Origin of the sequence: Stappia indica (genome assembly GCF_009789575.1) — a bacterium.
GTDB lineage: Bacteria > Pseudomonadota > Alphaproteobacteria > Rhizobiales > Stappiaceae > Stappia > Stappia indica_A.
Map to the genome: position 1 here is coordinate 961,302 of NZ_CP046908.1, position 111,029 is coordinate 1,072,330.

The window sequence follows — 111,029 nt, forward strand, 5'->3', positions numbered from 1 at the left end:
GGCCACTGGCACGATGTCGGCGGCAACGTGCCGGGCAACTACAACCCGGCCGCGACCGAATGCTTCCAGGAAGGCATGCTGATCCCGCCGGTGAAGCTCTACGACCGCGGCGAGTTCCGCCAGGACGTGGTCGACATCCTGTCGGCCAACTCGCGCCTGCCGCTGTCGCTCTACGGCGACCTCAACGGCCAGATCAACGCGCTGGAACTGGGCGAAAAGCGCATGCACGCACTGCTCGACGACTACGGCGATGCCACCGTCGCCGGCTGCCTCATCGAGCTGAAGGCGCGCGCGGCACGGATGATGCGCGCCCAGATCGCCGAGCTGCCGCAGGGCACCGTCTCGGCCGAGGACTGGCTGGACAATGACGGCATCGTCGACACGCCGCTGAAGATCGCCCTCGACCTGACCATCGACGGCGACCGCATGGTGATGGACTTCTCGCGCTCCTCGCCCGCCTGCGCCGGTCCGGTCAACATCTCGCGCGCGACCGCCATCGCCGCCTGCTACGTCGCCCTGAAGCACATCTTCGGCGAGGTGCCGGCCAATGCCGGCGTGCTGGAGCCGGTGGAGTTCCGCATCGACGAGGGCTCGCTGCTGGCGGTGCGCGCGCCCAAGCCCGTCGGCGGCTACACCGAGACCATCCTGCGGCTGATCGACGTGGTGTTCCAGGCGGTGGCGAAGATCGCGCCGGAGCCGGCCATGGCCTGCGCCTATGGCACGATCAACGCCCTGTCGCTGGCCGGCCACCGCAAGGACGGCCGCCGCTGGGTGATGTTCTCCTTCTTCGGCGGCGGCCACGGCGCCCATGCCGGCGGCGACGGCCTCAACCACGGCAACGCGCCGATCTCCACCGCGACGATCCCGCCGCTGGAGATCCTGGAAGCGGCCTATCCGGTGCGCTTCACCCAGTGGGCGCTGCGGCCGGATTCGGCCGGTCCCGGCGAGATGCGCGGCGGCCTCGGCGCGATCTACGAGATCGAGCTCTTGGAGGAAAACGCCGACGTCTTCCTGTTCGGCGAGCGCGGGCGGCACGCCCCTCCCGGCGTCGTCGGCGGCGGCGCTGCCGCCCTCAACCGCTTCTCCTTCGAGCAGGCCGACGGCTGGCACGAACCGCCGATGGCCTCCAAGATGGTCGGCATCCGCATCGCCCGCGGCCAGCGGCTGCGGCTGGAAACGCCCGGCGGCGGCGGCTACGGCGCACCGAGCGCCCGCGATCCGCAGGCCGTCGCCCGCGATGTGGCGCAAGGCTACGTGACCCGCGACAGCGCGCAGGCGGATTACCGCGTCGCGCTGAACGAGGACGGCAGCATCGATGCCGCCCGCACCCAGTCCCTTCGTTCCCGGGAGGCCGCCGAATGAGCGGATCTGCATTTGTCATCGGCGTCGATGTCGGCGGCACCTTTACCGACGTCTTCATCCTCGACGAGGCGAACGGGCGCATCACCACCGCGAAGGTCCCCTCCACCCGCGGCGACCAGTCGAAGGGCTTCATCGAGGGCATCGCCTCGCGCGTTGCCGACTTCGGCGAGATCCGCACCGTCGTGCACGGCACCACGGTCGGCACCAACGCGCTCTTGGAGCGCAAGGGCGCGCGCACCGGCATCATCACCACGGAAGGCTTCCGCGACGTGCTGGAAATGCGCCGCCGCGACCGGCCGACGACCTGGGGCCTGAAGGGCGCCTTCACCCCCGTCGTCGCGCGCACCGACCGGGTCGAGGTCGCTGAGCGCGTGCTCGCCGACGGCTCGGTGCTGCGCGCCGTCGACGAACGGGAAGTCGCGGCGCAGGCGAAGGCGCTGGCGGAAGCGGGCTGCGATGCGGTCTGCGTCTTCTTCATCAACGGCTATGCCAACAACGACAACGAGCGCCGCGCCGTCGAGGCGGTGCGCTCGGTCTGGCCGAACCCCTATGTCACCGCCACGACCGAGATCCTGCCCGAGATCCGCGAGTTCGAACGCCTGTCGACGGCGACCCTCAACGCCTATCTGCAGCCCGTCGTCTCGTCCTATCTCGACCGGCTGGAAACCGGGCTGAAGGCCGAGGGCTTTGCCGGGGATATCCTGATCGTCCAGTCGAACGGCGGCGTCATGTCCATCGACACCGCCAAGCGCTACCCGGTGCGCACGGCCCTGTCCGGCCCGGCCGCCGGCGTGATCGCGGCAACGCGCATCGCCAGCGCCGCCGGCTTCGACAACATCATCACCTGCGACATGGGCGGCACCTCCTTCGACGTGTCGCTGGTGGCCGGCGGCGAGGCGGCGCTGGCCGCCCAGACCGCCATCGACTTCGGTATGGTGGTGCGCACGCCGATGATCGAGATCACCACCATCGGCGCGGGCGGCGGTTCCATCGCCGCCGTCGACAAGGGCGGGCTGCTGCAGGTCGGCCCGGAATCGGCCGGCTCCGACCCCGGTCCCGTGGCTTACGGCCTCGGCAACACCCGGCCCACCGTCACCGATGCCAATGTCGTGCTCGGGCGCATCAACCCGGACCGGCCCATCGGCGGCAAGCTCGACCGGCTCGACATCGATGCGGCCCGCGCGGCCATCGACAGCCATATCGCGGCACCGCTCGGCCTTTCCGTCGAGGCGGCCGCCGAGGCGGTCCTCAAGCTCGCCAACGCCAAGATGGCCGGCGCCATCCGCCTCGTCTCCATCGAGAAGGGCCACGACCCGGCGAAATTCGCCGCCATGCCGTTCGGCGGCGGCGGCGCGCTGCATACCGGCGCCCTGATCAAGGAAGTCGGCCTTGCCTCGGCATTGGTGCCGCGCTTTCCCGGTGTCACCTCGGCGCTCGGCTGCGTCGTCGCCGACATGCGGCACGACCGGGTGCAGACGGTGAACCGGCTGCTCTCCGAGCTCGACGCCGCAGAGCTCGGCCGCGCCATCCTGCGCGATGCCGAGGAGACCCGCGCCGTGCTCGGCAACGCCGGCGTCGGCTTCTCCGCCATCGACCGGCTGGTCGAGCTCGACATGCTCTATCTCGGCCAGACCCACACGGTCGGCGTGCCGCTGGAGATCGGCGAGGGCGACCTGACCGCCGACGCCATCCGCGAGGCCTTCGAGGCCGCCTATCGCAGCGCCTTCGGCCGGCTGCTCGACGGCATCCCGATGCGGGTGATGAACTACCGCATCGCGGTGATCGGCCGCCGGCCGCAGCTCGACATGGCCCTGTTCGCCCCGCAGGGCGGCAAGCCGGCCGCCGAATGCCGCACCGGCACGCGGCAGGTCTATGCGGACGGCGCCTGGCACGAGGCCGGCATCTACGAGCGCCTGTCGCTCGCCGTCGGTGCAAGGGTTAGCGGCCCTGCCCTGCTGGAGCAGGCGGACACGACGATCTTCGTCGATCCGGGCCTCGTCGCCGAGGTCGACGGCTTCGGCAATCTCGTGATCTCGCGGGCGGGCTGAGCCATGCACGACGCGCCTCTCGACATCGCCCGCACGGGCCTGCTCATCGTCGATCTGCAGAACGACTTCCTGCACGCGGACGGCGCCTATGCGCGCGGCGGCCAGACCAGCGCAGACATCGCCGCGCTCCCCGAGCGCGTCCTGCCGCTGGCCGACAGCCTGCGGCGCAAGGGCGGCTGGGTGATCTCGACCCAGTTCACCCTGGTGCCGGGCAAGGGCGGCGAGCCCTTCATCTCGCCGCATCTGAAGGCGCTGCGCCCCTTCCTGCGCAAGGGGGATTTCTGCCCCGGCGCCTGGGGACATCAGCTCGTCGACGAGCTGCAGCCGGCCGATCTCACCGTGGAAAAGGTCGCCTATTCGGCCTTCTACATGACCCGGATGGAGTGGGTGCTGCGCAAGGCCGGCATCGACACGCTGATGGTCTGCGGCATCGTCACCAATGGCGGCGTCGCCTCGACCGTGCGCGATGCCCATGTGCGCGACTTCCGCACGATGGTGCTGAGCGACGGCTGCGCCGCCTTCTCGCCCGAGACGCACCAGCGCGCCATCGGCGATCTCGGCACGGTCGCGCGGGCGCTGACCTGCGCCGAGGCGCTGGCGCTGGTCGAGGCCGCCTGAGATGAGCGGCGCAACCCCGGCAACCGCACCTGCGATCTCGCGGGAGATCCCGGCCGCGCCCGACATCGAGACCGACGTGCTGGTGATCGGTGCGGGTGCCTGCGGCCTCACCGCGGCGCTGGCCGCACACGATGCCGGCGCCGAGGTGGTGGTGGTGGAGCGCGACGCCTCGCCCTCCGGCTCGACGTCGATGTCTTCGGGCTTCATCCCGGCGCCGGCAACGGCCGCGCAGCGCGCGGCGGGCATCTCCGACGACGACGCCGGGCGCTTTGCCGCCGACATCCAGGCCAAGGCCAAGGGGACAGCCAACGAGGCGCTGGTCTCTATTGCCGCCCGCGAGATCGGGCCGGCGCTCGACTGGCTCGCCGATGCGCATGGCCTGGAATGGCAGGTGCTGACCGACTTCCTCTATCCCGGCCACAGCCGCCACCGCATGCATGCGGTGCCCGAGCGCACCGGCGAGGCGCTGCTCGCCCGCCTCATCGCCGCCCTCGAGGCCGCCGGCATTCCGCTGGTCACCGAGGCGCGGGCGCAGGTGCTGCATCTGGGCGAGGCCCGCGCGTTGCGCGCGGTGACGCTGGCCCGGCCGGGCGGCACGCGCGAGACCATCGCCTGCAAGGCCCTGGTGCTGGCCTGCAACGGCTATGGCGGCAACCCGGAACTCGTTGCCCGGCACATCCCCGGCATGGCCGGCGCGCTCTATTACGGCCACGCGGGCAATACCGGCGATGCCGTGCTGTGGGGCGAGGCGATGGGCGCGGCGCGCTGGCAGTTGAGCGGCTGCCAGGGCCATGGCTCGCTCGCCCATCCGCATGGGGTGCTGATCTCATGGGCGCTGATGATGGAAGGCGCGATCCAGGTCAACGCGGACGGCCGGCGCTTTTCCAACGAGCATGGCGGCTATTCCGAGCAGGCCGTCAACGTGCTGGCCCAGCCCGGCGGCATCGCCTGGAACATCCTCGACGCGCGGCTCCACGCCTTCGCGCAAGGCTTTCCGGACTATCGCGATGCGATGGCGGCCGGCGCGATCCGCGAGGCGGGCGACATCGCCGCCCTTGCGGCTGTCACCGGCCTTGCCGAGAGCGCGCTGCGCGAGACGCTGGAGACGGTCGCGGAGTTTGCGGCGGGCCGCAAGGCCGACCCGTTCGGGCGCGATTTCACCGGCCGTCCGGCACTGCAGGCGCCGTTCTTTGCGGTGAAGGTGACCGGCGCGCTGTTCCACACCCAAGGCGGGCTCGGCATCGACGGGAGCGCAAGGGTGCTGGCCGAGGACGGGACGCCGTTCGCCAACCTCTTCGCCGCCGGAGGGGCCGCCTGCGGCGTATCGGGACCGGACATTTCCGGGTATCTGTCCGGCAATGGGCTGCTGACCGCCATCGCCTTCGGCCGCGTTGCCGGACATTCAGCGGCTAGCCTCAGGAGCTGAAGCGGCCGGGATCGAGCGCGGCGACGACCGCCGGGGCGAGCGCGGGCGTGCGGCCAAGAATGAGGTCCGCCGCCAGCCGCGACAGGGCCGGCGAGGTCTGGATGCCGTAGCCGCCCTGCCCGGCGAGCCAGAGGAAGCCCTCCGCCGGGTCCGAAAAGCCGACGACCGGCGTGCGGTCGGGCGCGAAGGATCTGAGGCCCGCCCAGCTGCGCTCGACGCGCGTCACCGAGACGGTCGTCGCCTTCTCGAACCGGTCGAGCCCTTCGGCCAGAACCATGTCGTCCGGCCAGGCATCCTGCGGCTCCAGCGGATCCTCGTCGGCCGGCGAGACCAAGAGCTTGCCGGCCTCCGGCTTGGCGTACCAGGCCTCCGAGGCGCTGACCACCGCCGGCCAGGATGAAACGTCCATGCCCTCCGGGGCCGGCAGGATCGCCGCCGAGCGCCGGTAGGGCTGGATGCCGAGAGGCGACAGGCCAGCAAGACCGGCGACGGTGTCGGCCCAGGCGCCGGCCGCATTCACCAGCACCGGCGCCTCGTAGGTTTCGCTGCCCGCCTCGACCCGCCAGACGTCGCCCTTGCGGGAAATCGACGAGACGCGCGCGGAGGTGGCGAGCCGGCTGCCGGCATGACGGGCGGCGCGCAGAAAGGCCTGCAACAGCCGGTCGACGTCGATATCGGCCGCGCCCGCCTCATGGGCGGCGGCCACATGGTCCTGCGAGAGGATCGGGAAGAGCCGCCGCGCCTCGGCGACCGGGATCTCCTCCAGCCCGTCGGCGCCATCCAGATAGGCGGCGAAGCGCTCCATCTCGTCCGGCCTGGCGACGACCAGCTCGCCGCGCGGGCTGAGGAACCCGGTCTCGGCAAAGCCGCCGCCGCCGGCCAGAACCTCGACCGAGGCGCCGTTCAGCGCCCGCAAGGTGGCATTGCCGTAGTTGCGGATGAAGATCGCCGCCGAGCGGCCCGTGGCGTGGCGGCCGGGCGCGTCTTCCATCTCCAGCACCACGGTGGAGCGCTCCGCGCCCAGATGCGCGGCAAGGCCGATGCCGGCAATGCCGCCGCCGATGATCAGGCAATCGCAGGTGATGGGCATGGCGCAGCTCCTTGGGCAAGATTCGGCCATGATACTGGCACGCATGAACAATTCCGGGAAAGGGGCGCCGGGAAAGGCTTGCCCTCACGTCGCGTCGGCAGGCACTTCCAGCGCTTGAAGGAAGGCGCGCGCGGCCGGGGAGAGGTGCCGGGCGCGGTGGCGCAGCACGAAGAAGGGGCGCGGCGGCAGGCTGAGCTCCAGCGCCGAAAGCTGGCCCGAGCGCACCGCCCCTTCCGCCACCAGCGAGGACAGGACGGCAGCGCCCGCCCCGGCCTCGACGGCGCTGCGCAGCGCCTCGTTGGAGGGGAGCTCCATCGAGATCCGCAGGTCGGCGGGCGCAAGGCCGAAGCTTTTCGCCAGCCGCTCCAGCATCAGGCCTGTGCCGGAGCCGGCCTCGCGGGCAACGAAGGTCAGCGCCTTCAAGGCATCGGCATTGACGATACCGCGCCGGGCGACGGGATGGTCGCGCGGCAGCACCAGCACCATGCGGTCGTGGCCCACCTCCGCCGGCGACAGGCCCGGATCGGCCACCGGCCCCTCGACCAGGCCGAGATCGGCCTCGCCCTCGCGGGTCCAGGCGGCGACCTGCTCGCTGTTGCCGATGGAAAGCGCGACACCGAGATGGGGATGGACTTCGCGAAACGCCTTCAGCCGGGCCGGCAGCCAGTAGTTTCCGACCGTCTGGCTGGCGGCAAGGCGGACGCTGCCGCGCCTGAGGCCGGCAAGATCGGCCAGCACCTCGCCGGCCGCCTCGGCCCGGGCAAGCACGGCGCGCGCCTCGCCGAGGAACACCCGGCCCGCCTCGGTCAGTCGGATGTTGCGGCCGACCCGGTCGAACAGGCGCACGTCGTGGCGCGCCTCCAGCGCGGCGATGGCTGCGCTGATCGTCGACTGGGTGAGATTGAGCGCCTCGGCCGCGCGGGTGACGTGCTCGCGCTCGGCCGCCGCCACGAAGATCCGCAACTGTTCCAGCGTCATCGCGCCCTGCCCGAAATGGTCACATCCAGACGGTCACCATTAGCAGGGAGATCGCGGCGATGAACAGGGCGGCGATGGCGGCAAGCAGCAAGGGGCGGATGCCGCGGGCGCGGATTTCGCCCAGATCCGTGGACAGACCGAGGCCGGCAAGCGCCATGGTCATCAGGAAGGTGGTCGCCTCGCCCGCACCCGTGCGGGCCGCCTCGGGCAGTTCCAGGCTGCTGGCAACCAGCACCATGGCGAGGAAGCCGAAGACGAACCACGGCACGGGAAGGCGGGCGGCAACGCCCTCGCCCGCTCCGTCCTTCGCCCGGCCGCGCCGGCACCAGGCGGCAAGAAGCAGCACCATCGGCGCCAGCAGCAGGACGCGCGAGAGCTTGGCGACCATCGCTGCCTCGCCGGCTTCCGCCGAGTGTCGGAAGCCGGCGCCCGCCACCTGCGCCACCTCGTGCACCGAGGCACCGACGAAGAGGCCGTAGCCGGCCGCATCCAGCCCGGCGAGCGGCGGCACCAAAGGCATCAAGACCATGGCGAGCGTGCCGAACAGGGTGACGCAGGCGACCGCATAGGCCGTGTCGCCCGCTCCCGCGCCCGTCGCCGAGCGGGTGGCGGCAACGGCCGAGGCGCCGCAGATCGAGGTGCCGGCGGCGATCAGCCGGGCAAGGTCCGGCGCAACGCCGAGCAGCCGGCCGGCCCACAGGGTCAGCGCGAAGGTGGCGACGAGCGCGGTCGCGGTGACGGCCAGTCCGCCGAGCCCGAGCGACAGGAGATCGGCCAGCGTCAGCTGCAGGCCGAGCAGAACGACGGCGGCGCGCAGCAGCGTCACCGCGGACAGGCGCACGCCCGGAACGACGCCCTCCGGCAGCGGCATCGCCGCGCGGATAACCAGCCCGAGCGCCATCGCCAGCGCCATCGGCCCGAGCAGGTCGAGACCGGGGACAAGCCGCAGGCCCTTGCCGGCGAGCGCAAGCAGGACGCACAGCAGGACGCCGGGCAAAACGAGACCGAAATTTGCGACAGATTTTGCAAATTTCGTCTCAATATTCGAGATTCCGGCGAAACTCATGCCTTGCCTCCTGCAATTTCGACGCAGGATGGCAGCGAAGTTTCATTCGCACAAACTGATTGTTTTCGTGATTATGATCGAGAAAATCGATTGATCGGATCAGGTCCGGAGCAAATGACCCCACCGCCCTCGGTTGGCGGTCCTGTCAGGCGGAGTTATCCCCGCATCGCCCGCCGCGTCCGGGCGGACTTGTCCCCGCCGGCCGGGACTTGCGCCAGCCTGTGCAGGCGTCTTCCCGGGCAAGGCGAGGAGGTGGCGAGAGGGAGCGCGGAAGGGACTGCGCGCCCTGACCGCTGCTCTGGCAGCCAATAGGCCCCGGCTCTGCGCTTGCGCGCGGCCGGGGTGACGGACGAGGGGATGCGAGGCCGTGCCTCTTTCTCAGGACGCCCTCCCGGCCGCAGGCGAAGCCGGAGAGCCGGGAACCATTGGCACCTTCGGCAGGAGCAAGGCGGAGCCCCTGCCCTGCCGCGCCGTCACATCACCGGCAGGATGCGCGACGAGGTGGACTGGCCGGTCCTGGCCGAGGCGGTCTCGAAGGCGAGGATCGCGGCGGCAAGATCCTCCAGCGCCGCGCCGACCGACTTGAACAGGGTGATGTCGTCGGCCTGGCGCAGGACCGCATGGGTGCCACGGGTGAGATCGAACAGGTCGGCCTCGATGCCGTCCTCGGCGAGCGCGCCGGAGGTCAGCGCCTGGACGATGTCGCCCGCCTCCTTCGTTGCGCCCTCGCGGGTGTCGACGAAGACCCGGGCCCGCGAGACGGCTTCGTCGTCGCTCTCGCGCATGGTCGGCTTGAACGCGCCAACGAGATCGAGATGGCTGCCCGGCTTCAGCCAGGCGCCCTGGACCAGCGGCGCCTCGGACAAGGTGGCGCAGCTGACGATGTCGGCATCGCGCACGGCCTCCTCCAGGTTGTCCGCCGGCTGGGCGAGAATGTCGAGCTCCCCGGCGATCTCTTCGGCAACCGCTCGCGCCTTTTCCGGATCGCGGCCCCAGACCGCGACCCGCGACAGCGGCCGCACCGAGGCGTGGGCGGCGGCAAGGTTGCGCGACAGGCGGCCGGTGCCGACCACCAGCAGATGGCGGGCGTCCTGGCGCGCCAGATAGTCGGCGGCGAGCGCGGAGGCCGCCGCCGTGCGCCGGGCGGTGAGTTCGCCGCCGTCGATCATCGCCACCATCTCGCCGGTGCGGGCATCGTTGAGCAGGTAGCTGGCCATCACCGCCGGCAGGCCGCGCGCGCCGTTGCCCGGCACCACCGTCGCCAGCTTGGTGCCGAGATAGCGCCCCGGCACCCAGGCCGGCATCAGGAGCAGCGTGCCGTCCGCCTCGCCCGGCACCTGGAAATCATGGTGATGGCGCACCGGGCTTTCGCAGCCGTCGCGGAACATCGTCCGCAGCGCCTCGATCAGCGGCCGCCATTCGAGAGCGGCGCGGGTGGCATCCGGATCGAGATGCAGCATGGGAGCCTCCGTGAGGGACCGGGAAGGATACGGGCGGACGGGAACGTCCGCCGGCTGGGCCAGCATGGTTGCACGCCAAACCCGGCGGCGCCAAGGCAGGATCGCCGCAACGGGGCAGCCCAGAGCGGGAGGTCGACGCGGGAGACCCGTGACGCACGCCGCCGACAAGGCCGGCGCGCCGGGCGAAGCGAAAAAAGCCGCCCCGAAACAGGCCGGGGCGGCACATGTCAGGTCTCGCCGGATGCGGGCCGAATGCGGCCCGGATCAAGGCTTGCTCAGAACGGGATCTCGTCGTCCATGTCCGAGCCGCCGCCGAAGCCGCCGCCAGAACCACCGGACCCGCCGCCGGAGCCGCCCGAGCCGCCGCCATACCCACCGCCCGAACCGCCGCCATAGCCGCCGCCCGAACCGCCACCGTAGCCGCCGCCGGAGCCGCCCTCATAGCCGCCGCCAGAACCGCCGCCTTCGACAGAGCGGCCGCCGCCGCCACCGCCACCGCCGCCCTCGCCGCGACCGTCGAGCATGGTCAGCGTCGAGTTGAAGCCCTGCAGCACGACTTCCGTGGAATAGCGCTCCTGGCCGGACTGGTCCTGCCACTTGCGGGTCTGCAGCTGGCCCTCGATATAGACCTTGGAGCCCTTGCGCAGATAGTTTTCGGCGACCTTGGCCAGGCCTTCGTTGAAGATCACCACGCGGTGCCACTCGGTGCGCTCCTTGCGCTCGCCCGAGCTGCGGTCCCGCCAGGTCTCCGAGGTGGCGATGCGCAAGTTGACCACCGGGCGCCCGTCCTGCATCCGGCGGACCTCCGGATCGGCTCCCAGATTGCCCACCAGGATCACCTTGTTGACGCTTCCCGACATTGTCGTCTCCTTGCCTGCCGGACGTTGCCGGCCTGTCCCTGAGCCGGCCGCTGTCCGGCCAGGCTCGTCGATGTGAGGCGGCCCGCCGACAGCAGCGGCGGGATCCCTTCATTGCATGCGGCACGCCCGCGCGCGCCGCATGGAGCGAACGGGAGGCCGGTGTTCATCCCGTGGACCTTAGCCCCGGGCAGGAGCCCGGCGAAAGGCCCGCGACCCGCGAACTGCGGTCCCGGCCCGCTTTTTGCGCGCACGCAGCCCGCTTTTCCACACGCTTTGTCGCAAAGGCGCCAGACGCGGGACCAAGACGCGGGCACATGACGCGGGCACATGACGCAGGCGCGTGGAGCAGGACGCCCCTTGCCCGACCCGCCCGCCCGCACCACATGCGGTCAATCTTGCGCGACAGTATATGTTCCTGATATGTTCACGCAATCGGATTCGGGATCGCCTGCGTAGAGATCTTTCGGAAAACGACCTGCCCCACCGGCGCCGGATGCGGAGCCGTTCGGACCCTTGGGAATCGCCCTGGCGGAATCGACGGATGCCGGTGCATGTCGTAGAAGGGCGGTGCTGTCGCCCGCTCCGCACGGCACTCCCGGCCGTGCCGGCCACGCTTCACCCCCGGACCGCCGGGGCGCTTGTCATTCCCGGCCTGGGCCGGGCCGTTTCACTTAAGCTGCCGCCGGCCCGCGCCCTCCCGCGCGGGGGCTGGCAGCCCTTCCAGACGCCGCAAGGCCGTCATCCAGGAACCGCACGCATGTCCAAGCCGCGTTCGACCTCCACGCCGCCCGCTTCCGCCGCCGACCGGCGCGTGATCAGCGTTCGCGGCGCGCGCGAGCACAATCTCAAGAATATCGACATCGACCTGCCGCGCGACGCGCTGATCGTGATGACCGGCCTGTCCGGCTCCGGCAAGTCGTCGCTCGCCTTCGACACGATCTATGCCGAGGGCCAGCGCCGCTATGTCGAGAGCCTGTCGGCCTATGCCCGGCAGTTCCTGGAGATGATGCAGAAGCCGGACGTCGACCAGATCGACGGCCTGTCGCCGGCCATCTCGATCGAGCAGAAGACGACCTCGCGCAACCCGCGCTCGACCGTCGGCACGGTGACGGAAATCTACGACTACCTGCGCCTCTTGTTCGCGCGCATCGGCGTGCCCTACTCGCCGGCGACCGGCCTGCCGATCGAAAGCCAGACGGTCAGCCAGATGGTCGACCGGGTGCTGGCGCTGGAGGAAGGCACCCGGCTCTACCTGCTGGCCCCGATCGTGCGCGGGCGCAAGGGCGAGTACCGCAAGGAACTCGCCGAGTTGATGAAGAAGGGCTTCCAGCGCGTCAAGATCGACGGCACGTTCCACGAGATCGCCGAGGCGCCCGCCCTCGACAAGAAGCTGAAGCACGACATCGACGTGGTCGTCGACCGCATCGTCGTGCGTCCGGACATGGGCGGCCGGCTGGCGGATTCGCTGGAGACGGCACTGTCGCTGGCCGACGGCATCGCCATCGCCGAATTCGCCGACAAGGCGCTGCCGGCCCCCGCCGACGGCGCCGTGCTGCAGAACCGCAACGAGACCCATGAGCGCATGGTGTTCTCGGAAAAGTTCGCCTGCCCGGTCTCCGGCTTCACGATCTCCGAGATCGAGCCGCGGCTGTTCTCCTTCAACAACCCGTTCGGCGCCTGCCCGACCTGCGACGGGCTCGGCACCACGCTCGCCTTCGAGCCGGAGCTGGTGGTGCCCGACCACACGCTCACCCTGCGCGAAGGCGCGGTGCTGCCCTGGGCCAAGACCGGCTCGACCTCGCCCTATTACGCCCAGACGCTGGACGCCATCTGCCGCCATTTCGGCGCCTCGATGGCCACCCCCTGGGCCGATCTGCCGGAGGCGGTGCGCGAGACGATCCTCAACGGCTCTGGCAAGGAAAAGATCGAGTTCGTCTATGACGACGGCGTGCGCAGCTACCGCACCGCCAAGACCTTCGAGGGTGTCGTCGGCAATATCGAGCGGCGCTGGCGCGAGACCGACAGCGACTGGGTGCGCGAGGAGCTGTCGCGCTACCAGTCCGACCGCCCCTGCCCGGCCTGCAACGGCTACCGGCTGAAGCCCGAGGCGCTGTCGGTGAAGATCGCCACCCGCCATATCGGCGAGATCTCGCAGCTCTCCATCCGCGATGCCGCCGCCTGGTTCGCGGAGTTGCCCGAAAAGCTGACCGACAAGCAGTCGGAGATCGCCCTGCGCATCCTCAAGGAGATCCGCGAGCGGCTGAAATTCCTCAACGATGTCGGCCTCGACTATCTGGCGCTGTCGCGCAATTCCGGCACCCTGTCGGGCGGCGAGAGCCAGCGCATCCGGCTCGCCTCGCAGATCGGCTCGGGGCTGACCGGCGTGCTCTACGTGCTCGACGAGCCGTCCATCGGCCTGCACCAGCGCGACAACGCGCGCCTGCTCGACACGCTGAAGCACCTGCGCGACCTCGGCAACACGGTGATCGTGGTCGAGCACGACGAGGATGCCGTTCTCACCGCCGACCATGTGGTGGATATCGGCCCGGGCGCCGGCATCCATGGCGGCGAGGTGGTGGCCGAGGGCACACCGGCGGAGATCCTGGCCAACCCGAAGTCGCTGACCGGCCAGTACCTGTCCGGCGCCATGGCGATCCCGATGCCGGCCGAGCGGCGCAAGCCGAAGAAGCACCGCCGCATCCATGTGGCGGGGGCGCGCGGCAACAACCTGAAGAACGTCTCGGCGGACATTCCGCTCGGTACCTTCACCTGCATCACCGGCGTCTCCGGCGGCGGCAAGTCGACCTTCCTGATCGACACGCTGTACAAGGCGGCGGCGCGGCGGCTGAACGGCGCGCGCGAGACCCCGGCCCCGCACGACCATATCGACGGGCTGGAGCAGCTCGACAAGGTGATCGACATCGACCAGTCGCCGATCGGCCGCACGCCGCGCTCGAACCCGGCGACCTATACCGGCGCCTTCACGCCGATCCGCGAATGGTTCGCCGGCCTCCCCGAGGCCAAGACGCGCGGCTACCAGCCGGGGCGCTTTTCCTTCAACGTCAAGGGCGGACGCTGCGAGGCCTGCCAGGGCGACGGCGTCATCAAGATCGAGATGCACTTCCTGCCCGACGTCTACGTCACCTGCGACGTCTGCAAGGGCAAGCGCTACAACCGCGAGACGCTGGAGGTGGAGTTCAAGGGCAAGTCCATCGCCGACGTGCTCGACATGACGGTGGAGGAAGGCGCGCGCTTCTTCGCCGCCGTGCCGGCGGTGCGCGACAAGCTGGAGACGCTGGCCCGCGTCGGCCTCGGCTATATCAAGGTCGGCCAGCAGGCGACGACCCTGTCCGGCGGCGAGGCGCAGCGCGTCAAGCTGGCCAAGGAACTGTCGAAGCGAGCCACCGGCCGCACGCTCTACATCCTCGACGAGCCGACGACCGGCCTGCATTTCCACGACGTCGCCAAGCTGCTGGAAGTGCTGCACGAACTGGTCGAGCAGGGCAACACGGTGCTGGTCATCGAGCACAATCTGGAGGTCATCAAGACGGCCGACTGGGTGATCGACCTCGGCCCGGAAGGCGGCGATGGCGGCGGCACCATCGTCGCGGCCGGCACGCCGGAGGACATCGTCGAGGCGCAGGCGAGCCATACCGGCCGCTTCCTGCGCGAGGTGCTGGAGCGCCGCCCGGCCCGCGGCATGAACGCGGCGGAGTAGACGCTTGGCCCCTGGCGGGCGAGGACGGCGGACGTGCGGGTAGCAGAGAAGCCGGTTACCTGTGCACGCCGCCACAGCCGCCGCACGACCACCTGACCGACCGCGTCGACGCCGTGAAGCGGAAAGATGTTCTTGGCCAGAGCCAGACCAATTTGCTAATGTTCATGGTGGACGGCCCTCTTGTTGGTGGCGTTCTTGCAACGACCCCGTTTTGGCACATTCGATGCCGTGGAGAAGGGCCGTCCACCCCATCATTCCGACCGCAGGCGTAGCCGCGAACCGGGGAGGCACGGCGCTGCGACCCTTGCCGAGCCCAGCCACCGACGCCCTCGGCTCGCCGGTCCCGGCTCGGCGCTTGCGCGCCGTCCGGGAAGACGCGGGGAAAGGACTGCGCGCGGGATGGCGGGCGAAACGGGGATACTGTCCGGCCGCAGGCGCTGCTCACCCTTTCGTCGGCTGCGCCGACATCTCCCCCTCATCTCTTCTTGTTGGGGGATGGCGATAGGGAGCGTGGAAAGGCCTGCGCGCCTAACCGCCGCTCTGGCAACCAATAGGCCCCGGCGCGCGCTTACGCTTGGCCGGGGTGACGGCCGAGAGGATGCGAGGCCGTGCGCCACCCACGGGGCGTCATCCCGGCCCTGCCTCACCCTCGGACGTCATCCCGGCCGCAGGCGAAGCCGGAGAGCCGGGATCCATTGGCAACCTCGGCAGGTGTGAGGCGGAAAGGCTTCTCGTCGCATCCATCAGGCATGGTGATGAAGGCGCCTCAACCGACTTTTTTATTTATAACCGTCGCTTTTCAGCTTCTTCATCCACTTTTCGAAATTCGCAGCGCCCCCGGCTCCAAGTCGCTTCTGAGGTCCCGACTTGAAGAAGGACACACGCTCGGCGATGAAGCAGCCCGCATTCGAGCAATTCAAGGTATAGGATTTTCCATCCTTCTTCAGGACAGCGTTGCCTGCCATGGCAGAGGCGGGAAGCACCAAGAGAAAGAGCACAAAAAACAACCGTCTCATCGAATTCTCCAGTATCTCAAGATTGAAAACACCTCGATCAAACGACGCCTCCTTGTGCGTGTCAAGAAAATCGGGGCCTACTTTCTTCCCTCCGTGACACGCAGCCGGCCCGCCTGCAGGAACACCGCCCGGTCGAAGAGCGAAAGGTCGAGCGGGTTGGGCAGGCGCAGGTCGGCAAGATCCGGCAAGGGTTTCAGCGCCGGATCAAAGGTGCGGTCGACCTGCGAGACGAAGACGAGCACCGCGCCGGAGCGCCGGGCGAAGGCCGAGAGCTGCGCGACCTGGGTGCCGAGGTCCGGCGTGTCGCGCCGCTGGTCGAGGATCTGCAGATAGTCGACGACGGCAAGCGTGCCGGGCGCGCAGCCCTGCAGCTGCTCCATGATGCGGGCCGCGCAGATCCCGTCGGAACAGTCGAGCGCGAGGAGATCCTTGAGCTGCCCCCGCGCGCCGAGCCGTTCGAGCCGCGCCTCGACCTCGCGCTCCGCATATTCCAGGGTGAAGACGGCGGCGCGGTTGCCGGCCTTCATCGCCGCAAGGCCGAGCTCCAGCGCCAGCAGCGTCTTGCCCTGGCCGGGACGGGCGGCGACGAGGATCATCTCGCCGGGGCGAAGGCGGGGATAGATCAGCGCGGCGGGCGAGCGCTCGGCGGCACGCTGCGCCAGAAGGCTCCAGCGGGCATGGCCCTCGCGGGCGGCGATGCGGTCGAGCGCGGCGGCAAGGGGAATGCCCGCCTCGCGGGAGAGCAGGCGGGCCTCGCGCTTGAGGCGGTAAAGGGGTGCGGAAAGCTGCATGCCGGAGACCTCCGTCTGCGGGCGATGAGCGCAATCCCTCCTCATGCGGCGCCCGAACGGGTGGTCCGGTGATGCGAAAGGCCCGGCATGGCACATGCTTTCCCGAAGCGGAGGGGGGAGGCGCGGGCAGCACCCGACTCGCATTTTAGCCGATGTTGCGCCGCGCTGGGAAGCGCCGCGGCGGCCGGCAGGTGTGAAACCCCGGCGCATGGGAGGGGACAAGGCGGGCACGACACCCGCTGTTCACCCAGTTCGACGCGGTGCACGGCAAATTGCGAGAACCCCTTTGCCGCGAGGGCACGCATCGCCTAAGTATGGGGAACGAGACCGGGCCCGGCGGGGCCCGATTCCGTCTTCATGAAGGAGCTGATCTTGCACATGACCATCAAGCCGAACGATGTGCCGAGCCGCCTCGACGACGAGGACGACGACGAGAAGACCAAGACGCCGCCTTCGATCCAGGTCGACAAGCATCTGTTCGACGCCCGCACGGTGCTGATCACCGGCCCGATCAACCAGGAACTGGCGCGCGACGTCTGCGCCCGGCTGCTGGCGATGGCGCAGGTCTCCAACGACCCGATCACCGTGATCGTGTCCTCGCCCGGCGGCCACGTCGAGTCGGGCGACATGATCCACGACACCATCAAGTTCATCGGCCCGGAAGTGCGCATCCTCGGCATGGGCTGGGTGGCGAGCGCCGGCGCGCTGATCTACATCTCGGTGCCCAAGGAGCGCCGTTACTGCACGCCGAACACCCGCTTCCTGCTGCACCAGCCGTCCGGTGGCGCCGGCGGCCAGGCCTCCGACATCGAGATCCAGGCACGCGAGATCCTCAAGATGCGCGACCGCCTGAACAAGCTGTTCGCGGCGGCCACCGGCCAGCCGATGGAGCGGATCGAGAAGGACACGGACCGCGACTACTGGATGGGCCCGGACGAGGCCATGAACTACGGCCTGGTCGGCAAGGTCGCGGCCTCGGTCAGCGACCTCGACTGATCCCGGCCGGCGCCCTCTTTCAAGAGAGGCAGCGCCGGTCCGACATTCCGGCCCGGCCGGCGCCTGCCCCTTCTGCGCAAGCAAGAAGGTGCGGACGTCCGCCGGGCCGTTTTCGTTTGCGGGGTCCCCCTCCCCGCCTTTCGCGACATCCGGACAGGACCGAACAGGAGCAGTGCCATGAACCACCATCTCACCCTCGGCGGCATCGACATTCCCGTGCTGGGGCTCGGGACCTGGCCGCTGAAGGACGAGCCGTGCCGCGACATCGTGCGCGCCGCGCTGGAAAGCGGCTGGGACCATGTGGACACGGCGGCGATGTATGCCAACGAGAAGGCGGTGGGCGCGGGCCTGCGCGCCTCGGGCCGCGCCCGCGACAGCTATCACGTGACGACCAAGGTCTGGCACGACAGCCTCGACCCGGAAAAGCTGATCCGCTCCTGCGAGGACAGCCTCGACCGGCTGGGGCTCGACCATGTCGACCTGTTCCTGATCCACTGGCCCAACCCGCGCGTGCCGCTGAACGAGCAGATCGAGGCGCTGCTGGAGCTGCGCCAGCGCGGCTGGACGCGCGCCATCGGCGTTTCCAACTTCACCGCCGCGATGGTGCGCGAGGCGCAGGACCTCGCCAAGGGGCAGTTGGTCGCCAACCAGGTCGAGTATCATCCGTTCCTGTCGCAGAAGCGGGTGCGCGCGGCGCTGGAGGCCGCCGGCATGGCGCTGATCGCCTATTCGCCCATCGCCAAGGGCCGCGTCATGGGCAACGAGACGATCGGCGACATCGCCAAGCGCTACGGCAAGAGCGAGGTGCAGGTGACGCTGCGCTGGCTGCTGCAGCAGGAGAACACCATCGCCATCCCCAAGACCGGCACGCCGGCGCGGCTCGCCGAAAACGCCGCCGTCTTCGACTTCGAACTGGACGAGGCCGAGATGGCAGCGATCTCCGCGCTCGGCAGCGCGGAGGGGCGCGGCATCGACCCGGACTGGGCGCCCGACTGGGACGGGGAATAAGCCTCGCCGCCCTCGGCGGACGGCCCCGACAAGCATCGGCCTGCCATCGCTTTGCCGCGATGGCAGGCGAAAGTGAGCGTGGGAGCGCCCCGGCGGCACGCAAAGGCCGGGCGCGACAACAGGGGGGACCCGGCATGCGCATCGACCGTTTGACGAAAGCAGGAACCGGCCTGGCCGCGGCAGCCCTTTCCGCGCTCGTGCTGATGACGCTCGCCCCGCAGCCGGCGGCGGCCCAGCGCCCGGACCTCAGGCGCATGACCTGCAACCAGGCGCAGGATCTTGTCGCCCGCCGCGGCGCGGTGGTGATGACCACCGGCCAGTACACCTACGAGCGCTTCGTCGCCGGCCCGCGCTGGTGCGACTACTGGGAAACCGTGCGCCCGGCGCAGGTGCGCACCCGCGACACCGGCCGCTGCATCGTCGGCTATATCTGCGAGACGCCGCTGTTCTCGCCTTGGGAGCGGCGCGGCGGCTGGCGCTGATCACAGGCTGGCCACATAGTCCTCGAACCGCCGCCCGCGCTCGCTCGGTGCCCGCTCGCCCGTCTCCTCCACGGACATGATGCGGTCGAGGCGGAAATTGCGGAAGTCGCCGCGCTCCTCGCACCAGCCGGTCAGCAGCCAGACCTCGTCGAACACCGTGAGACCGAGCGGGCGCACGCGCCTGCGGCTCTCCCGCCCGGCCAGGTCCCTGTAGGCGAGCAGCACGATCCGCTGCCGGCGGATGGCGCGGCGCAGCCCCGGCAGCCAATGGCGGGCAGCCTCCACCTGCGGGTGCTCGCGCGTGACGGCACGCAGCGGCAGGCGAAGGGTCGCCTCTCCGCCCGCCTCGCCCGCGGCCGCACCGATCTTGCCCGCGACGCGCAGCGCCGCCTCGCCCAGGGGCGCATCGCCCCGTGCGCCGACCAGCCGCATGCCGAGCGCGATCGCCTCCAGCTCCTCCTCGTCGAAGCTGAGCGGCGGCAGAAAGTAGCCGCGCTCCATCTGGTAGCCGAGGCCCGCCTCGCCGCGCACCGGCGCGCCCATCGCCTGCAGAGTGGCCATGTCGCGGTAGATCGTGCGCGGCGACACCTCGAGCGCGCGGGCAAGCGCCTCGGCAGACACCGGACCGCCGGCGCTGCGCAGCCGGTCGAGCAGGGAGAACAGACGAAACACCTTCATGACGCCATCCCTAGGTCGTGGACTCATAATTGTGCCGGAAACGGCGTCCGTTCGGGCAATGATATGCCAGGAGGAGCGCGATGGCCGGGGCAGGCCCCCCGGCCGAGCGATCCGACGCCGCAGATCGAAGCTCGAACGGCGCCCTTCGGGTATGCCCGAACCCGCCGGCAACAGCGTCGCAAGCCCTTGAAAACCTAATGGTTTCCTGCGGCCTTGCTCCTTGTATCCGATCGGGTTCGGGCATACCGTTTCTCGACAGAATTATGAGTCCACGACCTAGCGCGCGCCCCTGACAGAAGGTGTCAGGAGCCTTGGCGTATCTCCCGCTGCGCATCACGCAGACCAGGAGCATCGCATGCAAGACCATTGCCTCGAAGTCGTCGCCTACCGGGTGGCGGATCCGGATCGCGCCGACCATGAACGCAGGCTCGCACTCGACAAGATCCGCTCGTTCCCCGGCTTCCTCGCCTGGACGCAGCTGACGGGAACCGGCGAGGCGGCCCAGCGCGTCGATCTCGTCGCCTGGAAGAGCGAAGAGGCGGCGCTCTCGGCCGCACGCGAGGTCGGAGAAGGAGCAGACTTCGCCGGCTTCCGCGCCACGATCGGCAGCGTTGCCAGCATGGGCCATTATGCAGCAAACCGGCCGGCGCCGGTCGGTCGCCTTGCCGGGGACGGGATGGAGATCGGCCGCTTCCGACTGAAAGCCGGCGTTGCGGAAGCCGACATGCGCGCGGCCCATGCACGAATGGTGGAGCAGCACCTCTCCCGCCAGCCGGGCTGGCTGGGCCAGCGGCTGGCGCGGCTCGAAAGCGGCACCTTCCTCGATATCGCCATTGCCGACAGCCGGACACGGGCCATTGCCATCTGCGAGAGCTGGCAGGGCAACGCGGATTGCGAGGCCTTCCTCGCCCTGATCGAGCCGGAAAGCATGGAATTCGGCGAACTGGTGTGATCCGCAAGAGTGCCGAGGCACCGCATGGCGGCGCATTCCCCGCAGGAATGCGCCGTTTTCGCATGTGTGAAACCTCCCGATTTGACGTAAGCCCCCTGGGCGTTAAGCTTGTTGCCGCAGGGTCCCGTCCCGGTCGACCTGCCTGCCGGGAATGCAGATGGAGGTGTTTGCTGGCGCATTTTCGGACTTGGAAGGCGCCGTTCCGGTTTGCGAACATGGGGCCTGCCGGCGGAGCGCCAGACCGCTTCGCCTTCAAGAACAAGACGACATTGCGGACGAGGGGTTAGAGACACGCATGGGGGAGAGCACCATTTTCAACGAGATGCTGACCGCCGACGGCAGGCCCCGCGCGCCCTACAGGCGGCTCGCCGAATGGTTCGACACCCTGTCACCGGCGGAGATGCGCAAGAAATCGCGCGAGGCAGAGACGATCTTCCGCCGCCTCGGCATCACCTTCGCCGTCTACGGCACATCCGCGGCCACCGAACGGCTGATCCCCTTCGACATCGTCCCGCGCGTGCTCTCGGCGTCCGAGTGGCGGCGCCTGTCGGCCGGCATCGACCAGCGGGTGCGGGCGCTCAACGCCTTCCTCTATGACATCTACCACCGCCAGGAGATCGTGCGGGCGGGCCGCGTGCCGGCCGAGCTGATCCTGCAGAACGAGGCGTTCCTGCCGGAGATGATCGGCTTCACCCCGGCGCGCCGGGTCTATGCCCATATTATAGGCACCGACCTCGTGCGCGTCGGCGAGGACGACTTCTACGTGCTGGAGGACAACACCCGCACCCCGTCCGGCGTCTCCTACATGCTGGAGAACCGCGAGACGATGATGCGGATGTTCCCGGAGCTGTTCCAGCAGAACCGGGTGGCGCCGATCGAGCACTATCCGGACATGCTGCGCGAGACGCTGGAAAGCGTCGCGCCGGAGAATTGCGACGGCGACCCGACGGTCTGCATCCTGACGCCGGGCATCTACAACTCCGCCTATTTCGAGCATGCCTTCCTCGCCGACACGATGGGCGTGGAGCTGTGCGAGGCGCGCGATCTCTATGTGGAGGACGGCAAGGTGTGGATGCGCACCACCCAGTCGCCGCAGCGGGTGGACGTGATCTACCGGCGCATCGACGATGCCTTCCTCGATCCGCTGACCTTCCGTCCCGACAGCATGCTCGGCGTGCCGGGCCTGTTCGACGCCTACCGGGCGGGCAACGTGACGATCTGCAACGCGCCGGGCACGGGCATTGCGGACGACAAGGCGATCTATGCCTATGTGCCGGACATCATCGAGTTCTATACCGGCCAGAAGCCGATCCTGAAGAACGTGCCGACCTGGAACTGCGCCAAGCCGGACGACCTTGCCTATGTGCTCGACCGCCTGCCGGAGCTGGTGGTCAAGGAGGTGCACGGCTCGGGCGGCTACGGCATGCTGATCGGCCCGACCGCCTCCAAGCGCGAGATCGCCGAGTTCGCCAAGCGGCTGAAGGCCAATCCCGCCAACTACATCGCCCAGCCGACCCTGGCGCTGTCGGCCTGCCCGACCCATGTGCAGTCGGGGCTGGCGCCCCGCCATGTCGACTTGAGGCCCTATGTGCTGGTCGGAGACAAGGTGCGCATCACGCCCGGCGGCCTGACCCGCGTGGCGCTGAAGAAGGGCTCCCTGGTGGTGAATTCCAGCCAGGGCGGCGGCACCAAGGACACCTGGGTTCTGGAGGACTGACGAAACATGCTCGGCCGTACCGCCGCATCCCTGTTCTGGACCTCGCGCTACAACGAGCGGGCGGAGAACATGGCCCGCCTGCTGGAGGTGGGATATCGCATTGCCATGATGCCGCGTCTGGGCCAGGACGCTGCCGACGACTGGCGCTCGACCTTGGTCAGCGCCGGCTGCGACCAGGGCTTCTTCAAGAAGCATGACGAGCTGACCAAGCGCGCCATCGTCGCCCACATGCTGTTCGACCCGGACAACCCCTCCTCCGTGCGCTCCTGCATCGAGGCGGCCCGCAACAACGCCCGCTCGGTGCGCACCGCCATCACCGGCGAGATGTGGGAAAGCCTGAACACGACCTATATCGACTTCATGGAAGTGCGCCCGCAGCACATGACCGACGACAAGCTGCCGGGCTTCCTGACATGGATCAAGCAGCGCTCCATGCTGTTCCGCGGCGCCATGCTCGGCACCTTGATGCGCGACGAGGGCTACCACTTCTCGCAGTTCGGCTGCTTCATCGAGCGGGCCGACAACACTTCGCGCATCCTCGACGTGAAATACTGGATCCTGCTGCCGGACAACGAGGTGGTCGGCGGCGACCTCGACCGCTACCAGTGGTCGACGATCCTGCGCTCGGTCTCGGCCCATCGCAGCTACCGCCACGCCTATCGCGACGCGCAGATCCGCCCGTTCAACATCGCCGAGTTCCTGATCCTGCGGAAGGAGATGCCGCGCTCGCTGGCCTATTGCTACGACTGGATCTCCGAAAGCATGGACGCGCTGACCGCCCGCTACGGCGAGCAGCCGATGAGCTACGACATGGCCCGGCGCACCTACCAGCTGCTGGACGGGACGACGATGCAGCAGGTGTTCCAGAGCGGCCTGCACGAATTCCTGGGAGACATGATCGCCAGAAACAACGGGCTGGGCGCGCAGCTCGCCGCGGACTATCACTTCGCCTGACACGAAACGCGGAACAGAACGATCGAAGGCCGGCGGCAACACACGCAAAGCCGGCCGCAGACGAGGAAGCCGGAGAGCCATGCGCCTCAGCGTCAGACACGTGACCCGCTACCGGTACGACCATCCGCTGGCCCACATGGTCCAGCAGCTGCGCCTGACGCCGCCGAACCTGGTGGGACAGAAGGTGGTCGCCTGGACCATCGACGTGCCGGGCTACGACCGGGCCGCGCACTACATCGACGCCTTCGGCAATCCGGTCGCCATCGTCAGCCACCGCGAGGCGATGAGCGAGCTGACCATCACTGTCGAGGGCGTGGTCGAGACGCAGGACCAGGCGGGCGTCATCGGCTTCCCCCCGAGCCCGACGCCCGACAACGTGTTCCTCCGCTACACCCCGCTGACCAAGGCCAACCCGGCGATCCGCCGGCTCGGCGCACTGGCCGAGCGCAGCGAGGCGGACGCGATCTCCGGTTTCCACGACCTGATGCAGGCGATCCGCGACAAGGTCGCCTACCGCACCGGCGTCACCGAGGTGCATACCGCGGCCGTCGATGCGCTGAATGCCGGCGAAGGCGTGTGCCAGGACCATGCGCATATCTTCATCGCCGCGGCCCGTTCCATCGGCGTGCCGGCGCGCTATATATCAGGCTACATGCTGCTGGACGACGGACAGGGATCGGAGGCGCATCACGCCTGGGCCGAGGTCCTGCTGCCGCAGCTCGGCTGGGTCGGCTTCGACATCTCGAACGGCATGTGCCCGACCGACCGCTACATCCGCCTCACCTGCGGCCTCGACTCGCGCTCCGCCGCGCCGATCCGCGGGATCCGCACGGGCGGGTCCGGCGAGAACATGGATGTGGAGGTGGCGGTTTCACAGGAATCGCAGCAAGCTCAGCAATAGGACCGTTGCCGGCAGGGCAGCGAACCTGTCAAATCTGCCGGAGCCGGCGCGACGCGCGAATCGTCGCCGCGCGCTGTCCGGCCGGGCGTCCGCCCTCCCCGTTTTCGGAGACTGTCTGCTCATGACCTATTGTGTCGGTCTGAAGCTCGATCGCGGCATCGTGATGGCCGCTGACACGCGCACCAATGCCGGGCTCGACAATGTCGCCACCTTCAAGAAGCTGCATGTGTGGGAAAAGCCCGGCGACCGGGTGATCTGCATGATGGCGGCCGGGAACCTGGCCGTCACCCAGTCGGTGGTGAGCCTTTTGAGCGAGCGGCTGAAGAGCGAGGAGCCGGGCCGGCCGACGCTGCATTCGGTCGACACCATGTTCCAGGCCGCGCGGCTGGTGGGCAGCGCGGTGCGCGACGTGCGCGCCATCGACGGCGAGGCGCTGGCCGCCAATTCCGAGAGCTTCAGCGTCACCTTCCTGCTCGGCGGCCAGATCAAGGGCGAGGCGCCGCGCCTCTTCCAGATCTATTCGGCCGGCAACTTCATCGAGGCCTCGGCCGACACGCCCTTCCTGCAGATCGGCGAGCACAAATACGGCAAGCCGATCCTCGACCGGGTGACGCAGGCGGACATGCGCCTCGGCCAGGCGGCGAAGCTGGTGCTGCTGTCGTTCAACTCGACCCTGCGCTCCAACCTGTCGGTCGGCATGCCCATCGACATGCTGCTCTACAACACCGACAGTTTTTCCGCCCACCGCCAGACCCGCATCCGCGAGAACGACCCCTATTTCGCGGACCTGTCGCGCATGTGGTCGGAAAAGCTGCGCGACGCGGTCGCCGAGATCCCCGACTTCGAGATCTGACGCCCTCACCCCTCGAGGATGCGCCCGTCCTCCATCCGCACGATGCGGTCGGCAAGGTCGAGGATGCGGTTGTCGTGGGTGACCATCAGCGTGGTGGTGCCGCGTTCGCGGCCGAGCCGGCGCAGCATCTCGACAACGGCAAGGCCGCTGTCGCGGTCGAGCGCGGCGGTCGGCTCGTCGGCCAGCACCACCGGCGGGTTGCCGACCAGCGCCCTCGCGACGGCGACACGCTGCTTCTGCCCGCCGGAGAGATTGCCCGGCAGGTAGTCCACCCGCTCCGACAGGCCGACGAGGCCGAGCACATGGCGCGCCGCCGCTCTCCCGTCGCCGGTGACGCGGTCGCCATGGACGGCGAGACCCATATGGACGTTCTGCAGGGCGGTGAGGCTTTCGTGCAGATTGTGCGCCTGGAAGATGAAGCCGAGCTGCCGCCGGCACGCAACGAGCTCCGCCTCGCTGGCGCCCTTGAGCTCGCGGCCGAGCAGAACCACCGAACCTGCCTCGACCTGGCGCAGGCAGCCGATCAGGGTGAGCAGCGTCGTCTTGCCGGAGCCCGACGCCCCCATCAGCACCACCAGCTCGCCGCGCCGGATCTCCAGATCGATATCGAACAGCACCTGCTTGCGCGCCTCGCCGCTGCCGAACCAGTGATCGAGACCGCGCACGGCAATGGCCGGAGAGGGGGGCGCCAACGCGTCGCCCATGATCAGAACAGCTCCGCCGGATTGGCCCGCGCCAGCCGCCGCGTGGCGATGGCGCCCGACAGCGCGCACATGGCGAGCGTGCCGAGGAAGACGAGGACCGGCCGCCCGGCGGGCATGAAGATCGGCAGGCCGGTGCCGGCGGCGACCGCCGCATAAAGGCCGAGCGCCACGAGCACGCCGGGCACGAAGCCGAACAGGGCGAGGATGAAGGCCTCCTCGAAGACGATGCCGAGGAAGAAGCGCTGCGGATAGCCCATCGCCTTGAAGGTCGCGTATTCGCGGATGTGGTCGGCAACGTCGGTGGACAGCACCTGATAGACGATGATGACGCCGACGAGGACGCCGATGACGACGCCGAAGCCGAAGACGACGCCGACCGGCTTCTGCGTCGTCTGGAAGCGCTGATCGCGGGCCGCAGCCTCGTCCAGCGTCCACACCGCAGTGTCGGAGGCCGGCAGCGCCGCGCGCAGATCCGCAAGCACGGCTGCCGGGTCGGCACCCGGTGCAAGGCGCACCAGCACATAATTGGGCGCGCCGGGCAGGCGGGCGGGGAACAGGCGCAGGAAGGTCTGATCGGAGACGACGAGATAGCCGTCGGCGGAAAAGCCGCCGCCGATCTCGAACGTGCCCGTCACCGTGATCTCCCGCCCCCGCGTCTCGAAGCGATAGGGTTCGCCGGCCTCCACGGCGGCGAACAGGTCGCCCGGCACATTGCGGGTCAGGCTGTCCATCAAGGCGGTGTCGGGCAGCATCAGGTTCTCGGCCTGTCGGGCGAGAAGAGGATCACTAAAGGGCGCGCCGGTCGGGTCGACGCCGAACAGGTCCATGGTGCGGATGGTGCCGTCCGGCTGCTTCCAGTCGATGCGGCCGTAGTAGAAGCCGGTGGCGGAGGCGACGCCCTCCACGGCAAGCGCCTGGTAGAGCCGGTTGCGCGGCAGCGGGCTGCCGTCGAACAGGGTGTTGGCATCGGAGGCGGAGACGAGGATGTCGCCGTTCAGCACCGTGTAGGGAAGGCGGATGCTCTCCACCAGCGCGCCGAGAAAGCCGAGCTGCATGAAGATCAGCACATTGGCGAAGGCAACGCCGGAGAGCGCAGCGGCCAGACGCCCCTTGTTGTGCACGAGCTGCAGCCAGCCGATGGGCAGCCGGCCGAGCAGCCCGGTGAGCATGGGAGTGAGCAGGGGGGTGAGCAGGGGAGTGAGCGGGCCCGTCACGTCCCCTCTCCCGTTATGATGCGGGCGGTGACCTGCAGATTGGTGAAGCGGCGCACGCGGGCGATGTCTGCCGGATCGATGGCGACATGGACCTTGATCACGCGCGCGTCGGTGCGCGCGGCCGGATCGGCGCCGGTCGCGGTCTGGCGGCCGACATCCCAGCCGATCCGCTCTACCGTGCCCGCAATGGCCCCCTCGAAGGCCTCGCCGGTGATCTCGACCGTATCGCCAGTCTCGATAGCGCCGATGCGCGACTGGTAGACCTCGACCTCCGCCATCATCTTGTCGATGTCGCCCATGTCGAGAATGCCGCGCTCGCCCGGCCGCTCGCCGGGCCGCACATGGATGTCGAGCACGACGCCGCCGGCCGGCGCCAAGACCTGCGAGCGGGCAAGATCGGCCTGCGCCAGGGCAAGGGCTGCCCGCGCGGCATCGAGATTGCGCAGGGCAACGGCGATATCCGGCGGGGCATCCGGCGTGTCGGCAGTGTAGCGGCCAAGGGTCGCCCGCGCGCTCTCCACCTCGCGTTCCGCCGCCTCGGACCGGGCGAGCGCATCGTCATGGGTGGCGCGGGTGACATGGCCGCGGGCGAGCAGCTCCTGCGAGCGCTCCAGCTCGCGACGGGCCGTGGCGGCGGCAACCTTCGAGCGTTCGAGTGCTGCGCGCGATTCCGCCCGGCTGGCCTCGACAAAGACCCGCTGGCGGGCAAGCTCCGCCTCGCGCAGGTGCACGGCGGCCTCAGCCGAGGCGAGCGCGGCCAGAAGCTGCGGGCGGTTGTCGAGCTCGGCCAGCGGCTGGCCCGCCTCGACGCGCTCGCCCTCCGCAACCAGCAGCCGCGCGATGCGGGCATCGCCCGCCCCGAAGGGCGGCGCGACGGTGACGACGAACCCGTCCGGCAGCAACCGGCCGAGGCCGAAGACGGCGGTCGTTTCCTGCCCAGTTGCCGCAGGCGGCGGGCCGCCCGCAGCTCCCTCGTCGCCGGCCTGCCAGGGGAGACTTCCGCGCGCCTGAAGCGCGGCACCGGCGGCAAGGCCGGCGCCGACGAGGGCAAGGCCGAGCGCAAGGCTACGCAGGCGAGAGAGGATCGTCCATAGTCGCGGGCGGACCGGGCCGGGACGCCCCGACTCGCGCCGCACGACCGAAAGCGGCAGGGCGGAGACCTCGGCGGACGGCGCGGCGGCGGCAGAGGGCCCGGCTCCGGCTTCCGCTCCGGCCTGCGCTCCGGCTTGCGCTTTGGCGCCCGCGGCGGGGTTCGGGATTGAGGACATGACACGATCCTGTTAATGACCCAAAAGTCATTAACAGTGCGCAACAGGAAGTGCAAGGACGATGACGGAGAGCGATTCCGCTGCGGAAAGCCCGCGCCCGCGGCGCCGGCGCAAAGAGGCACGCCCTGGCGAGATCATCGATGCGGGCCTGCAGGAATTCGCCGAGAACGGTTTCGCGGCGACGCGGCTGGAAGACGTCGCCCGGCGGGCCGGCATCGCCAAGGGCACGATCTACCGCTATTTCGCGAGCAAGGAGGATCTGTTCGAGGCGGCGCTTTCCTCGCGCATCACCCCCTTCTTCGACGATGTGGCGGGGCTGGTCGCGGCCTATCCCGGCTCATCGGAAGAGCTGGTGCGCACCGCCCTGCCCCGCATCTACAAGGCGCTGTTCGAGGACGGGCTGCATGTGTTGATGCGCATCATCATCACGGAAGGCGGGCGCTTTCCCGCGATTGCCGAGCTGTACCACCGCCGGGTCATCAGCCGCGGCCAGGAGGTGATCGCCGCGCTCGTCCGCCGCGGGGTCGAGCGCGGCGAGTTCCGCCGCAGCGCGCTGACCGAGTTGCCGATCGTGATCGTCGCACCGGCGGTGATGACCATCGTCTGGAAGATGACCTTCGACCGGTTCGAGCCCATCGAGACCCGGCGCTTCCTCGCTGCCCATGTCGACATGGTGCTGGAGGGGCTGCTGGCGAAGGACAAAGGCGGAACGGAAGCGGCAGACGGCTGACGGCGGGCACCCAGAACCCAGAAGAGGCTACACGGGAAGCTCGCCCGCCCTGCAGGCCAGGTGATACTGCACCGGCGCATGGTCGTTGACGGTCCACATCTGATATTGCGGCATGGGAGGCTCGGCGATGCACTGGGAAATACCACCGTTTCGCCAGATATAGTCAAGCACACGGGAGCGGAAACGCTCGCTGCGCGGCACGTGGGTGGGAGCAATACCGGGTGGCACCTGGTCCCAGCCAAAATCGTTCAGTTCACGCTTAGTGAAGACGGGAAACGTCTCAAAGCCGATGTTCATGTCGCCGATCAAAGCCGCCGGCTTGTTCCGCCGGTCGAGCTTGTGGCAGCTCTCGAGGATTTCTTCCGCAGCCTGATCCTTGATCACCGCCTTGGCGTGAATGCCGCCGATGGTCATGATCCCGGCGTCCATGAACATCGTCGGGCGGACGTGATCACGCTCCCACTCGAAGGTGATCCTGTCGCCGAGACCGACAAGGCACGGCAACCGCTCGTCCCACAGATAGGCGAAGTTGCAGACACCCACATTGCCGGCCGAATTCGGGAACCAGCTGAACCCGCCGCGCATGCGCGGTCCCGGATAACCGACGGCGCACATCCGATTGGCGAGAAACTCGGCGAACTTTTCACCCCCGCCCTTGCTCTCGGTGACCTCCGCCAGGATGAGGATGTCGAACTTGGCATAGCGATACCAAGAGACGATCGACTCCACGATCATCTCGGTGCTGTGCGTCATCGAATATCCGAAGGGCTGGCTGGGGTCCTCCCGCACGACGTTGTGCTTCTCGATGTTCCAGAACCCGACGGTGAGAAAATCCTTGCCGCGCTTCAGCATCCGACCCTCATTCCACAATGCGCAATGAACAAATGGCTGGGCGAACCGTGCGGAACCGCCGGTCGCAAGACAGCTCATCGTAGCCAGACACCCCCAAAGATAGCAATGATCAAATTTACAATTTTTAGTATTGAACAGGGTCACGACCCTTGGTAGCGTTACGGCATCTTTCCGCCAGAAGGTGCATATTCCGATGAAAGATCTTTATGCCAAGGCATTGAATGGTCAGCTTTATGCGACCGAGACCGACACCACCGCGACCGTTCAGATCTACAACAACCTACCCGTGAAGATCGCGGTCTACAACTCAACCAATACCGGGATGCGCCAGCTTCTGGGCCATGTCGAGCCGGGCTCCAACGCCCCTGTGACCGGGACGGACGGCGACTATCTGGTGATCGCCTCGGCGATGAGCGGCAGCTTCATCAGCGCCTACGCCCTGAACACCACCGAGACCACCTACACCGTCGACAATTCGGTCCTGACCTCGCCGAACGACATCGGCTCGATCCCCGAACCGACCACCAACGTGCTGGTGCCGGTCAACTCGCCGCTGGTGATGGTCGCGATTTCGACCGTCTCGCCGGACGGATCGACCACCAACTACATCACCCGCGAACAGTTCTGGAACCTGCAGGGCGACAGCTACAGCCTGGCCGTCGGCGAGAGCCGGACCGTCAGCTACACCATCGTCTCGGGGCGCCAGACCACCTCGTCGACCCAGGACACGGTGGGCGCCAGCATCGGCGTCGACGCGCATGCGGGCTGGGGACCGATCTCGGCCGGCATCTCCGCCAGCCTCAATGCGGAATCCACCACCTTCCAGCAGGTCACGGTCAACGAGCAGACCACGTCCTACATGTCCGACACGGTGACCAATTCCGGCGACGACGACGTTGCGGTGCTGCGCTGGCAGATGACGGATGTCATCACGATCTTCTCGCCGAGCTATCAGCCGCTCGCCTCGATCGTCAGCGGACTGAACCCGATCATCGTCAAGAGCTACAATATCTCCGACCTCATCACCCCCGAGGCTCCCTCGGACGTCATGATGCGCAAGATCCCGGTCGCCATGGGCTGAGCCGCTGCCGGCAGGCCGCAGCTCCCGGTGACCTGCGGCCCTCCCCCACTTTCTCACGCAAGGATTGCATACATGAGCTGCTGCGATTCCAGCCTCGTCAAGATCGTCAATAACTCGGGCACCGCCTTCACGGTCACCGCCTCCGACGGCACGGTCGGCAACCTGCACGACCTCGACAACGGCACCACCATCGCCGACCAGAGCAACGCCAGCGGCACCGCCTATTCCAGCGGCGGCACCAACGGCAACTGCTCGGGCTATGTGACCATCACCACCGCCAACGGCAGCTATTCGCTCACGTTGAACTATGCCTTCACCGCGGCGAACAACCGCGGCTCCTGCCCCTGCACGGCGAGCGCCCAGGATACCGTGACGGCCGCGAACTATGTCGCCACCGCCGTGGCGACGGACGGCTCCAGCAACGGCACGGCCAGCACCGTGTGGACCATCACCACCCAGCTCACCTGAGCCCGCCGCCGCACAGCACCCAGATGCAGGAAGGCCCGCCGGATCGCTCCGGCGGGCCTTTTCCGTTTCCTGCGGTCGCGCGCGGCCGGTCAGCCGATGTCGCGGCCCGCGCAGGTGTCCAGGATCAGCGCCGCCGCATCGAAATCCCGGCGGCGAGAGGCCCGCAGCGCCGCAGCTTCCGGATCCTGGCCCCACTGCTCGATGTTCCAGTCCTCGTCGACGAAGGCGGCGCCCCAGGCCTCGTCCGCCGACAGCCGGCCCTCCATCAGCGCCAGCGCCAGCAGCGCCGAGCCGCTCAAGGTCGTCGCCACATGCAGCGCCGCAAGCGGCAGGGGCGCAAGCGGCGACAGCGCCTGCCGGATGCGGGCGAGCAGCGCCGCGTCCTGGCGCACCGGCATGACGCCCTCCGCCAGCACGAAACGGCCGCCGAAGCGGTCTTCAGCCCAGGCCAGCACCGGCCCCCAGGTGGCGTTCTGCCGCTCGACCAGCTCCTGCGGGGTGTCCGCACGGTAGAACAGCAGGTCGTTGCCGGCATAGGCGGTGACGTCGTCGGCGACCTCGCCGGCGCGCGCCGGCACCGCGTCGATCGCCGCATTGGCGATGCGGGTGAGCGGCATGGTCGCCGGATCGATCTCCTTGCCCTGCGCCGCCCATTCGCCGGCGATGCGGGCGGCAATGTCTTCTTCGGCAAGCGCAAGAAGATTGCGCCCCGTCGTCTTGACCGGCCGGCCGTCGAGCTGGACCGCATGCAGCCCGTCGTCCTGCCGCGCGATCCCCGCCTCCTTGTAGAAGCGCTTGGGCAATTCGCGGCGGGACAGGGCCCTGGCGCGCTCGACCGGATCGATGGTGCTGCCGGCCTCGATATCGCTCAGCAGGTCGCGCATCACGCAAGCTCCCTTTCTTCCATGTCGCTCCAGCCGAGCAGGGTGCCCAGCGCCGGCAGCAGCTCGTCGAACCGGTCGAGGATGCGCGCCGCGCCCGCCGCCTCCATCCGCGCCCGCGGATGGTAGCCCCAGCTGACGCCGAGGCCGGCAACGCCGGCGGCGCGCGCCATCTCCATGTCGAAGCCGGTATCGCCGATCATCACGGTGCGCGCCGGCTCCGCCCCGGTCTCCGCCATCGCCTGCAGGATCATGCCCGGATGCGGTTTGGACGGCGCCTTGTCGGCGGTCTGGATGGTGACGAAGCGCCCTTCGAGGCCGTGGCTTTCCTGCATGTGACGGACGCCGCGCATGGCCTTGCCGGTGGCGATGCCGAGCAGCACGTCGTCACGCGCCGACAACGCGTCGAGCGCCTCGCGCGCGCCGGGATAGAGCGGATCGTGATCGAGCCCGGCGAGCCGGCGCGCCACCTTGGACTGGCGATAGGCCTCGGCCATCGCCGGCACCAGATGATGGTGCTCGGGCGCGATGAGCCGCGCGAAGGCGACGTCCAGCGACAGGCCGACGATGGACAGGCCCGCCTCGCGCGACGGCGGGGCGAGGCCGACGGCCTCGAACCCGACGGCAAGGCCGTGCAGGATCGTCTCCTGGCTGTCGACCAGCGTGCCGTCGCAATCGAAGATCACAAGGTACAGGGCCTATTCCTCCGGATCGTTGGTCTCGGGATCGTACTGGGCGGCATCGAAGCCGAGCAGGTTCCAGCTCTGCTGCATGTGCGGCGGCAGCGGCGCCGACACGTCGATGGTGCCGCGGCCCGAGGGGTGCGGAATGACGATGCGCCGCGCATGCAGGTGCAGCTTGTTCTGGAGGCCGCCGGGAAACTCCCAGTTCTCGATGTTGAAATATTTCGGATCGCCGACGATGGGATGATGGATATGGGCGGTGTGGGCACGCAGCTGGTGCGTGCGGCCGGTGATCGGCCGCAGCGACACCCAGGAGACCTTCGGCCCGGCATTTTCCACCACCGAATAGAGCGAGACGGAATGCTGCGCCTCGTCCTCGCCGTGGCGGGCAACGCGCATGCGCTCCTCGCCCTCGTCGCGGGCCAGATAGGTGGAGACGCGGCCCTGGCGGGGCTTCGGCACGCCGGCAACCAGCGCCCAGTAGATCTTGCGGGTCTGGCGGGCGCGGAAGGACTTGGCCATCTCGGACGCCGCCTTGCGCGTCTTGGCCAGCAGGAGGATGCCGGAGGTCTCGCGGTCGAGCCGGTGGACGAGACGCGGCTTTTCGCCCTTCTCGTCGCGGAACGCCTCGAGCATGCCGTCGAGATGGCGCGTCAGGCCGGAACCGCCCTGCACGGCAAGGCCGGCCGGCTTGTTCAGCACCATGACCTCGCGGTCCTCGTAAAGGACCATCGCCTCGACCGCCTCGCGGTCGCCGGCCACCAGCTTGCGCGGCTTCGGCTTGGCGTTGGCGCTGTCCTTCGCCGCCACATGGGCATCGACGGTGAGCGGCGGGATGCGCACCACCTGGCCGGTGCCGACGCGGGTGGAGGTTTCCGCGCGCTTGCCGTCGACGCGCACCTGGCCGGTGCGCAGCAGCTTTTGCAGGTGGCCGTGGCCGAGGCCCGGATAATGGGTCTTGAACCAGCGGTCGAGCCGCATGCCGGCCTCGTCCGAGGTGACGGTCTTCTGTTCGATACCGGACATGATGCTTCCCGTTGCAGGCAAGGGCGCGCGCGCTGATCGCAGCCGCTCGCCCCGCCCCTTTTTCAAGCGCCCTACCTAATCCCGACGCCGCCCGAGGGCAAGCAAAGCATGGCGCGCGCGCAGCGCTTCAACACACGAGCTAGTGTGGTGAATTTTGAAATACGCCTTACTTCGCAGCACCCCAAGGAGCGTATTTCAAATTCGAAAACCACACTAGAAACATATATTTGCTAGTCACCCTTTTGAATCTGAAGTTCGTTCAGAGCATGCCGCGAAATGTGACGAACTTCAGATTCGGGTGACTAGCCCTGGAGCAACCCCTCGGCCATCGCCCGGAACGCCTCGACCGCCCGCGGCAGGGCCGCGCGCGGGTCCTCGCTCGCCGCAACCCAGAGCGCGGCGGTGAGCGCCGCCCCGCTCAGCAGGCGTGCGGCGGCATCCACATCCACCGGCTTCATGACGCCCGCCTCGATGAGCCCGGCGACCGCCTGGCGCGTGGCCTGCAGGCAGGCATTCTGGCTCGGCCATTGCGAGGGATCGCCGAGAAAGGCCGGCCCGTCGAGGAGCACGATGCGCTGCACCTCCGGCTCCAGCGCCATCTCGATATAGGCGGCCCCTTCCGCAAGCAGCCCCTGCCACGCGTCGCCGAGCCCCGCTCCGACCGCCTTGGCGCGGGCGGCCATCTCGCCGTCGACCTGGGCGACGACGGCCGCAAGAAGCCCCTTCTTGTCGCCGAAATTGTGATAGAGCGCGCCGCGCGTCAGGCCGGCCTCCGCCGTCAGCTCGTCCATCGAGGCGGCGGCAAACCCCTTTTCGGCGAAGGCTTTGCGCGCTGCCGCGATCAGCCTGGCGCGGTTTTCCTCCATCGTTTCCGCACGCCGTCTTGCCGCCATCACCCGCACTCCGCCGACATACGCGCCGTACGCCAATTGACATACGAGACGTATGTGAGATTATACATACGGAACGTATATCAAATTTCCGCCCATCGGTAAGCCCCGCAAGGGCGGCTCCCGACGCGCCGGCACGAAGGCTGCAACCATGACCAGACCCGAACCCGTCTTCCCCGCAAACCGCCATGCCCTTTACGAAGAGCACGGCTACTCCGCCGCCATCCGCTCCGGCGACCTGCTCTTCGTCTCCGGACAGGTGGGCAGCCGCGAGGACGGCTCGCCGGAGCCGGACTTCGCCGCGCAGGTGCGCCGGGCCTTCGCCAATCTGAAGGCGACCCTTGCCGCCGCCGGCTGCAGCTTTGCCGACCTGGTGGACGTGACCACGTTCCACACGGACCCGGAAAACCAGTTCGCGACGATCATGGAGGTGAAGAGCGAGATCTTCCCGAAGGCGCCTTATCCGAACTGGACGGCGGTCGGCGTCACCTGGCTTGCCGGCTTCGACTTCGAGATCAAGGTGATCGCCCGCATTCCCGAAAAGGTCTGAGGCGGGACGCTCCAGGAGAGACTGCTGCCGCGATCCTCACACGGACGGCGAGGATCGCGGCAGGATTAGCCGGCCGTCAGGCTGCGCATCACCATCAGCCCGGCGAACAGCGCGGCAATCGACACCACGACCGAAACGGCGGCGTAGATGAGCGCGGTCGTCGCCTCGCCGCGCTCCCACAAGGAGACGGCATCGAGCGAGAAGGCGGAGAATGTCGTGAAGCCGCCGAGAAAGCCGGTCGCCAGGAACAGGCGCAGGCCGGGGCCCACCCCTTCCGGGCGGGAGGCAAGCCACCCTACCAGCAGCCCCATCGCCAGCGAGCCGGCGACATTGACCGTCAGCGTGCCGACGGGAAAGCCGGGGCCGAAGGTCCTGAGCGCGGCAAGATTGACGAGGTGGCGGCCGGCTGCTCCCAGCCCGCCGCCCAGCGCCACCAGAAAGAGGTGAAACATCGCTACCCCATGAAATTCGCCCAGAGCGGCGGGGCGGCGAACTCCACCACATTGCCGTCCGGGTCGTCGACATAAAGGCTGGTGCCGCCCGCCGGCCAGGTCACCTCGCTGCGAAGGGCAACGCCGCTTGCGGCAAGATGCGCCCGCCACGGATCGAGCTGGTCGGCCGCGATGCGGAAGGCGAAATGGCCCGGCCCCTCGCTGTGGTGGCCGGGAATGACGCCGCCGTCGGTCACGGTATCCTCGATGGTCTGCCCGCGCGCGAAGACCAGCAGCGTCTCTCCCGGACCCGTGTCGTAGGCGTAGAGGCGGTCGGTCTCCAGCATGCGCTCCAGCCCGACCACGCCCGCATAGAAGGCGTGTGCCTTGTCGAGATCGTCGACATAGACGGCGGTTTCCAGAATGCCCTGAAGCGGCGGTGGTGTCGGCATGACGAATCCCTTTCAGTCTTATGCCGCCGCACATTGCCTCAAAGCGGCAGACCGAACCAGAGAGCGGCGATGCCGAGGAACGCGAAGAAGCCGATGACGTCGGTGACCGTGGTGACGAAGACGCTGGAGGCGATGGCCGGGTCGACGCCCGCCTTTTCCAGCGCCACCGGAATCAGCAGTCCCGCAACGCCTGCGAAGAACAGGTTGATGATGATGGCCATGGCGATGACCACGCCGAGGCCCGGATTGCCGGACCACAGGGTCGCGCCGGTGCCCAGCAGGACGGCGAGCGTCATGCCGTTGAGGAACGCCACCAGAACCTCGCGCCGCAGGACGCGCAGCATGTTGCGCGCCGTCAGCTCGCGGGTCGCCAGCGCGCGCACGGCCACGGTCATGGTCTGGGTCGCCGCGTTGCCGCCCATCGAGGCGACGATGGGCATCAGCACCGCCAGCGCCACCATCGCGGCGATCGGCGCCTCGAACAGCGAAATGACGGTCGCCGCAAGGCCGGCGGTACACAGGTTGACCAGCAGCCAGGTGAGGCGCGAGCGCGCCGTCACCAGCACGGTGTCGGAGATCTCCTCGTCGCCAAGGCCCGCAAGACCGCGAAGATCCTCCTCCGCCTCTTCCTGGATGACGTCGACGATGTCGTCGATCATCAGCATGCCGACCAGCCGGCCGGCATCGTCGACGGCCGCAGCGGAGACGAGGTTGTAGCGCTCGAACGCGCGGGCCACGTCCTCCCGGTCGTCGGTCGCGCGGAAGGTCTGCGGATCCTCCGTCATGATCTCGGAGATCTTCGTCGTCCGCTTGGTGCGCAGGATCTTGTCCAGCGGCACCGAGCCGATCAGGCGGAAGCCGGGATCGACCACGAAGATCTCGTGGAACGTGTCCGGCAGGTCCTCCGTCTCGCGCATGTGGTCGATGGTCTGGCCGACGCTCCAGAACGGCGGCACGGCGATGAAGTCCGTCTGCATCAGACGGCCGGCCGAGTCCTCCGGATAGTCGAGGGAGCGCTGCAGCTGGATTCGGTCGGAATAGGGCAGCTGGTCGAGAATCGCCGCCTGCCCCTCGGCGTCGAGGTCTTCCAGAATGTAGACCGCGTCGTCCGAATCGAGCTCGCCGATGCCTTCGGCCAGCGTGTCGGAGGGCAGATTCTCAAGAATGCTGAGACGGACGGCCTCGTCCAGCTCGGTCAAGGTGGCGTAGTCGAACTCGTCGCCCAGCAGCCGCACCAGGGGCACGCGCGCGTCCTCGGGCAGGGCCTCGATGAGATCGGCGACGTCCGCTTCGTGCAGATCGCCGGCAAGGCCGATCAGGGCAGGCGCGTCTTCCGCAGCGATTCCCGCCTCGACGAGCGCGAGGAAGTCGGCGCTGATGCGCCCTTCGTCGTCACGCACCGCCGGAATCTCGAAGGTCTCGGGAATGTCGGTGTGGTCGGCCTCGGTCACGCAAGTGCCCCCTCTCGCCTGCCGCAAGGTTTGCCCGCCCGCCGCAGAATGAAACCCGTCGCCTTTCCTTGAGAAAGACGCCCGAACCCAGTCCTAACATGGGAAACGCGACAATGCTGCGCCGCGCTCAACGATTTCGCAGGTGCTCACGGCGAAAATCGGGCAGAATCCACGCTCTTGCAGGGTTTTCGTCGACTTGCGCGAGGCACAAAAAAACCCGGCAAATCTGCCGGGTTCTTTTTTGGTGCGGTCGAGAAGACTCGAACTTCCACGGGTTTTACCCCACAGCGACCTCAACGCTGCGCGTCTACCAATTCCGCCACGACCGCTTGTCGTTTCCGCTGCGCTCCATCGGCTCAGCGGAGCCCTCGTCTAGCAAATAGGTTTTTCCCGCGCAAGCGCTTTACGTCAGGATATTCACAAGGGAAAGATGCATGCCGCCGCAAGGGCGAAATCACAGCGCCCCGCTCAGGCGCGCCGGACGCGCCTCGGGCGGGCGCATCAGCACTTCGGTGACCGAAACGCCGACCCGTTCGCCCTGCAGGACGACCTGCCCGCGGGCGATGGGAATGTTGTTGGCGAGGATCTGGACATCGTCCTCCTCGCGCGACATCAACTCGATCACCGCGCCGCGGCCCATGCGCAGCAGCTGGTGAATCGGCATCTCGGCCTTGCCGAGCACGACCGAGATCTCGATGGAAATATTATCGAAAGTACCCATATGACCACCGGACCGATGTCGCTTGGCAATGCCGTCGGCTTCATTCTATACGGGCCGGGCCGATGCCGCCCCGTCCGCCGACCTTGGCGGGCGTCTGGTTAACAAACTCCTAACGGACTTGCAAAATGACAGAGCGTGCGGAACTGGCCGGCTCCTTCTTCCCCAGCGCCGGCTCGCCTCCCGTCGAATGGGCGGTGAGCGACGCGCCGGTCGCCTACGACGTCGCGCTGGAAGAGATGGAGCGGCGCGTGACCGGCATCGCCGAGGGCACGATGGCCGAGCGGGTCTGGCTGCTGGAGCATCCCGCGCTCTACACCGCCGGCACCAGCGCCAAGGCGCAGGACCTGATCGCCCCCGACCGCTTTCCCGTGCACAAGACCGGGCGCGGCGGCCAGTTCACCTATCACGGCCCCGGACAGCGGGTCGCCTATGTGATGCTCGACCTCAAGCGCCGCCGGCCGGACGTGCGCGCCTTCGTCGCCGCGATGGAGGACTGGGTGATCGGCACCTTGTGGGAGCACCATGTGCGCGGCGAACGGCGCGAGGACCGGGTCGGCGTGTGGGTGCGCCGCCCGGACAAGGGCGCGACCCGCGAGGACAAGATCGCCGCCATCGGCATCCGAATGCGCAAATGGGTCAGCTTTCACGGCCTGTCGCTGAACGTGGAGCCGAATCTGGAGCACTTCTCCGGCATCGTCCCCTGCGGCGTGACCGAACACGGCGTGACGAGCCTTGTCGATCTCGGCCTGCCGGTGACGCTGGACGATGTCGACCTCGTCCTGCGGCGCTGCTTCGAGGAACGGTTCGGCCCGACGGTCTCCGCCGCCCCTTTCTGAGCCGCGCGCCCCCTTTCAGGAGACAAGGCACGACGGAACAGCACCCCCGCCATGCCGCTTTGGGCGATTGCGAATGCCGCCCGGCTGGCCTACCCATGCCGGCAACCATGAAGGTGGCCTGCCCCGGTCGCCACAAGACAGCGAGCCCCCTATGGACGCCATCCACCTCCAGGACCTTGCCTTTTACGCCTTTCACGGCGTGCACGAGGAAGAGGCGCGGCTCGGCCAGCGTTTCGTCGTCGACCTGACCTGCCGGCTGGACCTGACCGCCCCGTCCTTGAGCGACCGCTACGAGGAGACGGTGTGCTACGCCACCTTGACCCGGACCATCGAGAAGGTGGTGACCGGGTCCAGGTACAAGCTGATCGAGCGGCTGGCCGGCGCCATTGCCGATGCGGTGCTGGACGCCGAAGAGCGGATCCAGGGCGTGAGCGTGCGCGTGCACAAGCCCGGCGCGCCGCTGCCCATCGCCGCCGGCCGCGTCAGCGTCGAGATCACGCGGACGCGGGCTCCGAGCTGATTTTCTCGCCCGCCTCGGGCGCGGCCTCGGCCGCGTCCACGGCAAGCATGCGCTCCACCTCGGCCAGCAGGTCCGGCACCAGCTTGGGATCGGCAATGAGGCGGCCGTCCTCCTCCCGCAGGATCGCCAGGAACACCTCGCGCCGGATGGCCGCGAGCGCCTTCGGATCGACGCTCGCGATCGGCGCGGCGGCGCGCACCGCCATGGTCATCAGCCGGTCGGCCGCCGACAGCCGCCCCCACAGATAGTCGTGCTCGCGCCAGCGGCGGTTGAAGAACGCGCCGAAGGCATTGAGGTTGTTGCCCTTCAGCTTGACGCCGCCCGGCCGCAGCGCATGCGGGTCCGACGGGCTGATCCGGTCGATCAGGATCTCGTTGTATTCCGAGCTCGCCAGCCGGCGCAGCACCGGCAGCGTGACGAGATCGTAGAAGGCAAAGCCGATATAGGCCGCGACCAGCGGCAGCCGCAGCGGCGGCGGCAGGTAGCTGTAGGCCATCACCGAGAAGGCGTCGTCGCAAAGCCGGTCGAGATCGGCGAGCCCCATGCGGGTCGCCAGCTGGTCCAGCACCTCGCCCACGGTCTCGACATCGTCCGGCGCACAGGCGGCGAGCCGCGCCGCCGCATCGGCCGTCTCCGCGCCGTAAAAGCTCACCAACCAGCGCTGCCCGAGATGGTCGACCTGCTCGTACAGCGTGCTCTTGAGCTCGTCCATTTCCGCCGGGCGCAGCACCAGTTCGGCGCCGGCCGACCGGTAGAGCCGGTTGAGCCGGCGGATCACGAACCGTAGCCGGCGGATGCGGTAGTCGACATCGAGCCCGCGCAGGAAACGGATGATCGGCTGCGGCGTCGGCCCCTCCACCCCGCCATGGCCGGCGGCGGCATCCCCATGCTGGTGCGACAGCCAGCCTTCGATCCGCATTTCGCAGTCGCGCGGACTGGTCACCGTGCCGCCCAGGGTTCCCGCCCGGGCCGTGGCGAGCTGGGCCAGGAGATCCGCCACCCGCGTCACCACGCCGGACAGCTTCAGCCGCTGATAGCCGTGATAGGCATAACCGGCGGAGGCATGGGCGCGCTGGTTGGCCAGCATCCGGCAGCGGGTGAGCTCGGGAACCGTCATCGGCCGGTCGGGATCGGCGCGCAGGATCGACGCCACTTCCCGCTCGACGACCGGCTCGGCCGCGGCGATCACTTCCGCCACCTGGCGGACGTCGCGATTGTACTCCTCCACCTGCTCCAGCGCGTCGCCGATGGGCTCGTTGCGCGGGATATGGGCGAGCGAGGCGAGGATGACCCGAAAGAAGCCGGGCAAATTCCCCTCCCCCGCACCGAGCGCGTCCTCCTCGCCCTGACCGTTGCCGGGGGCCGGCGCCTCGTCCTTGCGGCCGAGGACATTGGCCATCGGGTCGACATAGACGATCCGCCGCACGACCTCGCGCGCGGCCGGCCGCCCGGCGATCGCCTCGATCACCGGCTGGAACGGCTTGTTCATGACGACGCTGCCATCGACCAGGATGCGGGCCTCGGGCGTCGTCTCGCTGCGCCCGAAGGCGCGGTGCAGGAAGATGCCGCGCAGCGGCCAGCTTTCGCCGCGCGCCTCAAGCACCCGGTCCATCTCGCCCACCGTCATCGGCGGAAAGGCGCCGGGAAAGGCGGATGTCGCCCGCGCCGAGAAGATCAGGTCGGGAATGCGCGCGTCGGTGAAATCGGAGACGATCTCGCCATTGCCCCGGCTGCTGGCGGAATAGCGCAGGATCAGCCGGTGCTCGGTCTCCTCCACCTCCACCGGATCGTCGATGGCAAAGCGGCGGCGGGCGCCGTGGAAGTCGGTGACGGTGACGAAGAGGTCCAGCGACTGGCCTTGCGGGATGAGCGAGTGGGGCGCACCGGGCGCATCGTCGGCCCGCATCCCCTTGGCCGCATCCAGCATCCAGCCGACATAGCGCTCGCCGGAAAAGGGTGGCGTGAACCAGCGTGCCTGCATGAACTGGCGCAGCTTGGTGCGGGTTTCCGGGTCGCCGAGCTCGGATTTCAGCGCCATGCCGACCAGCCGGTCGAGCACCGGGGCGATGGAGCCCTTGAGATAGCGGCTGAGGCCGACCGGCTCGTTGGACAGCCGGGTGACATCGGCATTTTCCAGCCAGAGATCGCGGTGGCCGTCGAGGGTGAGATTATGCGCCAGCGCCCGCGCCAGCATCACGCCGTTGACGCCGCCGGCGGAGGCCCCCGCGATCACGTCGACGACGACCCGCAGGTCCAGCGCGGGGGCGAACATCGCCAGGAACCGCTGATAGACCTCGGTGCTGGTCTCGTCCCGCGCGGACGCCCCCGCTCCGGCTCCGGCCCCGGCTCCGTTCGCCTCCAGGCGCCGCGACGCCCGCACCAGGTTCAGGAATTCCCGCGTGATGCCATGCATGTAGACGGCAAGGGAGACCCCTCCGTAAAGCACCAGCGCCAGACGCAACTCGATCTGTTTCATGGATCCTACCGGAACAGGACGCCGCCGCCATGGTCCGCCTGTTCGCGGCAAAGCGCAATGGGCAAGCTGTCAGGAGCGCCCGCCGCGCTCCCGCCGCAGCTTGTCCCAATAGTCGAGGCGCTTGCGCAGCTCGCGCTCGAAGCCCCGCTCGGGCGGGTCGTAGAAGCGCTGGCGGCCCATCGCCTCGGGAAAGTAGTCCTGCCCCGAAAAGCCGTCCGGCTGGTCGTGGTCGTAGGCATAGCCGTCGCCATAGCCTTCCGACTTCATCAGCTTGGTCGGAGCATTGAGGATGTGCTTGGGCGGCGCCAGCGAGCCGTGCTGCTTGGCCGCGCGCATCGCCGCCTTGTAGGCGACATAGGCGCCGTTCGACTTCGGCGCCGTCGCCAGATAGACGACCGACTGCGCCAGCGCCAGCTCGCCCTCGGGCGAGCCGAGCATCTGGTAGGCATCGCGCGCTGCATTGGCCTGGACCAGCGCATTGGGATCGGCAAGGCCGATGTCCTCGACCGCCATGCGGATCAGCCGCCGGGCGAGGAACAGCGGATCCTCGCCGCCGTCCAGCATGCGGCAGAACCAGTAGAGCGCGGCATCGGGATCGGACCCGCGCACCGACTTGTGCAGCGCCGAGATGAGATTGTAGTGGCCGTCGCGCGACTTGTCGTAGACCGGGGCGCGGCGCTGAACCAGCTCCTGCAGCCGCTCGGCATCGAAGGTCTCCCCGCCCCGCGCGGCGCGCCAGACATCCTCGGCCAGCGTCAGCGCGGCACGCCCGTCGCCATCGGCCATGCGCAACAGCGCGGCGCGCGCGCCCTCATCCAGCGGCAGCGGCCGCCCCTCCTCCGCCTCGGCGCGGGCGAGCAACCGCTCCAGCGCCTCGCTGTCGAGCGTGCGGAAGGTGAGCACATGCGCCCGCGACAGCAGCGCGGCATTGAGCTCGAAGCTCGGGTTCTCGGTGGTCGCGCCGACCAGCGTCACCGTGCCGTCCTCCATGACGGGCAGGAAGCTGTCCTGCTGGGCCCGGTTGAAGCGGTGGATCTCGTCGACGAAGAGCAGCGTCGCCTTGCCGGTGAGGCGCGAGGCGCGGGCGGCCTCGAACACCTTCTTCAACTCGGCAACGCCGCTGAAGATCGCCGAGATCTGCTCGAAGCGCAGGTCCGTCGCATCCGCCAGCAGCCGCGCCACCGTGGTCTTGCCGGTGCCGGGCGGGCCCCAGAACACCAGCGAGCCGAGCGAGCCGGTCTCCAGCATGCGGGTCAGCACGCCGTCGGGGCCGAGCAGGTGATCCTGCCCGACCACGTCGGAAAGCTGCGCCGGGCGCAGCCGGTCGGCGAGCGGCCGGCGGGTCTGCGCCCCGAGCCCTGCAGACTGGAAGAGATCGCTCATCGGAAGATGCCCTGTTCCTGCCGCCTCAGCCTCGCAGCGCGATCCGCAGCACCCGGCCGCCGCGCCGGATCTCCAGGCGCCACACGCCCGGATCGCTGCCGGCGATGCGCTGCAGGGTACGGCTGGTGTCGACCTCGCGGCCGTTGATGGTCTGGACCACGTCGCCGACCTGCAGCCCGACGCGGGCGGCCGGCGAACCCGGCTCGACCTTGGCGATGACGACGCCGGTGTCGAACCCGTCGAGCCGCAGCTCCTCGGCAACAGCGGGCGACAGGTTCATCACCGTCGTGCCGGCAAAGGGCGAGAAGTCTGAAATCTCCCGCGCATCGCGCGGGGTCGTCTCGGGAGCGGCCTCCAGCGCCACCTCCAGCTTCACCTCGCCGCGCGGCCGCAGCACCGTCAGCGTCGTCGAGGATCCGACCGTGCGGGTGGCGAAGCGGTAGCCGAAGCTGTCGGGGTCGGTCACTTCCGTATCACCGACATGGGTGATCAGGTCTCCGACCTTGAGCCCGGCCCGCTCCGCCGGGCTGCCCGCGCCGACGACGGTGACGAGAACGCCGCTGGGACGGTCGAGGCCGAGCGCCTCGGCGATCTCCGCGCTGACGGTCTGCAGGCTGGCGCCGAGCCAGGGCCGGCGCACGCGGCCATCGTTCTCCGCCGCATCGACGACGAAATGCACCATGTTCGAGGGAATGGCGAAGCCGATGCCGTTCGACCCGCCGGAGCGGGAGAAGATCGCCGTGTTGATGCCGACCAGCCGGCCCTGCATGTCGACCAGCGCGCCGCCGGAATTGCCCGGATTGATCGCCGCATCCGTCTGGATGAAGAACTGGTAGTCGGAGACGCCGACCCGGGTGCGGGCCAGCGCCGAGACGATGCCTTGCGTCACCGTCTGGCCGACGCCGAAGGGATTGCCGATGGCCAGTACGATGTCGCCGACGGCGAGCGTGTCGGAATCGGCGAACTCGATATGCGGGAAGGTCTCGGACGCATCCCGCACCCGCAGGATGGCAAGATCCGTGCGCTCGTCCTTCAGCACGATCTCGGCGTCGAACTCCCGCCGGTCGGCCAGCGCCACCCGCACCGCGTCCGCTTCGGCGATCACGTGGTTGTTGGTGACGATGATGCCGTCGGCCGACACGATGACGCCGGAGCCGAGCGAGGACTGCACACGCTCGCGCGGGCGCCCCATGTCCTGCCCCGGCCCGCCGAAGAAGCGGCGGAAGAACGGATCGTCGAAGAAGGGCGAGACCGGGCGGCTCTGCACCGTGCGGCTGGCATAGACGTTGACGACCGCGGGCGCAGCCTGCTGCACCACCGGCGCGAAGGACAGGCGCAGCTCGGCCGCATCGCGCGGCACGCTGCGCTCCTGGGCACCGGGCGATGCAGCGCCGGCGAACGCAATGAGAAGGACGGTGGCAAGCGCGAGCGAAGCGCGGCCTGCGAGGGCGTAGACGGACATCCCGGGAAACCTCACCGATTTGCGGCGCCGGGCATGGCCGGAACGACTCATGCCCCGCCTTTGGACAGTCGAGCCAAACCTAACAAAAAAGGCGACCCGAAGGCCGCCTTTCCGTGTGCGAATGCGAACGCGAGGTTCGCCCGCAAGATCAAGCCGCAGCTTCGGCGCCCTCGGCAGCCTCGTTGCGCGCCCGGTCGACCGCGCCCTTGGCGTCGACGTCGCGATCGACGAACTCGATCACGGCCATCGGGGCGTTGTCGCCGTAGCGGAACCCGGCCTTGAGGACGCGCGTGTAGCCGCCGTTGCGGCCCTTGTAGCGCTCGGCAAGCGTGTCGAACAGCTTGCGAACGAGGGCAACGTCGCGGATCTGCGCGATCGCCTGACGGCGGGCATGCAGGTCACCACGCTTGCCGAGGGTGACGAGCTTTTCCACGATCGGCCGCAGTTCCTTGGCCTTCGGGAGGGTCGTCACGATCTGCTCATGCTCAATCAGCGAAGCGGACATGTTGGCAAACATCGCCTTGCGATGGCTGGATGTCCGGTTGAGCTTGCGGCCGCGATTGCCGTGGCGCATGGCTCTCTCCTTTTTGTCTGGCGGTCACGTCTCTTGCGTGCCGCCGCCTGTCCCTTGGAAGACCGCGCTTTCGCGCGATCAGTACTGATGATCCTCGTAGCGCTTGGCGAGCTCGTCGATGTTCTCCGGCGGCCAGTTGGCCACTTCCATGCCGAGATGGAGACCCATCTGGGCGAGAACTTCCTTGATCTCGTTGAGCGACTTGCGGCCGAAGTTCGGGGTGCGCAGCATCTCCGCCTCGGTCTTCTGAATGAGATCGCCAATATACACGATATTGTCGTTCTTCAGACAGTTGGCCGAACGCACCGACAGCTCCAGCTCGTCGACCTTCTTCAGAAGCGCCGGGTTGAACGCGAGCTCGGGGACGGTGTCCTCCTTCACTTCGCGACGCGGCTCTTCGAAGTTGACGAAGATCGAAAGCTGGTCCTGCAGGATACGCGCCGCAAATGCGACGGAATCTTCCGGAGAAACCGAACCGTCGGTCTCCACGTTCAAGGTCAGCTTGTCGTAGTCGAGAACCTGGCCCTCACGGGTGTTCTCGACCTTGTAGGAGACCTTCTTGACCGGGGAGTAGAGGCTGTCGACCGGGATAAGCCCGATCGGAGCATCTTCCGGACGGTTGCGCTCCGCCGGCACGTAGCCCTTGCCGGTGTTGACCGTGAACTCCATGCGGATCTCCGCGCCCTCGTCGAGGGTGCAAAGGACGAGATCGGGGTTGAGAACCTCGATGTCGCCGACCGTCTGGATGTCGCCGGCCGTCACCACGCCCGGACCCTGCTTGCGCACGACCATGCGCTTGGGGCCCTCGCCCTGCATGCGCAGCGCGATTTCCTTGATGTTCAGGACGATGTCGGTGACATCTTCCCGCACGCCCGGAATGGACGAGAACTCGTGCAGGACGCCGTCGATCTGCACCGCCGTCACTGCCGCGCCCTGGAGCGAGGACAGAAGCACGCGGCGCAGGGCATTGCCCAGCGTCAGACCGAAGCCGCGCTCAAGCGGCTCGGCGACGACCGTACCGACGACACGCGGGTCGTGGCCGGGCTTCACCTCGAGCTTGTTCGGCTTGATCAGTTCCTGCCAGTTTTTGTGAATGCTCAATTCTTATCCTCCGGCTGTCCCGCCGGTCTCGAGGACCGGCCATGCTGTGCCATGGGAATGAACGATATGCGGCTGAGCGTCAGACGCGGCGGCGCTTGCGCGGACGGCACCCGTTGTGCGGGATCGGCGTCACGTCGCGGATCGAGGTCACCATGAAGCCGGCGGCCTGCAGGGCGCGCAGAGCGGACTCACGGCCCGAACCGGGACCGCGAACCTCGACCTCGAGGGTGCGCATGCCGTGGTCGGCCGCCTTGCGGGCAGCGTCCTCGGCCGCGACCTGGGCCGCATACGGGGTCGACTTGCGCGAGCCCTTGAAGCCCATCGCACCGGCGGACGACCAGGAGATCGTGTTGCCCTGTGCGTCGGTGATGGTGATCATCGTGTTGTTGAACGTGGAGTTCACATGCGCCACGCCGGAGGAAATATTCTTTCGCTCGCGGCGGCGGACGCGCGTGGTGTCTTTAGCCATGTCTTTGTCCTTTGGTCGATCTCGTCACCGCCGTAAGTCGGCGGCTCCACCGGGCCTGATTGCCAGTGAGATTACTTCTTCTTGCCGGCAATCGGCTTCGCCGGACCCTTGCGGGTGCGGGCGTTCGTATGGGTACGCTGGCCGCGCACCGGAAGACCGCGACGATGACGCAGGCCGCGATAGCAGCCAAGGTCCATCAGACGCTTGATGTTCATGGCCGTCTCACGACGCAGGTCGCCCTCGACGATGTAGTCGCGGTCGATGGTCTCGCGGATCGCGAGCACTTCGGCGTCGGACAGCTCGTTGACGCGGCGCTCGGGAGCGATGTTCACCTTCTCGATGATTTCCGCCGCGAACTTCGAGCCAATGCCGTGAATGTACTGAAGCGCGATGACGACGCGCTTGTTGGTCGGGATATTTACACCTGCGATACGGGCCACTGCCGTCTCCATGTCAATGGCGCGACCTCGGGGTGAGGAGCGCGCCGGGTTATCCCCGCGTCCGGTGGAGCCCGGCCCCTGCGGAGGAAAGCGCAAACGCACCCGTGCCGCGCGTTTCACGCGGCCCGGATGCAGGCGTTTTGCTGGAGCCGCGAGCCTTAGCCCGCAGCTGCCACCGCGTCAAGCGCGGAATCGATCTGTGCCGAGACGGTGTCGATCGGCTTCATGCCGTCGATCCCGACCAGCTGTCCGCGGTTGCGGTAGTAGGGAGCCACCACCGCGGTGTCGCGGTTGTAGGCCTCGAGCCGCTGCTTGAAGACCTCCGGATCGTCGTCCTTGCGGACCGGCTGTCCGGCGGCCTTGGCATCGGCGGCGCGCTTCATGATGCGGTCGACGAGGATCGACTGGTCGACCTCGAGTTCCAGCACCATGTCGAGCTTGAGCCCCTTGCCGGCCAGCATGTGGTCGAGCGCCTCGGCCTGGGCCACGGTGCGCGGGAAGCCGTCGAGGATGAACCCCTTCTGGGCGTCCGCTTCCTCGATCCGGTCGGCGACGATGCCGATGACGATCTCGTCGGACACGAGGCCGCCGGCATCCATCACCGCCTTGGCCTGCAGGCCGACCGGCGTGCCGGCCGCCACTGCGGCGCGCAGCATGTCACCGGTGGAGAGCTGCGGAATTCCGTGCTTCTCGACCAGCCGAGCGGCCTGCGTTCCCTTGCCGGCGCCCGGCGGTCCGAGAAAAATCAACCTCATCTGCGCTTCCCCCTGAGTTTCGCCTTCTTGACAAGGCCTTCGTACTGATGCGCGAGCAGATGGCCCTGGATCTGGGAAACCGTATCCATGGTCACGCTGACGATGATCAGCAGCGAGGTGCCTCCGAAGTAGAACGGAACGCCGGTCGCGGAAATGAGGAATTCGGGTAATAGACAGACCAGGACGATGTAGATGGCACCGACCACCGTGATGCGGGTCAGCACATAATCGATATACTGCGCGGTGCGCTCGCCCGGACGGAAGCCCGGAATGAAGCCGCCATGCTTCTTCAAATTGTCGGCCGTGTCGGACGGATTGAACACGATGGCCGTGTAGAAGAAGCAGAAGAACACGATCAGCGCTGCATAGAGCAGCATGTAGAGCGGCTGGCCGTGGCCGAGCAGCGCGGTGACCGTGGTCAGCCAGCTGGTCTCGTCGCCGGTCGTGCCGAGGCCCGACAGCGTCGCCGGAACCAGCAGCAGCGAGGAGGCGAAGATCGGCGGAATGACGCCGGCGGTGTTGAGCTTCAGCGGCAGGAACGAGGTGTTGCCCTCGAACATGCGGTTGCCGACATTGCGCTTCGGATACTGGATCAGGAGCCGGCGCTGCGCGCGCTCCATGAACACGATCAGCGCGATCACCACGATCGACAGCAGGATGATGCCGATGATGATCGGGGTGGCCAGCGCGCCCTGGCGACCCAGCTCCAGCGTCGAGGCGACGGCCGAGGGCAGGCCGGCGACGATGCCGGCGAAGATGATCAGCGAGATGCCGTTGCCGATGCCGCGGGCGGTGATCTGCTCGCCCAGCCACATCAGGAACATGGTGCCGCCGACCAGCGTGATCACCGCGGAAATGCGGAAGAACCAGCCCGGATCGACCACCACATTGGCGGCGCTCTCAAGGCCGATGGCGATGCCATAGGCCTGGAAGGTCGCCAGAACCACCGTGCCGTAGCGGGTGTACTGGTTGATGACCTTGCGGCCCTGCTCGCCTTCCTTCTTCAGCTGCTCCAGCGAGGGAACAACCGAGGTCAGCAGCTGGATGATGATCGATGCCGAGATGTACGGCATGATTCCCAGCGCCAGGATCGCCATGCGCTCCACGGCACCGCCGGAAAACATGTTGAACAGCCCGACGATGCCCTGCTGCGCCTGGCCAAAGGCCTGCGCGAAGGCATCCGGATTGATCCCGGGCAGCGGCACGTAAGTGCCGAACCGATACACAAGAAGCGCACCCAGTGTGAACCAGATACGCTTCTTCAATTCCTCGGCTTTGGCGAAAGCTGAAAAGTTCAGATTAGCCGCTAGCTGTTCGGCAGCAGATGCCATTCCGGGCTCCGGTCAATTCTCGAGCAATCTGACGTGGGAAAACCCAGGCTTATTCAGCCTGGGCTCCGATAATCGTGACCTTGCCACCGGCCTTCTCGACCGCGGCAAGCGCGTTCTTGGAGGCACCGGCGACCTCGAAGGTCACACCCGCCTTCAGCTCACCATCGGAGAGCAGGCGGACGCCGTCCTTGACGCGGCGGATGACGCCAGCGGCCTTGAGGGCCTCGGCGGTCACCGTCTGGGAAGCGTCGAGCTTGCCAGCATCGATCGCAATCTGGACACGGCCAAGCGAGACCGCGTTGAACGACTTTGCGAAGATGTTGGTGAAGCCGCGCTTCGGCAGGCGACGATGCAGCGGCATCTGGCCGCCCTCGAAGCCCTTGATCGCGACGCCCGAGCGGGACTTCTGACCCTTGACGCCACGGCCGCCGGTCTTGCCCTTGCCCGAACCAATGCCACGGCCGACGCGCATGCGGTCCTTGGTGGCACCCGGATTGTCCCGGAGTTCATTCAGTTTCATCGTATGTCTCCCCGCATCCGTTACGCGTCTTCGACGACGCGAACGAGATGCTGAACCTTCCGGATCATGCCACGCACTTCCGGGGTATCCTTCAGCGTCGAGCGGCGGTGCATCTTGTTCAGACCGAGACCGACGAGCGTTGCCCGCTGGTCCTTCGGGCGCCGGATCGGGCTACCCACCTGCTCGACCGTGACGGTCTTTTCGTTCGCCATGGAACCAAGCCTTTCTCAAGCTGGGGTCGGCAACTGCCGGGTTCAAGCCTCGGCGGCCGGTACGCTGTCGTCGATGTCGCGGCGACGCGACTGGATCTGCGAAACCTTGAGGCCGCGGCGGGCAGCAACCGAACGCGGGCTGTCCTCCTGCTTGAGGGCCTCGAAGGTGGCGCGCACCATGTTGTAGGGGTTTGCCGAACCGAGCGACTTCGCCACCACGTCCTGGACGCCGAGCGTCTCGAACACGGCGCGCATCGGGCCGCCGGCGATGATGCCGGTACCGGCCGGAGCCGCACGCAGCACGACCTTGCCGGCGCCGTGGCGACCGTTGACGTCGTGATGCAGGGTACGACCCTCGCGCAGAGCGACGCGGATCATCGAGCGCTTGGCAGCCTCGGTCGCCTTGCGGATCGCCTCCGGCACCTCACGCGCCTTGCCGTGACCGAAGCCGACGCGGCCCTTCTGGTCGCCGACCACGACGAGTGCGGCAAAGCCGAAGCGACGTCCGCCCTTCACAACCTTGGCGACGCGATTGATGTGCACGAGCTTGTCGACAAACTCGCTGTCGCGCTCGGCGCGATCGCCACCGCGCTCCCGTGTATCCTGTCTCGCCATAATATTCGCTTCCGTTTGTCTGTGAGCGTCTTGACGACGATCAGAATTCCAGTCCGCCCTCGCGCGCGGCGTCGGCCAGAGCCTTCACGCGCCCGTGGTACATGTAGCCGCCACGGTCGAACACGACCTGGGTGACGCCAGCAGCCTTGGCACGCTCTGCGATGAGCTTGCCGACCTCGGCCGCAGCCGAGATGTTGCCGCCGGTCTTCAGCGTGCCACGAAGATCCTTCTCGATCGTCGAGGCGGACGCCAGGGTGCAACCCTGAACGTCGTCGATGATCTGAGCATAGATCTGCTTGGACGAACGGTGCACCGACAGACGCGGACGGCCGTTCATAACCTTCTTGATCGAACGACGGACGCGGTCGCGGCGACGTTCGAAGCCATTGTTTGTCTTCGCCATGATCCGGTCCGTTACTTCTTCTTGCCTTCCTTACGGACGATGAACTCGCCCGCATAGCGGATGCCCTTGCCCTTGTAGGGCTCCGGCGGCCGGTACTTGCGGATTTCCGCAGCTACCTGGCCAACGCGCTGCTTGTCGATGCCGGTGATGATGATCTCCGTCGGCTTCGGGCAAGCGGCCTCGATGCCCTCGGGCATCGCATAGACCACGTCATGGGAAAAACCGAGCGCGAGCTGCAGGTTCTTGCCCTGCACCTGTGCGCGGTAACCGACGCCGGTGATCTCGAGCTTCTTCTCGAAGCCCTTGCTGACGCCCGTCACCAGGTTCTCGACCATCGTGCGGGACATGCCCCACATGGCGCGGGCAGGCTTGCTGTCCTCACGCATGGTGATCGAGATACCATCGTCGTTCATTTCGGCCAGAACGAGGCTGTTGAGCACGAAGGACAGCTGTCCTTTCGGGCCTTTCACCTCGACCATCTGGCCGTTGATCGTTGCCGTTACCCCGCTCGGCACGGGGACTGGCTTCTTGCCAATTCGAGACATATGACCAACCTGTCCAGTTCAATTGCCTGGCAAGGACTGCCGCATCAGAAGATGCGGCAGAGAACCTCGCCACCCACGTTCTGCTCACGGGCATCGTGATCCGCCATCACGCCACGCGGCGTGGACAGGATCGAGACACCCAGACCGTTTGCGACGCGCGGGATATTCTTCACCGAAGAATACACCCGCCGACCCGGCTTCGAGACACGCTCGATCGAGCGGATCACCGGTTCGCCGTCGAAATACTTCAGCTCGATCTCGAGCTCGGACTTGCCGCCCTCGTACTCGACCATCGAGTAGCCGCGGATATACCCTTCCGCGACCAAAACGTCGAGCACATGTTCGCGCAGCTTCGATGCCGGCGTCGAGACCTTGCTCTTGCGCCGCATCTGAGCATTGCGGATCCGGGTGAGCATATCGCCCAAGGGATCAGAAATCGCCATCGGACCGTCTCCTTACCAGCTCGACTTCACGAGGCCCGGGACCAAACCCTTGGAGCCCAGCTCGCGAAGCGCAACGCGCGACATCTTCAGCTTGCGGTAGTAGCCGCGCGGACGACCGGTGACTTCGCACCGGTTGCGCACGCGAATCTCCGCGGAGTTGCGCGGCAGCTTGGCAAGCTTGAGGCGCGCTGCGTAACGCTCCTCGAGCGAGAGACCTTCGTCCTTCGCCGCAGCCTTCAGTTCCGCACGCTTCTCGGCGTACTTCTTAACGAGCCGCTCGCGCCGCTTGTTCTTCTCGATCGCGCTCTTCTTCGCCATCGTCTGTCCTCGTTCTTTCCCGTTTACTTACGGAACGGGAAGTTGAACGCGCGCAGAAGCTCGCGCGCCTCGTCATCATTGTCCGCGGACGTGCACACGATCACGTCAAGGCCCCAGATCTGGTCGACCTTGTCGTAATTGATTTCCGGGAACACGATGTGCTCTTTGATGCCCATGGCATAGTTGCCACGTCCGTCGAAGCTCTTCGCGTTCAGACCGCGGAAGTCACGAACGCGCGGCAGCGCGATGGTGATCAGGCGGTCCAGGAACTCGTACATGCGCTCGCCACGCAGCGTGACCTTGGCACCGAGCGGCATGCCCTCGCGCACCTTGAAGGTGGCGATGGACGTGCGAGCGCGGGTGATCACCGGCTTCTGACCGGCGATCATCGCCAGGTCGTCGGCGGCGATCTTCGCCTTCTTGCTGTCCGCGACTGCTTCGCCGACGCCCATGTTGAGAACGATCTTCTCGAGCGACGGGATCTGCATCGGGTTCTTGTAGTTGAACTTCTCCTGCAGCGCCGGACGGATCTTTTCCAGATATTCCGTCTTCAGCCGCGGAGCGGTCTTGGTCTCAGCCATCGATCAGATCCCCCGAACGCTTGGCCACGCGCACCTTGGTGCCGTCTTCCTTGATCTGGAACCCGACGCGCGTCGGCTTGCCATCCTTGGGGTCGGCAAGCGCCAGGTTCGACACGTGAACCGGCAGCTCCTTCGAAACGATGCCACCTTCCGACTGGGCGGTCTGGCGCTGGTGGCGACGAACCACATTCACGCCACGCACCACAGCCTTGTTATCGTCCGGCAGCATGCGGACGATTTCACCGGTCTTGCCCTTGTCACGACCGGTAAGCACGACGACAGTGTCGCCCTTCTTGATCTTGGCGGCCATTACAAAACCTCCGGCGCGAGCGAGATCACCTTCATGTGGTTCTTCGCACGCAGTTCACGCGGAACCGGGCCGAAGATACGGGTCCCGATCGGTTCCTTGTTGTTGTTGACCAGCACGGCCGCATTGCGGTCGAACCGGATCACGGAGCCGTCGGGCCGGCGGATATCCTTCGCCGTGCGCACAACGACCGCTTTCATCACGTCGCCCTTCTTGACGCGGCCGCGCGGATTGGCCTCCTTGACGCTGACGACGATGATGTCGCCGACGCTGGCATATTTCCGCTTCGAGCCGCCGAGCACCTTGATGCACATGACACGACGGGCGCCGGAATTATCCGCCACGTCGAGGTTTGTTTGCATCTGAATCATGACTGGCCGCCTTATTCTTCTTTCACCGCGCCCGTCACCGGGCGCCGGAAATCACGTCAGTCCGCGGTCGACCCTTCGACAACGGTCCAGGTTTTGGTCTTCGAGATCGGCGCGCATTCCTGGATGAGGACGGTGTCCCCGACCTTGTGCGCGTTGGTCTCGTCGTGCGCCCGATACTTCTTCGAGCGACGAACGGTCTTCTTGTAGAGCGGATGCGTGAAGCGGCGCTCCACACGAACCGTCACCGTCTTTTCGTTGGCGTCGCTGACAACGACACCCTGCAGAACGCGTTTCGGCATTTCGATCTCCTTACGCGCTTGTCGCCACGCGCTTCTCGCGCATGATCGTCTGGATGCGGGCGATGTCGCGGCGCACCTGGCGGACCCGCGCCGTGTTCTCAAGCTGGCCGGTAGCCCGCTGGAAGCGCAGATTGAACTGCTCCTTCTTCAGGCTCTCGAGCTCCGTTCCCAGCTCGTCCATGGTCTTTGCCCGAACGTCTGTCGCCTTCATGGCACTAGTCTCCTGGTCGCGCCTCAGTCGGCGATACGCTGGACGAAGCGGCACTTGATCGGCAGCTTGGCTGCCGCAAGGCGCATCGCCTCACGTGCCGTATCTTCCGGCACGCCGTCGATTTCGAACATGATCCGACCGGGCTTGACCTTGCAGGCCCAATAGTCCGGCGAACCCTTACCCTTACCCATGCGGACCTCGGTCGGCTTCGACGAAACCGGCACGTCCGGGAAGATCCTGATCCAAACACGACCCGCACGCTTCATGTGACGGGTCATGGCACGACGGGCCGCCTCGATCTGGCGCGCGGTCACCCGCTCCGGCTCGACGGCCTTCAGGCCGAAGGCGCCGAAGTTGAGATCCGTACCGCCCTTGGCGGTGCCGTGGATCCGGCCCTTGTGCTGCTTGCGGAACTTCGTTCGCTTCGGTTGCAGCATCTCTTCTCTCGCTCTTTGCTTCTGTCCAAGACCGACCGGCGCCGTTAGGCGGCGCGGCCGCGCTCGCGCTCGCGGCGTCCGCCGCCCTGGTTCGTTCCGTCGCCCTCAACCGCACGGCGCTCCGAGGCCATCGGATCGTGCTCAAGGATTTCGCCCTTGAAGATCCAGACCTTGACGCCGCACGTGCCGTAGGCGGTGTGCGCCGTGGACACGCCATAGTCGATGTCGGCGCGCAGCGTGTGCAGCGGCACGCGGCCTTCGCGGTACCATTCGGTACGCGCGATTTCCGCGCCACCCAGACGGCCACCGCAGTTGATGCGGATGCCCTGGGCGCCCATGCGCATCGCCGACTGCACGGCGCGCTTCATGGCGCGGCGGAACGCCACGCGGCGCTCCAGCTGCTGCGAGATCGAGTCGGCGACCAACTGGGCGTCGACTTCCGGCTTGCGCACTTCAACGATGTTGATGTGCACGTCCGACGAGGTCATGTCCGAGAGAGCCTTGCGCAGCTTCTCGATGTCCGCGCCCTTCTTGCCGATGATCACGCCGGGACGACCGGAATGAACGGTGACGCGGCACTTGCGGTGCGGACGCTCGACGACGACCTTGGAAACGGCCGCCTGCTTCAGGGCCTTGAGGATATACTCGCGGATGCGGAAATCCTCGTGCAGCAGCTTGCCATACTCGCCCTTGTCCGCATACCAGCGCGAATCCCAGGTGCGGTTGATGCCAAGACGCAGACCGATCGGGTTAACTTTGTGTCCCATCAGGCAGTCTCCTCGACTTCGCGGACGACGATGGTCAGGTTCGAAAACGGCTTCTCGATCCGACCCACACGGCCACGAGCACGCGCCTGGAACCGCTTGATCACGAACGCCTTGCCCACGTGGGCTTCGGCCACGACAAGGCTGTCGACGTCGAGATCGTGGTTGTTCTCGGCATTCGCGATCGCCGACATCAACGCCTTCTTGACGTCGTCGGAGATCCGCTTGCGCGAGAAGGTGAGGTCGGCGAGCGCCTTCTCGACCTTCTTGCCGCGGATCGTTGCCGCGACGAGGTTGAGCTTGCGCGGGGAGACCCGCAGCATCCGGGCGACCGACTTCGCCTCGTTATCGGCGAGCGCGCGCCCGCCCTTCGGCTTGCCCATCGTTACTTCCTCTTCGCCTTCTTGTCAGCGCCGTGGCCGTAATAGGTCCGGGTCGGCGAGAACTCGCCGAACTTGTGACCGATCATGTCCTCGGACACCAGAACCGGAACGTGCTTCTGACCATTGTAGACGCCGAAGGTGAGACCCACGAACTGCGGCAGGATGGTCGAGCGCCGGCTCCACATCTTGATGATTTCGTTGCGACCCGAGGCGCGGACCTTATCTGCCTTCTTCAGCAGAAAGCCGTCGACGAACGGGCCTTTCCAAACAGAACGTGCCATTCCAGGCCCCTCTTACTTCTTGCGCGCGTGGCGGCTGCGGACGATGAACTTGTCCGTGGCCTTGTTGCGACGCGTGCGCTTGCCCTTGGTCGGCTTGCCCCACGGGGTAACCGGATGACGGCCACCCGAGGTACGGCCCTCACCACCACCATGCGGGTGGTCGACCGGGTTCATCGCGACACCGCGAACATGCGGGCGACGACCCATCCAGCGAGAACGACCCGCCTTGCCGAGGTTGATGTTGCCATGGTCCTGGTTGGACACGGCGCCGATCGAGGCCATGCAGGTGCCGAGAATGCGGCGCTGCTCGCCAGACTGCAGGCGGACCGTGGTGTAACCCTGGTCACGGCCGACGATCTGGGCATACGCACCGGCGGAACGGGCCACCTGGCCGCCCTTGCCCGGCTTCAGCTCGACATTGTGCACGATCGTGCCGACCGGGATCGAGGCCAGCGGCATCGCATTGCCCGGCTTCACGTCGACGAGCTTGCCGGACACGACCTTGTCGCCAACGGCCAGGCGCTGCGGCGCCAGGATGTAGGCAAGCTCACCGTCCTCATACTTGATGAGAGCGATGAAGGCCGTCCGGTTCGGATCGTATTCGATCCGCTCGACGGTCGCGAACATGTCGGCCTTGGTCCGCTTGAAGTCGATCAGACGGTAACGGCGCTTGTGGCCGCCACCGCGATTCGGCGACGTCGTACGGCCGAGGTTGTTGCGGCCACCCGTCTTCGACAGGCCTTCCGTGAGCGTCTTGACCGGCTTGCCCTTGTACAGGGACGAGCGGTCGACCATCACCAGCTGGCGACGACCGGGCGACGTCGGGTTAAAGGTCTTGAGTGCCATCTTTCCTTCTCCGCCCTCAGAGTCCGGTGGTGACGTCGATGGACTGGCCATCGGCAAGCGTCACGACCGCCTTCTTGACGTCGGACTGCTGGCCGAGACGGCCGCGGAAGCGCTTCGCCTTGCCCTTGCGGACCAGGGTGTTCACTGCCGTGACCTTGACGCCGAACAGCGCCTCGACTGCCGCCTTGATCTCGGGCTTGGTCGCCGTCGGGGAGACGTTGAACACGACCTTGTTCTGCTCCGAAGCGAAGGTCGCCTTCTCGGTAATCACCGGGGAAACGACCGTGTCGTAGTGCTTCAGGTTGGTCATTTGAACCGCTCCTCGAGAGCCGTCACCGCCGACTTGGTCAGCACCAGCTTCTCACGACGCAGGATGTCATAGACATTCAGGCCTTCGACGGGCAGCAGGTCGATCGCCGGGATGTTGCGCGAGGCGAGGCGGAAGTTCGCATCGATCTCGCTGCCGTCCACGACGAGCGCATTGCTCAGGCCCAGGTTCGCCAGACGCGCGGCCAGAGCCTTGGTCTTGGCCTCCTCGGCGCTCACCACGTCGACGATGATCAGGCCGTCGGCCTTGAACTTCGCCGAAAGGGCGTGACGCAGGCCGAGGGCGCGAACCTTCTTCGGCAGGTCGTGAGCGTGGCTGCGCACGACCGGGCCGTGAGCCTTACCACCGCCGCGGAACTGCGGGGCCTTCTTGTTGCCGTGACGCGCGCCGCCGGAACCCTTCTGGCGGACGAACTTCTTCGTCGAGCCGGAGACTTCCGAGCGCTGCTGGGCCTTGTGAGTACCGGCCTGGCGCTTGGCGAGCTGCCAACGCACGACGCGGTGGATCAGGTCGGTGCGCGGATCGAGACCGAAGATCTCGTCCGACACCGTGATCGAACCGGCGGCGGCCCCGTCCAGGGTCTTCACCTCAAGTTCCATCACTCGCTCTCCTTCTCGACCGCAGCCTCGGCCGCGGAAGCACGGAACGCGCCCGGCATCGGCACGCCATCCGGCAGGGCCTTCTTGACGGCGTCGCGAACCACGATCCAGCCACCCTTCGACCCCGGGACTGCGCCCTGGATCATGATCAGGCCGCGCTCCGGATCGGTGCGGACGATCTTCAGGTTCTGCGTGGTCACCTGCTCGGCGCCCATGTGTCCGGCCATCTTCTTACCCTTGAAGACCTTGCCCGGATCCTGGCACTGACCGATCGAACCATGCGAACGGTGCGAGATCGACACGCCGTGAGAGGCGCGCAGACCACCGAAGTTGTGACGCTTCATGGCACCGGCGAAGCCCTTGCCGATCGAGGTGCCCGTGACGTCCACGAACTGCCCCTCGACGAAGTGGTCGGCCGTGATCTCCGCACCCACCTCGATCACGTTCTCCGAGGAGACGCGGAACTCGGCAAGCTTGCGCTTCGGCTCGACGCTGGCAACGGCGAAATGTCCGCGCATGGCCTTCGACGTATTCTTCACCTTGGCCAGACCGGCGCCGACCTGCAGCGCGACATAGCCATTCTTCTCTTCCGTCCGGTGGGCAACAACCTGACAGTTTTCGAGCTTCAGCACCGTCACCGGCACATGCTCACCCGCATCGTTATAGATGCGAGTCATACCCACCTTCTGTGCGATCACTCCAGAACGCATCGGCGTGTCCCCTTGTGAGCGCCTTACAGCTTGATCTCGACGTCGACACCGGCCGCAAGGTCGAGCTTCATGAGCGCGTCCACGGTCTGCGGCGTCGGATCAACGATGTCGAGGAGACGCTTGTGAGTGCGCATCTCGAACTGATCACGGCTTTTCTTGTCGATATGCGGACCACGAAGCACAGTGTACTTCTCGATCCGCGTGGGCAGCGGCACGGGGCCGCGCACTTGTGCACCGGTCCGTTTCGCCGTGTTGACGATCTCACGGGTCGACGCATCGAGAACCCGATGGTCGAACGCCTTGAGACGGATCCGAATGTTCTGACCGTTCATCTCTCAATCCCCGAGCGGGACGGCGGAACGGATCACCCGTTCCGCCATGTTGGTTACTTGATGATGGAGGCGACGACGCCGGCGCCGACGGTACGGCCGCCCTCGCGGATAGCGAAGCGCAGACCCTCTTCCATCGCGATCGGCACGATCAGCTCAACCTCGACCGACACGTTGTCGCCCGGCATCACCATCTCCGTGCCTTCCGGCAGCGTCACCACGCCCGTCACGTCCGTCGTGCGGAAGTAGAACTGCGGACGGTAGTTGGTGAAGAACGGAGTGTGGCGACCACCCTCTTCCTTCGTCAGGATGTAGGCCTCGGCCTTGAACTTCGTGTGCGGCGTCACCGAACCCGGCTTGCACAGCACCTGGCCGCGCTCCACGTCCTCGCGGCCGACGCCGCGGATCAGAGCGCCGATGTTGTCGCCGGCCTGGCCCTGGTCCAGAAGCTTGCGGAACATCTCGACGCCGGTAACCGTCGTCTTCTTGGTGTCGCGGATGCCGACGATCTCGACTTCCTCGCCCACCTTCACGATGCCGCGCTCGACGCGGCCGGTCACCACCGTGCCGCGGCCCGAGATCGAGAACACGTCCTCGATCGGCATCAGGAACGGCATGTCGACCGGACGCTCCGGCGTCGGGATGTAGTCGTCGACCGCAGCCATAAGCTCGCGGATCTTCGTCTCGCCGATCGCCTCGTCGCGGCCCTCAAGGGCGGCAAGAGCCGAACCGGCAACGATCGGAATGTCGTCGCCCGGGAACTCGTAGGACGAAAGCAGCTCGCGCACTTCCATCTCGACCAGCTCGAGCAGCTCCGCGTCGTCGACCTGGTCGACCTTGTTCAGGAACACCACCAGAGCCGGAACGCCGACCTGACGGGCCAGAAGGATGTGCTCGCGGGTCTGCGGCATCGGGCCGTCGGCCGCCGAGCAGACCAGGATCGCGCCGTCCATCTGCGCCGCACCCGTGATCATGTTCTTCACGTAGTCGGCGTGACCCGGGCAGTCCACGTGGGCGTAGTGACGCGCTTCCGTCTCGTACTCAACGTGAGCCGTCGAGATCGTGATGCCGCGTGCACGCTCCTCGGGAGCCGCGTCGATCATGTCGTACGCCTTGAACTCGCCGAAGAACTTCGTGATCGCCGCCGTCAGCGTCGTCTTGCCATGGTCGACGTGGCCGATCGTGCCAATGTTCACGTGCGGCTTCGTCCGCTCAAACTTTGCTTTCGCCATCGGATTTCTCCGTACCTTCGTTATTCAGTTGATGTGGCGTTGACGGCAATCAGGCGTACTTGGCCTGAACTTCCTGCGCGACAGCCTGCGGAACCTGCTCGTAGTGGTCGAACACCATCGAGTACTGGGCACGTCCCTGCGACATCGAGCGCAGGTTGTTGACGTAACCGAACATGTTGGCCAGCGGCACCATCGCGTTCACCGCGGTGACGACACCGCGATTCTCGGTGCCGGTGATCTGGCCACGACGGGAGTTCAGATCGCCGATGACGTCGCCCATGTAGTCTTCCGGCGTCACCACCTCGACCTTCATGATCGGCTCGAGCAGCTTCGGCGCGGCCTTCTGAATGGCCTCACGGAAACCGGCACGTGCCGCGATCTCGAACGCCAGGACCGAGGAGTCGACGTCGTGGTAGGCACCGTCGATGAGGGTGGCCTTGATGTCGACCATCGGGAAGCCTGCCAGCGGGCCCGAGGACATGACGCTCTCGATACCCTTGGTGACGCCCGGGATGTACTCCTTCGGGACCGAACCACCCACGATCGTGCTCTGGAACGCGTAGCCGGCACCGGCCTCGTTCGGCTCGATGACCAGCTTGATGCGGGCGAACTGGCCCGTACCGCCGGTCTGCTTCTTGTGGGTGTAGTCGACTTCCGCCTGACGGGTGATCGTCTCGCGGTAGGCAACCTGCGGCGCACCGATGTTCGCCTCGACCTTGAACTCGCGCTTCATGCGGTCGACGATGATGTCGAGATGAAGCTCGCCCATGCCGGCGATGATCGTCTGGCCGGACTCTTCGTCGGTCTTGACGCGGAAGGACGGATCCTCGGCAGCCAGACGATTGAGCGCGAGGCCCATCTTCTCCTGGTCGCCCTTGGTCTTCGGCTCGACGGCGATCTCGATGACCGGATCCGGGAACTCCATGCGCTCCAGGATGACCGGCTTCAGCGGGTCGCACAGCGTATCGCCGGTGGTCGTGTCCTTCAGGCCGGCGATGGCAACGATGTCGCCAGCGTAAGCCACGTCGATGTCCTCACGCGAATTCGCGTGCATCTGCATCATGCGGCCGACGCGCTCCTTCTTCTCCTTCACCGTGTTCTGGAGAGACACGCCCTTGTTCAGGACGCCGGAGTAGATGCGGCAGAAGGTCAGCGAACCGACGAACGGATCGTTGGCGATCTTGAAGGCCAGCATGGAGAGCGGCTCTTCGTCGCCCGACTTGCGAACCGTCTCGGCCTCGGTCTTGGGATCGATACCCTTGATCGCCGGAACCTCGATCGGGCTCGGCAGGTAATCGACGACGCCGTCGAGCAGGGGCTGCACGCCCTTGTTCTTGAACGCCGAGCCGCAGAACACCGGAACGAACTCGCTGTTGATGGTGCCCTTGCGGATGAGCGCCTTCAGGCCCTCATTCGTCGGCTCCTCACCCTCGAGATAGGCCTCCATCGCGGCCTCGTCGGCCTCGACGGCGGTCTCGATCATCAGATCGCGGTATTCCTGGGCCTTGTCGGCCAGGTCAGCCGGGATCTCGACCTCGTCCCAGGCAGCGCCGAGCGACTCGTCGCGCCAGATCAGGGCCTTCATCTTGATCAGGTCGACGACGCCGGCAAAGTCGCTCTCGGCGCCCACCGGGAGCTGCATGACGAGCGGCTTCGCACCGAGGCGCGACTTGATCATCTCGACGCAGCGGTAGAAGTCCGCACCGAGCTTGTCCATCTTGTTGACGAAGATCATGCGCGGGACATGATACTTGTCGGCCTGACGCCAGACGGTCTCGGTCTGCGGCTCGACACCGGCATTGGCGTCGAGCAGGGCAACCGCACCGTCGAGCACGCGCAGGGAACGCTCCACCTCGATGGTGAAGTCGACGTGACCCGGCGTGTCGATGATGTTCAGGCGCTTGTTGTTCCAGAACGCAGTGGTGGCAGCGGACGTGATCGTGATGCCACGCTCCTGCTCCTGCTCCATCCAGTCCATCGTGGCGGCGCCGTCATGGACTTCGCCGATCTTGTGGCTCTTGCCGGTGTAGAAGAGAATCCGCTCGGTCGTCGTGGTCTTGCCCGCATCGATGTGGGCCATGATACCGAAATTGCGGTAGTCTTCGATCTTGTGAGTGCGCGACATGATGTCAGCCTCTCCGGTCCGAATTACCAGCGATAGTGCGAGAACGCGCGGTTGGCTTCGGCCATCCGGTGCGTGTCTTCGCGCTTCTTGACGGCGGAACCGCGGTTGTTCGCGGCATCCAGCAGCTCGCCGGACAGACGATCGACCATCGTCGTCTCGTTGCGGTTGCGGGCAGCCGTGATCAGCCAGCGGATGGCCAGGGCCTGGCGACGGTCCGCACGGACCTCGACCGGAACCTGATAGGTGGCACCACCCACGCGGCGGGACCGGACCTCGACCTGCGGCATGACGTTGTCGAGAGCAGCATGGAACACCTCGACGGGGTTCTGACGAACCTTGCCCTCGATGATGTCGAATGCGCCGTAGACGATCCGCTCGGCGGCCGACTTCTTACCGTCGTACATGATCGAATTCATGAACTTGGTAACGACGTTGTCCCCGAACTTCGGATCGGGAATGATTTCGCGCTTTTCAGCCTTGTGACGGCGTGACATGGCAGATCCTCAGACCTTGACTTTCCAAAGTGCCAACCCGGGGCTGGCCTTTTTGCGCTTTCAGGAACCGTTTCCGGCCCCAACTCCGTTACGTTCCGCCTCAGGCGCAACGCGAATATCTCACCCGTCCGCTTGAACGAACGGAAAGGCGCGGCGGACGCAACGCCAGAACCAGGGTTCTGACCCAGCTGATCCCGCAGGACATGCGGAATCGCGCCTGTTCCCGCGGTAAACGGGAAAGGCGCCGCCAATCGAGAGGACCACCCGGAAGCGGTCATGCATACGATATTTTTTCGCCTCGTAATCCCAGCAGCGTTTAAGTCAGCCTGTGTCCAACGCTTGGCGCATCGAACGAAAAGCCGCTTACCGCCTGCTTTCGGGATGCGCGGAACCTACAGTTAGGCCGGCCCTGCGTCAAGTGCGGCGGGGAATAAATCGCCCTCGCCCGTTCGGCCGCCGCTGCAACGACATTTCTATCCTGTTTGGCCGCATTGGCGCAACAAATGGAATATTTTTATCGACGTTTGCGCAACATTGCGTCGTGCCTGGATTGAACCGCGAGCCGGGCTCCCTCCGGGCCGGCGGATGGGAGCAGGCCTTGCCCCCTCGCGCTGCCCCCGCATTTACTCTTTCTCAACCTGGATCCGCCGCAGGCGAGGAGATTCTCTTTCCGGATTCGCCGGGCCGGGGCATCGGCGGGAAGAACGATTCCCGATTCCCCTTGAAGGGGTCAGCCCCGATAGGCGATGACCGCCACCTCGCCGGCGAGCGCATCCTCATAGGCCTGCTCGAAGGTCGGATCGTCCGGCTCCTCCAGGATCACGCCGATCTGGTCGAGGGAGGCTTCCGCAAACCCCTGCCCCTTCAACGCCTCGAGCGCCAGGCGCACGGCGCTGTCCTCATCCGCCGCGCGCAGCAGGATGTTCACCGGGATCGCCGCCTCCGGCGTGCCGAGATCCCCTTCCCTCGCGTGGCCGACAATGATGTAGACGGTCGGAGCATCCGCCTGGTCCCGATAGTGCGGCGCCATCTCGCCTCTCCCTCACCCTGTTCCGCCGAGCCGTGCCGGCCTGTGTCGTCTGCCAGTCGCCAAAGGAAAAGGGCCGCACGATGGCGGCCCTTCCCTTCATTGCGTTCCTGAGGACGGGGGTTATTCGCCCGCGCCGGTCAGGTCTTCCAGCATGCCATCCGCCTGGTCGATCGTGGAAGACGCCTTGCGCGCCTCCAGGATCAGATCGTCGCGATGCTGCGCGATCTCGCGGATGCGGGTCATCATGCCGCCGGTGCCGGCCGGGATCAGACGGCCGACGATGACGTTCTCCTTCAGACCCTCCAGCTCGTCCTGCTTGCCGTTGACCGCCGCCTCGGTAAGGACGCGGGTGGTCTCCTGGAACGAAGCAGCCGAGATGAACGAACGGGTCTGCAGGCTCGCCTTGGTGATGCCGAGCAGGACCGGCACGCCGGAGGCCGGCTTGCGCGCGTCGTCGATCGCCCGGTCGTTGATCTCGTCGAGATCGAGGCGGTCGACATGCTCGCCGGACAGCAGTTCCGTATCGCCCGGATCGTTGATCTCGATCTTCTGCAGCATCTGGCGAACGATCACCTCGATGTGCTTGTCGTTGATCACCACGCCCTGCAGCCGGTAGACCTCCTGGATCTCGTTGACGAGGTAGGCGGCCAGCGCCTCCACGCCACGAATGGCCAGGATGTCGTGCGGTGCCGGGTTGCCGTCGAGGATGTACTCGCCCTTCTCGATGGTGTCGCCTTCCTGAAGATGGAAGTGCTTGCCCTTCGGGATGAGGTACTCGACCGGATCCGCACCTTCCTCGTGCGGCTCGATGATGATGCGCCGCTTGTTCTTGTAGTCGCGACCGAAGCGGATCGTACCGTCGATTTCCGCGATGATCGCGTGATCCTTCGGACGACGTGCCTCGAACAGCTCGGCCACACGCGGCAGACCGCCGGTAATGTCCTTGGTACGGGCGCTTTCCAGCGGGATACGTGCAAGCACGTCACCCGCCTGCACCTCGGCGCCGATCTGCACCGACAGGATCGCATCGACGGACAGCAGGGACCGGGCATCGCCGCCACGAGGCAGCTTCTTGATCGATCCGGTGGAGTCCTTGATGACGATCGCCGGCTTCAGGTCGTTGCCGCGCTGCGACGTCCGCCAGTCCATGACCACGCGCTTGGTGATACCGGTCGCCTCGTCCGTGGTCTCCTGCACCGACACGCCCTCGACCAGGTCTTCGGAGTCGACGACGCCATCCACCTCGGAGAGCATCGGACGGGTGTAGGGATCCCACTCGGCGATGCGCTGGCCGCGCTTGACCGTGTCGCCCTCGTCGACATGCAGCTTCGAACCGTAGGCGATGCGGTGCACCGCACGCTCGTTGTCGTCTGCGTCGATGATGACGACCGCCATGTTGCGGGCCATTGCGACCAGGTTCCCGTCGGAATCGCGAACCGCGTTGCGATTGCGGATCCGCACCGTGCCCTCGAAGTTGGACTCGATGAAGGACTGGTCCACCACCTGCGCCGTACCGCCGATATGGAAGGTACGCATGGTCAGCTGGGTGCCCGGCTCGCCGATCGACTGCGCCGCGATGACGCCGACCGCCTCGCCCATGTTCACCGGCGTGCCGCGGGCCAGGTCGCGACCGTAGCAGGTCGCGCAGACGCCGCGCTTGGTCTCGCAGGTCAGCACCGAGCGGATCTTGATCATCTGGACGTTCGCGGCCTCGATGGCCTCGACGTCCTTCTCCTCGATCAAGGTACCGCGCGGGACGATGAGCTCGCCGGTCGCATGGTTCAGCACGTCCTCGGCCGCGGTACGGCCCAGCACGCGATGACCGAGCGAGGCGATGACCTGGCCGGCATCGACGATCGCCTGGATGGTGATGCCGTTCTCCGAACCGCAATCCGTCTCCAGAATGATCGAGTCCTGCGCCACGTCGACGAGACGACGGGTCAGGTAACCCGAGTTCGCCGTCTTCAGCGCGGTGTCGGCCAGACCCTTACGGGCACCGTGCGTGGAGTTGAAGTACTCCAGCACCGACAGGCCTTCCTTGAAGTTCGAGATGATCGGCGTCTCGATGATCTCGCCCGACGGCTTGGCCATGAGGCCACGCATGCCGGCAAGCTGCTTCATCTGCGCGGGGCTGCCACGGGCGCCGGAGTGGGACATCATGTAGATCGAGTTGATCTGCTTCTGACGCCCGGTCTCCTCGTCGCGCTGGACCGCCTGAATGCGCTTCATCATCTCGTCGGCGACGCGGTCGGTGCACTTGGCCCACGCGTCGACGACCTTGTTGTACTTCTCGCCCTGGGTGATCAGGCCGTCGTTGTACTGCTGCTCGTATTCCTTCACGAGGGTCGCGGTCTCGTCGACCAGGCCGGCCTTCGTCTCCGGAATCACCATGTCGTCCTTGCCGAACGAGATGCCGGCACGGCAGGCATGGCTGAAGCCCAGACCCATGATGCGGTCGCAGAAGATCACGGTCTCCTTCTGGCCGCAGGCACGGTACACCGCGTCGATCATGCGGCTGATGTCCTTCTTGGTCATCAGCTTGTTGCAGACGTCGTACGGCACTTCGTGATGCAGCGGCAGGAGCTCGCCGATCAGCATGCGGCCCGGCGTGGTCTCCACGATCCGGTTGGACGTGTTGCCCTCGGCGTCGATGGCGCGGACGCGGCCGCGGATCTTCGCATGCAGGGTCACGGACTTCGTCTCGAGCGCGTGATGCAGCTCGCCGATATTGCCGAACACCATGCCCTCGCCCGGCTCCCCGTCGGCAATCAGCGACAGGTAGTAGAGGCCGAGGACGATGTCCTGCGACGGCACGATGATCGGCGAACCGTTGGCCGGATGCAGGATGTTGTTGGTCGACATCATCAGCGTGCGCGCTTCCAGCTGGGCTTCCAGCGAGAGCGGCACGTGCACGGCCATCTGGTCACCGTCGAAGTCGGCGTTGAACGCCGCGCAGACGAGCGGGTGCAGCTGGATCGCCTTGCCTTCGATCAGCGTCGGCTCGAACGCCTGGATGCCGAGACGGTGCAGGGTCGGTGCGCGGTTCAGCAGGACCGGATGCTCGCGGATGACCTCGTCGAGGATATCCCAGACTTCCGGACGCTCCTTCTCCACCAGCTTCTTCGCCTGCTTCACCGTGGAGGAGAAGCCCTTGGCGTCGAGGCGGGAGTAGATGAACGGCTTGAACAGCTCCAGCGCCATCTTCTTCGGCAGGCCGCACTGATGCAGCTTCAGCTCCGGACCCACGGTGATCACCGAACGGCCGGAATAGTCGACGCGCTTGCCGAGCAGGTTCTGACGGAAGCGGCCCTGCTTGCCCTTCAGCATGTCGGACAGCGACTTCAGCGGACGCTTGTTGGCACCCGTGATGACGCGGCCGCGACGGCCGTTGTCGAACAGCGCATCAACCGACTCCTGAAGCATGCGCTTCTCGTTGCGGATGATGATGTCCGGCGCACGCAGCTCCATCAGGCGCCGCAGACGGTTGTTGCGGTTGATGACGCGGCGATACAGGTCGTTGAGGTCGGAGGTCGCGAAGCGGCCGCCGTCCAGCGGAACCAGCGGACGCAGGTCCGGCGGGATGACCGGGACCACGGTGAGGATCATCCATTCCGGGCGATTGCCGGACTCGATGAAGGCCTCGACCACCTTGAGACGCTTGGCCAGCTTCTTCGGCTTCAGCTCGGTCGTCGCCTCGGAGATCTCCTTGCGGATCTGGTCGCGCTCCTTCTCCAGGTCGAGCGACATCAGCATCTCGCGGATGGCTTCCGCGCCGATCATCGCCGTGAAGGCGTCCTCGCCGTACTCGTCCTGGGCGCGCAGGAAGTCCTCTTCCGACAGAAGCTGGTTCTGCTTCAGCGGCGTCAGGCCCGGCTCCAGCACCACGTAGTACTCGAAGTACAGGACGCGCTCGAGATCCTTCAGCGTCATGTCCAGCAGAAGGCCGATGCGCGAGGGCAGCGACTTCAGAAACCAGATATGCGCAACCGGAGCGGCAAGCTCGATATGACCCATGCGCTCGCGGCGGACGCGGGACAGGGTGACCTCGACGTTGCACTTCTCGCAGATGACGCCCTTGTACTTCATCCGCTTGTACTTGCCGCAAAGGCACTCGTAGTCCTTGATCGGACCGAACACGCGCGCACAGAACAGGCCATCCCGTTCCGGCTTGAACGTACGGTAGTTGATCGTCTCCGGCTTTTTGATTTCGCCGTAGGACCACGACATGATCTTCTCGGGGCTAGCGATCGAGATCTTGATGTGGTCGAAGGTCTGGGCGGGAGCCTGCTGGTTGAACAGGTTCATGACCTCATGATTCATGGGCTCTCTCCTCGAATGCGCGGAAGGGAAGCAGGGTCCATACCCTGCCTCCCGCTCCTGCAATGCGGCATCGTGTGTGTGCGGTGATCGGCATCAGGCGGAGGGTCACTCCGCCGCGTCGACCGCCGGAACGCCCGGATCAGTGGGCAACTGTACCTTGTCGTCCTTCAGCTCGACATTCAGTCCGAGCGAGCGCATTTCCTTCACGAGAACGTTGAAGCTCTCCGGAATGCCCGCCTCGAACGTGTCGTCGCCGCGCACGATCGCCTCGTAGACCTTGGTGCGGCCGGCCACGTCGTCCGACTTGACCGTCAGCATCTCCTGCAGGGTGTAGGCGGCACCGTAAGCTTCCAGTGCCCACACCTCCATCTCGCCGAAGCGCTGGCCGCCGAACTGCGCCTTGCCACCCAGCGGCTGCTGGGTCACGAGCGAGTACGGGCCGATCGAACGGGCGTGGATCTTGTCGTCGACCAGGTGGTGGAGCTTCAGCATGTAGATGTAGCCCACAGTCACCTGACGGTCGAACTCCTCGCCGGTACGACCGTCATAGAGGGTCGACTGGCCGGATCCGTTGTAGCCCGCCTGCTCGAGCATGCTGACGATGTCCGGCTCGCGGGCACCGTCGAACACCGGGGTCGCGATCGGAACGCCGGTCTTCAGCTGCTCGGCCAGACGGATGACGGAAGCGTCATCGTAGTCCTTGACCGGCTCGCCCTTGAGGTTGTCGCCGAACACCTCGACGATCTCGCCCTTGAGCGCCTCGATCTTGCCCGAGCGCTTGTACTCCTCGTACAGCTCGCCGATCTTCCGGCCCATGCCTGCACAGGCCCAGCCGAGATGCGTCTCGAGGATCTGTCCGACGTTCATGCGGCTCGGCACGCCGAGCGGGTTCAGCACGATGTCGACATGGTCGCCATTGGCCAGGAACGGCATGTCCTCGATCGGGTTGATCTTCGACACCACGCCCTTGTTGCCGTGACGGCCGGCCATCTTGTCGCCCGGCTGGATCTTGCGCTTCACCGCGACGAAGACCTTCACCATCTTCATGACGCCCGGCGGCAGCTCGTCGCCACGCTGCAGCTTCTCCACCTTGTCGATGAAGCGCTGCTCGAGGCGCTTGCGGCTCTCGTCGTACTGACCGCGAAGTGCCTCGACCTCGCTCATCAGCTTCTCGTCCTCGACGGCGATCTGCCACCACTGCGAGCGCGGGAACTCGTTGAGGACGTCGCCAGTAACTTCGACGTTCTTCTTGAAGTGCTTCGGGCCGGCGACGGCGGTCTTGCCCAGCAGCATCTCGGCCAGACGGCCATAGACGTTGCGGTCCAGGATCGCCTGTTCGTCGTCGCGGTCCTTGGCCAGACGCTCGATCTCCTCGCGCTCGATCGCCATCGCGCGCTCGTCCTTCTCCACGCCATGGCGGTTGAAGACGCGCACTTCGACGACGGTACCGGTCACGCCCGGCGGCAGGCGCAGCGACGTGTCGCGCACGTCGGAGGCCTTCTCGCCGAAGATGGCGCGCAGAAGCTTCTCTTCCGGCGTCATCGGGCTCTCGCCCTTCGGCGTGATCTTGCCGACCAGGATGTCGCCCGGCTTCAGCTCGGCGCCGATATAGACGATGCCGGCCTCGTCGAGATTCTTCAGCGCCTCTTCCGAGACGTTGGGAATGTCGCGGGTGATTTCCTCCGGCCCGAGCTTCGTGTCGCGCGCCATCACCTCGAATTCCTCGATGTGAATGGAGGTGAACACGTCGTCGCGCACGATCCGCTCGGACAGCAGGATCGAGTCCTCGAAGTTGTAGCCGTTCCACGGCATGAACGCGACGCGCACGTTCCGGCCGAGGGCCAGGTCGCCCAGATCCGTCGACGGGCCGTCGGCGATGATGTCGCCCTTGCCGAGCACGTCGCCCACACGCACCAGCGGACGCTGGTTGATGCAGGTGTTCTGGTTGGACCGCTGGAACTTCATCAGCTGGTAGATGTCGACGCCGGACTTCGACGGATCGAGATCCTCGGTCGCCCGGATGACGATACGGGTCGCATCCACCTGGTCGACGACGCCCGAACGGCGCGCGGCAATCGCCGCACCCGAGTCGCGCGCCACCACCGGCTCCATGCCGGTGCCGACGAACGGCGCCTCGGCACGCACCAGCGGCACGGCCTGACGCATCATGTTCGAGCCCATCAGCGCGCGGTTGGCGTCGTCATTCTCCAGGAAGGGAATGAGCGAGGCGGCAACCGACACCAGCTGCTTCGGCGAGACGTCCATGAACTCGACGCGCTCGGGCGGGAGCAGCATGTTCTCGCCGGCATGGCGGCAGGTGATCAGGTCGGAGACGAAACGGCCGTCCTCGTCGATCTCGGCATTGGCCTGGGCGATGTGGTACTTCGCCTCTTCCATCGCCGAGAGGTAGACGGTCTCCGCCGTGACCTGGCCGTCCTTCACCTTGCGGTACGGGCTCTCGATGAAGCCGTACTTGTTGATGCGGGCGAAGGTCGCGAGCGAGTTGATCAGGCCGATGTTCGGGCCTTCCGGCGTCTCGATCGGGCAGATACGGCCGTAATGCGTCGGGTGCACGTCGCGCACCTCGAAGCCGGCGCGCTCGCGCGTCAGACCGCCCGGGCCAAGCGCCGAGAGGCGACGCTTGTGCGTGACCTCGGACAGCGGGTTGGTCTGGTCCATGAACTGCGACAGCTGCGAGGAACCGAAGAACTCGCGCACGGCGGCAGCCGCCGGCTTGGCGTTGATCAGGTCCTGCGGCATGACCGTGTCGATCTCGACCGACGACATGCGCTCCTTGATGGCGCGCTCCATGCGCAGCAGACCGACGCGGTACTGGTTCTCCATCAGCTCGCCGACCGAACGCACGCGGCGGTTGCCGAGATTGTCGATGTCGTCGATCTCGCCGCGGCCGTCGCGCAGTTCCAGCAGCTCGCGGATCACCGCAAGGATGTCTTCCTTGCGCAGCGTGCGGACGGTGTCCTCGCACTGCAGGTCGAGGCGCATGTTCATCTTCACGCGGCCGACGGCCGACAGGTCGTAGCGCTCCGAATCGAAGAACAGCGAGGCGAACATCGCCTCGGCAGTGTCGACGGTGGGCGGCTCGCCCGGGCGCATGACACGATAGATGTCGAACAGCGCATCCTCGCGCGTCTCGTTCTTGTCGACCGAGAGCGTGTTGCGGATATAGGCGCCGGTCGTCACGTGGTCGATATCGAGCACCGCGATCTCGTCGTAGCCGCGATCGAGCAGATCGCCGAGGATCTTCTCGTTGAGCTCGTCACCGGCCTCGGCATAGATCTCGCCCGTCGACGGGTCGACCATGTCCTCGGCCAGGTACTGGCCGTACAGGTCCTCGTCCTGAACCTTCAGGGCGGTGACGCCCTTGTCGGCCAGCTGGCGAACGGTCCGCGCGGTGATCTTGCGGCCGGCCTCGACCACGATCTCGCCGCTGTCGGCGTCGATCAGGTTGAAGGCGGCCTTGGTGCCCTTCAGGCGGTCGCCGTCAAACGCCACGCGCCAGGAGCCCGGCTCGTCGCGGGTGTACTCGATCCGCTTGTAGAACGTGTTGAGGATCTGCTCGCCGTCGAGGCCGAGGGCCTTCAGCAGCGAGGTGACCGGGATCTTGCGGCGACGGTCGATGCGCGCATGGACGATGTCCTTCGCGTCGAACTCGATGTCGAGCCACGACCCGCGATACGGGATGATGCGTGCCGCGAACAGCAGCTTGCCCGAGGAGTGGGTCTTGCCCTTGTCGTGGTCGAAGAACACGCCCGGGCTGCGGTGCATCTGCGAGACGATGACGCGCTCGGTGCCGTTCACCACGAAGGTGCCGTTGTCCGTCATGAAGGGCATGTCGCCCATGTAGACGTCCTGCTCCTTGATGTCCTTGACGGACTTCGCGCCGGTGTCCTCGTCGACATCGAACACGATCAGGCGCAGGGTCACCTTCAGCGGGGCGGCGAAGGTCATGCCGCGCTGGCGGCACTCCTCGACGTCATACTTCGGCGCCTCGAACTCGTAGGACACGAATTCCAGCAGCGCGGTGCCCGCGAAATCGGAGATCGGGAAGACGGAGCGGAAGACCGCCTCCAGTCCTTCTTCGCCCCGCCCGGTCTCGGGCTTGTCGACCTGAAGGAACTGGTCGTAGGACGCCTTCTGGACCTCGATGAGATTGGGCATCGCGGCGACTTCGCGGATCGATCCGTAGATCTTACGGACCCGCTTGCGACCGTTGAACGTGTGCGCCATTGTCGCTCCTCGTTTCGATCTGGTACGGCTCTCCGAAAAGCCGGTTCCGGCTCAACCGTCAGCGTGGCCCCCACGCATACGGCCCTTCGGACAGCCGCCCCTTCTTAGGGACTGATACCCCGGTCAGGATTTCCCGCCGGGGTTCGACAGACTTGAACTCCCGGCGCGAAACCGCGCCGGGAGTGTCCAGGCAAAAGCCTGATTACTTCAGCTCGACCTTGGCGCCGGCCTCTTCGAGCTTCTTCTTCAGCTCTTCGGCTTCGGCCTTGGAAACGGCTTCCTTGACGGTCTTCGGAGCGCCCTCGACCAGGTCCTTGGCCTCCTTCAGGCCCAGACCGGTGATCGCGCGCACTTCCTTGATGACGTTGATCTTCTTGTCGCCGGCATCGGCCAGGACAACGTCGAACTCCGTCTTCTCTTCCTCGGCCGGAGCGGCAGCAGCGCCACCGGCAGCAGCAGCGACGGCGACCGGAGCAGCGGCGGACACGCCCCACTTCTCCTCGAGCATCTTCGAAAGCTCCGCGGCCTCCATGACGGTGAGCGCGGACAGTTCCTCAACGATCTTTTCGAGATCAGCCATTTTCGTAAGTCCCTATGGTTCGAACCGTGATCGGTCTCGACAGTGTGTTTGTGGTCCGCCTTATGCGGCTTCGTCCTTCTTGGCATACGCGCCGAAGACGCGGGCGAGCTGCCCGGCCGGAGCGTTGACAACCTGGGCGATACGGGAAGCGGGGGTCTGGATCATGCCCACCAGCTTCGCGCGCAGCTCGTCGAGCGACGGCATCTCGGCAAGCGCCTTGACCCCGTCCGCATTCAGGTTCGTCGTGCCGAGCGCGCCACCCAGAACAACCAGGTTGTTCGAGGTCTTGGCGAAAGCAACCGTGGCCTTGGCGGCGGCAACCGGATCGTCCGAATAGGCGATGACGGTCGGGCCGGTAAACAGACCAGCGATATGCTCGAGCTCGGTGCCTTGAAGGGCAAGCTTCACAAGACGGTTCTTGGCGACCTTGACCGAGCCTCCAGCGGCGCGAACCTGCGACCGGAAGGTCGTCATTTCCGCAACCGAAAGGCCGGCGTAGTGCGCAACGACGACAACGCCGGTGTTCTTCAACACCTCGTTGAACGACGCGACGAACTCTCGCTTCTCCGCTCTTTCCACTTGCCTACTCCATTTGGCGGCTTGCGCCGCCGGTTTGTCTCTGCCGCCCTCCGGCGGTGCCTTGCGGAACCACCGGTGGACAACACCGAGGATCCTGCCCCCTCGCGAGCCATGACGGCGCGGCAAGGACAAACGGTTCGAACCGGTGCGGCCTGAGCCGCGAATTCGGTTCGCACCCGTCTATGCAGGCCCGTTGGGCTTAGACGACCCTGGCCGGAGCCAGACCCGCACCTGCAGTCTCGGACAGGACACCTGCCGTTCCCGGCAGATGATCCGCCCGGCGTTTCCGCCGGACGGAATTCGTGTTCGGCGGCGCGACGCGCGCCCCGCCTGCCTGACTGATCAGGCCGTAACCGTCGACGGGTCGACCTTCAGGCCCGGACCCATGGTCGAGCTGACGGCAACGCGCTTCAGGTAGGTACCCTTGGCGCCCGTCGGCTTGGCCTTGACCACAGCATCGACGATCGCCTTGATGTTCTCGCTCAGCTTGTCGGCCTCGAACGAGGTCTTGCCGACGCCGGCGTGAATGATGCCCGCCTTCTCGACGCGGAACTGCACGGCGCCGCCCTTGGCATCGCGCACTGCAGAGGCGACGTCCGGGGTCACGGTGCCGACCTTCGGGTTCGGCATCAAGCCGCGCGGGCCGAGAACCTTGCCGAGACGGCCGACGAGCGGCATCATGTCCGGCGTGGCGATGCAGCGATCGAAATCGATCTTGCCGCCCTGGACCTCGTTGACCAGCTCCTCGGCGCCGACGATGTCGGCACCGGCAGCCTTGGCCTCATCGGCCTTGTCGCCGCGGGCAAACACCGCGACGCGGACCGTCTTGCCCGTGCCGTTCGGCAGCACGCAGACGCCGCGGACCATCTGGTCGGCGTGACGCGGGTCGACACCGAGATTGATGGCGATTTCGACGGACTCGTCGAACTTGGCGGTTGCCCGCTCCTTGACCAGCGTCAGCGCCTCGTCGAGGGCGTAGAGCTTGTTGCGGTCGATGCCCTCGCGGGCAGACTTGATGCGCTTTCCAACCTTCGCCATCGTCTTACTCCGTGACCTCGAGACCCATGGACCGCGCCGAGCCCTCGACCATCAGCATGGCCGCCTCGACGTCGTTCGCGTTCAGGTCCTTCATCTTCGCTTCCGCGATCTCGCGGACCTGGTCACGGGTGACCTTGCCGACGAAGCCGCCCTTGCCCGGGGTCTTCGAACCCGACTTCAGGCCCGAGGCCTTCTTCAGGAAGAAGGCGACCGGAGCCGTCTTCACCTGGAAGGTGAAGGAGCGGTCGGAGTAATAGGTGATCACGGTCGGGCACGGGGTGCCCTTCTCGATATCCTGGGTCTGCGCGTTGAACGCCTTGCAGAACTCCATGATGTTGAGGCCGCGCTGACCAAGCGCCGGACCGATCGGCGGCGACGGGGTCGCGGAGCCGGCCGGCACCTGCAGCTTGATGTAACCTTCGATTTTCTTCGCCATTCGTATCTCCAACTGGCGCTGCCGGATAACCGGCGTCTTCAGATCAGGTGGTGCAGCCGCAACGCGTCCGGCGAATGGAGCGCGTCAGACCTCCCACCAGGGAGCGGGGAACGTCCCCGTCAACCCGCCTTTCGGCGGAAACCGGCGACAGATCGCCGGCAACTGCCCCGCCCGCCGATGGTAAACGGCGAACGCGGCAAACGGCCCGGAATGCCGAACGGCAAGTCCCGGACCGTAAAAAATCAGAGCTTCTCGACCTGACCGTATTCCAGCTCGACCGGGGTCGCGCGACCGAAGATCGACACCGCGACCTTGAGGCGGGCCCGCTCGTCGTCCACTTCCTCGACAAGGCCGGAGAAAGAGGCGAACGGACCGTCCGAGACGCGAACCTGCTCGCCGATCTCGAAGCTGATGGACGGCTTCGGGCGCTCCACGCCTTCCTGCACCTGGTGCAGGATGCGCATCGCCTCGGAATCCGAAATCGGCACAGGCTTCTGATCCGCGCCCAGGAACCCGGTGACCTTCGGCGTGTTCTTGATCAGGTGGAATGCCTCATTGGTCATTTCCATCTTGACCAGCACGTAGCCCGGGAAGAACTTGCGCTCGGCGTCGACCTTGCGGCCACGCCGCACTTCCACGACCTTTTCCGTCGGAACGAGAATCTCTTCGAAAAGATCCTCAAGCCCCTGCTGCTGCGCTTTTTCCCGAATCGCGTCCGCCACCTTCTTCTCGAAATTCGAGTAGGCGTGGACGATATACCAACGCTTGGCCATAATCCCTCAAGCCGATTGTGTACCGGACTCCGCTCAGTTGCCGAGACCCAGGAGCAAGCCGATACCCTGACCCATCAGCCAGTCGGCGAGCAAAAAGAAGATGGCGGCGAGGAACACCATGATGAACACCATGACGGTGGTCACAGCGGTCTCCCTGCGCGTAGGCCACGTCACCTTCGACGTTTCCTTGCGAACTTCGTCGATGAACGTGAAAGGATTCGATTTCGCCATTCAACTGCCGGTCTTTTCACGACACACAGGCGCGCGGAATCATCCACGCGCCTTGGTCGAAAGCTCTAATTAAGGCCTAATGGCCCGTCGATCAAGAGCAAAGGTGGCAGGGGCGGAGGGACTCGAACCCCCGGCCCTCGGTTTTGGAGACCGATGCTCTACCAACTGAGCTACACCCCTAGACCTTTCGCGACCTGACTTAGATAACTTTCCCCGCCGCTTCAAGCGCGAAATGCACCTTCCGGCAAATTATTCACATCCTTGCAGTTTTTCGCCCCGCCCGACCGGGCTCGCCGGGAGTAGGAAACAAAAAAAGGCGCCGCCCGGAGGCGACGCCCTTGAACCCAGGACGGAACGGATCACCCGTTCCGCCATGTTGGTTACTTGATGATGGAGGCGACGACGCCGGCGCCGACGGTACGGCCGCCCTCGCGGATAGCGAAGCGCAGACCCTCTTCCATCGCGATCGGCACGATCAGCTCAACCTCGACCGACACGTTGTCGCCCGGCATCACCATCTCCGTGCCTTCCGGCAGCGTCACCACGCCCGTCACGTCCGTCGTGCGGAAGTAGAACTGCGGACGGTAGTTGGTGAAGAACGGAGTATGGCGACCACCCTCTTCCTTCGTCAGGATGTAGGCCTCGGCCTTGAACTTCGTGTGCGGCGTCACCGAACCCGGCTTGCAAAGAACCTGGCCGCGCTCCACGTCCTCGCGGCCGACGCCGCGGATCAGAGCACCGATGTTGTCGCCGGCCTGGCCCTGGTCCAGAAGCTTGCGGAACATCTCGACGCCGGTAACCGTCGTCTTCTTGGTGTCGCGGATGCCGACGATCTCGACTTCCTCGCCGACCTTCACGATGCCGCGCTCGACGCGGCCGGTCACCACCGTGCCGCGGCCCGAGATCGAGAACACGTCCTCGATCGGCATCAGGAACGGCATGTCGACCGGACGCTCCGGCGTCGGGATGTAGTCGTCGACCGCAGCCATCAGCTCGCGGATCTTCGTCTCGCCGATCGCCTCGTCGCGGCCCTCAAGGGCGGCAAGAGCCGAACCGGCAACGATCGGAATGTCGTCGCCCGGGAACTCGTAGGACGAAAGCAGCTCGCGCACTTCCATCTCGACCAGCTCGAGCAGCTCCGCGTCGTCGACCTGGTCGACCTTGTTCAGGAACACCACCAGAGCCGGAACGCCGACCTGACGGGCCAGAAGGATGTGCTCGCGGGTCTGCGGCATCGGGCCGTCGGCCGCCGAGCAGACCAGGATCGCGCCGTCCATCTGCGCCGCACCCGTGATCATGTTCTTCACGTAGTCGGCGTGACCCGGGCAGTCCACGTGGGCGTAGTGACGCGCTTCCGTCTCGTACTCAACGTGAGCCGTCGAGATCGTGATGCCGCGTGCACGCTCCTCGGGAGCCGCGTCGATCATGTCGTACGCCTTGAACTCGCCGAAGAACTTCGTGATCGCCGCCGTCAGCGTCGTCTTGCCATGGTCGACGTGGCCGATCGTGCCAATGTTCACGTGCGGCTTCGTCCGCTCAAACTTTGCTTTCGCCATCGGCGTCGCTCTCTGTTAACTTGCGGTTAAGTCCATCATTTCGATCAAGACCCGACCGCCCCAGGGCGGTGGATGCTAAGCAGGGCATGCGCGTTTGTCGTAAAGCCTGGTCAGGAGCAGCAGCGTCACTCGAAAAGTGGAGCGGGTGAAGGGAATCGAACCCTCGTCATCAGCTTGGAAGGCTGCTGCTCTACCATTGAGCTACACCCGCCGCCTGCCGCAAGGGGGGATGGTGGAGGAGGTTGGATTCGAACCAACGTAGGCCAAGCCAACGGATTTACAGTCCGTCCCCTTTAACCACTCGGGCACTCCTCCGTTTCACCGCCCTGTCGCCGAAGCATCCTGGATGGCTTCACGAAAACGCCCCGCGAAACAATCGCGAGGCCGCTCCCGTGGCGCGTGTTATGTAGAACCGGCATGGGGGTGTCAACACCCATTTATAGCCTTTGGACACAAAAACGACCGCCCGTCCGGCAGCGGTTTCTCCTTGCCGGCGGATCACCTTGCGGATAATCGCTCGCTCATGACACGACCCGACACACCGGCCGGCCCGTCCGGCACCTCCACCAGCTCCGAAGACACCGGCGCTCCCACGCCTGCGCGTTCCCGCAGCAAGCCCCCGCATGGATCAGGAGGCGGCCAACGGGATTACAAGGACGGCAAAGGCCGGGGCGCCAAGGGCGGCTTCAGAAAGGGCGGCGGCAAGCAGTCGGTTCAGGGCGCCGCGCATGAAGGCGAGGGACGCCGTCCGTTCGCCAGGGTGCGCCCGCGCTCGTCGCGCGAGGAAGACGCAGCAGAGGGGCCGGTCCTCCTCTATGGCCTCCATACGATCGAGGCGGCGTTCCGCAATTCCGACCGCCGCCGCCACCGGCTGCTGGCGACCGAGAACGCCCAGCGCCGCCTGACCGAGCGCGGAATTTCCTTCGACGTTCCTGTGGAAACCGTCAATCCGCGGCAGCTCGACCACCTCGTCGGGCGTGACGCGGTGCACCAGGGCGCCGTCCTGGAAGCCGATCCCCTGCCCGCCTTCGGTCCGCGCGACCTTGCCAGGGCCCGGCTCGTGCTGGCGCTCGATCAGGTGACCGACCCGCATAATGTCGGGGCGATTCTGCGCTCCGCCGTGGCGCTTGCCGCCGATGCGGTGGTGACGACCGAGCGGCACGCCCCGGAAGAAGGCTCCGTGCTGGCGAAATCCGCCTCCGGCGCGCTCGACATGGTCCGCCATGTGCGCGTGAAGAACATGGCGCGCTTCGTTACCGAGATGCGCGAGGCCGGCTTCCAGGCCGTCGCCCTCGACAGCGAGGGGCCGGCGCGTCTGGAAGAGACGGACCTCGGCGACAAGGTGCTGCTGGTGCTCGGTTCGGAAGGAAAAGGCGTGCGCCAGGGCGTGCGCGAGGCGTGCGACGCCCTCGCCCGGCTCGACATGCCCGGCGCCATCGCCTCGCTCAACGTCTCCAATGCGGCGGTGCTGGCCCTTTACGTCACTCGGGGGAAAATGGGCCTGTAAGCCCATTTTCCGCTCCAGCGAGTCCGACGCCCTCCGAAAAACTACCGTCCTGACAATTTGTGCGTTAATTCTTGACTCAATAACTCAAGTTAAATATTTGCCAGCTTCAGGCGCTTGAGCGCCCTAGCCAGCTTTTGCGCGAGCCACCCTCTCTTCCCCCCAACTCACAACAATCTTTGAGGGCCCCATCGTGCAAAATGCAAAGAAGCGCGCCGCGATCAGCGGCGTCGCAACGATCGTGCTTGCCCTGCCGGCAGCCTCCTTCGCCCAGTCGCAGGCACCCGCCGTCTCTCCCGCGACATTGGCCGACGAACAGGCGCGAGCCGCCGCGAGCACCCAGGCGTCCGACAGCCCCGCGACCGACAAGCCGGCGCAAGCCACGAGCCTCAGAAGGCTCATCATTCCCTTCTACGAGTTTTTTGGCGCGCGCAGCCCGGCGGATGTCGGCACGACGACCCTCGACAAGGACGCCTTCACCATACGCACCGACGGCAGCGGCGATGCCAACTCCGCGCTGCGGGGCCTGCCGAACGTCCAGTACCAGGACGAAACCGATACCGACGCGGGCATCGACGGCCAGAAGATTCTCGACACTCGGCCCGAGCTTCTCTCCATCTCGGGCGGACGCACCTACGAAAACAATTTCATCGTCAACGGCATCCCGACCAACACGGTCACCGGGTCGGTCGAGCGCTATGGCAACTCGGAGCTGGCCAGCGACACCAATACGCCCAATGCAGACCGATTCTACGGCCTGCATCCCCAGACGATCTTCGTGCCATCCGATTTTGTGGACAGCGTGACCGTCGTCGACAGCAATGCCTCCGCCCGCTACGGCAACTTCCAGGGCGGCGTCGTTTCCTACGAACTGAACAAGCCCAATACGGAACGCTGGACAGGCACGGCGAGCGTCGAAGTCGAAAGCGACAAGTTCGTCAGCTACAACATCGCGACGACCGACGGCACCAATCCGCTCGATCGCAAGCCGCCCGAGTTCACCAAGATCAAGTCATCGCTTTCGCTGAGCGGGCCAATCAACGAAATTTTCTCGATGATTGCACAGTACAGCAGGACCGATGCAACCACCAAGAAGCAGAAAGACTACATCTATTATTCCGGAGATATCCGGGAAGATTCCCTGAATAACTTCTTCAGGCTCCAACTCGACGCCAGAACGGACTACGGACTGTTCTCGCTGGAGGGAATGGTCACCGACTATACGCAAGGCTACGAAAGCCCGAACTGGCGCGACATGCATGTCGACGTCTCCACCCGGACCTATGCCGGCAAGCTCGAGCATTCCTACACGTTCGACAACGTCGAAACGCCGCTCGGCCAGATTCTCGGCCTGACGCTCGACACCAAGGCCGTCGTCTCCCACTCCTCGACGCGGAACCAGACGAACAGCGACACCGCCCGCGTTTACCAGATCAGGGAAGGCACCAGAACCGCCAGCCAATGGACGTCGAGCGATCCGGACATCCTCTCCTGGTGCCGGCTCGACCCGACCACGACAACGAATGTCATCTGCTACGAAGGCGGATATGGCGCGAACAAGGTCCAGGAACAGACGCAGTATCTCTTCGGCCAGAACGTCACGGGATCCATCTGGGCCGGCACATTCGAGGCCGGCTTCGACCTGACCCACACGAACGCCCGCCGCGCGCGCGAAAGCGACTTCACCTACTACACCTCGGTGAACACGCTCTGGGATGCCCGCTCCCTCGGGCTCAGCCAGTTCACCTGCCTGGGCAGCGAGGCCTGCGGCCCAGATCAGTATGCCGACAAAAAGTCGATCTGGGCGGCTTTCGACAACACGACGGCCCTCAACTCGGCGGATGCCTGGCTGCAACTCGAGCAGACCTTCGGCTGGCTGACCGTCCGGCCGGGTGTGCGCCTCCAGGTCGACGACTACCAGAAGAACGTCAACATCGCGCCGCGCATCGCCGCGACGATCACGCCCATCGAAAGGATCGAGCTCTCCGCCGGCTTCAACCGCTACTACGCCGGCGAAAGCCTTGCCTATGCCATCCGTGACAATCAACCCCGCGGGCAGTCCTACATCCGCAGCCATGACGGCAGCGGCAATGTCACCGACGAATGGACGATGCGCGCGCCCACCGGCGTCTATGGCAACAGGGCCTCGGACCTGCGAACCCCCTTCACGGACGAATGGGTGGCCGGCATCAAGGTCATCGATCCGCTCGTGGATGGTGCGTTCCGCCTTCGCTATGTCAACCGCGCGATGAAAGACCAGTACGCGAGGGCGAATCTCGGCAGCAATGTCTGGGAACTGACCAACTCCGGCACCGGGGCCTACGAATCCGCCACTGCGGAATATGCCAAGACCTGGCACGTGGAGCGGTTCCGCTTCCTCGATCAGCTGACGCTGACCGCGTCCTTCACGTGGTCCGCGCAGGAGCTCTCCCCGGACAGCTACTTCTATGACGAGGACGATCTTCTCGACCGGATTCTCTACAATGGTCAGTCCTATTCGGTCGCGGGCTTCTCCGTGGTGACCGGAAACATGGACATTCCCATGCGCGCCCAGCTCGCGATGATGACGAGCTGGTACGAAGGCAGGTTCAATCTGGGCTTCGCGGCCAACTACAACTTCCCCTTCACCGGCGTCGAGGACACGGGGCGCACGCAGGTGTTCGAAGGCGTTCGCCACGACGTCTGGGAGGACAAGGATTTCGACGGGACACTCACCGTCGACCTGCACTCCAACCTTGTCCTTCTGCGCGACGGGCACAGGAGCGTCCGCCTCAACCTGGTCGCCAACAACCTCTTCAACGAAATCGGCAACGCGACGGCCAACAACAGCAATCCCTTCATCAAAGGGCGGAGCTTCTGGCTCGGCCTCAGCACCACGTTCTGAAGAAGAGCCATGCCCTTCTTCCGCTTCTTCGTGCTTCTATGGGGCCTGTGCATCGCCGTTGTCCTTCTCATGCCGGGCCTGCTCCTACACGAGCGCTGGCAGCGAGCCGGCGACAACAGGCTCGCCTCGACCTTTCCTTCCCATCCGGACGAAGGAGATTTCGAGGCGTTGCGCCGGGCCTATGCGCGTCCGCCGTCGGAGTGGCCTGAGGCCCTGGTCGAACCGGAGGTCGCCTTCGTCGAACTGGGCCCGCTCGAGCAGCGCCCGACCCCGGAGGGTGTCGAACTCCGGAAGGCCCGCCTCGGGCGCAGGCTGTTCGAGGATCCGTTGCTGTCCGCTTCCGGGCACTTTTCCTGCCAATCCTGCCACAATCGGCAGCTTGGCTGGGGCGACGGACTCAGGGTCTCGGTCGGCCACGGACGACAGGAGGGGCGGCGCAACGCCCCTTCGCTCTTCGGGGCAGCCTATCGCGACGCGTTCTTCTGGGACGGGCGGGCGGCAACCCTCGAGCAGCAGGCCGCCGGCCCCCTGCTGAACCCCGTCGAGATGGCCAATGAAGATCTGGCTCAGGTGGTGGACCGCCTTCGTGCAAGACCGGACTATGTCCGCGCCTTTGGCCAGGTCTACGGCGAAACGCCCATCGCCTTTTCGCACGTCGCCGAGGCATTAGCCGCGTTCCAGCGCACGCTGGAACGCGGGACGCGATTCGACCGCTTCGCCGCAGGACTGCCCGTCCGCTTTTCCGATGAGGAGCTTTGGGGTCTCAATCTCTTCCGCGGCAAGGCAGGCTGCGCCAATTGCCACTTCGGCCCGCTGCTGACCGACCAGAAGATGCACAATCTGGGGCTCACCTTCTTTCGCCGCCGGCTGCAGGATCTCGGCCGGTACGAGGAGACGGGCGATCCTCAGGATGTCGGCCTGTTCCGTACGCCGCCCTTGCGCCATGTGCGGCTGACCGCGCCCTACATGCACAACGGGATCATGCCCCGTCTCGCAAACGTCATCGCCTTCTATATTCAAGGCGGTGGCCGCATCCGGCCGCGCAACGAAGCGGAAGCAGCCGACCCGCTCTGGCCCCATGCAGCCCGCACCTCGCCGCTGCTCAAGCGCCTCGATCTGGAGCAGGCGGAGATCGAGGCTCTGATCGCGTTCCTGGAGAGCTTGTGACCAGCCGGCGTGGCCTCATGCACAACACGTTCGTTTTTGAGCAAAGCAGCATTCGAAACGGATGCACGCCTGCGAAAGGTGTGCTAAACGCCGCTCCGATGCCGGTATAGCTCAGCTGGTAGAGCACCTGATTTGTAATCAGGGGGTCACGGGTTCGAATCCTGTTGCCGGCACCACCATTTCCCATTTGTGCGTCAATCACTTGCGAGGAAACGCGAGGGAGAACGCAAGCGGAACATGAGACATTTTGAGACCTGCGCAAGGTCTCACGTGAGACTTATGTTCCACCGCTGTTCGCATCCGCCCTCATTGCGGGGGCTTCGAAAGCAGGGTGACCAGCGCGTCGAGCCGCCGCGTCGTCTCCTTGCCCTGCTCGCGAATATCGGTGCGCAACTCGCCCACGGACTTGTCGAGGCGCTGAATGTGGCCGTCGAGATCCGAGCGGTGCACCATGTCCTCGCGCACGCGATTGATCCGGTCGTGCAGCTTCTCGTCCCCGTCCTGGATCATCCGGGCCAGCTGCCGGTCGCGGGCGATGATGCCGCCGATCATCGTGACCAGGGCGATCACTGCGCCCACCATCCACGACACGTCGTTTGCCGTCACGCCCCGCACCTCCGGCGATAGTTGGCGTCGTTGTTCCGCACGCGCTCGGCGCCCGGCCGGTCGGCGCGGATCAGAGCGACAAAGCCGGCCGGCGACAGGTCATTGGCCGTGAAGCCCCCGCAGCTGCTCACAGGCGCCGCCGTCTGGCAGCTCGCCACCGCCGCGAACGTAATCGCGACACAGCTCATAATCCGTAAGCTTGCGAATGCGCGCATCGTCCCTGTTCCTTTCCCGCCACGCGGCGACCTCATCCTGTACCTCTTGCGCCACCCGCGCCTCGTAGCCCCCTTGCCGGACGTCCCGCAGGGTCCACAGCAGCGCGCCGACCCCGAGCAAGGCAGCGAGTGCTGCAATCGCGTAAGGCGAGCCCAGCAGGCTCCCGGCGAGTTTTGCCAGCATCAACGCTTCCTCCCCCGCACCAGGCGCCACACGCCGAAGCCGAGACCGGCCAGCGCCAGCAGCACCAGGAACGAGCCGAGCCAGTACGGCCAGGCCGCGACGGGCACCGGTTCGGCATCGACAGTCGGGGCAGAGGGTTTCGGCCGCGGCGCGGCAACGCCCGGCAGGCTCACCGGGCCGTCCAGCCCTTCGAGGCAGATCCGCATTTCCTCGGCTCGCCGGTTGACCAGGCCCTTGACCACGCGGCCGCCGGCGCGGTTCCAGCGCGGGAGCTGGCGGCAGGCGCCCTCCAGATCTCCGGCATTAGCCAGCTTCACCAGCGTCGACCCGCAAAAGGCTTTGGCGCCGATGTTGTAGGCGAGGCTGACAAACGAGATGTAGGGGCCGTCAGGGATCGTGTCCGGCGCCTTCAGGCACTTGCGGATTTCCTGCTCGAATTCTACCAGGCCGTCGCCCAGCATCTCAGCGCATTCTTCCCGCGTGTAGCTGTCGCCCATGCGCACGCCGCGCGTCTCGCCGTAGCAGACCGTCGGCACACCGACGATGTCGCGATAGGCGGTGAGGCGAAGCCCTTCGAACGGCCCGACGACGCCGACGGCCGTCAGGCCGAGCGCGGTGAGAACTCCGGCAATCTTAAGCCGCGTCTTCATGGACAAGCTCCTTCTGGACGAGCAGGCGGGCAACGAAGGCGCCGGCCGAGGCGAGGCCGGCCAGGATGCCGAGCAGGCCCGGCGGCAGCACGCCGCCCATCCAGGGCAGCGCCACCTCCAGCACGGTGAGGACGAGAGCAAGGACGATCAGCCGCACGCTCCAGGCATGCCGCAGGATCTTTCGCCAGTGGGGGAGAAGGCGGATCATGAGAAGAATGCCGCCCCGAACCTGATGGTGCCGCCGGAGCGGTTCTCCACTTGGATGTAGCCGTTCGCCCCGGACAGGCTGATTGTCACCTTTCCGTCCGTGCCGGTTGTGCCGGTGAGGGCCGACGTGCTTACCGCGAACAACGTGCCCGGCTGCGACAGCACCTTGATGTCGGCAAAGGGACTGGCGACGTTCTGCACGTAGTTGAAGAACCCGCTGGCATTGATGTTGGCATTGGCCCACAGGGCCAGAATGCCGGCGCGCTGCGTGCTCGCAGCGTTCAGGTAAGCCGGCGGGATCGGGATGACGGCCACCTGGTCGTCTTCGACGTAATACGGCGTGTCGTCATGCGACGAAAACGAGATCGCCGACAGCCCGCTTGTCGCCCAGGCGCGGTTCGGCTGTTTGCCATAGAAGCTCGGCGCCGGCCCGGTAATGTTGAGGCGACAGGTATAGTCGTGCTCGACGATCGTGCGGGCGATCGTCGCGTCGTTGACGTCCGATGTCAGGTGCACCGTGCCCAGCGTCACGCACGCCCACACGTTGCTGTTCGACACATACATCAGTTTCTGGTTCTCGATCAGCGCGCCCAGCACGCTATGGATCGTCACGCCTGAGGCAACGCCATCGAGATAGATGCGATGCGGATCGGTCACCTGGCTTTCGGTGGCGAACTGCTCGATCTGCGCGATCAGCGGATTGATCACCGCCGCGCACTGCGCCAGCTCGCTGCCATAGGCCGAGGCGTAGGTCCCGCTCGCGAGCATGCCGTGCCCATGGGCCTTGAGGCCGCTGGCCTTGAAATGCGTGCCCTGGATGGCGAAGGCGAGCCCGGCGAAGCTTTCCACCCGCACGTCCCGAAACGCCATGTCGTTCATGTCGCCCTGCGCCTGGGTGTCGTTCACGCACATGAAGGCCGGCGCGAAATAGACGGTCTGGTCGGTGATCTCGACGTCGGCCGACACGCTCAGGGTCGCCTGATTTGGCGCCGGAACGCCCGTGATCTCGGCGATCAACGGCGCCTTGGTGCCCAGGATGCTGTTCTTGCCGTTCCGGATCAGCACCGTCAGGCCGATATGCTCATCGTTCAGCGTGTCGGTGTCGAGCGTCAGCGTGTTGCCGGCGGCCGACATGCTGCCGCGCACGCCCTCGTGCCAGCCATAGGCGTTCTCGTAGGCGTCCAGGAGAACTTCGGAAACGGTGATCGACGTCGGCGAATTCACCGTCTGGATGAAATGACGGCCAGCACGGCCCGTCGTTTGCACCGCGAAGAACCAGGTGTTCTCGTCGCTCGCGTCGAAGTGATTGGCGCTGGCGGTGATGGTGGTGCCGCCGGCGGTGCCGTCGAAGGTCACTCCGTCCGGCACCTCCTTGCGCGGCCGGAAATGCCCGCCGCCCCAGATCTGCACGTTGGAGAAGACGCCGTTCCAGCCGCCGGTGAAGTGGGCGGCGGCGTTGCTGTAGTCGCTGACCAGCATGACGTTTTCGAGCTGCGGCGACTCCGCCATCCGCATCTCGATGCACTTCGGCTTGATGCCGACGAGCGAGCTGTTCGCGCGGACGGTAAGGTTTTTGAGCACCAGGCCCCCGCAGCGCAGCGCGTCGGGTCGTGTTCCCTTGATGATCGCTTTGGCTGCGCCGAGGAAGCGGCCGAGGATGGTCGACTGGTACATGCCGGCGCCCTCGATGCCGACACGGCGCCAATTGGCGTCCGTCGACAGGTCCAGCTCGTCGTCGACCACATAGACCCCGGCGCGGATCCGCACCATGCCGCCGTTGGCCAGCCCCTTGCAATAGTTCAGCGCGGCCTGGAAGGCAGCCCGGTTGCGGCTGGCATGGATCGCCAGCCCGCTGGCGATGCCGGCCCAGAACTCCACCCAGGGATCGCCGGTGAACAGCCGCACGAAGCCGCCGGGAAGACCGTCGGAATAACGGATCACGATGCCGCCATCATGCGGCAGCATCAGATCGGGCCAGGAGAGAAAGCGCCCGCCGCGCCCGTCCTCGACCACGGTTATCGTCTCGCCCTCGCCGACGAGGCCGCGGTTCAGTTCCTGCAGCTCGTCGACTGTGTCGAACCGCTTTTCCAGCGCGGGGTACTCGGGCAACGTGTCGATGGCCTGGGCAACGGTCGGGTTGCCGTCGGCATCGAAGGCCATCAACTTCGCCTTGCGGTCGGCCAGTGCCGGCAGCTGGCCGATGGTCTCGCCCTCGGGCGTCAGCATAGCCCGCAGCAGCTTGGCCTGTGCGTCGTCGCTGTCGCGATCCTGTTCCTGCTGGATGATCCGGTTGCGGTCCAGCTCGTTGTCCAGCGTCTTGCTGTTGAACACGCCGGCCTGCACCACCGACGAGGTACGGTCGAGCACCGCTTCGCCGCGAATGCGGATCTTGTCGCCGACGGCCGCGCCGGTGGTCAGCGTCACGGCGCCGCCCGACGGATTGCCGGCCCCGGTCAGGGTGTAATCGGCTGCCTCCACCAGCAGCTCGTAAGGCCCGCCGGCGGCAAGCCGATGGTAGACCTTGACGTCGGCGGTCTGCTGGAACGGAAAATCGGCCGCAAAGACCGTCTGGCCGGCCGTCGCCGTGTAGTTGCGCTCGCGCGTGTCGACCGGGATCGGAAAGGCTTGGCTCATCGGGCACCCCTTGGCAGGTAACCCGAGCTTCGCCGCCCGGCGGTCCGGTCAACCGTTCGGCAACACCGCCGGGCGCGGCGCCTTCGGTCGCTTCACGCCGTCCAGCTCCAGGCCTTCGCTTTCCACGTCGATCACCAGGTCGAAGAGATCGGCTTGCGTGCCGTCCTGCAGCAGGCGCTGGCGAAGCTCCGGCCAGGAGCGCCCGACCGCCTCCGCCCGCCACACCTTCTTGTCGGCAAAGAGCGAACTGAGCGTCGACAGCAGCGCCGGATCGATGGCGTCAAGCTCGCGATAGAAGCCTTGCTCGTCGATGGGCTTGCGCTGCGCCCAGCCGGGTTCGCCCACAGTCACCAGCGCGTTGCGGGCAATGGCCATGGCGAGGGTGCCGAGCACGTCGTCGGCGGCCGTGCGTGCCGCGGCCGAGACCTGCTGCGGGTTGCCGTCGGCATCGAGCAGCTTGCCGGCCGCCATTTCCCGCCGCATCGTACCGATGGCCTGGACGGCGTTTCGGGCACGCACCAGCGGATGCAGCCGCTTCACGTCGGCCTTGTGCGTGGACAGGGCGATATAGACCTTGCCCTGCTCGTTCTGCCGGGCGTAGTAATCGGCCCGCTCGGCCGCACCCAACTGGCGATAGCTTTGCGCCTTGCCTTCCAGCACGCCGGTGCGCGACCCCATCAACTCCCAGAATTGCGTCGTCGACTGCGCGCCCTTGCTTGCATCCTTGATGAAGCGGCGCAGGATCGGCGCGTCGTCCCACCCGGTGGCCGGCGCGTCGGGTTGCGCCATGTCGTAGAGCGCCAGTGCCGAGCGCCCCCAGCTGGCCAGGTGGTTCATGATCAGATGGTCGATCACGGCCGGCGACATGTCGAAGGCCTTGCCCAGCTGCCGCGACAGCGCCGAGTTGCGCGCCGTGTACTGCAGGAACGGTTCCATGCCGCGGAGATGCTCCGGCACGATGTCGGCGCCGGTGAACAGGTTGGTGTTCGTTCGCAGCTCGAAATAGCTCTTTATGGCGGGATTACCCTCCAGCAGCGACGGCGGCGCCAGCGAGAAATGCAGGTTGTCGAGCCATCGGCCGAGCGCGGTCGGGTCCTTTTCCACCATGGCATCGAACGCCGCTTCCGCCAGGTTGAGCACGACGCCGAATTCGAACGGCTTGGGGATCGCCACCCACTTCTCGCCGGCCTTGATCGTCCAGTGGGTCGACTTCGTGTAGTCGGAAATCTCGTCGTGGTCCTCATGGCGGCGCATGAGGGCATAGAGCGAGATCGTCGCGGTGGCGGCCGCCGCCACCCGCGCCCAGGCCTTCACCGCCTCGCCCATCTCCGCGTCGTCGCTGGCGCGCTTGGCATGGCCGAGCGCCCGGCGGGCCAGCGGCGCGATCATGTGACGGGCCGTCTTGTCGGTTCCCTGCAGGGCGGCATTCAGGAACGGGATCACCCGGGAGAGCGCCGCCATGCCGGAGCCGCGCCGGTCGAAATCCATGTAGTCGCGGGCGCGCCAGCTTGCTTCCAGCGCCGCCTCCATGTCGTCGAGACCCCGCGCCTTCGCCTCCTGGTGGAACGTGCGGAACAGGCCGAGACGGGATGCGGTCTCGGCGATCTCGACGGTCTCCAGCACGCCGCGAAACGATGTCAGCCGCTGCGCTGCCCAGCCCTTGCGGGCAAGGCGGGAAATGTCCCGCTGTGCGCGCACGCGCGACAGGCTGGCCGTCTCCTGCCCGCCGGTGATGCCGCCGACGCGGGCGTAGCGCTTGGCCACCTGCGACCCTACGATGTCGTCGGCCGCACCGCGCAGCGAGGCACCGACGCGGCGCAGCGGCCGGCCGTAATAGATCCAGGCCATCGTCTGGTCGCGGATGAAGTTGGCGCCGATGAAGTCGAGGCTTGTGGTGATGCCGAGGCGGAGCACGCGCGCGGGCATGGCCACCAGCTCCACCCAGAAATTACGCTCCTGCTGCGACATGGAGGTAAGCGCCCGGTACATGTCGCGGCCGAATGCGCCATCGGCGAGCCGCAGCGCCCGCAGGTCTCCCCCATCGCGGAAGAACACGATGGGCTCGCCCTTCTCGCTGATCATCGCCGGACGGAAGATCGCCGCCTTCTCGTCGCCGATCGCGCCCTCGATGGCGTCTCGCAGCGTGACGATGTCGGGGCCCGAAAGGCCCGCGTTGCGGGCGGCGTTTTCCACCGCCTCGATCGGGTCCACCATCGTGGCGGTGAGCTGGGTGACGGGGATTTCTTCGGCAATGCGCGAGCCGCCGAGCCCGGCCGTCTTCGCCAGCCGGTCGAGCGCCTTGACGACGTCGTTCCGGGCGATCGTCATGGCGGTCTCGTAGGCATCCGCCGCCAGGCTTTCCAGCGGGTTGATGACGTCGCGCTTGGAGCCCTGGAACCGCCGGGCCACGCCGAACTTGAGATCCTTGGTGCGGCGAGGCTTGCCGGCCGGCATCTTCTCGTCGGCGGCGCTGGTGAAGTCGCGCAGACCCGGCACATAGTCGGCGATCTGCAGGCCTTCCTCGTAGACCCGCGTGGTGATCAGGCCCGCGTCGAGCTTCTTCTTCCACAGCGCCAGGTTCCACTGGTAGATCTTCTCGGCCGCGCTCGCGAAGGTCGGGTTCGCCGCCGCAAGCTCTGCCACGTTGGTCTGGTGGTCGCCGAGCGTCAGCTTGTCGGGCGCGCGCGGGATCTTGCCTTCCAGGAAGCGCTGCCACTCGCCGAGCGCCCGACGCGACCAGAGGTAGGAGCCGAAGTCCAGCACCTTCGCATCGTCCCAGCCGGAAAGGGCATTGGGCTTGCCCGTCGCCTCGACGATGGCATCGCGCAAGGAGGGGGTCTCCGGGTTGAGCCCGCGATACGGCGCCACCCCGTACATGATGTCCATATGGCCGGCGGAGAATGCGCCCCGGCTCATGCGGGCAAGCTTGTAGGCATCGGCCCCCACGTTGATGATCAGATCCTTTCCCGTGTTCGCCTTGTGCAGGTCGGTGAGATAGGACACAGCCCGCGACAGCGGGTTCAGCTCGTCGAGGAAGAACGAGTAGAGCCGGCCGAGCACATCGGTGATCGTGTTGCCCACGCCCTGCTCCCGCAGCGCCTTGCGCGCCTCGTCCAGCCCGCTTTTCTGCCGCGCGGAAACGATGGTCGAGGAGACGGCCACAGTGGACGGCGCCCGGATGAAGGCGTCGTAGGCTTCCGTTGCCGCATCGATGGCCGCCTTGATCTTCGGCTCCGCGCTCAGCAGCTTGTCGAACTCCGGCCCGAGCCCCGCAAAATTCTCCATCACGTAAGCGCGGTTGGTGATCCACAGGCGGAAGAACTCGGCAAAGCCTTCGTAGTCGCGTTTCTGCTTCTGATCGTAGTCGAGCAGACGCAGCGCCTTCGAGTTCTTCTTGATCCACTGCTTTACGAGCGGCACCTTGGCGTCGACATGGTGCCCGTATTCGTGCGTCAGGGTGTCGAAGTCGTCGAGCGAGCGCACCCGCACCGCGCCGGAGCGGGTGTAGAACAGGCCGAGCGCCTTGGCGTTCGACATGCGCCCCTGGCGCGTCGCGCCGACGCCCAACTGCCGCGCCAGTTCCTCGGCCGTCTCGCGCACCCGGGCCACCGGCCCGGCCGACGGATCGGCGCCGGTGCCATCCTCGGCACGGGCGCGGTTGCCCTTCCGCAGCAACAGGGAGGCCCGCGTCGGCTCCACTCCGAGGAATTCCTGCCCCGCCGTGCGGGCCTGGGGCGTGTCGGTCGCCTTGCCCTTGCGCCCTGCCCCGCGCGCCGGCCGGGAGGCCGACGGCGGCACGGGCTCCTCGCCCAGCCTCGCCATGACAGCCTGTTCGGACAAGGTCTCGCCGAGCGGGCGGCGCACGCTGTCGAGATCGGCAATGAAGGCGAGCCGGTCCTCGGAAATCGGCTGGGCCCCGGAAAATTGCGCCCGCAGGTCCTCGATGCTGGCAGCCAGTTCCGCGATCCGTGCGTTCCGCTCCCTGACGGAATAGCCCCGTTTTGCCTCCGTACCGGCATCCACGCGGCCGGCAAAGGTTCCGTCGGGCAAAACCTCGTCGAGCACGAAGGAACCGTCCTGTGCCTTGGCGGCCGTCTTCTTGAGCGACTTCAGCTGCTCGATCTCGCGGGACGCCCGCTCGATGTCCTGTGCGATCAGCGACCGTGCCCGGGTCTCGACGGACCCGGTTTCGAGCACTTGCCGCGCCACATCGTCGGGCATCGCGTTGAGATCGTAATTGTAGCCGGCCGCAATCTCGTCGATCCCGGCGGCCGGCGCCGCATCCGGCCGCGCCGGCGGCGCATCGGGGGCCGCCGTGGGCGCATCGGGGGGCGCATCGGGCGCAGCGGGCGCGGCATCAGGAGCGGCCGGAGGCGCATCGGGGGCCTGTTCGCCTGGCGCGTCGGCCGACGGTCGCTCCGCACTCGCCGCCGGCTCGTCGAACTGGTCGAACGGATTGGTCGCCTCCGCATCCCCGCCCGCACGCGCGGCACGGCGATCGCGCGCCACCTCGATGCCGCGCGCGACCGCGCCGCCGGCACCGCCGATCACGCCGCCGAGCGCCGTGCCGGCCAGCAGCTGGACAGGGTCGAACCCGTCACGGAAACCGGCACCCTGCTCGATCCCCTGAATGGCCGTGTCCGTAACCGCGTTGACGGCGGCACCGTCGACGGCGCCGGCAAAGACCCGCGCCCACAGCCCTGTGAGCCCCGTCTTGCCCGTGGCCACCAGGCGCGCGCCGAGGCCCACCGGCACGAAGTTCTCGACGCTGGCCGCGGTGCCCGCCACCTGGCCGCCGAGCGCCGCGGCGCCTTCCATGAACCCGGACCACTCCGGAAAGGCGGAAAGCTGCTCGTCGAAGCGGCCACGATCGGAGGCACGGGCGTCGGAACTGGCATCGCGCACGGCGCCGGCCACCGTGTTGAGACGGTAGCCGGCCTCGAAGTTCAGCCGGAACCGCTCGGCAAGGCCGGGCGGCGGCGCCTCGCGCAGGACATCGTCGTCCTCGCCGTCGAACTGGTCGAAAATGTTACTCATCGGGGATAAAACCCTCGCCCTCGTCGTCGACGAACTCCACGCCGCCCTCGACGCGGCGCCGATACGGGTCTTCGCGCCGCTGGCTGAGGACGCGCTCGGAAGCGCCGGTCCCGTATTTGCGGTCGAACTGTTCGGCAAGCTCCGGCTGGCTCAGCAGCAGCTGCACAGCCTTCTGGGGCGGCAGCGCCAGCGCTTCGGCCTTGCCTGTGCCGGCGCGCTCGGCCGCTGCCGTCTCGTCCAGCACCGCCCCTTGCCTTTGATCCGCCGGCCGAGGAGCATCGCCGCGGCTCATCCGCGAAAACAGGCTGGCGCCATAGGTGGCCATACGCTTGTCCACCCCCTGCACCTCCAGCACCTGGCGCAGCACCGCGTCGGCATGACGCCCATAGGCGCCCTGCACCTGGCCGACGAGGTCATGCATCGCCTTCGCCTGTGCCTTCGGATCGCCGGCACGGATCACGGCGGCAGCCAGGTTGCCGGCCTCGGCCAATGTCAGCGGCTGCCGTGCCATCTCCGGCATCTGCAGCGCTTCTTGCGCGGCCAGCCGCGCATCCACCACGGCCAGCAGGCTTTCCGGGTTGTCGGGCGAGGCCTCGGCCGCCAGGTCGGCAACCGCCGGGAACGCTTGTTCCACGGCAAGCGCCGGGTCGCGCTCGCGCAGCTTCAGGACCTCGCGGGCCCGCTTCTCGGCGGCAGCTTGTACCGCCTCCGCATCGACGAAACCGGGCGCGCCGGGTGCCGGCTCCAACGCCGCCAGGCGCCGTTCGATGTCCTCGGCCGGAAGTCCCTCAATGCCGGACACAGCATCGAATACCCACCCGGCCAGCTCGCGCTTGGCGGTCCACGCCGCATGCTCTTCCGGAGTGAGCGCTGCCGCGATCGTATCGGGATCGGTGCCGGCGGAAGCGAAGTCGACAGGCTTGCCCGTCGCCTCGATCGACGACACGTCGTCCTCCAGCAGACGCCGGATACGCGCCTTTTCGATGCGCGCCGCCCCGTCCTTCGCATTGGCCTCGGCGCGAGCGTCCCGATACAGCGTCTGCGACAGCGACTTCACCGTGGCGAAGGGCAGCTTCGCGAGCGGCCCCTCGCCGGTCTGCCAGTCCTCCAGCAGCGACAGGGCGAACTGCTCCTTCTCGCCCGGGGTCGCCAGATTGTCGAACACGCCCTGCACGCGCGCGGACGCGGCCACCCGCGCCATCCTTGCCTTGCGCTCGGACCCTTGTGCGGGCGTCAGCGTCCCCGCCTCCACCGCCGCGTCGACAGCGCGCGAAGATCGCTCCAGCTGGTCGGCAAGGATGCGGTCGCCTTCCGGATTGGCGCCGAGCGCATAGGCCTGCCGCTCCAGATCCAGCCCCCGCGCGGCCAGACCGTCGGAAACGGCCGCCTGCTCCTCCGCCTTGAGCCGCTGTTCGTGCTTGGCGGCCACGTTCATCGCATAGGCGCGCGAGCGGCCGGCAAAGGCGCGTTCGAAGGCTTCTCGCGCCTCCGGGTCGGCAAGGGAGCCGTCCTGCAGGTAGTAATCGTGGATCTCGCGCATCCGGCCGGCGAAGGCGGCCGGATCGTCGCCAAGCTCCTGGAACGCATTGGCAAGGTCGGTGGAAAGCCCCTCCTCGACACGCCAGGAATAGGCTCGCATCGCCGCCGCGTCGAAAGCCTCGCCGCGCATGGTTCCGTCGCGGCGCAGCTGCAGCGGCTGGTCGGACAGCTGCGGCAGGGTGGAGCGCACCGTCACGGCACCGCCGCCATTGGCGCGGGACAGCCATTTGCCGGCGAAGTCGCGCGCGAGCATCGTCTCGCTGCCGCCGTTCAGCAGCACCTTGTCCCGGCCGAGCACGTCCACCGCCCGCGCGTTCGGGTTGGCCAGCAGCTTCGCCGCCCCGCCCGCCCCCTGCTGGTGGGCAAGATACAGCTCGGCCGCGCTCGGCTCGCGCCCCAGCTCCTTGCGCAGATGCGCCGCGTTGTCGCGCGCCAGCCGCGCCGCCGCGTCGGAGGCTTGGGCCGGGTCGTAGCGGTCGGCCAGCCCGTATTGCGCCGCGGTGCCGTCGACGAACTGGAACAGCCCGCCGGCCGAGCTGCGCGGGTTCTTTGCGCCCGGCTGGAACGAGCTTTCGATCTCGGCGATCTTCAGCATCGCCGCCGGGTCGACGCCGTATTTCTGCGCTGCCGCGACGATCGTGTCGCGGATCGCGGCCGGCGCGTTGACCTGGGCGCGGCTCGGCGGCCCGCGCCGTTCCTCGGAAATCGTTTCGGCCGCGCGCGCCTGCAGGTAACCGGCCGCACCGCGATCGCCGGCGGAAAGGCCGGCCATGGCGCCCTCGCGGACTGCGGCCTGGTCGGCCAGCGTCTTCAAGCGCGAGGACAGCGAGCCGGCCACACTGGCCAGCGCCCTCGCGCCGCCGCCGGTATCGACGGCAAAATCAGGCACGCCGCCGATCTGCGCACGGCCGGTGAACTCGCCGAAGCGGCCCGGATCGCGGGAACTGCGGTTCGCCATGTTACCCCCTCGCCGCCAGGTCGATGCCGAACTGAGCCCCGGTGCCGAAGGCGCCGACGAGGCCGCCGAACCGCTCGCCCCGCGCCCGCGTGCGCAACCCGTTGGCGCGCAGGCGGTACAGGGCGGACTGCATGTCGGAATTTTCGCGGCTGATGGACAGCTCGCTGGCCGCCCGGCGCTTGGCCGTCTGGTTCGCCTGCTGGCCGATGCCGGCCGTGATGTCGATGCCGGCCGCCGCCGTCGCCACCTGGTTCTCGCCGAGGATGCGCAGCAGCTCCTGCTTCATACGGGTTTCCGCCTGGGTGCCCTGCACCTTCTCCTGCCCGGCCTGGATGTCGGCCTGCAGCGCGGCGCTTTCCGATGCCCCGCCCAGCTGACCGAGAATGCCGGCCGCCGTGCCGACGCCCTGCAACACCGAAAGGGCGGTGGAGCCGAACCCGCTCGCCGCGCCCGTCGCAGCACCCGCCGTCGCCGCGGCGGTGCCGCTGGCGCCCAGCCCGAGCGCGCTTCCCACCTGTGCGATTGCGGCCACAGCCAGTTCCATGACGTCTCTCCCTGATAGGATCAGCCTACAGCGCGTATTCCAGCGTCACCGACCGGACGGTCAGGCGGCCCGGTCGCAGTTGCGAGATCGTCAGCTTCGGTTCCATGGAAAAACCGGTGAGCCCGCGCACGGTGATCGTGTCGGTGACGCCCTGCTGCAGCTCCGGCACATCGGCCGTCAGGCCGAACCGGAGCAACGGCACATCGCGCAGCGGCCCGTCGTTTGCGGCGACGGCCAGGCTCGTGCTGTCGACGACGGAAATATGCGCCGAGTGCAGGCGCGCGCGGCGCTTGAGCACCACGTTAGGGCCCACGTCGCGCGGCGGCGGCAGCGTGCGCACCAGCGGCGCCGTCCAGGTGCCGGCATAGCCGCCGGAAACCTCGAACGGCAGCGTCACGCTGCCCGAGAGCGGCGTGAAGGGGCCGAGCACATGCCCGTCGGCGACGATCCAGATTTCCCGGCCGTTGAACCGCGACAGGCCAGTGATCGTGGCCGAGGCCGGCTCCAGCGTGAAAGCCGTCGCCTCGTCGAGCAGCAGAGCGTCTTCCAGCCGCTCCAGCCGCCGCCCGTCCGGACGGTCGGTCAGGAACATCAACTCGTTGCGACCGTTGACGGCCGTGGCGATGAACTCCGCCGCGCCCGAGGTCAGCCGGCCGAAGGCCATGATGTCCTGTTCGCGCAGGACGGTGGCGATCCGGGCGCGGCCGTCGTCCTGCACCATCGACTGGATGTTGCCGGACGTCGACTGCACCGCCCGGCGCACCGCCAGGTCGCGCACGCTGTCCACCAGGTGCGGCGCCAGCAGGCTCACGTCGCGCGACACGAAGTTGCCTTCCACGTCGGTGAAGCGGGCCTCGCCGATCACGCTTCCGGTCGCGGAAACGTAGTTCAGCGCGCCTTCGTTCTTGACCACCGGCACGCCCGGACGCACGCCGCGCTCGCCGAACGCCACATGGTTCGGCGGTTCCGATTGGGACAGCGCCCGCTCGGCGATCCAGTATTCCGCCTTGTTGGTGAAGATGGTCAGGTTGCGGCTGTCGGTGATCCGCTCGATGGCTTCGCCGCCGTCCGTGTCCATCGGCACCAGCGCGGGGCCGGCCGCGCCGACGAACCGCACGTCGAAGGAGAAATAATCCGCTTGGCGCGAGAACATCCAGGCATTCGGCAGGCCCTTGAAGCCGCCGACGATCAGGCGCTGATTGTAGAACGTGCCGCAACGCGGCCAGCCGCGATCGGCGGAGATGACGTCCTCGCCCGGCGAGACGCCGACCGTCGTCTTGCTGGCGAGGATCGCGGCATCCGCCTTGTTGATCACGGTGCCGGACAGCGCCCAGCCGTCGCCTTCGTTGCCCGCGCCGGTGAACTCCACGTCGATCTTGGTGCCGCCCGCGCCGCCGCTCACCGAGGTGACGGTGATGCCGGCCGAGACGTTGGGCAGATCCTCGATGGCGGCCTCGATCAGCCCGGCCAGCACGGTCATGTCGCTGTCGTAGGTGATCGAGGCGCTTTCCTGCTGGCTGACGGTCAGGTTGAAGATCGATGTGCCCGTGGACAGGCCGACGAATTCCAGCCGCCACTTTGCCGGCACGCCGTTCGTGTAGTCGCCGCCGCCGATCGGGCCGCCATAGTCGTAGGACGGCACGCCGACATAGGGCAGGTTGTCGACGCTCCAGCTCGTCGGGCCGGCATGCTTGATGCGCTTGGACTGCAGATCCGGGTGAAACAGCAGCATCGTGTCCAGCCGCTGCGCATCGGTCACCGCCGGCAGCATGCCGGCCGTCAGCCCGCTGATCGTGAAATCCGTCAGCTTGGCGGTGGCCGACCAGGCCGCGGCCTCGCCGGGGCGCAGGACGATGTCGTAGACGCTGCCGTCCGATGCCATGAACGGGAACAGCCGCGCGGCATCGGCCGCCACGCCGCCGACATCGCGCAAGCCGCCGCGCCAGCGAAACCCGCCCTGCGGGATCGAGACCACATTTTCCATGTGGTCGGCGCCGGTGGTGAAATACTTGAGATTGGTCCGCTCGTGCAGCAGCTTGTCGAGCTCGCCGGCGGTGAAGGCGCTTTGCAGGCGACCGGGACGGGCGACCATGGATCAGCCTCTCCAGGCGCGGGTGAGCGGGTTGTCGTCCCAGCCGGGACGGCGCGGCGGCGTCGACAGCGCATTCGTGGTGATTGCCGCGCGCATCTCGCCGCCCCGCTTCGCCTCCGTTGGCGTGCCGTAGGCGCGGGTGTGCAGGACTTCGTGCAGGTTGCGGTCGCTGGCGACCGACAGGGCGAACGAGGCTCCCACAGAGGTGATCGTCGCGGCGCGAAACGTCGCGGTCCAACGGTGCGGTTCGGGCCGGAACTGGCAAAACGCCCACAGCGCCGGAGCATCGGAATGGACCTGACCGTTGATCTGGGCAAAGCGCCAGAACCGGCGGTCCGGGTCGGTCGGATCGTCGGTGAGCCATAGCGGCGGGCTGAGCAGCGGTCCCGGCACGTTGAACACGGTGGCGAAGCCGGATGCCGGCGCCGGGCCGTCGACAGCCGACAGCTGGCGCAGCTCGTGCGCGAAGGAGAAGGGCTCCAGCCCCAGATTGAAATCCACCACCGCCTCGTAAAGCAGCGAGGCGGACTGCCCGCCGATCACTTCGTCGTCGAGATCCTGCAGCGGCTCGGCGCCGATCAGGGCGAACGCCGAATTGACGATGTCGAGATGCGTAAGCAGCGCCATGACAACTCCCCGTCGATGGACGCCGCGGCGGACCGAGAACCGCCGCGGCCCCTTTCAGCCGCAAGCCTCAGGAGGCGGCGAGCAGGCCGGAAGCGACGAGCGCGGCGTGGATCGCCGCAATGTCCGCCGTGTTGCGGTCGACCGCCCGCGCCAGAGAGGCAAAGTTGCTGCGGATCGCGGCAACGTCGGTGGCGTAGGTCGTGCCGTCGGCCAGGGCCGCGATCGTATCGGCCGGGGTGCCGGCGGAATTGTCCGTCAGATCGGCCCCGGTGAGGGTGACCGCCGTCTGGTCGCCGCTGACGGCGGCGGTGTCGCGCGAGATCGTCACCGTCGAGGAGGAGACGGCGTTGAAGACGTACATGCGCACCGTCGGCGTGGTCGCCTTGGCCATCGTGGCGATGAGCACGTCGCCGACCTTCAGCCGCTCGTTGAGCGACAGGAAATAGTCGGACGTCTCGACCTGAGCCGCCGTGTCGTCGGTGACATAGGCGTGCAGCGCACGGTTCGAGCCGGCGACCGAGGCGTTGGTGGTGCCGATGTGATCGAGGGTCCGGAAGCCGGACTTGGTGAGTGCCATTGCAGGAGCTCCTTGGCTCGTGGCGGGAGGGATGCCGGCGGCCTGGCCGCCGGCGCCGATGTCGTCAGACGATGGCGATGGCGCCGTCGCTGGCGGTGCGGAACCGCTTCACGCCCTTGCCCTCCTGCAGGAGGGTGGCGGCGCCCTTCGCTTCCATGTTGATCGACCACCAGTCGTACTCGTTGTGCCACTGCTCGCGCATGGCGAGGTCGGTGTGAGTGGCCCAGCCGACGGCGGACTTGTGCCAGATGAACAGGTCCTGCTTGTTCGCCTCCGGCACCGGATAGAGGTCCTGCGCGTCCTCTTCCTCGAAGAGGAACCAGTTGACGCCGTTCCAGAACCGGGTGTCGGTCGCCTTGACGAAGGGCAGGTCCGGCCCGACATGTTCGGCCGAGTTCACCACCTTGTTGGCGAGCAGCTGGTTCCATTGCAAGGCGGGGAGGCCGCAATAGACGTTGCCGTCCCACGGCACCTTGTCCTGCTGCAGCGCCTTGCAGAGCGTCATGGCGTTGGCGGCATTGAAGGCGGCGGACGAGAAGTCGAGGCCCGTCACCGAGGTGACGCCGGCCGCCATCTTCTCGTAGATCTCGATATCGGTAGCGCGGCCGAGGGCCATTGCACCGCTCTCGTAGACGACTTCGCGTTCGTCGATCGACATGCGGTCGAGGTCCCACTCCTCGACCGTGTCGAAGCACTTCCAGGTGATCAGATCGACGGAGAACTTCTTGCGCTGCGCGTTCGACGGGATGTTCTTCTGGTTGCGATCCTTCTTGTGAGCCTTGGACTTGCCGGCCAGGTAGAAGATCGCCTTCTCGGAGCCCTCGAAGCGAACGGGCTGGGAGACGGTCGGACGCAGGCGGTTGCCGCGCTCCTGGTAGATGTGCATGGCGCGGGCCGGATACTGCGTCCGGAACCACTCGGGTGCCTGTGCGGTCATGACAACCTCGATGTTGACGAAAGGGGAAACACCGGGGCCGGAGAGGCCGCAGGCCGCGCGCGGGTCCGCTGCCAGGGCGGAGAGGCCGCGCGCGCCGCAGGTCCGCTCGGTGCGCAAGGCCATCCTCGCGCTTTGCCGCTTGGGTAAACCGGGCAACAAAAAACCCCGGCGGGTGGCCGGGGTCTCTTGTGGTCTCGCGGGTGGGCTGCTTACCGCTTCGGGCGGTTCGTCGCCTCGTCGTAGCGCCGCCGCAGATCCTCGTCGAAGCGCTTGTTCGGATCCGGATGGTTCCGGTTGCGCGGATCGATCTTCGGATCGGCGTGCAGCTTCTTCACGTCCTCGTCGGTAAGCTCGCCCTGGGTGACGCTTTCGCCGGCGATGCGGATGCCGTTCTCCGCCAGGCGGCCCGACAGCCCGCGCAGCAGGAAGTTGCCGGCCGCCGTGTCGGTCAGCGTCAGGAGCAGCGCCTCGACATCGGTTTTCATGGCCTCGGGCACGCCCTTGAGCTGCTTGGCCAGCCCCTTGGCGAAACCGTCAGCCTCCACCAGCGCATTCTGCGCACTCTTGGCGTCGAAACCGCCTGCCGTCGAGAAGGACTTGATTTCGGCGGCGGCATCGTAGGGAGCGCCCAACAGCCCGCCGTCCACCAGCGGCCCATAGACGCCCGAGACGAACTTCTGCAGCTGCTCGTTCGACAGCCCGGCCTCCTTCGCCGCCTGCCGTGCGTTGGTCCAGACCGGGTTGTTTTCCAGGTCGCGGAAATACGGCGCCAGCTTCTCGTCCGGCTGGAACGTGTAGCCGTCGACCGTGTCCGGAGCCTTCGGCGCGGTCGACAGCTTTTCGCGCAGGCCCTCGGCACGCCGGCTGACGTCCGTATAGGCCGGCAGCATCTTGGCGATCGTCTCATCCGGAGTGGAGCCGACGAACTCGGCCGGCAGTCCCTCCGGGGGCGTCCAGGCACCAGCGCCCGCAGGCGGCGTTTTGCCGTCGCCGCCGCCGGGCTCGCCGCCCGCCCCCGCTCCAGACCCCGCTCCGGCCGCGCCGGCCAGACCGCCGCCACCGCCACCACCGGCCCCGCCGGCGCCATCCGGCGCCCGGCAGGGCGCAAACCGCTGCAAGTCGAAGAAGGTCATGTCACGTCTCTCGGTTTTGTGGGTTCGCCCTGGCCTTTCGCGATCTGCCGGGCGATTTCATGCGCGACGCTGTTCTGTCCTTCGCGAAAAGCGCCGTAAACGGCCATGGACTGGATATCCAGGCCAAGGCTCGAGAAAAACACGGTGCGCCGCAGCGTCGTGTCGAACAGCGCTTCCAGCGCCTTGAGACCGCCGGGCGTCCTGGCGAAGTCGGCCCAGGCGCGGGCGATGGCCTCCGCGTCTTCCTGCGCCCTTTCCTGCTCCAGCTTGAGGGCGGCGGCGACCTTCTCATCCAGCTGCTGGAACCAGTCCCAGCCGCCGTTCCGCGCCCCGGAAACCACGTCCTGAAAGCTCATCGGGTTCATGCAGACGCTCCTGTGAGTGCGGCGGCCCCGGCGGCCGCCAGAGCCTTGGCCTCGTCCTCCGCTTTCAGCTTCTCGCGCTCGTCGGTGGTCACGATGAACTCTTGCGGAACGCCGAGATCCCGGCCTATGGCGGCGAGCGCATCCTCGATCTTGGCGACATACCGGGCCATCTGCGGCGCGCCGGCCGCCCCGGCCATCGCCACCACCATCTGCAGCCACTGGACGATCTTCTCGACGCGCTGCGCCTCGCGGGCGATGGCGAGCGGCGACTTCACGCGCACCCGCACAAGCAGCTGGTCGATGGGGATTTCCGTCGCGATCAGGCCCTTGTTGTAGGCGATCTCCAGCGCGCGCTTGACGGCCGGAATGACCACCTCCTTGACCAGTCGGCCATAGGCGCCGAGGTGATCGGAGGCGAGCCGCTTGACGCGCTCCAGGATCTCCGTTGCCGAGCGCACGGCGGCGCCGTCTGCCGGCAGGGACTGGTCCATCATCGTCGCCTTGACGCCCATGCGCATCTCGTTCAGCACCAGATTGCTGAGATCGAGACGCGGATCGGGGAACCGGGAGACGGAGGGGCCGAGCGGTCCGCCGTTGCGCGCCACCTTCCAGAACACGCCCGGCTCGTTCGGCGCGAGATCGGGGTTGAACACGCCGTCGTCGACGGCGGTGTAGATGCCGAGCATGGCGATGGCCGCCGCCTGCAGCTGCAAGCGCGCCGCCGTGTTCAGGGTCTTGATGGTTGGCATGGCCAGCATGACCGGCCCCCGGCCATAGGTCTCGCCGGGCACGCGGAAATAGCGCGGGATCAGCCAGGGGCAGGTGCGGCTTTCGCTTTCGAAAAGCGCGGTCTCCTGCTTGTCGCACCAGACGATCATCCGCCAGCGGCGCCGGTTGCCGCCTTCCCAGATCGTATCCGTGTGGACCTCGATCTTGTGTTCCGGCTTGTCCTTCAGCAGCTTTTCGAGATCGGCGCCGAATTTCGCTTCCGGCCAGGTCTCGCGCAGGACCCGGACGCTCATCTTGCGGTCCCAGAACACGGCCGAGATCCGGTTCGCCGGCCCGTTTTCGATCAACAGCTCCTCGATGGGCACCGAGATCGGATCCCAGAGGCGTTCGGGCTCGTCTGCCGGCGCCGGATTGAGCAGCATCGCCCCGGTGCCGGCCGACAGGTCGAGCGCCATCTCGTGAAAGGCCATGTCCCAGTCGCCATCATCGAAGAAGGCTTGCAGCACGCCCGAGATATCGGCCAGTTCGGTGGCCATCGTGTCGCGTTCGCCCTTGTCCCGGATGATCGGCCCCGGCTCCAGCGCGAAATTCTCCTGCCCCGTCGGCCAGAGATCCTGTTGCACCTTGCCCGCGAAGCGGAATGCGCTGTCGATGGCCGTGTGATCGAACACCTGGTCGACGCGCTTTTCGCCCTGCCCGGTCTTGCGCGTCGTCTTGCGGAAGGGGATGGCATACTGGTAGGCCTCGTCGAGAAGGTGCTGGATCGCATCTTTCTCGCGCCGCGCATCGTTGCGCCGGGCCTTGAGGCGGGGTGTCAGGCCGATGTCGGCCGCCGATGTCTCCATGTCAGCCCAGCGTTTCCTGGCCGGAGCCCGACAGGAAGGTCAGAAGCTGCCCGCCCTGGCGGCGCCGGCCGCCGGGCGTGGAACTGCCCTGGTCGGCTTCCGCCTGCTGCGCGGCAAGCTGTGCCAGCGAACGCCGCTGGTTTGCGGCGGCCTGCTGCGCGGCAAGCTTTTCGCCGCGATTTCCTCCAAGGCCTAGGGCTTCCATCGCCACCACTCCCATTCAGGACGCGCCGCGACGGGCGCATGGAACGAAAAGCCTGCCGCGCGCGCGAAACGCGCGCCGGTCCGGGACCGGCAGCAGGCGACGATTTCACCGTAAGCAGCCGCAGAAAGCGTCAACCGCACCGCGCGGGCGATGGCCAGCATGTGCGGGCGGGCATCGGCGGAAAAGTTGAACCAGGCCTCGTAGCCGGCATCCTCGACGGGATAGAGCCCGCAGATTGCCAGGCGCCGGCCATCGAGGGACAGCGCCCAGGTCGGCCCGCTCGCCCACATGTGCCGAAGGATGCCCCACTGCACGCGCGTCATGGCGCCGCCGAGGGCGGCAAGGTCGAGGAGATCGGCCGGCGCCTTGATGTCGAGCCCCGTCATCGCCCGACCTTGTGCACGTCGAAGCCGCCACGGCCGCCGCCGGGCGCATGTCGGGCCCTCCCCCATGGCCCGCCGCCCTGCCCCTTGCCCGGCAGGCCCGCCGCCGCGCGCATTGCCGCCGTCCGGCCGCGCACGCCGAGGATCAGGTATTGCAGCGCGTCGACGATGTCCGCCCAGGGGTGCGTTTTTTCGGGCGTTTCCTCGTATTCGGTCGAGGCGCGCTCGTTCCGCCGCTTATAGCGGTACTTGCCCTCCATCCCCTCGACCAGCAGCGGGCAACGCCGCTGGCAAATGAGCAGCGTCGTGCCCGCCTCGAGATATCCGCGCAGCTCGGCCTTCACCGCGTCGAGCCGCAGACCCAGCTCGTTCGATCCGTTGCCGGGAATGAGCGTCGGCAGGCCGCAGATCAGCGCGATCGTCTCCATGGCGGCCAGCTGGCCGCCCTCGCGGTCCGCACCGTATTCCGCCGCCGGGTCGACAAAGAGCCGGACATTGCGGGCGCCGGCATAACGGTCCTGCAGGCGCTGGTTCAGGGCCTCGCCGAAGCGCGCGGCGCCGACGCCGTGCCCCAGATACAGCTCGTCGATTGCGGCGATGCGCCCCGGCGCCTGCACCTGGCCGAAAACGGCGGCCGGGTTCAGCGTGTTCATGGAAATATCGATCCCGACCAGCAGATCGTCCGACGAGCTGAACCCGATCTCGCGCAAGGAGACGTGAACCCGGCGGTTGAAGGTCTCGAAAACCGGCTTGCCGGCCCGCGAGTAGCCGAATTCGTTGTCCACCATGCGCCGGATGAAGGCCTCGTCCTGGTTCCGCACGATCCGGTCGTAATAATCCGGCTCCAGGTTGAAGCGGTTTTCGGCGTCCGGCGACCGGCCCGAGGGCTGCTGGTGAAAGGCCCGGTCCGGGCCGCGCTTCACGACGAGGACCTTGTAGGTCCAGTTGTCGAGCGTCGGCGCGTTCATGTCGCCGATGACGAATTTCAGCCGCCGGGCGTCCGGATCGAGCAGCAGATCCTTTTTCGGATAGCGGCCGACGCGCTGCTCCGCGTCGTCGAGGGCACCTTCCGCGTGCGTGTCCAGCTCATTGAGCCACACACCCGAATATTCGCGGCCCTTCATCAGCGTTTCGATGTCGCTGTCGTTCAAGCCGGCGAATTCGGTGATCGCCTCGATGCGCACCCCGTCCCGTCCGATGAACCGGAGGGTGTGCGTCACGGGCCTGTCGTTACCGCCGGCCCAGCTGGAGCCGGGGAACCCCTTCGGGAACCACTGTTTCCAGCTTTCCAGCACCGTCTTTTCGGCCGAGCGGAACGTGTCGCGCAGCACGAGCCAGCGGCACATGCGCGTTGGGCGGCCGTCCTCGGGATGGCGCGCGATCGGCGCCAGCGTGGCCGCATAGATCCGCTTGAAGGCGCAGGCGGTGGTTTTGCCGCCGCCCAGCGGCCCCATGATGATGACCGTGGGCGTCTCGTCGAGGATGAACAGCTGCGCCACCGGGCCGGGCGGCACGTAGCCGAACGGGTCGAAGTCGCCCGCCAGGTCGTATTTGAGCGCCAGGCGCCGGATTTCCTCCTCACCGACGCGCCGGAACTCCTTGGCGCCGACAAGATCGCTGACATGCTCGCTCATGCCGCCACCTCGCTGGCTTCCCCGACCCTTGAACCCGCGAGAAAGGCCGCGCGGTGCCGCCCGATCCCCGACCCCAGGCTTCGCAAGGAAGTCCGGCCGATGGAAAATCCGGACCCGGTTTCCGAAAATCGCCATCGGCGTGCGTGGCGAAGCCCCTGGGGGGGTACCCGCCCCCCCCTTCCGGGGACCCCCGGCCCGCCCGCCGGCCTGCCTGCCCCCCCCACCAGGTGCACCGGCCTGCCGCCCTGGGCCATGGCCTGGAGGGATGCCGGAAATGGCCTGTCCCCCTCCGGATCGGACATTCGGCCACCCTGATTTCGTATCAGGGGAGCCGCGCCGAATTCGAACGCGATATCAACGCTCTGCCGTCTCGTGAGACTTTCTCGCGCCATGTCTCACGCCTCCCCGTCGTCGCTGTCGTTGATTTCCTTGGCTTTTTCGCCCTCGGGCGCACCGAGCTGCTGGCCCACCGACAGCGCCCGCTGGCCCGCGATCGCGCGGCCCGCGTCGAGCTGGTTGGTGCCCAGGTTGACCACCAGCATGGGCAGTCGCTCGTCGATCACCTCCAGCTGGACCGGCTTCTTGCCGTGCAGGTAGGGCGCCAGCTGGCTCGCCACCGTGTGCTGCTCGCGCACGATGTCCCACAGCGTCGGGCAGTGCGGCCGCTTGTCCTTCCCGCGCCCTGTCCCGAGCTGCTCGTGCTGCGAGAACCACGCCTGCAACGCCACCGGATCGACCGTGAGGAACCGGGCCATTGCCGTCAGCGGGTCCGTGAAGCCCTTCTCCCGGTACCAGGCCTCGAAATCCGCCGTCTTGCGGTTCAGCGAGCCCTTCGGCCGGCCGCGCGGCCGCCTCGCCTCGGCCCGCTCGGCCTGGTCGGGCCGCTGCGCGGCCAGCGCCGCGCCCGCATCGGCGAACCAGTCACCCCCCTCGTCGTCGTCTTCGAAACTGCCGTTTTCCGCCATTCCATCCGGCTCCGGATTATTTTAATCGGGACCGGCGGGCGCAGCTGTCTAGGTGCTGTCTAGGTGACTGTCTAGGAAATTCATCAATCAATTCAATTCACTAACTACAATTTAGACACATTAGACAGTTTAGACACATATCCCCTTACACGGGCGCGCGTGTGCGCGTGTATGCGTATCCCTACGCTGTCTAAACTGTCTAACCCGTCTATCGATTGATTTTTGTCTGTCGTATCAAGGGCTTGTAGCCTGCCCCGTCCTAGACAGCCGCTAGACGCTCCAGACAGTCTCGTCTGCCCGCCATCGGCCATGACCCGACGATAGGAGCCCGCCAGACCGGTCAACCGGTCCTTTCCTTGATCCCCAACGGGTCGGGGTGCGGGATTGAGCGCAAAAATTCGACATCGCCGACCATAAAAATAAGCGTTGCGCTTATTTTGCATTGACACGACTAAGTGTGACGCTTATAAATAGCACTATCAGCAGCGGGCGATGCCCCAACAGGAGACGCACCTATGACCAAGATCACCAACCAGCACGGCGCAGAGTTCGACATGGATGCGGTCGCCAACCTGATGGACGACGACATCCGCGAGGCTCTGCACTCTCAGGGCTTCGACAGCGATCAGGCCTTCTTCGAAGCCTATTGCCGCGCCCATGCGGAGCTGTACGGCGAGGAGTTCACCTTCGCCACACGCAACCCGCAGGCCTGACCAATGACCCCCGTCGATCTCCGCGAGATCCGCAGCAAGCTCGGCCTCAATCAGGCCGGGCTTGCCGCCGTTCTCGGCCGGCACCCGCAGACGATCTCAAAGTGGGAGCGCGGCGCCGAGCCCATCCCCGAGACAGGCGAGCTGCGCCTCGCCCTGGCCGCCCTGCTGGCCGGCCTGGAGCCCGTCTCCTGATCCATCTTCACCATGTCAAAGAACCCGCCGGGCGCGCGCAATCGCCCGCCCGACGCACTGCAGCTCAGGCCCGTTCTTGGCGCTGGAAAGTCCTGAAATCGCTCAGGGAAATGAACATGCAGCGGCGCTGGTGGCCGGCTACGCTGTAGCGGTTTTCGAGCTTGACCGAGCCGTCCGGCTTACTGCCGACGACAAAACCCTTGGCCACCACCGGTTCCGGCCCGCGCCGCAGCGCCCAGGACCAGCTGCCACTGCCGCCGCGATGGCCGTAGGGCGTGTTCTCCAGCATCCGGCCCAGCACCTTGGACTGGTTCGGGATGGCCAGCGCGTAGGACTGGCCGAGCGTCCCCTTGGGCATCAGGCCGACATCGGCAGCGGCCAGGATCGAGCGCGCCTCGGTCTCCTCCATCAAGCTAAGTTCCAGCTTCTCCAGCACCTGCGCCGGGCTCAGCTTGACCCCGTGGTTGTAGTTGTCGATCGTCGTCGTGAGGATGTGATCCAGGCAGTCCAGCCAGGCCGGCTTCTTGTCGCCCAGCTCCGGCACCGCATCGGCCGCAAGCTGCTCGCCCCACCAGTCCAGCGTCTCGAACGGCAGGCCGAGCGCATCCATGCCCTCGTCGCCGAGAAGCAGGTGCCCGCAGGCCAGGAACGTGCCGAAGGTCGATTGCCCGCGATTGTCGTGCCCCGCCTCGCGCAGCACGGCGCGATACTGCTCGTAGATATCGGGCAGCCGGCTCCACCCGTCCGCCACCCGGCGCAACAGGCGCGGGCCGACGCTTTCCGGGTCCTTCAGCTGCGGCACCTTGCCGTCGCGGCTTTTCAGCGGGCCGAGCTGCAGCACGGCCAGGCGCGACATCGAGGCCGGCGGGATCGGCGGCGGATTGATCCCGGAGAAGGCAAAGCTCGACCGCGCCTGAAACTCGACGCCCTTGTGATCGGCGCCGCCGCGGATACGCACGCTGCCGCTCGCCGCATCGCGGGCCATCTTGATGATCTTCTGGCTTTGCTCGATGCCGTCGTCGCCCTCCATCTCGTCGATGCCGATGGGCACGCTGTCGTGCCCGACCAGCTGATACAGGCCGGCCTCGCTGGCATTGGTGGTGGAAACCATCGACCGGCCGAGCACGATCTTGTGCAGCTTCATCAGCTCGGACTTGCCGGCACCGGCATCGCCCACGGTGAAGATGGACGGGCGCCAGTCGAGCGCGGCGCCCATCATGGCGACCCCGTACCAGCCCAGCTGGATCATGCAGTCGACGTCGCCGCGCTCGAAATTCCAGCTGCGCAGCGCGCGGAACAGCTCCGGCGCCGGGTTGTCGCCGTCCACCGGGTGCGGCCATGGCACGATCCCGGCCGGCCGCCTCACGTAGAAATGCTGCCCCACCTCGCCCGTGTCGCGCAATTTCCCGTCGAGCCACAGATATTCGCCGCAATGCAGCAGCAGCCGGCCGTCGTCGGTGCGCCAGGCGCCGCGCCCGCGCACCAGGTCGGACATGGACCACGGCCCGCGCTCGCGGCAGGCGGCGAAGAGATCGCGGCGCACCTCCTCGCTCTTGAACCCGGCGATGGCGCCCTTCTTGTCGTAGGACGGCCAGGCCCAGCACAGGAAGTCCTCGGCACCGGCGAACAGGATCTGCAGCCGCTCCACGCCCATGGCCTTGCCGCCGGTGTTGAACACCTGGCCGCGGGTGTCGACGAAGAAGAATTGCTCACCGTCATAGCCGAGCGGCTTCACCGGCGCGTCGGCGGGAATGTAGCCGGTCTCGTCCGTCTCGCCCGCCTTGCGCCACTGGCCGGGCTCGATCCCGGCGCGCGCCATGCTGGAGCGGGCGCCCTTGCGCTCCGCCTGCACTTCCAGCTTCTCGCGCGCCGCGCCGGTGACGGCCGCCACCTTGCGCTTGCCGCCCTCGGCCACCTTGCGCGCCGCATCCTCCTTCAACCCGGCCTCGGCACGCGCGGCAGCAGCCGCCACCCATTCCGGCGAGCCCTTTTTCCTTTCCTGTGGATAACTTCCGGTTTCTTTTTCGCTCATCGCCCCAGGCCGCCGTCAGGTTGACTTTTGACATGTCAATTTCGCCGACATCAGCCGGATGCAGGCGCCTTGCCGCGCGGCTTCTGCCGGTTCGGCACCTTGGGCAGTCCCTTGGGCTGGTCCTTCGCCGCGGGCTTCGGCGCCGCCTTTCCGGCGCTGAGCGTTGCCGCCCGCGCCGGCTTTGCCGCTTCCCGCTCGGCGGCCTCGGCCGCCTCGCGCGCGGCGATCTCGGCCTTGCGCTGCAGCTCCCGCTCGGCCTCCTGCGCCTGGTCGAACCGCGCCATGCCGGCGACCGCCTCGGCCGCCCAGGGCTCCATCTCGCCCAGCGACCCGACCGGCTCGAAGATCGTGTCCTCGATGGCCGGCGCCGGGTTCGGCGGCGGCAGGCTGGCGCGCCGCTCGGCCTCGATCTGGCGGATGGCGAGCCGCTGGCGCAGCTCGCGCAACGTGACGGCGAACAGGTCGAGCGCAAAGCGCCGCTCCTCCGGCACGGCGGCCCAGGGCGCAAGGCCGCCCAGCCGCTCGTGCAGCCAGCGCCACACGGTCTCGCCCTTCTCCACGCCATGGGCGATGACGAAGGCGCCGGTCTCTTCCACCAGCTGCTGCAGCGCGGCCTCGTCGGCGCAGGCGGGCATGAAGTGGCTGCCCTCCCCCTCGCTCAGCAGCGCATGGAGCTCAGCTGCCGCCACGAAGGCGACACGGGTGGCATAGCTGTCCACGTCGATCTCGGTGATGTTCATTCACTCGCTCCTCAGCACGTCGTTGACGTCCTTGCCCCAGCTGGCCGGCATGGCCACCGGCTCCACCGGCTTGTCGAACCGGCGCATCCGCGCCAGCGCCTTGTCGAAGGTCGCCGCCGCCTGGGGGTTGTCCCAATCGTTGTCCCGAAACAGCAGGTAGCCGCTGGCCGCCGCGTGGTCGTAGAGCGACAGGTAGCCGGACAGGCTGCCGGCCGCCGACATGCGCAGCTCGCCGTCCGCCCAGGCGGCCGACAGACCGTCCTCGATGCCTTCGGTGATGCCCTCGATGCCGCTCACGCCCGCCTCGGCCGCCTGCTCCATGCCGAGGCCGCTCGGCCCCAGCGTGAGGCGGATGCGCAGGCCCTGCGTTTCCGGGAACATCATCTTCGCCTTTGCCACATCGTCACCGAACGGTATGGCCTGCGCCTTGTCGCGCCCGTCCGGGGCAAGGAAGGTGTAATGGCAGGCGCCGATGCGCCCCGCCCTGTCGACCATGGCGCCGATCATCGCGGGAAAGCGGGGCGCCTCGCCGCAGCGCTTGCCGTCGGCATCGCGCGGCGCGCCCAGCCAGTATTCGCAAGAGGGATGGAACCGCAGCGCATTGCCGACATTCGGCACGTCGCGCAGCTCGATGCCGCGCGCCTCGCGCAGGTAGGTCTCGACCAGCGTTCCCCGCCAGTCCTGGCAGGAAAAGAACATCTTCCGCGCCCGCGCGCGCATCGCCTCGCGCCGCTGTTCCTCCGCCGCCTCCACTGCCACCCGCCGCGTCCGCGCCTCGGCCGCCATCCGCTCGCGCGTGGCCTCGTCGAGCCGCGACAGATTGAACCGATCCTCGATCCAGGCGACCGCATCCACCCGGCTTTG

The 111,029-nt window shown here is 66.9% G+C and carries 109 protein-coding genes and 5 tRNA genes (2 of these 114 cut by a window edge); 25 read left to right on the forward strand and 89 right to left on the reverse strand.

What is annotated here, in order from left to right; genetic code table 11:
- The 4 genes in view from GH266_RS04475 to GH266_RS04490 are tightly spaced (at most 3 nt apart) and all read left to right on the forward strand, a layout consistent with a single transcriptional unit that may run on beyond the window.
- Positions 1–1,362, forward strand: partial view of a hydantoinase B/oxoprolinase family protein gene (locus tag GH266_RS04475; RefSeq protein ID WP_158196041.1) — the 3' portion only. 378 nt of this gene lie to the left of the window's left edge; 1,362 of the gene's 1,740 nt are visible here — the last part of the coding sequence; its start codon lies beyond the left edge, outside the window; it ends in the stop codon at positions 1,360–1,362.
- Complete coding sequence (locus tag GH266_RS04480) at positions 1,359–3,410, forward strand: hydantoinase/oxoprolinase family protein (RefSeq protein ID WP_158192836.1); 2,052 nt, start codon at positions 1,359–1,361, stop codon at positions 3,408–3,410. The genes GH266_RS04475 and GH266_RS04480 overlap by 4 nt, the downstream gene beginning before the upstream one ends.
- Before the next feature lie 3 nt (positions 3,411–3,413).
- A complete protein-coding gene (locus GH266_RS04485) occupies positions 3,414–4,028 on the forward strand; it encodes a cysteine hydrolase family protein (protein WP_158192837.1) in 615 nt (204 codons plus the stop codon).
- Position 4,029: 1 nt separating this feature from the next.
- The gene (locus GH266_RS04490) at positions 4,030–5,454 is read left to right on the forward strand and encodes an FAD-dependent oxidoreductase (protein WP_158192838.1); all 1,425 of its coding nucleotides are present in this window, start codon (positions 4,030–4,032) and stop codon (positions 5,452–5,454) included.
- Here GH266_RS04490 and GH266_RS04495 read toward each other — a convergent pair.
- From GH266_RS04495 to GH266_RS04515, 5 genes are all read right to left on the reverse strand, one after another.
- The gene (locus tag GH266_RS04495) at positions 5,444–6,544 is read right to left on the reverse strand and encodes an NAD(P)/FAD-dependent oxidoreductase (RefSeq protein WP_158192839.1); all 1,101 of its coding nucleotides are present in this window, start codon (positions 6,542–6,544) and stop codon (positions 5,444–5,446) included. The genes GH266_RS04490 and GH266_RS04495 overlap by 11 nt on opposite strands.
- An 84-nt stretch (positions 6,545–6,628) precedes the next feature.
- Positions 6,629–7,522, reverse strand: a complete 894-nt coding sequence (locus GH266_RS04500; RefSeq protein ID WP_158192840.1) for a LysR family transcriptional regulator — start codon at positions 7,520–7,522, stop codon at positions 6,629–6,631.
- 19 nt (positions 7,523–7,541) lie between these two features.
- On the reverse strand, positions 7,542–8,519 hold the full coding sequence (locus tag GH266_RS04505; protein ID WP_244953773.1) for a YeiH family protein: 978 nt from the start codon (positions 8,517–8,519) through the stop codon (positions 7,542–7,544).
- A 542-nt stretch (positions 8,520–9,061) separates the two neighbouring features.
- Complete coding sequence (lhpI, locus tag GH266_RS04510) at positions 9,062–10,048, reverse strand: bifunctional Delta(1)-pyrroline-2-carboxylate/Delta(1)-piperideine-2-carboxylate reductase (protein WP_158192842.1); 987 nt, start codon at positions 10,046–10,048, stop codon at positions 9,062–9,064.
- 275 nt (positions 10,049–10,323) lie between these two features.
- The gene (locus tag GH266_RS04515; protein ID WP_158192843.1) at positions 10,324–10,908 is read right to left on the reverse strand and encodes a single-stranded DNA-binding protein; all 585 of its coding nucleotides are present in this window, start codon (positions 10,906–10,908) and stop codon (positions 10,324–10,326) included.
- Between the two features lie 757 nt (positions 10,909–11,665).
- On the opposite strand from GH266_RS04515, the gene uvrA reads away from it, so the two are divergent.
- Positions 11,666–14,626 carry an excinuclease ABC subunit UvrA gene (uvrA, locus tag GH266_RS04520; RefSeq protein ID WP_158192844.1) on the forward strand — a complete coding sequence of 987 codons (2,961 nt, stop codon included), beginning with the start codon at positions 11,666–11,668 and terminating at the stop codon, positions 14,624–14,626.
- Between the two features lie 779 nt (positions 14,627–15,405).
- Here the strand turns inward: uvrA and GH266_RS04525 are convergent.
- Together GH266_RS04525 and GH266_RS04530 are read right to left on the reverse strand one after the other, a co-directional pair.
- The gene (locus GH266_RS04525) at positions 15,406–15,642 is read right to left on the reverse strand and encodes a hypothetical protein (protein WP_158192845.1); all 237 of its coding nucleotides are present in this window, start codon (positions 15,640–15,642) and stop codon (positions 15,406–15,408) included.
- A 77-nt stretch (positions 15,643–15,719) separates the two neighbouring features.
- Positions 15,720–16,433 (reverse strand): DNA helicase, encoded by a 714-nt coding sequence (locus GH266_RS04530; RefSeq protein WP_158192846.1) that lies wholly within the window; start codon positions 16,431–16,433, stop codon positions 15,720–15,722.
- A gap of 378 nt (positions 16,434–16,811) precedes the next feature.
- Between GH266_RS04530 and GH266_RS04535 the strand changes: the two genes are divergently transcribed.
- The 3 genes from GH266_RS04535 (at position 16,812) to GH266_RS04545 (ending at position 18,919) form a co-directional block, all read left to right on the forward strand.
- On the forward strand, positions 16,812–17,429 hold the full coding sequence (locus GH266_RS04535) for an ATP-dependent Clp protease proteolytic subunit (RefSeq protein WP_158192847.1): 618 nt from the start codon (positions 16,812–16,814) through the stop codon (positions 17,427–17,429).
- 177 nt (positions 17,430–17,606) lie between these two features.
- Complete coding sequence (locus GH266_RS04540; RefSeq protein ID WP_158192848.1) at positions 17,607–18,437, forward strand: aldo/keto reductase; 831 nt, start codon at positions 17,607–17,609, stop codon at positions 18,435–18,437.
- Between the two features lie 134 nt (positions 18,438–18,571).
- Positions 18,572–18,919, forward strand: coding sequence for a hypothetical protein (locus tag GH266_RS04545; RefSeq protein ID WP_158192849.1), 348 nt, complete (start codon positions 18,572–18,574; stop codon positions 18,917–18,919).
- On the opposite strand, the gene GH266_RS04550 is transcribed toward GH266_RS04545, so the two are convergent.
- Positions 18,920–19,597 carry a helix-turn-helix transcriptional regulator gene (locus tag GH266_RS04550; RefSeq protein ID WP_158192850.1) on the reverse strand — a complete coding sequence of 226 codons (678 nt, stop codon included), beginning with the start codon at positions 19,595–19,597 and terminating at the stop codon, positions 18,920–18,922.
- 355 nt (positions 19,598–19,952) lie between these two features.
- Here GH266_RS04550 and GH266_RS04555 point away from each other — a divergent pair, with 355 nt between their 5' ends.
- The 5 genes from GH266_RS04555 to GH266_RS04575 all read left to right on the forward strand — a co-directional run bounded on the left by GH266_RS04555 (position 19,953) and on the right by GH266_RS04575 (position 24,974).
- Complete coding sequence (locus GH266_RS04555) at positions 19,953–20,549, forward strand: hypothetical protein (protein WP_158192851.1); 597 nt, start codon at positions 19,953–19,955, stop codon at positions 20,547–20,549.
- A gap of 295 nt (positions 20,550–20,844) precedes the next feature.
- A complete protein-coding gene (locus GH266_RS04560; RefSeq protein ID WP_199270442.1) occupies positions 20,845–22,266 on the forward strand; it encodes a circularly permuted type 2 ATP-grasp protein in 1,422 nt (473 codons plus the stop codon).
- A gap of 6 nt (positions 22,267–22,272) precedes the next feature.
- Positions 22,273–23,220 carry an alpha-E domain-containing protein gene (locus GH266_RS04565; RefSeq protein WP_158192852.1) on the forward strand — a complete coding sequence of 316 codons (948 nt, stop codon included), beginning with the start codon at positions 22,273–22,275 and terminating at the stop codon, positions 23,218–23,220.
- A gap of 79 nt (positions 23,221–23,299) precedes the next feature.
- Positions 23,300–24,121 carry a transglutaminase family protein gene (locus tag GH266_RS04570; protein ID WP_158192853.1) on the forward strand — a complete coding sequence of 274 codons (822 nt, stop codon included), beginning with the start codon at positions 23,300–23,302 and terminating at the stop codon, positions 24,119–24,121.
- 121 nt (positions 24,122–24,242) lie between these two features.
- On the forward strand, positions 24,243–24,974 hold the full coding sequence (locus GH266_RS04575; protein WP_158192854.1) for a proteasome-type protease: 732 nt from the start codon (positions 24,243–24,245) through the stop codon (positions 24,972–24,974).
- A gap of 5 nt (positions 24,975–24,979) precedes the next feature.
- Here GH266_RS04575 and GH266_RS04580 read toward each other — a convergent pair whose 3' ends face one another.
- Genes GH266_RS04580 through GH266_RS04590 form a run of 3 tightly spaced genes read right to left on the reverse strand, consistent with a single transcriptional unit; the run spans position 24,980 to position 28,160 of the window.
- Positions 24,980–25,678 (reverse strand): ATP-binding cassette domain-containing protein, encoded by a 699-nt coding sequence (locus GH266_RS04580; protein ID WP_158192855.1) that lies wholly within the window; start codon positions 25,676–25,678, stop codon positions 24,980–24,982.
- A gap of 2 nt (positions 25,679–25,680) precedes the next feature.
- Positions 25,681–26,892 (reverse strand): ABC transporter permease DevC, encoded by a 1,212-nt coding sequence (gene devC / locus GH266_RS04585; RefSeq protein ID WP_209001541.1) that lies wholly within the window; start codon positions 26,890–26,892, stop codon positions 25,681–25,683.
- Positions 26,889–28,160 carry an HlyD family efflux transporter periplasmic adaptor subunit gene (locus GH266_RS04590; RefSeq protein WP_158192856.1) on the reverse strand — a complete coding sequence of 424 codons (1,272 nt, stop codon included), beginning with the start codon at positions 28,158–28,160 and terminating at the stop codon, positions 26,889–26,891. The genes devC and GH266_RS04590 overlap by 4 nt, the downstream gene beginning before the upstream one ends.
- A gap of 61 nt (positions 28,161–28,221) precedes the next feature.
- On the opposite strand from GH266_RS04590, the gene GH266_RS04595 reads away from it, so the two are divergent.
- Complete coding sequence (locus tag GH266_RS04595) at positions 28,222–28,890, forward strand: TetR/AcrR family transcriptional regulator (protein ID WP_158192857.1); 669 nt, start codon at positions 28,222–28,224, stop codon at positions 28,888–28,890.
- Positions 28,891–28,917: 27 nt separating this feature from the next.
- Here the strand turns inward: GH266_RS04595 and GH266_RS04600 are convergent, their stop codons facing one another.
- The gene (locus tag GH266_RS04600) at positions 28,918–29,742 is read right to left on the reverse strand and encodes an endonuclease/exonuclease/phosphatase family protein (RefSeq protein ID WP_158192858.1); all 825 of its coding nucleotides are present in this window, start codon (positions 29,740–29,742) and stop codon (positions 28,918–28,920) included.
- Positions 29,743–29,935: 193 nt separating this feature from the next.
- On the opposite strand from GH266_RS04600, the gene GH266_RS04605 reads away from it, so the two are divergent.
- Both GH266_RS04605 and GH266_RS04610 read left to right on the forward strand, forming a co-directional pair.
- On the forward strand, positions 29,936–30,823 hold the full coding sequence (locus tag GH266_RS04605) for a hypothetical protein (RefSeq protein ID WP_158192859.1): 888 nt from the start codon (positions 29,936–29,938) through the stop codon (positions 30,821–30,823).
- A 72-nt stretch (positions 30,824–30,895) separates the two neighbouring features.
- Positions 30,896–31,291 carry a hypothetical protein gene (locus GH266_RS04610; protein WP_158192860.1) on the forward strand — a complete coding sequence of 132 codons (396 nt, stop codon included), beginning with the start codon at positions 30,896–30,898 and terminating at the stop codon, positions 31,289–31,291.
- 89 nt (positions 31,292–31,380) lie between these two features.
- On the opposite strand, the gene GH266_RS04615 is transcribed toward GH266_RS04610, so the two are convergent.
- The 4 genes from GH266_RS04615 to GH266_RS04630 all read right to left on the reverse strand — a co-directional run bounded on the left by GH266_RS04615 (position 31,381) and on the right by GH266_RS04630 (position 34,774).
- A complete protein-coding gene (locus GH266_RS04615; protein WP_158192861.1) occupies positions 31,381–32,175 on the reverse strand; it encodes an ATP12 family chaperone protein in 795 nt (264 codons plus the stop codon).
- The gene (locus GH266_RS04620; protein ID WP_158196044.1) at positions 32,175–32,867 is read right to left on the reverse strand and encodes an HAD-IA family hydrolase; all 693 of its coding nucleotides are present in this window, start codon (positions 32,865–32,867) and stop codon (positions 32,175–32,177) included. Before GH266_RS04620 ends, GH266_RS04615 begins: the two co-directional genes overlap by 1 nt.
- Before the next feature lie 3 nt (positions 32,868–32,870).
- Positions 32,871–33,881 carry an RluA family pseudouridine synthase gene (locus GH266_RS04625; protein ID WP_158192862.1) on the reverse strand — a complete coding sequence of 337 codons (1,011 nt, stop codon included), beginning with the start codon at positions 33,879–33,881 and terminating at the stop codon, positions 32,871–32,873.
- Between the two features lie 302 nt (positions 33,882–34,183).
- Complete coding sequence (locus GH266_RS04630; protein ID WP_158192863.1) at positions 34,184–34,774, reverse strand: TetR/AcrR family transcriptional regulator; 591 nt, start codon at positions 34,772–34,774, stop codon at positions 34,184–34,186.
- 148 nt (positions 34,775–34,922) lie between these two features.
- On the opposite strand from GH266_RS04630, the gene GH266_RS04635 reads away from it, so the two are divergent.
- Positions 34,923–35,321, forward strand: coding sequence for a RidA family protein (locus GH266_RS04635; RefSeq protein WP_158192864.1), 399 nt, complete (start codon positions 34,923–34,925; stop codon positions 35,319–35,321).
- A 65-nt stretch (positions 35,322–35,386) separates the two neighbouring features.
- Here the strand turns inward: GH266_RS04635 and crcB are convergent, their stop codons facing one another.
- From crcB to GH266_RS04660, 5 genes are all read right to left on the reverse strand, one after another.
- The gene (gene crcB / locus GH266_RS04640; protein ID WP_158192865.1) at positions 35,387–35,773 is read right to left on the reverse strand and encodes a fluoride efflux transporter CrcB; all 387 of its coding nucleotides are present in this window, start codon (positions 35,771–35,773) and stop codon (positions 35,387–35,389) included.
- A gap of 2 nt (positions 35,774–35,775) precedes the next feature.
- Positions 35,776–36,204, reverse strand: coding sequence for a VOC family protein (locus GH266_RS04645; protein ID WP_158192866.1), 429 nt, complete (start codon positions 36,202–36,204; stop codon positions 35,776–35,778).
- A gap of 38 nt (positions 36,205–36,242) precedes the next feature.
- Positions 36,243–37,655, reverse strand: coding sequence for a magnesium transporter (mgtE, locus tag GH266_RS04650; protein ID WP_158192867.1), 1,413 nt, complete (start codon positions 37,653–37,655; stop codon positions 36,243–36,245).
- Positions 37,656–37,897: 242 nt separating this feature from the next.
- A tRNA-Leu gene (locus GH266_RS04655) sits at positions 37,898–37,984 on the reverse strand.
- Positions 37,985–38,109: 125 nt separating this feature from the next.
- Positions 38,110–38,376, reverse strand: a complete 267-nt coding sequence (locus GH266_RS04660; protein ID WP_158192868.1) for a FliM/FliN family flagellar motor switch protein — start codon at positions 38,374–38,376, stop codon at positions 38,110–38,112.
- 125 nt (positions 38,377–38,501) lie between these two features.
- On the opposite strand from GH266_RS04660, the gene lipB reads away from it, so the two are divergent.
- Positions 38,502–39,212: a lipoyl(octanoyl) transferase LipB gene (gene lipB / locus GH266_RS04665; RefSeq protein WP_158192869.1), complete on the forward strand. Its 711-nt coding sequence runs from the start codon at positions 38,502–38,504 to the stop codon at positions 39,210–39,212.
- A 151-nt stretch (positions 39,213–39,363) separates the two neighbouring features.
- On the forward strand, positions 39,364–39,732 hold the full coding sequence (folB, locus tag GH266_RS04670; protein ID WP_158192870.1) for a dihydroneopterin aldolase: 369 nt from the start codon (positions 39,364–39,366) through the stop codon (positions 39,730–39,732).
- Here folB and GH266_RS04675 read toward each other — a convergent pair.
- The 46 genes from GH266_RS04675 to GH266_RS04900 all read right to left on the reverse strand — a co-directional run bounded on the left by GH266_RS04675 (position 39,707) and on the right by GH266_RS04900 (position 78,182).
- Positions 39,707–42,208, reverse strand: coding sequence for a patatin-like protein (locus tag GH266_RS04675; protein ID WP_158192871.1), 2,502 nt, complete (start codon positions 42,206–42,208; stop codon positions 39,707–39,709). The genes folB and GH266_RS04675 overlap by 26 nt on opposite strands.
- Positions 42,209–42,277: 69 nt before the next feature.
- A complete protein-coding gene (locus tag GH266_RS04680; RefSeq protein WP_158192872.1) occupies positions 42,278–43,591 on the reverse strand; it encodes a replication-associated recombination protein A in 1,314 nt (437 codons plus the stop codon).
- Between the two features lie 25 nt (positions 43,592–43,616).
- Entirely contained in the window at positions 43,617–45,053 is a 1,437-nt protein-coding gene (locus tag GH266_RS04685) for a DegQ family serine endoprotease (RefSeq protein WP_158192873.1), read from the reverse strand.
- Positions 45,054–45,201: 148 nt separating this feature from the next.
- Complete coding sequence (gene rplQ, locus GH266_RS04690; RefSeq protein WP_067216462.1) at positions 45,202–45,627, reverse strand: 50S ribosomal protein L17; 426 nt, start codon at positions 45,625–45,627, stop codon at positions 45,202–45,204.
- A gap of 78 nt (positions 45,628–45,705) precedes the next feature.
- The gene (locus tag GH266_RS04695; protein WP_067216465.1) at positions 45,706–46,728 is read right to left on the reverse strand and encodes a DNA-directed RNA polymerase subunit alpha; all 1,023 of its coding nucleotides are present in this window, start codon (positions 46,726–46,728) and stop codon (positions 45,706–45,708) included.
- A gap of 79 nt (positions 46,729–46,807) precedes the next feature.
- Positions 46,808–47,197, reverse strand: a complete 390-nt coding sequence (gene rpsK, locus GH266_RS04700; protein ID WP_158192874.1) for a 30S ribosomal protein S11 — start codon at positions 47,195–47,197, stop codon at positions 46,808–46,810.
- 71 nt (positions 47,198–47,268) lie between these two features.
- A complete protein-coding gene (gene rpsM / locus GH266_RS04705) occupies positions 47,269–47,637 on the reverse strand; it encodes a 30S ribosomal protein S13 (RefSeq protein ID WP_158192875.1) in 369 nt (122 codons plus the stop codon).
- 158 nt (positions 47,638–47,795) lie between these two features.
- Positions 47,796–48,392, reverse strand: a complete 597-nt coding sequence (locus GH266_RS04710; RefSeq protein ID WP_158192876.1) for an adenylate kinase — start codon at positions 48,390–48,392, stop codon at positions 47,796–47,798.
- Positions 48,389–49,723 (reverse strand): preprotein translocase subunit SecY, encoded by a 1,335-nt coding sequence (gene secY / locus GH266_RS04715; RefSeq protein WP_158192877.1) that lies wholly within the window; start codon positions 49,721–49,723, stop codon positions 48,389–48,391. Before secY ends, GH266_RS04710 begins: the two co-directional genes overlap by 4 nt.
- 49 nt (positions 49,724–49,772) lie before the next feature.
- Positions 49,773–50,243, reverse strand: a complete 471-nt coding sequence (rplO, locus tag GH266_RS04720; RefSeq protein ID WP_158192878.1) for a 50S ribosomal protein L15 — start codon at positions 50,241–50,243, stop codon at positions 49,773–49,775.
- Between the two features lie 20 nt (positions 50,244–50,263).
- Positions 50,264–50,455, reverse strand: a complete 192-nt coding sequence (gene rpmD, locus GH266_RS04725; protein ID WP_067216479.1) for a 50S ribosomal protein L30 — start codon at positions 50,453–50,455, stop codon at positions 50,264–50,266.
- Positions 50,456–50,497: 42 nt separating this feature from the next.
- Positions 50,498–51,070, reverse strand: a complete 573-nt coding sequence (gene rpsE, locus GH266_RS04730) for a 30S ribosomal protein S5 (RefSeq protein WP_067216481.1) — start codon at positions 51,068–51,070, stop codon at positions 50,498–50,500.
- 40 nt (positions 51,071–51,110) lie between these two features.
- Complete coding sequence (gene rplR / locus GH266_RS04735; protein ID WP_158192879.1) at positions 51,111–51,473, reverse strand: 50S ribosomal protein L18; 363 nt, start codon at positions 51,471–51,473, stop codon at positions 51,111–51,113.
- 11 nt (positions 51,474–51,484) lie between these two features.
- Positions 51,485–52,018: a 50S ribosomal protein L6 gene (gene rplF / locus GH266_RS04740; RefSeq protein ID WP_158192880.1), complete on the reverse strand. Its 534-nt coding sequence runs from the start codon at positions 52,016–52,018 to the stop codon at positions 51,485–51,487.
- Between the two features lie 44 nt (positions 52,019–52,062).
- Entirely contained in the window at positions 52,063–52,461 is a 399-nt protein-coding gene (gene rpsH / locus GH266_RS04745) for a 30S ribosomal protein S8 (RefSeq protein ID WP_067216487.1), read from the reverse strand.
- Between the two features lie 12 nt (positions 52,462–52,473).
- Positions 52,474–52,779, reverse strand: a complete 306-nt coding sequence (gene rpsN, locus GH266_RS04750; RefSeq protein WP_067216490.1) for a 30S ribosomal protein S14 — start codon at positions 52,777–52,779, stop codon at positions 52,474–52,476.
- A gap of 23 nt (positions 52,780–52,802) precedes the next feature.
- Entirely contained in the window at positions 52,803–53,360 is a 558-nt protein-coding gene (rplE, locus tag GH266_RS04755) for a 50S ribosomal protein L5 (RefSeq protein ID WP_067216492.1), read from the reverse strand.
- The gene (rplX, locus tag GH266_RS04760) at positions 53,353–53,670 is read right to left on the reverse strand and encodes a 50S ribosomal protein L24 (protein ID WP_158192881.1); all 318 of its coding nucleotides are present in this window, start codon (positions 53,668–53,670) and stop codon (positions 53,353–53,355) included. The genes rplE and rplX overlap by 8 nt, the downstream gene beginning before the upstream one ends.
- Complete coding sequence (gene rplN, locus GH266_RS04765; protein WP_067216497.1) at positions 53,670–54,038, reverse strand: 50S ribosomal protein L14; 369 nt, start codon at positions 54,036–54,038, stop codon at positions 53,670–53,672. Before rplN ends, rplX begins: the two co-directional genes overlap by 1 nt.
- 56 nt (positions 54,039–54,094) lie before the next feature.
- Positions 54,095–54,337, reverse strand: a complete 243-nt coding sequence (gene rpsQ, locus GH266_RS04770; RefSeq protein WP_067216498.1) for a 30S ribosomal protein S17 — start codon at positions 54,335–54,337, stop codon at positions 54,095–54,097.
- Between the two features lie 10 nt (positions 54,338–54,347).
- Positions 54,348–54,548, reverse strand: coding sequence for a 50S ribosomal protein L29 (gene rpmC, locus GH266_RS04775; protein WP_067216501.1), 201 nt, complete (start codon positions 54,546–54,548; stop codon positions 54,348–54,350).
- A gap of 23 nt (positions 54,549–54,571) precedes the next feature.
- Complete coding sequence (gene rplP, locus GH266_RS04780) at positions 54,572–54,985, reverse strand: 50S ribosomal protein L16 (protein WP_067216503.1); 414 nt, start codon at positions 54,983–54,985, stop codon at positions 54,572–54,574.
- A 44-nt stretch (positions 54,986–55,029) separates the two neighbouring features.
- Positions 55,030–55,752 carry a 30S ribosomal protein S3 gene (gene rpsC, locus GH266_RS04785; protein ID WP_158192882.1) on the reverse strand — a complete coding sequence of 241 codons (723 nt, stop codon included), beginning with the start codon at positions 55,750–55,752 and terminating at the stop codon, positions 55,030–55,032.
- The gene (gene rplV, locus GH266_RS04790; protein WP_158192883.1) at positions 55,752–56,132 is read right to left on the reverse strand and encodes a 50S ribosomal protein L22; all 381 of its coding nucleotides are present in this window, start codon (positions 56,130–56,132) and stop codon (positions 55,752–55,754) included. Before rplV ends, rpsC begins: the two co-directional genes overlap by 1 nt.
- A 2-nt stretch (positions 56,133–56,134) precedes the next feature.
- The gene (gene rpsS, locus GH266_RS04795) at positions 56,135–56,413 is read right to left on the reverse strand and encodes a 30S ribosomal protein S19 (protein ID WP_158192884.1); all 279 of its coding nucleotides are present in this window, start codon (positions 56,411–56,413) and stop codon (positions 56,135–56,137) included.
- Positions 56,414–56,425: 12 nt separating this feature from the next.
- Positions 56,426–57,259 (reverse strand): 50S ribosomal protein L2, encoded by an 834-nt coding sequence (gene rplB / locus GH266_RS04800; protein ID WP_120267413.1) that lies wholly within the window; start codon positions 57,257–57,259, stop codon positions 56,426–56,428.
- Positions 57,260–57,275: 16 nt separating this feature from the next.
- On the reverse strand, positions 57,276–57,569 hold the full coding sequence (locus GH266_RS04805) for a 50S ribosomal protein L23 (RefSeq protein ID WP_067216514.1): 294 nt from the start codon (positions 57,567–57,569) through the stop codon (positions 57,276–57,278).
- The gene (rplD, locus tag GH266_RS04810; RefSeq protein WP_158192885.1) at positions 57,566–58,186 is read right to left on the reverse strand and encodes a 50S ribosomal protein L4; all 621 of its coding nucleotides are present in this window, start codon (positions 58,184–58,186) and stop codon (positions 57,566–57,568) included. The genes GH266_RS04805 and rplD overlap by 4 nt, the downstream gene beginning before the upstream one ends.
- The gene (gene rplC, locus GH266_RS04815) at positions 58,186–58,896 is read right to left on the reverse strand and encodes a 50S ribosomal protein L3 (RefSeq protein WP_067216520.1); all 711 of its coding nucleotides are present in this window, start codon (positions 58,894–58,896) and stop codon (positions 58,186–58,188) included. The genes rplD and rplC overlap by 1 nt, the downstream gene beginning before the upstream one ends.
- 23 nt (positions 58,897–58,919) lie before the next feature.
- Complete coding sequence (gene rpsJ, locus GH266_RS04820) at positions 58,920–59,228, reverse strand: 30S ribosomal protein S10 (RefSeq protein ID WP_067216522.1); 309 nt, start codon at positions 59,226–59,228, stop codon at positions 58,920–58,922.
- A gap of 53 nt (positions 59,229–59,281) precedes the next feature.
- Complete coding sequence (tuf, locus tag GH266_RS04825) at positions 59,282–60,457, reverse strand: elongation factor Tu (protein ID WP_158192886.1); 1,176 nt, start codon at positions 60,455–60,457, stop codon at positions 59,282–59,284.
- Between the two features lie 49 nt (positions 60,458–60,506).
- Positions 60,507–62,582, reverse strand: a complete 2,076-nt coding sequence (gene fusA, locus GH266_RS04830) for an elongation factor G (protein WP_158192887.1) — start codon at positions 62,580–62,582, stop codon at positions 60,507–60,509.
- 23 nt (positions 62,583–62,605) lie between these two features.
- Positions 62,606–63,076, reverse strand: a complete 471-nt coding sequence (gene rpsG, locus GH266_RS04835) for a 30S ribosomal protein S7 (RefSeq protein ID WP_158192888.1) — start codon at positions 63,074–63,076, stop codon at positions 62,606–62,608.
- Between the two features lie 730 nt (positions 63,077–63,806).
- The gene (locus GH266_RS04840) at positions 63,807–64,106 is read right to left on the reverse strand and encodes a regulator (protein WP_158192889.1); all 300 of its coding nucleotides are present in this window, start codon (positions 64,104–64,106) and stop codon (positions 63,807–63,809) included.
- A gap of 120 nt (positions 64,107–64,226) precedes the next feature.
- Positions 64,227–68,426, reverse strand: coding sequence for a DNA-directed RNA polymerase subunit beta' (gene rpoC / locus GH266_RS04845; protein ID WP_158192890.1), 4,200 nt, complete (start codon positions 68,424–68,426; stop codon positions 64,227–64,229).
- Positions 68,427–68,531: 105 nt separating this feature from the next.
- Entirely contained in the window at positions 68,532–72,674 is a 4,143-nt protein-coding gene (gene rpoB, locus GH266_RS04850) for a DNA-directed RNA polymerase subunit beta (RefSeq protein WP_158192891.1), read from the reverse strand.
- A gap of 202 nt (positions 72,675–72,876) precedes the next feature.
- Positions 72,877–73,254: a 50S ribosomal protein L7/L12 gene (rplL, locus tag GH266_RS04855; protein ID WP_158192892.1), complete on the reverse strand. Its 378-nt coding sequence runs from the start codon at positions 73,252–73,254 to the stop codon at positions 72,877–72,879.
- Positions 73,255–73,314: 60 nt separating this feature from the next.
- On the reverse strand, positions 73,315–73,833 hold the full coding sequence (rplJ, locus tag GH266_RS04860) for a 50S ribosomal protein L10 (protein ID WP_158192893.1): 519 nt from the start codon (positions 73,831–73,833) through the stop codon (positions 73,315–73,317).
- A gap of 342 nt (positions 73,834–74,175) precedes the next feature.
- On the reverse strand, positions 74,176–74,871 hold the full coding sequence (gene rplA, locus GH266_RS04865) for a 50S ribosomal protein L1 (RefSeq protein WP_158192894.1): 696 nt from the start codon (positions 74,869–74,871) through the stop codon (positions 74,176–74,178).
- Between the two features lie 4 nt (positions 74,872–74,875).
- Positions 74,876–75,307, reverse strand: coding sequence for a 50S ribosomal protein L11 (gene rplK / locus GH266_RS04870; protein ID WP_158192895.1), 432 nt, complete (start codon positions 75,305–75,307; stop codon positions 74,876–74,878).
- A 242-nt stretch (positions 75,308–75,549) separates the two neighbouring features.
- A complete protein-coding gene (gene nusG, locus GH266_RS04875) occupies positions 75,550–76,080 on the reverse strand; it encodes a transcription termination/antitermination protein NusG (protein WP_158192896.1) in 531 nt (176 codons plus the stop codon).
- Positions 76,081–76,113: 33 nt separating this feature from the next.
- Positions 76,114–76,311, reverse strand: a complete 198-nt coding sequence (secE, locus tag GH266_RS04880) for a preprotein translocase subunit SecE (protein ID WP_067216551.1) — start codon at positions 76,309–76,311, stop codon at positions 76,114–76,116.
- A gap of 104 nt (positions 76,312–76,415) precedes the next feature.
- Positions 76,416–76,491 (reverse strand) — tRNA-Trp (locus GH266_RS04885).
- 200 nt (positions 76,492–76,691) lie between these two features.
- On the reverse strand, positions 76,692–77,867 hold the full coding sequence (tuf, locus tag GH266_RS04890; RefSeq protein WP_158192886.1) for an elongation factor Tu: 1,176 nt from the start codon (positions 77,865–77,867) through the stop codon (positions 76,692–76,694).
- 137 nt (positions 77,868–78,004) lie between these two features.
- A tRNA-Gly gene (locus GH266_RS04895) sits at positions 78,005–78,078 on the reverse strand.
- A gap of 19 nt (positions 78,079–78,097) precedes the next feature.
- A tRNA-Tyr gene (locus GH266_RS04900) sits at positions 78,098–78,182 on the reverse strand.
- Between the two features lie 208 nt (positions 78,183–78,390).
- Here GH266_RS04900 and GH266_RS04905 point away from each other — a divergent pair.
- The 4 genes from GH266_RS04905 (at position 78,391) to GH266_RS04920 (ending at position 83,598) form a co-directional block, all read left to right on the forward strand.
- Positions 78,391–79,374, forward strand: a complete 984-nt coding sequence (locus GH266_RS04905) for a TrmH family RNA methyltransferase (RefSeq protein ID WP_158192897.1) — start codon at positions 78,391–78,393, stop codon at positions 79,372–79,374.
- A 190-nt stretch (positions 79,375–79,564) separates the two neighbouring features.
- Positions 79,565–82,255 carry a TonB-dependent receptor gene (locus GH266_RS04910; RefSeq protein ID WP_158192898.1) on the forward strand — a complete coding sequence of 897 codons (2,691 nt, stop codon included), beginning with the start codon at positions 79,565–79,567 and terminating at the stop codon, positions 82,253–82,255.
- A 9-nt stretch (positions 82,256–82,264) separates the two neighbouring features.
- Positions 82,265–83,422: a cytochrome-c peroxidase gene (locus GH266_RS04915; protein WP_158192899.1), complete on the forward strand. Its 1,158-nt coding sequence runs from the start codon at positions 82,265–82,267 to the stop codon at positions 83,420–83,422.
- A 100-nt stretch (positions 83,423–83,522) separates the two neighbouring features.
- Positions 83,523–83,598: transfer RNA gene (locus GH266_RS04920), tRNA-Thr, on the forward strand.
- Between the two features lie 130 nt (positions 83,599–83,728).
- Here the strand turns inward: GH266_RS04920 and GH266_RS04925 are convergent.
- From GH266_RS04925 to GH266_RS05015, 19 genes are all read right to left on the reverse strand, one after another.
- Positions 83,729–84,028 carry a hypothetical protein gene (locus GH266_RS04925; RefSeq protein ID WP_158192900.1) on the reverse strand — a complete coding sequence of 100 codons (300 nt, stop codon included), beginning with the start codon at positions 84,026–84,028 and terminating at the stop codon, positions 83,729–83,731.
- Positions 84,029–84,127: 99 nt separating this feature from the next.
- Positions 84,128–84,427, reverse strand: a complete 300-nt coding sequence (locus tag GH266_RS04930; RefSeq protein WP_158192901.1) for a hypothetical protein — start codon at positions 84,425–84,427, stop codon at positions 84,128–84,130.
- Complete coding sequence (locus GH266_RS04935) at positions 84,427–85,077, reverse strand: lysozyme (protein ID WP_158192902.1); 651 nt, start codon at positions 85,075–85,077, stop codon at positions 84,427–84,429. Before GH266_RS04935 ends, GH266_RS04930 begins: the two co-directional genes overlap by 1 nt.
- Positions 85,061–85,285, reverse strand: a complete 225-nt coding sequence (locus GH266_RS04940) for a DUF7940 domain-containing protein (protein ID WP_158192903.1) — start codon at positions 85,283–85,285, stop codon at positions 85,061–85,063. Before GH266_RS04940 ends, GH266_RS04935 begins: the two co-directional genes overlap by 17 nt.
- Positions 85,282–87,918, reverse strand: coding sequence for a hypothetical protein (locus tag GH266_RS04945; protein WP_158192904.1), 2,637 nt, complete (start codon positions 87,916–87,918; stop codon positions 85,282–85,284). Before GH266_RS04945 ends, GH266_RS04940 begins: the two co-directional genes overlap by 4 nt.
- Positions 87,919–87,966: 48 nt before the next feature.
- Complete coding sequence (locus GH266_RS04950; protein WP_158192905.1) at positions 87,967–92,955, reverse strand: LPD38 domain-containing protein; 4,989 nt, start codon at positions 92,953–92,955, stop codon at positions 87,967–87,969.
- Positions 92,948–95,452 carry a transglycosylase SLT domain-containing protein gene (locus tag GH266_RS04955; protein WP_199270443.1) on the reverse strand — a complete coding sequence of 835 codons (2,505 nt, stop codon included), beginning with the start codon at positions 95,450–95,452 and terminating at the stop codon, positions 92,948–92,950. The genes GH266_RS04950 and GH266_RS04955 overlap by 8 nt, the downstream gene beginning before the upstream one ends.
- A 1-nt stretch (position 95,453) precedes the next feature.
- On the reverse strand, positions 95,454–95,996 hold the full coding sequence (locus GH266_RS04960; protein WP_158192906.1) for a hypothetical protein: 543 nt from the start codon (positions 95,994–95,996) through the stop codon (positions 95,454–95,456).
- A 25-nt stretch (positions 95,997–96,021) separates the two neighbouring features.
- Positions 96,022–98,088, reverse strand: coding sequence for a phage tail protein (locus GH266_RS04965; RefSeq protein ID WP_158192907.1), 2,067 nt, complete (start codon positions 98,086–98,088; stop codon positions 96,022–96,024).
- A 3-nt stretch (positions 98,089–98,091) separates the two neighbouring features.
- Complete coding sequence (locus tag GH266_RS04970; protein WP_158192908.1) at positions 98,092–98,715, reverse strand: hypothetical protein; 624 nt, start codon at positions 98,713–98,715, stop codon at positions 98,092–98,094.
- 67 nt (positions 98,716–98,782) lie between these two features.
- A complete protein-coding gene (locus GH266_RS04975) occupies positions 98,783–99,292 on the reverse strand; it encodes a hypothetical protein (RefSeq protein WP_158192909.1) in 510 nt (169 codons plus the stop codon).
- A 64-nt stretch (positions 99,293–99,356) separates the two neighbouring features.
- Positions 99,357–100,352 (reverse strand): phage capsid protein, encoded by a 996-nt coding sequence (locus GH266_RS04980; protein ID WP_158192910.1) that lies wholly within the window; start codon positions 100,350–100,352, stop codon positions 99,357–99,359.
- 86 nt (positions 100,353–100,438) lie between these two features.
- Positions 100,439–101,362: a hypothetical protein gene (locus tag GH266_RS04985; RefSeq protein WP_158192911.1), complete on the reverse strand. Its 924-nt coding sequence runs from the start codon at positions 101,360–101,362 to the stop codon at positions 100,439–100,441.
- Complete coding sequence (locus tag GH266_RS04990; protein ID WP_158192912.1) at positions 101,359–101,727, reverse strand: hypothetical protein; 369 nt, start codon at positions 101,725–101,727, stop codon at positions 101,359–101,361. The genes GH266_RS04985 and GH266_RS04990 overlap by 4 nt, the downstream gene beginning before the upstream one ends.
- Positions 101,724–103,301 (reverse strand): portal protein, encoded by a 1,578-nt coding sequence (locus GH266_RS04995; protein ID WP_158192913.1) that lies wholly within the window; start codon positions 103,299–103,301, stop codon positions 101,724–101,726. Before GH266_RS04995 ends, GH266_RS04990 begins: the two co-directional genes overlap by 4 nt.
- A 1-nt stretch (position 103,302) precedes the next feature.
- The gene (locus GH266_RS05000) at positions 103,303–103,506 is read right to left on the reverse strand and encodes a hypothetical protein (RefSeq protein ID WP_158192914.1); all 204 of its coding nucleotides are present in this window, start codon (positions 103,504–103,506) and stop codon (positions 103,303–103,305) included.
- Positions 103,494–103,892, reverse strand: coding sequence for a hypothetical protein (locus GH266_RS05005; protein ID WP_158192915.1), 399 nt, complete (start codon positions 103,890–103,892; stop codon positions 103,494–103,496). The genes GH266_RS05000 and GH266_RS05005 overlap by 13 nt, the downstream gene beginning before the upstream one ends.
- Complete coding sequence (locus GH266_RS05010) at positions 103,889–105,523, reverse strand: type VI secretion system membrane subunit TssM (RefSeq protein WP_158192916.1); 1,635 nt, start codon at positions 105,521–105,523, stop codon at positions 103,889–103,891. Before GH266_RS05010 ends, GH266_RS05005 begins: the two co-directional genes overlap by 4 nt.
- 395 nt (positions 105,524–105,918) lie before the next feature.
- A complete protein-coding gene (locus GH266_RS05015; RefSeq protein ID WP_158192917.1) occupies positions 105,919–106,488 on the reverse strand; it encodes a hypothetical protein in 570 nt (189 codons plus the stop codon).
- Positions 106,489–107,003: 515 nt separating this feature from the next.
- Between GH266_RS05015 and GH266_RS05020 the strand changes: the two genes are divergently transcribed.
- Both GH266_RS05020 and GH266_RS05025 read left to right on the forward strand, forming a co-directional pair.
- Positions 107,004–107,201 carry a hypothetical protein gene (locus tag GH266_RS05020; RefSeq protein WP_158192918.1) on the forward strand — a complete coding sequence of 66 codons (198 nt, stop codon included), beginning with the start codon at positions 107,004–107,006 and terminating at the stop codon, positions 107,199–107,201.
- A 3-nt stretch (positions 107,202–107,204) separates the two neighbouring features.
- Positions 107,205–107,393 carry a helix-turn-helix domain-containing protein gene (locus GH266_RS05025; protein WP_158192919.1) on the forward strand — a complete coding sequence of 63 codons (189 nt, stop codon included), beginning with the start codon at positions 107,205–107,207 and terminating at the stop codon, positions 107,391–107,393.
- 64 nt (positions 107,394–107,457) lie between these two features.
- Here the strand turns inward: GH266_RS05025 and GH266_RS05030 are convergent, their stop codons facing one another.
- The 3 genes in view from GH266_RS05030 to GH266_RS05040 are tightly spaced (at most 50 nt apart) and all read right to left on the reverse strand, a layout consistent with a single transcriptional unit that may run on beyond the window.
- Entirely contained in the window at positions 107,458–109,425 is a 1,968-nt protein-coding gene (locus GH266_RS05030; protein ID WP_158192920.1) for a hypothetical protein, read from the reverse strand.
- A gap of 50 nt (positions 109,426–109,475) precedes the next feature.
- Entirely contained in the window at positions 109,476–110,165 is a 690-nt protein-coding gene (locus tag GH266_RS05035; protein ID WP_158192921.1) for a hypothetical protein, read from the reverse strand.
- A protein-coding gene (locus GH266_RS05040) for a DUF7146 domain-containing protein (protein ID WP_158192922.1) crosses the window boundary here: on the reverse strand, positions 110,166–111,029 show its 3' portion. The gene runs 270 nt beyond the window's last position; the window shows 864 of its 1,134 coding nt (coding positions 271–1,134); its start codon lies beyond the right edge, outside the window; the stop codon is at positions 110,166–110,168.

Excerpts from the sequence above, each read along its gene's own strand:
- GH266_RS05035 (WP_158192921.1), bottom strand. The coding sequence starts at position 110,165 with ATGAACATCACCGAGATCGACGTGGACAGCTATGCCACCCGTGTCGCC.
- rplL (WP_158192892.1), bottom strand. The coding sequence starts at position 73,254 with ATGGCTGATCTCGAAAAGATCGTTGAGGAACTGTCCGCGCTCACCGTC.
- GH266_RS04525 (WP_158192845.1), bottom strand. The coding sequence starts at position 15,642 with ATGAGACGGTTGTTTTTTGTGCTCTTTCTCTTGGTGCTTCCCGCCTCT.
- rplN (WP_067216497.1), bottom strand. The coding sequence starts at position 54,038 with ATGATTCAGATGCAAACAAACCTCGACGTGGCGGATAATTCCGGCGCC.
- GH266_RS04950 (WP_158192905.1), bottom strand. The coding sequence starts at position 92,955 with ATGAGTAACATTTTCGACCAGTTCGACGGCGAGGACGACGATGTCCTG.
- GH266_RS04605 (WP_158192859.1), top strand. The coding sequence starts at position 29,936 with ATGAAAGATCTTTATGCCAAGGCATTGAATGGTCAGCTTTATGCGACC.
- GH266_RS04805 (WP_067216514.1), bottom strand. The coding sequence starts at position 57,569 with ATGACCAACCTGAAGCACTACGACACGGTCGTTTCCCCGGTGATTACC.
- GH266_RS04560 (WP_199270442.1), top strand. The coding sequence starts at position 20,845 with ATGGGGGAGAGCACCATTTTCAACGAGATGCTGACCGCCGACGGCAGG.
- GH266_RS04590 (WP_158192856.1), bottom strand. The coding sequence starts at position 28,160 with ATGTCCTCAATCCCGAACCCCGCCGCGGGCGCCAAAGCGCAAGCCGGA.
- GH266_RS04545 (WP_158192849.1), top strand. The coding sequence starts at position 18,572 with ATGCGCATCGACCGTTTGACGAAAGCAGGAACCGGCCTGGCCGCGGCA.
- GH266_RS04840 (WP_158192889.1), bottom strand. The coding sequence starts at position 64,106 with ATGGCGCCGCACTATCGGGACCAGGCGGATGCTCCGACCGTCTACATC.
- rplX (WP_158192881.1), bottom strand. The coding sequence starts at position 53,670 with ATGGCCGCCAAGATCAAGAAGGGCGACACTGTCGTCGTGCTTACCGGT.
- crcB (WP_158192865.1), bottom strand. The coding sequence starts at position 35,773 with ATGTTTCACCTCTTTCTGGTGGCGCTGGGCGGCGGGCTGGGAGCAGCC.
- secE (WP_067216551.1), bottom strand. The coding sequence starts at position 76,311 with ATGGCGAAATCGAATCCTTTCACGTTCATCGACGAAGTTCGCAAGGAA.
- GH266_RS05020 (WP_158192918.1), top strand. The coding sequence starts at position 107,004 with ATGACCAAGATCACCAACCAGCACGGCGCAGAGTTCGACATGGATGCG.
- GH266_RS04535 (WP_158192847.1), top strand. The coding sequence starts at position 16,812 with ATGACCATCAAGCCGAACGATGTGCCGAGCCGCCTCGACGACGAGGAC.
- GH266_RS04970 (WP_158192908.1), bottom strand. The coding sequence starts at position 98,715 with ATGGCGCTGCTTACGCATCTCGACATCGTCAATTCGGCGTTCGCCCTG.
- GH266_RS04960 (WP_158192906.1), bottom strand. The coding sequence starts at position 95,996 with ATGGAACTGGCTGTGGCCGCAATCGCACAGGTGGGAAGCGCGCTCGGG.
- GH266_RS04480 (WP_158192836.1), top strand. The coding sequence starts at position 1,359 with ATGAGCGGATCTGCATTTGTCATCGGCGTCGATGTCGGCGGCACCTTT.
- rplR (WP_158192879.1), bottom strand. The coding sequence starts at position 51,473 with ATGGCGAAGACAAACAATGGCTTCGAACGTCGCCGCGACCGCGTCCGT.
- rpsK (WP_158192874.1), bottom strand. The coding sequence starts at position 47,197 with ATGGCTAAAGACACCACGCGCGTCCGCCGCCGCGAGCGAAAGAATATT.
- GH266_RS04680 (WP_158192872.1), bottom strand. The coding sequence starts at position 43,591 with ATGAGCGATCTCTTCCAGTCTGCAGGGCTCGGGGCGCAGACCCGCCGG.
- GH266_RS04575 (WP_158192854.1), top strand. The coding sequence starts at position 24,243 with ATGACCTATTGTGTCGGTCTGAAGCTCGATCGCGGCATCGTGATGGCC.
- GH266_RS05005 (WP_158192915.1), bottom strand. The coding sequence starts at position 103,892 with ATGACGGGGCTCGACATCAAGGCGCCGGCCGATCTCCTCGACCTTGCC.
- rplV (WP_158192883.1), bottom strand. The coding sequence starts at position 56,132 with ATGGGCAAGCCGAAGGGCGGGCGCGCGCTCGCCGATAACGAGGCGAAG.
- nusG (WP_158192896.1), bottom strand. The coding sequence starts at position 76,080 with ATGGCCAAGCGTTGGTATATCGTCCACGCCTACTCGAATTTCGAGAAG.
- GH266_RS04645 (WP_158192866.1), bottom strand. The coding sequence starts at position 36,204 with ATGCCGACACCACCGCCGCTTCAGGGCATTCTGGAAACCGCCGTCTAT.
- GH266_RS04485 (WP_158192837.1), top strand. The coding sequence starts at position 3,414 with ATGCACGACGCGCCTCTCGACATCGCCCGCACGGGCCTGCTCATCGTC.
- rplP (WP_067216503.1), bottom strand. The coding sequence starts at position 54,985 with ATGCTGCAACCGAAGCGAACGAAGTTCCGCAAGCAGCACAAGGGCCGG.
- GH266_RS05025 (WP_158192919.1), top strand. The coding sequence starts at position 107,205 with ATGACCCCCGTCGATCTCCGCGAGATCCGCAGCAAGCTCGGCCTCAAT.
- rpsH (WP_067216487.1), bottom strand. The coding sequence starts at position 52,461 with ATGGCGATTTCTGATCCCTTGGGCGATATGCTCACCCGGATCCGCAAT.
- rpsS (WP_158192884.1), bottom strand. The coding sequence starts at position 56,413 with ATGGCACGTTCTGTTTGGAAAGGCCCGTTCGTCGACGGCTTTCTGCTG.
- GH266_RS04660 (WP_158192868.1), bottom strand. The coding sequence starts at position 38,376 with ATGGGTACTTTCGATAATATTTCCATCGAGATCTCGGTCGTGCTCGGC.
- GH266_RS04550 (WP_158192850.1), bottom strand. The coding sequence starts at position 19,597 with ATGAAGGTGTTTCGTCTGTTCTCCCTGCTCGACCGGCTGCGCAGCGCC.
- GH266_RS04530 (WP_158192846.1), bottom strand. The coding sequence starts at position 16,433 with ATGCAGCTTTCCGCACCCCTTTACCGCCTCAAGCGCGAGGCCCGCCTG.
- rplD (WP_158192885.1), bottom strand. The coding sequence starts at position 58,186 with ATGGAACTTGAGGTGAAGACCCTGGACGGGGCCGCCGCCGGTTCGATC.
- rpsJ (WP_067216522.1), bottom strand. The coding sequence starts at position 59,228 with ATGAACGGTCAGAACATTCGGATCCGTCTCAAGGCGTTCGACCATCGG.
- GH266_RS04500 (WP_158192840.1), bottom strand. The coding sequence starts at position 7,522 with ATGACGCTGGAACAGTTGCGGATCTTCGTGGCGGCGGCCGAGCGCGAG.
- rpsC (WP_158192882.1), bottom strand. The coding sequence starts at position 55,752 with ATGGGACACAAAGTTAACCCGATCGGTCTGCGTCTTGGCATCAACCGC.
- uvrA (WP_158192844.1), top strand. The coding sequence starts at position 11,666 with ATGTCCAAGCCGCGTTCGACCTCCACGCCGCCCGCTTCCGCCGCCGAC.
- folB (WP_158192870.1), top strand. The coding sequence starts at position 39,364 with ATGGACGCCATCCACCTCCAGGACCTTGCCTTTTACGCCTTTCACGGC.
- GH266_RS05010 (WP_158192916.1), bottom strand. The coding sequence starts at position 105,523 with ATGAGCGAGCATGTCAGCGATCTTGTCGGCGCCAAGGAGTTCCGGCGC.
- rplF (WP_158192880.1), bottom strand. The coding sequence starts at position 52,018 with ATGTCTCGAATTGGCAAGAAGCCAGTCCCCGTGCCGAGCGGGGTAACG.
- GH266_RS04635 (WP_158192864.1), top strand. The coding sequence starts at position 34,923 with ATGACCAGACCCGAACCCGTCTTCCCCGCAAACCGCCATGCCCTTTAC.
- GH266_RS04975 (WP_158192909.1), bottom strand. The coding sequence starts at position 99,292 with ATGGCACTCACCAAGTCCGGCTTCCGGACCCTCGATCACATCGGCACC.
- rplE (WP_067216492.1), bottom strand. The coding sequence starts at position 53,360 with ATGGCTGAGACCAAGACCGCTCCGCGGCTGAAGACGGAATATCTGGAA.
- GH266_RS04610 (WP_158192860.1), top strand. The coding sequence starts at position 30,896 with ATGAGCTGCTGCGATTCCAGCCTCGTCAAGATCGTCAATAACTCGGGC.
- lhpI (WP_158192842.1), bottom strand. The coding sequence starts at position 10,048 with ATGCTGCATCTCGATCCGGATGCCACCCGCGCCGCTCTCGAATGGCGG.
- GH266_RS04625 (WP_158192862.1), bottom strand. The coding sequence starts at position 33,881 with ATGTCCGGTATCGAACAGAAGACCGTCACCTCGGACGAGGCCGGCATG.
- rpoB (WP_158192891.1), bottom strand. The coding sequence starts at position 72,674 with ATGGCGCACACGTTCAACGGTCGCAAGCGGGTCCGTAAGATCTACGGA.
- rpsG (WP_158192888.1), bottom strand. The coding sequence starts at position 63,076 with ATGTCACGCCGTCACAAGGCTGAAAAGCGCGAAATCATTCCCGATCCG.
- GH266_RS04565 (WP_158192852.1), top strand. The coding sequence starts at position 22,273 with ATGCTCGGCCGTACCGCCGCATCCCTGTTCTGGACCTCGCGCTACAAC.
- GH266_RS05000 (WP_158192914.1), bottom strand. The coding sequence starts at position 103,506 with ATGGAAGCCCTAGGCCTTGGAGGAAATCGCGGCGAAAAGCTTGCCGCG.
- fusA (WP_158192887.1), bottom strand. The coding sequence starts at position 62,582 with ATGTCGCGCACTCACAAGATCGAAGACTACCGCAATTTCGGTATCATG.
- GH266_RS04495 (WP_158192839.1), bottom strand. The coding sequence starts at position 6,544 with ATGCCCATCACCTGCGATTGCCTGATCATCGGCGGCGGCATTGCCGGC.
- rpmD (WP_067216479.1), bottom strand. The coding sequence starts at position 50,455 with ATGGCGAACGAAAAGACCGTCACGGTCGAGCAGGTGGGTAGCCCGATC.
- GH266_RS04675 (WP_158192871.1), bottom strand. The coding sequence starts at position 42,208 with ATGAAACAGATCGAGTTGCGTCTGGCGCTGGTGCTTTACGGAGGGGTC.
- GH266_RS04515 (WP_158192843.1), bottom strand. The coding sequence starts at position 10,908 with ATGTCGGGAAGCGTCAACAAGGTGATCCTGGTGGGCAATCTGGGAGCC.
- GH266_RS04995 (WP_158192913.1), bottom strand. The coding sequence starts at position 103,301 with ATGGAGACATCGGCGGCCGACATCGGCCTGACACCCCGCCTCAAGGCC.
- GH266_RS04580 (WP_158192855.1), bottom strand. The coding sequence starts at position 25,678 with ATGGGCGACGCGTTGGCGCCCCCCTCTCCGGCCATTGCCGTGCGCGGT.
- rpsQ (WP_067216498.1), bottom strand. The coding sequence starts at position 54,337 with ATGCCGAAACGCGTTCTGCAGGGTGTCGTTGTCAGCGACGCCAACGAA.
- GH266_RS04980 (WP_158192910.1), bottom strand. The coding sequence starts at position 100,352 with ATGGCCTTGCGCACCGAGCGGACCTGCGGCGCGCGCGGCCTCTCCGCC.
- GH266_RS04570 (WP_158192853.1), top strand. The coding sequence starts at position 23,300 with ATGCGCCTCAGCGTCAGACACGTGACCCGCTACCGGTACGACCATCCG.
- GH266_RS04985 (WP_158192911.1), bottom strand. The coding sequence starts at position 101,362 with ATGACCTTCTTCGACTTGCAGCGGTTTGCGCCCTGCCGGGCGCCGGAT.
- lipB (WP_158192869.1), top strand. The coding sequence starts at position 38,502 with ATGACAGAGCGTGCGGAACTGGCCGGCTCCTTCTTCCCCAGCGCCGGC.
- rplQ (WP_067216462.1), bottom strand. The coding sequence starts at position 45,627 with ATGCGCCACGGCAATCGCGGCCGCAAGCTCAACCGGACATCCAGCCAT.
- rpmC (WP_067216501.1), bottom strand. The coding sequence starts at position 54,548 with ATGAAGGCGACAGACGTTCGGGCAAAGACCATGGACGAGCTGGGAACG.
- tuf (WP_158192886.1), bottom strand. The coding sequence starts at position 77,867 with ATGGCGAAAGCAAAGTTTGAGCGGACGAAGCCGCACGTGAACATTGGC.
- GH266_RS04905 (WP_158192897.1), top strand. The coding sequence starts at position 78,391 with ATGACACGACCCGACACACCGGCCGGCCCGTCCGGCACCTCCACCAGC.
- GH266_RS04540 (WP_158192848.1), top strand. The coding sequence starts at position 17,607 with ATGAACCACCATCTCACCCTCGGCGGCATCGACATTCCCGTGCTGGGG.
- rplA (WP_158192894.1), bottom strand. The coding sequence starts at position 74,871 with ATGGCGAAGGTTGGAAAGCGCATCAAGTCTGCCCGCGAGGGCATCGAC.
- GH266_RS04965 (WP_158192907.1), bottom strand. The coding sequence starts at position 98,088 with ATGGTCGCCCGTCCCGGTCGCCTGCAAAGCGCCTTCACCGCCGGCGAG.
- GH266_RS04710 (WP_158192876.1), bottom strand. The coding sequence starts at position 48,392 with ATGAGGTTGATTTTTCTCGGACCGCCGGGCGCCGGCAAGGGAACGCAG.
- GH266_RS04555 (WP_158192851.1), top strand. The coding sequence starts at position 19,953 with ATGCAAGACCATTGCCTCGAAGTCGTCGCCTACCGGGTGGCGGATCCG.
- rplC (WP_067216520.1), bottom strand. The coding sequence starts at position 58,896 with ATGCGTTCTGGAGTGATCGCACAGAAGGTGGGTATGACTCGCATCTAT.
- tuf (WP_158192886.1), bottom strand. The coding sequence starts at position 60,457 with ATGGCGAAAGCAAAGTTTGAGCGGACGAAGCCGCACGTGAACATTGGC.
- secY (WP_158192877.1), bottom strand. The coding sequence starts at position 49,723 with ATGGCATCTGCTGCCGAACAGCTAGCGGCTAATCTGAACTTTTCAGCT.
- GH266_RS04490 (WP_158192838.1), top strand. The coding sequence starts at position 4,030 with ATGAGCGGCGCAACCCCGGCAACCGCACCTGCGATCTCGCGGGAGATC.
- rplK (WP_158192895.1), bottom strand. The coding sequence starts at position 75,307 with ATGGCGAAGAAAATCGAAGGTTACATCAAGCTGCAGGTGCCGGCCGGC.
- rpsN (WP_067216490.1), bottom strand. The coding sequence starts at position 52,779 with ATGGCGAAGAAGAGCGCGATCGAGAAGAACAAGCGGCGCGAGCGGCTC.
- GH266_RS04915 (WP_158192899.1), top strand. The coding sequence starts at position 82,265 with ATGCCCTTCTTCCGCTTCTTCGTGCTTCTATGGGGCCTGTGCATCGCC.
- rpsE (WP_067216481.1), bottom strand. The coding sequence starts at position 51,070 with ATGGCGAGACAGGATACACGGGAGCGCGGTGGCGATCGCGCCGAGCGC.
- GH266_RS05015 (WP_158192917.1), bottom strand. The coding sequence starts at position 106,488 with ATGGCGGAAAACGGCAGTTTCGAAGACGACGACGAGGGGGGTGACTGG.
- rplO (WP_158192878.1), bottom strand. The coding sequence starts at position 50,243 with ATGAAACTGAATGAACTCCGGGACAATCCGGGTGCCACCAAGGACCGC.
- GH266_RS04615 (WP_158192861.1), bottom strand. The coding sequence starts at position 32,175 with ATGCGCGACCTGCTGAGCGATATCGAGGCCGGCAGCACCATCGATCCG.
- GH266_RS04630 (WP_158192863.1), bottom strand. The coding sequence starts at position 34,774 with ATGGCGGCAAGACGGCGTGCGGAAACGATGGAGGAAAACCGCGCCAGG.
- GH266_RS04955 (WP_199270443.1), bottom strand. The coding sequence starts at position 95,452 with ATGGCGAACCGCAGTTCCCGCGATCCGGGCCGCTTCGGCGAGTTCACC.
- rplB (WP_120267413.1), bottom strand. The coding sequence starts at position 57,259 with ATGGCACTCAAGACCTTTAACCCGACGTCGCCCGGTCGTCGCCAGCTG.
- GH266_RS04685 (WP_158192873.1), bottom strand. The coding sequence starts at position 45,053 with ATGTCCGTCTACGCCCTCGCAGGCCGCGCTTCGCTCGCGCTTGCCACC.
- GH266_RS04600 (WP_158192858.1), bottom strand. The coding sequence starts at position 29,742 with ATGCTGAAGCGCGGCAAGGATTTTCTCACCGTCGGGTTCTGGAACATC.
- GH266_RS04930 (WP_158192901.1), bottom strand. The coding sequence starts at position 84,427 with ATGCTGGCAAAACTCGCCGGGAGCCTGCTGGGCTCGCCTTACGCGATT.
- rpoC (WP_158192890.1), bottom strand. The coding sequence starts at position 68,426 with ATGAATCATGAGGTCATGAACCTGTTCAACCAGCAGGCTCCCGCCCAG.
- GH266_RS04595 (WP_158192857.1), top strand. The coding sequence starts at position 28,222 with ATGACGGAGAGCGATTCCGCTGCGGAAAGCCCGCGCCCGCGGCGCCGG.
- GH266_RS04990 (WP_158192912.1), bottom strand. The coding sequence starts at position 101,727 with ATGAACCCGATGAGCTTTCAGGACGTGGTTTCCGGGGCGCGGAACGGC.
- GH266_RS04935 (WP_158192902.1), bottom strand. The coding sequence starts at position 85,077 with ATGAAGACGCGGCTTAAGATTGCCGGAGTTCTCACCGCGCTCGGCCTG.
- GH266_RS04940 (WP_158192903.1), bottom strand. The coding sequence starts at position 85,285 with ATGATCCGCCTTCTCCCCCACTGGCGAAAGATCCTGCGGCATGCCTGG.
- GH266_RS04945 (WP_158192904.1), bottom strand. The coding sequence starts at position 87,918 with ATGAGCCAAGCCTTTCCGATCCCGGTCGACACGCGCGAGCGCAACTAC.
- GH266_RS05030 (WP_158192920.1), bottom strand. The coding sequence starts at position 109,425 with ATGAGCGAAAAAGAAACCGGAAGTTATCCACAGGAAAGGAAAAAGGGC.